At 34.6% G+C, this 115,343-nt stretch carries 111 protein-coding genes (1 of these 111 cut by a window edge); 78 read left to right on the top strand and 33 right to left on the bottom strand.

The features are described 5' to 3' along the window. Nucleotides 1-32 precede the first annotated feature (32 nt). The 5 genes from C240_RS15455 to C240_RS15435 all read right to left on the bottom strand — a co-directional run bounded on the left by C240_RS15455 (nt 33) and on the right by C240_RS15435 (nt 5,861). Nucleotides 33-2,366, bottom strand: a complete 2,334-nt coding sequence (locus C240_RS15455) for a glycoside hydrolase (RefSeq protein WP_271497618.1) — start codon at nt 2,364-2,366, stop codon at nt 33-35. Nucleotides 2,367-2,549: 183 nt separating this feature from the next. Then, nucleotides 2,550-4,004, bottom strand: coding sequence for a sensor histidine kinase (locus C240_RS15450; protein ID WP_271497616.1), 1,455 nt, complete (start codon nt 4,002-4,004; stop codon nt 2,550-2,552). Next, a complete protein-coding gene (locus C240_RS15445; protein ID WP_271497614.1) occupies nt 3,949-4,593 on the bottom strand; it encodes a response regulator transcription factor in 645 nt (214 codons plus the stop codon). The genes C240_RS15450 and C240_RS15445 overlap by 56 nt, the downstream gene beginning before the upstream one ends. Before the next feature lie 15 nt (nt 4,594-4,608). Beyond that, nucleotides 4,609-4,989: an FtsX-like permease family protein gene (locus C240_RS15440; protein ID WP_271497612.1), complete on the bottom strand. Its 381-nt coding sequence runs from the start codon at nt 4,987-4,989 to the stop codon at nt 4,609-4,611. 299 nt (nt 4,990-5,288) lie between these two features. Then, the gene (locus tag C240_RS15435; RefSeq protein ID WP_271497611.1) at nt 5,289-5,861 is read right to left on the bottom strand and encodes a glycoside hydrolase family 73 protein; all 573 of its coding nucleotides are present in this window, start codon (nt 5,859-5,861) and stop codon (nt 5,289-5,291) included. Nucleotides 5,862-6,115: 254 nt separating this feature from the next. On the opposite strand from C240_RS15435, the gene C240_RS15430 reads away from it, so the two are divergent. Genes C240_RS15430 through C240_RS15415 form a run of 4 tightly spaced genes read left to right on the top strand, consistent with a single transcriptional unit; the run spans nt 6,116 to nt 8,631 of the window. Continuing rightward, nucleotides 6,116-6,430 (top strand): rhodanese-like domain-containing protein, encoded by a 315-nt coding sequence (locus C240_RS15430; protein ID WP_271497609.1) that lies wholly within the window; start codon nt 6,116-6,118, stop codon nt 6,428-6,430. Continuing rightward, entirely contained in the window at nt 6,430-8,082 is a 1,653-nt protein-coding gene (locus C240_RS15425) for an FAD-dependent oxidoreductase (protein WP_271497607.1), read from the top strand. The genes C240_RS15430 and C240_RS15425 overlap by 1 nt, the downstream gene beginning before the upstream one ends. Then, complete coding sequence (locus C240_RS15420; RefSeq protein ID WP_271497605.1) at nt 8,082-8,387, top strand: rhodanese-like domain-containing protein; 306 nt, start codon at nt 8,082-8,084, stop codon at nt 8,385-8,387. The genes C240_RS15425 and C240_RS15420 overlap by 1 nt, the downstream gene beginning before the upstream one ends. Beyond that, nucleotides 8,377-8,631, top strand: coding sequence for a metal-sensitive transcriptional regulator (locus C240_RS15415; protein ID WP_271497603.1), 255 nt, complete (start codon nt 8,377-8,379; stop codon nt 8,629-8,631). Before C240_RS15420 ends, C240_RS15415 begins: the two co-directional genes overlap by 11 nt. Nucleotides 8,632-8,790: 159 nt before the next feature. On the opposite strand, the gene C240_RS15410 is transcribed toward C240_RS15415, so the two are convergent. Next, nucleotides 8,791-9,501, bottom strand: a complete 711-nt coding sequence (locus tag C240_RS15410) for a Crp/Fnr family transcriptional regulator (RefSeq protein WP_271497601.1) — start codon at nt 9,499-9,501, stop codon at nt 8,791-8,793. A 109-nt stretch (nt 9,502-9,610) separates the two neighbouring features. Between C240_RS15410 and C240_RS15405 the strand changes: the two genes are divergently transcribed. Genes C240_RS15405 through C240_RS15385 form a run of 5 tightly spaced genes read left to right on the top strand, consistent with a single transcriptional unit; the run spans nt 9,611 to nt 12,260 of the window. Beyond that, nucleotides 9,611-9,976 (top strand): GntR family transcriptional regulator, encoded by a 366-nt coding sequence (locus tag C240_RS15405; RefSeq protein ID WP_271497599.1) that lies wholly within the window; start codon nt 9,611-9,613, stop codon nt 9,974-9,976. After that, on the top strand, nt 9,969-10,673 hold the full coding sequence (locus C240_RS15400) for an ATP-binding cassette domain-containing protein (RefSeq protein WP_271497597.1): 705 nt from the start codon (nt 9,969-9,971) through the stop codon (nt 10,671-10,673). Before C240_RS15405 ends, C240_RS15400 begins: the two co-directional genes overlap by 8 nt. Continuing rightward, a complete protein-coding gene (locus tag C240_RS15395) occupies nt 10,657-11,322 on the top strand; it encodes a hypothetical protein (RefSeq protein WP_271497595.1) in 666 nt (221 codons plus the stop codon). The genes C240_RS15400 and C240_RS15395 overlap by 17 nt, the downstream gene beginning before the upstream one ends. A gap of 10 nt (nt 11,323-11,332) precedes the next feature. After that, nucleotides 11,333-11,707 carry an ATP-binding cassette domain-containing protein gene (locus C240_RS15390; protein WP_271497593.1) on the top strand — a complete coding sequence of 125 codons (375 nt, stop codon included), beginning with the start codon at nt 11,333-11,335 and terminating at the stop codon, nt 11,705-11,707. 22 nt (nt 11,708-11,729) lie between these two features. Next, nucleotides 11,730-12,260 carry a hypothetical protein gene (locus C240_RS15385; protein WP_271497591.1) on the top strand — a complete coding sequence of 177 codons (531 nt, stop codon included), beginning with the start codon at nt 11,730-11,732 and terminating at the stop codon, nt 12,258-12,260. Between the two features lie 349 nt (nt 12,261-12,609). On the opposite strand, the gene C240_RS15380 is transcribed toward C240_RS15385, so the two are convergent. After that, the gene (locus C240_RS15380) at nt 12,610-12,930 is read right to left on the bottom strand and encodes a hypothetical protein (RefSeq protein ID WP_271497590.1); all 321 of its coding nucleotides are present in this window, start codon (nt 12,928-12,930) and stop codon (nt 12,610-12,612) included. Between the two features lie 166 nt (nt 12,931-13,096). On the opposite strand from C240_RS15380, the gene C240_RS15375 reads away from it, so the two are divergent. From C240_RS15375 to C240_RS15335, 9 genes are all read left to right on the top strand, one after another. Then, nucleotides 13,097-13,498, top strand: coding sequence for a DUF3224 domain-containing protein (locus C240_RS15375; RefSeq protein ID WP_271497588.1), 402 nt, complete (start codon nt 13,097-13,099; stop codon nt 13,496-13,498). Nucleotides 13,499-13,807: 309 nt separating this feature from the next. Continuing rightward, nucleotides 13,808-13,966 (top strand): beta-class phenol-soluble modulin, encoded by a 159-nt coding sequence (locus C240_RS15370; protein ID WP_271497586.1) that lies wholly within the window; start codon nt 13,808-13,810, stop codon nt 13,964-13,966. Nucleotides 13,967-14,602: 636 nt separating this feature from the next. Continuing rightward, a complete protein-coding gene (locus C240_RS15365; protein WP_271497585.1) occupies nt 14,603-14,872 on the top strand; it encodes an ACT domain-containing protein in 270 nt (89 codons plus the stop codon). 73 nt (nt 14,873-14,945) lie between these two features. Next, entirely contained in the window at nt 14,946-16,289 is a 1,344-nt protein-coding gene (locus C240_RS15360) for a PFL family protein (RefSeq protein WP_271497583.1), read from the top strand. A gap of 121 nt (nt 16,290-16,410) precedes the next feature. Beyond that, nucleotides 16,411-16,797, top strand: coding sequence for a DUF1149 family protein (locus C240_RS15355; protein ID WP_271497580.1), 387 nt, complete (start codon nt 16,411-16,413; stop codon nt 16,795-16,797). 236 nt (nt 16,798-17,033) lie between these two features. Beyond that, nucleotides 17,034-18,425 (top strand): L-cystine transporter, encoded by a 1,392-nt coding sequence (locus C240_RS15350; RefSeq protein WP_271497579.1) that lies wholly within the window; start codon nt 17,034-17,036, stop codon nt 18,423-18,425. A gap of 193 nt (nt 18,426-18,618) precedes the next feature. Then, a complete protein-coding gene (locus tag C240_RS15345) occupies nt 18,619-18,990 on the top strand; it encodes a VOC family protein (protein WP_271497577.1) in 372 nt (123 codons plus the stop codon). A 213-nt stretch (nt 18,991-19,203) separates the two neighbouring features. Further along, nucleotides 19,204-20,163 carry an oxygen-dependent tRNA uridine(34) hydroxylase TrhO gene (gene trhO / locus C240_RS15340; protein WP_271497575.1) on the top strand — a complete coding sequence of 320 codons (960 nt, stop codon included), beginning with the start codon at nt 19,204-19,206 and terminating at the stop codon, nt 20,161-20,163. A 551-nt stretch (nt 20,164-20,714) separates the two neighbouring features. After that, a complete protein-coding gene (locus C240_RS15335; RefSeq protein WP_271497573.1) occupies nt 20,715-21,719 on the top strand; it encodes a linear amide C-N hydrolase in 1,005 nt (334 codons plus the stop codon). A 230-nt stretch (nt 21,720-21,949) separates the two neighbouring features. Here C240_RS15335 and C240_RS15330 read toward each other — a convergent pair whose 3' ends face one another. From C240_RS15330 to C240_RS15315, 4 genes are all read right to left on the bottom strand, one after another. Beyond that, nucleotides 21,950-22,387 carry a threonine/serine exporter family protein gene (locus C240_RS15330; protein ID WP_271497571.1) on the bottom strand — a complete coding sequence of 146 codons (438 nt, stop codon included), beginning with the start codon at nt 22,385-22,387 and terminating at the stop codon, nt 21,950-21,952. Nucleotides 22,388-22,401: 14 nt separating this feature from the next. Then, nucleotides 22,402-23,181 (bottom strand): threonine/serine ThrE exporter family protein, encoded by a 780-nt coding sequence (locus C240_RS15325; RefSeq protein ID WP_271497569.1) that lies wholly within the window; start codon nt 23,179-23,181, stop codon nt 22,402-22,404. 359 nt (nt 23,182-23,540) lie between these two features. Further along, nucleotides 23,541-24,278 carry an amino acid ABC transporter ATP-binding protein gene (locus C240_RS15320; RefSeq protein ID WP_271497567.1) on the bottom strand — a complete coding sequence of 246 codons (738 nt, stop codon included), beginning with the start codon at nt 24,276-24,278 and terminating at the stop codon, nt 23,541-23,543. 1 nt (nt 24,279) lies between these two features. After that, on the bottom strand, nt 24,280-26,442 hold the full coding sequence (locus C240_RS15315) for an amino acid ABC transporter substrate-binding protein/permease (RefSeq protein WP_271497565.1): 2,163 nt from the start codon (nt 26,440-26,442) through the stop codon (nt 24,280-24,282). A gap of 317 nt (nt 26,443-26,759) precedes the next feature. Between C240_RS15315 and uvrB the strand changes: the two genes are divergently transcribed. From uvrB to C240_RS15275, 8 genes are all read left to right on the top strand, one after another. After that, a complete protein-coding gene (uvrB, locus tag C240_RS15310; protein WP_271497562.1) occupies nt 26,760-28,754 on the top strand; it encodes an excinuclease ABC subunit UvrB in 1,995 nt (664 codons plus the stop codon). Nucleotides 28,755-28,894: 140 nt separating this feature from the next. After that, nucleotides 28,895-31,711 (top strand): excinuclease ABC subunit UvrA, encoded by a 2,817-nt coding sequence (gene uvrA, locus C240_RS15305; RefSeq protein ID WP_271497560.1) that lies wholly within the window; start codon nt 28,895-28,897, stop codon nt 31,709-31,711. Nucleotides 31,712-32,162: 451 nt separating this feature from the next. Next, a complete protein-coding gene (locus tag C240_RS15300; RefSeq protein ID WP_271497558.1) occupies nt 32,163-32,369 on the top strand; it encodes a hypothetical protein in 207 nt (68 codons plus the stop codon). A 241-nt stretch (nt 32,370-32,610) separates the two neighbouring features. Then, a complete protein-coding gene (locus C240_RS15295) occupies nt 32,611-33,390 on the top strand; it encodes a YusW family protein (RefSeq protein ID WP_271497557.1) in 780 nt (259 codons plus the stop codon). A gap of 274 nt (nt 33,391-33,664) precedes the next feature. Next, on the top strand, nt 33,665-34,549 hold the full coding sequence (gene rapZ, locus C240_RS15290; RefSeq protein WP_271497555.1) for an RNase adapter RapZ: 885 nt from the start codon (nt 33,665-33,667) through the stop codon (nt 34,547-34,549). After that, nucleotides 34,546-35,544: a gluconeogenesis factor YvcK family protein gene (locus C240_RS15285; RefSeq protein ID WP_271497553.1), complete on the top strand. Its 999-nt coding sequence runs from the start codon at nt 34,546-34,548 to the stop codon at nt 35,542-35,544. The genes rapZ and C240_RS15285 overlap by 4 nt, the downstream gene beginning before the upstream one ends. Before the next feature lie 28 nt (nt 35,545-35,572). Continuing rightward, complete coding sequence (whiA, locus tag C240_RS15280) at nt 35,573-36,508, top strand: DNA-binding protein WhiA (protein ID WP_271497551.1); 936 nt, start codon at nt 35,573-35,575, stop codon at nt 36,506-36,508. Between the two features lie 43 nt (nt 36,509-36,551). Then, nucleotides 36,552-36,737: a hypothetical protein gene (locus C240_RS15275; protein WP_271497667.1), complete on the top strand. Its 186-nt coding sequence runs from the start codon at nt 36,552-36,554 to the stop codon at nt 36,735-36,737. 378 nt (nt 36,738-37,115) lie between these two features. Here the strand turns inward: C240_RS15275 and C240_RS15270 are convergent, their stop codons facing one another. The 3 genes from C240_RS15270 to C240_RS15260 form a co-directional block, all read right to left on the bottom strand. Then, the gene (locus C240_RS15270) at nt 37,116-37,637 is read right to left on the bottom strand and encodes a DsbA family protein (RefSeq protein WP_271497549.1); all 522 of its coding nucleotides are present in this window, start codon (nt 37,635-37,637) and stop codon (nt 37,116-37,118) included. A 107-nt stretch (nt 37,638-37,744) separates the two neighbouring features. After that, entirely contained in the window at nt 37,745-38,338 is a 594-nt protein-coding gene (gene clpP, locus C240_RS15265; RefSeq protein WP_271497547.1) for an ATP-dependent Clp endopeptidase proteolytic subunit ClpP, read from the bottom strand. A 467-nt stretch (nt 38,339-38,805) separates the two neighbouring features. Beyond that, nucleotides 38,806-39,279: a TM2 domain-containing protein gene (locus C240_RS15260; RefSeq protein WP_271497545.1), complete on the bottom strand. Its 474-nt coding sequence runs from the start codon at nt 39,277-39,279 to the stop codon at nt 38,806-38,808. 204 nt (nt 39,280-39,483) lie between these two features. Between C240_RS15260 and C240_RS15255 the strand changes: the two genes are divergently transcribed. The 7 genes from C240_RS15255 (at nt 39,484) to C240_RS15225 (ending at nt 49,170) form a co-directional block, all read left to right on the top strand. After that, the gene (locus tag C240_RS15255; RefSeq protein WP_271497543.1) at nt 39,484-39,999 is read left to right on the top strand and encodes a hypothetical protein; all 516 of its coding nucleotides are present in this window, start codon (nt 39,484-39,486) and stop codon (nt 39,997-39,999) included. Between the two features lie 526 nt (nt 40,000-40,525). Continuing rightward, on the top strand, nt 40,526-42,217 hold the full coding sequence (ilvD, locus tag C240_RS15250) for a dihydroxy-acid dehydratase (RefSeq protein ID WP_271497541.1): 1,692 nt from the start codon (nt 40,526-40,528) through the stop codon (nt 42,215-42,217). A 14-nt stretch (nt 42,218-42,231) separates the two neighbouring features. Next, the gene (gene ilvB / locus C240_RS15245; protein ID WP_271497539.1) at nt 42,232-43,926 is read left to right on the top strand and encodes a biosynthetic-type acetolactate synthase large subunit; all 1,695 of its coding nucleotides are present in this window, start codon (nt 42,232-42,234) and stop codon (nt 43,924-43,926) included. 1 nt (nt 43,927) lies between these two features. Continuing rightward, complete coding sequence (gene ilvN / locus C240_RS15240) at nt 43,928-44,410, top strand: acetolactate synthase small subunit (RefSeq protein ID WP_271497537.1); 483 nt, start codon at nt 43,928-43,930, stop codon at nt 44,408-44,410. Nucleotides 44,411-44,464: 54 nt separating this feature from the next. Then, nucleotides 44,465-45,460: a ketol-acid reductoisomerase gene (gene ilvC, locus C240_RS15235; RefSeq protein WP_271497535.1), complete on the top strand. Its 996-nt coding sequence runs from the start codon at nt 44,465-44,467 to the stop codon at nt 45,458-45,460. A 108-nt stretch (nt 45,461-45,568) separates the two neighbouring features. Then, a complete protein-coding gene (ilvA, locus tag C240_RS15230; protein ID WP_271497533.1) occupies nt 45,569-46,822 on the top strand; it encodes a threonine ammonia-lyase IlvA in 1,254 nt (417 codons plus the stop codon). Between the two features lie 479 nt (nt 46,823-47,301). Continuing rightward, nucleotides 47,302-49,170, top strand: coding sequence for an acyltransferase family protein (locus C240_RS15225; RefSeq protein WP_271497531.1), 1,869 nt, complete (start codon nt 47,302-47,304; stop codon nt 49,168-49,170). Nucleotides 49,171-49,308: 138 nt separating this feature from the next. Here C240_RS15225 and C240_RS15220 read toward each other — a convergent pair whose 3' ends face one another. Further along, complete coding sequence (locus C240_RS15220) at nt 49,309-49,830, bottom strand: GNAT family N-acetyltransferase (RefSeq protein WP_271497529.1); 522 nt, start codon at nt 49,828-49,830, stop codon at nt 49,309-49,311. Nucleotides 49,831-49,846: 16 nt separating this feature from the next. Further along, on the bottom strand, nt 49,847-50,671 hold the full coding sequence (locus C240_RS15215; protein WP_442896604.1) for an NUDIX domain-containing protein: 825 nt from the start codon (nt 50,669-50,671) through the stop codon (nt 49,847-49,849). A 205-nt stretch (nt 50,672-50,876) separates the two neighbouring features. On the opposite strand from C240_RS15215, the gene C240_RS15210 reads away from it, so the two are divergent. From C240_RS15210 to C240_RS15185, 6 genes are all read left to right on the top strand, one after another. Further along, nucleotides 50,877-51,428: a biotin transporter BioY gene (locus C240_RS15210; protein ID WP_271497524.1), complete on the top strand. Its 552-nt coding sequence runs from the start codon at nt 50,877-50,879 to the stop codon at nt 51,426-51,428. Then, nucleotides 51,425-51,739 (top strand): CHY zinc finger protein, encoded by a 315-nt coding sequence (locus C240_RS15205; RefSeq protein ID WP_271497522.1) that lies wholly within the window; start codon nt 51,425-51,427, stop codon nt 51,737-51,739. Before C240_RS15210 ends, C240_RS15205 begins: the two co-directional genes overlap by 4 nt. Before the next feature lie 269 nt (nt 51,740-52,008). Next, nucleotides 52,009-53,460, top strand: a complete 1,452-nt coding sequence (locus C240_RS15200) for a PTS mannitol transporter subunit IICB (protein WP_271497520.1) — start codon at nt 52,009-52,011, stop codon at nt 53,458-53,460. 27 nt (nt 53,461-53,487) lie between these two features. Further along, nucleotides 53,488-55,572, top strand: coding sequence for a BglG family transcription antiterminator (locus C240_RS15195; protein WP_271497518.1), 2,085 nt, complete (start codon nt 53,488-53,490; stop codon nt 55,570-55,572). Nucleotide 55,573: 1 nt separating this feature from the next. Continuing rightward, nucleotides 55,574-56,008 (top strand): PTS sugar transporter subunit IIA, encoded by a 435-nt coding sequence (locus C240_RS15190; RefSeq protein ID WP_271497516.1) that lies wholly within the window; start codon nt 55,574-55,576, stop codon nt 56,006-56,008. Next, nucleotides 56,005-57,156: a mannitol-1-phosphate 5-dehydrogenase gene (locus C240_RS15185; RefSeq protein WP_271497514.1), complete on the top strand. Its 1,152-nt coding sequence runs from the start codon at nt 56,005-56,007 to the stop codon at nt 57,154-57,156. The genes C240_RS15190 and C240_RS15185 overlap by 4 nt, the downstream gene beginning before the upstream one ends. 56 nt (nt 57,157-57,212) lie before the next feature. Here C240_RS15185 and C240_RS15180 read toward each other — a convergent pair whose 3' ends face one another. Next, the gene (locus C240_RS15180; RefSeq protein ID WP_271497513.1) at nt 57,213-58,400 is read right to left on the bottom strand and encodes a toxic anion resistance protein; all 1,188 of its coding nucleotides are present in this window, start codon (nt 58,398-58,400) and stop codon (nt 57,213-57,215) included. 78 nt (nt 58,401-58,478) lie between these two features. Next, nucleotides 58,479-59,144, bottom strand: a complete 666-nt coding sequence (locus C240_RS15175; protein WP_271497511.1) for a 5-bromo-4-chloroindolyl phosphate hydrolysis family protein — start codon at nt 59,142-59,144, stop codon at nt 58,479-58,481. A gap of 274 nt (nt 59,145-59,418) precedes the next feature. On the opposite strand from C240_RS15175, the gene C240_RS15170 reads away from it, so the two are divergent. The 6 genes from C240_RS15170 (at nt 59,419) to C240_RS15145 (ending at nt 63,914) form a co-directional block, all read left to right on the top strand. After that, complete coding sequence (locus tag C240_RS15170; RefSeq protein ID WP_271497509.1) at nt 59,419-60,096, top strand: hypothetical protein; 678 nt, start codon at nt 59,419-59,421, stop codon at nt 60,094-60,096. Nucleotides 60,097-60,449: 353 nt separating this feature from the next. Continuing rightward, nucleotides 60,450-61,031, top strand: coding sequence for an NUDIX domain-containing protein (locus tag C240_RS15165; protein ID WP_271497507.1), 582 nt, complete (start codon nt 60,450-60,452; stop codon nt 61,029-61,031). After that, entirely contained in the window at nt 61,031-61,327 is a 297-nt protein-coding gene (gene macP / locus C240_RS15160; protein ID WP_271497505.1) for a cell wall synthase accessory phosphoprotein MacP, read from the top strand. The genes C240_RS15165 and macP overlap by 1 nt, the downstream gene beginning before the upstream one ends. 16 nt (nt 61,328-61,343) lie before the next feature. After that, a complete protein-coding gene (locus C240_RS15155; RefSeq protein ID WP_271497502.1) occupies nt 61,344-62,036 on the top strand; it encodes a 5'-methylthioadenosine/adenosylhomocysteine nucleosidase in 693 nt (230 codons plus the stop codon). A gap of 15 nt (nt 62,037-62,051) precedes the next feature. Further along, on the top strand, nt 62,052-62,600 hold the full coding sequence (locus C240_RS15150) for a cysteine hydrolase family protein (RefSeq protein ID WP_271497500.1): 549 nt from the start codon (nt 62,052-62,054) through the stop codon (nt 62,598-62,600). Between the two features lie 171 nt (nt 62,601-62,771). After that, nucleotides 62,772-63,914, top strand: a complete 1,143-nt coding sequence (locus C240_RS15145) for a low temperature requirement protein A (protein WP_271497499.1) — start codon at nt 62,772-62,774, stop codon at nt 63,912-63,914. A gap of 117 nt (nt 63,915-64,031) precedes the next feature. On the opposite strand, the gene C240_RS15140 is transcribed toward C240_RS15145, so the two are convergent. From C240_RS15140 to C240_RS15125, 4 genes are read right to left on the bottom strand one after another with little or no spacing between them, the layout of a single operon-like run. Then, nucleotides 64,032-64,460 (bottom strand): GNAT family N-acetyltransferase, encoded by a 429-nt coding sequence (locus C240_RS15140; protein WP_271497498.1) that lies wholly within the window; start codon nt 64,458-64,460, stop codon nt 64,032-64,034. After that, entirely contained in the window at nt 64,457-64,729 is a 273-nt protein-coding gene (locus tag C240_RS15135) for a GIY-YIG nuclease family protein (protein ID WP_271497497.1), read from the bottom strand. Before C240_RS15135 ends, C240_RS15140 begins: the two co-directional genes overlap by 4 nt. After that, nucleotides 64,719-65,453 (bottom strand): tRNA1(Val) (adenine(37)-N6)-methyltransferase, encoded by a 735-nt coding sequence (locus tag C240_RS15130; protein WP_271497495.1) that lies wholly within the window; start codon nt 65,451-65,453, stop codon nt 64,719-64,721. The genes C240_RS15135 and C240_RS15130 overlap by 11 nt, the downstream gene beginning before the upstream one ends. Nucleotides 65,454-65,491: 38 nt before the next feature. Next, complete coding sequence (locus tag C240_RS15125) at nt 65,492-65,908, bottom strand: GNAT family N-acetyltransferase (protein WP_271497492.1); 417 nt, start codon at nt 65,906-65,908, stop codon at nt 65,492-65,494. A 187-nt stretch (nt 65,909-66,095) separates the two neighbouring features. Here C240_RS15125 and C240_RS15120 point away from each other — a divergent pair, with 187 nt between their 5' ends. The 4 genes from C240_RS15120 to C240_RS15105 all read left to right on the top strand — a co-directional run bounded on the left by C240_RS15120 (nt 66,096) and on the right by C240_RS15105 (nt 74,374). Beyond that, nucleotides 66,096-66,716: a lysophospholipid acyltransferase family protein gene (locus C240_RS15120; protein ID WP_271497490.1), complete on the top strand. Its 621-nt coding sequence runs from the start codon at nt 66,096-66,098 to the stop codon at nt 66,714-66,716. Nucleotides 66,717-66,870: 154 nt separating this feature from the next. Further along, the gene (locus tag C240_RS15115; protein WP_271497488.1) at nt 66,871-68,007 is read left to right on the top strand and encodes an exonuclease SbcCD subunit D; all 1,137 of its coding nucleotides are present in this window, start codon (nt 66,871-66,873) and stop codon (nt 68,005-68,007) included. Nucleotide 68,008: 1 nt separating this feature from the next. After that, on the top strand, nt 68,009-71,152 hold the full coding sequence (locus C240_RS15110) for an AAA family ATPase (protein WP_271497486.1): 3,144 nt from the start codon (nt 68,009-68,011) through the stop codon (nt 71,150-71,152). 21 nt (nt 71,153-71,173) lie between these two features. Further along, nucleotides 71,174-74,374 carry a DEAD/DEAH box helicase gene (locus C240_RS15105; RefSeq protein ID WP_271497484.1) on the top strand — a complete coding sequence of 1,067 codons (3,201 nt, stop codon included), beginning with the start codon at nt 71,174-71,176 and terminating at the stop codon, nt 74,372-74,374. Between the two features lie 61 nt (nt 74,375-74,435). Here C240_RS15105 and C240_RS15100 read toward each other — a convergent pair whose 3' ends face one another. Further along, nucleotides 74,436-75,146 (bottom strand): HAD family hydrolase, encoded by a 711-nt coding sequence (locus C240_RS15100; protein ID WP_271497482.1) that lies wholly within the window; start codon nt 75,144-75,146, stop codon nt 74,436-74,438. 262 nt (nt 75,147-75,408) lie between these two features. On the opposite strand from C240_RS15100, the gene C240_RS15095 reads away from it, so the two are divergent. From C240_RS15095 to C240_RS15085, 3 genes are all read left to right on the top strand, one after another. Continuing rightward, the gene (locus C240_RS15095; RefSeq protein ID WP_271497480.1) at nt 75,409-75,636 is read left to right on the top strand and encodes a hypothetical protein; all 228 of its coding nucleotides are present in this window, start codon (nt 75,409-75,411) and stop codon (nt 75,634-75,636) included. 30 nt (nt 75,637-75,666) lie between these two features. Then, nucleotides 75,667-76,416 (top strand): nucleotidyltransferase domain-containing protein, encoded by a 750-nt coding sequence (locus tag C240_RS15090; protein WP_271497479.1) that lies wholly within the window; start codon nt 75,667-75,669, stop codon nt 76,414-76,416. 617 nt (nt 76,417-77,033) lie between these two features. Further along, complete coding sequence (locus tag C240_RS15085) at nt 77,034-78,749, top strand: ABC transporter ATP-binding protein (protein ID WP_271497476.1); 1,716 nt, start codon at nt 77,034-77,036, stop codon at nt 78,747-78,749. Nucleotides 78,750-79,016: 267 nt separating this feature from the next. On the opposite strand, the gene trpS is transcribed toward C240_RS15085, so the two are convergent. Then, nucleotides 79,017-80,027: a tryptophan--tRNA ligase gene (gene trpS, locus C240_RS15080; protein WP_271497474.1), complete on the bottom strand. Its 1,011-nt coding sequence runs from the start codon at nt 80,025-80,027 to the stop codon at nt 79,017-79,019. Nucleotides 80,028-80,390: 363 nt separating this feature from the next. Here trpS and spxA point away from each other — a divergent pair, with 363 nt between their 5' ends. The 4 genes from spxA (at nt 80,391) to pepF (ending at nt 84,963) form a co-directional block, all read left to right on the top strand. Further along, on the top strand, nt 80,391-80,789 hold the full coding sequence (gene spxA, locus C240_RS15075; protein ID WP_271497472.1) for a transcriptional regulator SpxA: 399 nt from the start codon (nt 80,391-80,393) through the stop codon (nt 80,787-80,789). 380 nt (nt 80,790-81,169) lie between these two features. Continuing rightward, complete coding sequence (locus tag C240_RS15070; protein ID WP_271497470.1) at nt 81,170-81,820, top strand: adaptor protein MecA; 651 nt, start codon at nt 81,170-81,172, stop codon at nt 81,818-81,820. Between the two features lie 87 nt (nt 81,821-81,907). After that, the gene (locus C240_RS15065; protein ID WP_442896603.1) at nt 81,908-83,107 is read left to right on the top strand and encodes a competence protein CoiA; all 1,200 of its coding nucleotides are present in this window, start codon (nt 81,908-81,910) and stop codon (nt 83,105-83,107) included. Nucleotides 83,108-83,142: 35 nt separating this feature from the next. Further along, nucleotides 83,143-84,963 (top strand): oligoendopeptidase F, encoded by a 1,821-nt coding sequence (gene pepF / locus C240_RS15060; RefSeq protein WP_271497466.1) that lies wholly within the window; start codon nt 83,143-83,145, stop codon nt 84,961-84,963. Nucleotides 84,964-85,020: 57 nt separating this feature from the next. Here pepF and C240_RS15055 read toward each other — a convergent pair whose 3' ends face one another. Together C240_RS15055 and C240_RS15050 are read right to left on the bottom strand one after the other, a co-directional pair. Next, nucleotides 85,021-85,671, bottom strand: coding sequence for a ClpXP adapter SpxH family protein (locus tag C240_RS15055; RefSeq protein WP_271497463.1), 651 nt, complete (start codon nt 85,669-85,671; stop codon nt 85,021-85,023). A gap of 110 nt (nt 85,672-85,781) precedes the next feature. Next, nucleotides 85,782-86,375 carry a CYTH domain-containing protein gene (locus tag C240_RS15050; protein ID WP_271497462.1) on the bottom strand — a complete coding sequence of 198 codons (594 nt, stop codon included), beginning with the start codon at nt 86,373-86,375 and terminating at the stop codon, nt 85,782-85,784. A gap of 194 nt (nt 86,376-86,569) precedes the next feature. Here C240_RS15050 and C240_RS15045 point away from each other — a divergent pair, with 194 nt between their 5' ends. The 11 genes from C240_RS15045 to dagF all read left to right on the top strand — a co-directional run bounded on the left by C240_RS15045 (nt 86,570) and on the right by dagF (nt 98,167). Next, nucleotides 86,570-87,250 (top strand): GTP pyrophosphokinase, encoded by a 681-nt coding sequence (locus C240_RS15045; protein ID WP_271497460.1) that lies wholly within the window; start codon nt 86,570-86,572, stop codon nt 87,248-87,250. Then, on the top strand, nt 87,240-88,058 hold the full coding sequence (locus C240_RS15040) for an NAD kinase (protein ID WP_333908831.1): 819 nt from the start codon (nt 87,240-87,242) through the stop codon (nt 88,056-88,058). Before C240_RS15045 ends, C240_RS15040 begins: the two co-directional genes overlap by 11 nt. A gap of 7 nt (nt 88,059-88,065) precedes the next feature. Beyond that, nucleotides 88,066-88,959, top strand: coding sequence for an RluA family pseudouridine synthase (locus C240_RS15035; RefSeq protein ID WP_271497455.1), 894 nt, complete (start codon nt 88,066-88,068; stop codon nt 88,957-88,959). A 19-nt stretch (nt 88,960-88,978) separates the two neighbouring features. Further along, nucleotides 88,979-90,340, top strand: a complete 1,362-nt coding sequence (gene mgtE / locus C240_RS15030) for a magnesium transporter (protein ID WP_271497453.1) — start codon at nt 88,979-88,981, stop codon at nt 90,338-90,340. A gap of 333 nt (nt 90,341-90,673) precedes the next feature. Then, nucleotides 90,674-93,493 (top strand): sigma 54-interacting transcriptional regulator, encoded by a 2,820-nt coding sequence (locus tag C240_RS15025; protein WP_271497452.1) that lies wholly within the window; start codon nt 90,674-90,676, stop codon nt 93,491-93,493. A 184-nt stretch (nt 93,494-93,677) separates the two neighbouring features. Next, on the top strand, nt 93,678-94,082 hold the full coding sequence (locus C240_RS15020) for a PTS sugar transporter subunit IIA (RefSeq protein ID WP_271497450.1): 405 nt from the start codon (nt 93,678-93,680) through the stop codon (nt 94,080-94,082). A gap of 27 nt (nt 94,083-94,109) precedes the next feature. Next, complete coding sequence (locus C240_RS15015) at nt 94,110-94,607, top strand: PTS sugar transporter subunit IIB (protein ID WP_271497448.1); 498 nt, start codon at nt 94,110-94,112, stop codon at nt 94,605-94,607. A gap of 24 nt (nt 94,608-94,631) precedes the next feature. Continuing rightward, nucleotides 94,632-95,381, top strand: a complete 750-nt coding sequence (locus C240_RS15010; protein WP_271497664.1) for a PTS mannose/fructose/sorbose/N-acetylgalactosamine transporter subunit IIC — start codon at nt 94,632-94,634, stop codon at nt 95,379-95,381. Next, a complete protein-coding gene (locus C240_RS15005; RefSeq protein WP_271497446.1) occupies nt 95,381-96,217 on the top strand; it encodes a PTS system mannose/fructose/sorbose family transporter subunit IID in 837 nt (278 codons plus the stop codon). The genes C240_RS15010 and C240_RS15005 overlap by 1 nt, the downstream gene beginning before the upstream one ends. A gap of 91 nt (nt 96,218-96,308) precedes the next feature. Beyond that, a complete protein-coding gene (locus C240_RS15000) occupies nt 96,309-97,400 on the top strand; it encodes a DgaE family pyridoxal phosphate-dependent ammonia lyase (RefSeq protein ID WP_271497444.1) in 1,092 nt (363 codons plus the stop codon). A gap of 26 nt (nt 97,401-97,426) precedes the next feature. Beyond that, nucleotides 97,427-98,167 (top strand): 2-dehydro-3-deoxy-phosphogluconate aldolase, encoded by a 741-nt coding sequence (dagF, locus tag C240_RS14995; protein ID WP_271497442.1) that lies wholly within the window; start codon nt 97,427-97,429, stop codon nt 98,165-98,167. Nucleotides 98,168-98,454: 287 nt separating this feature from the next. Here dagF and C240_RS14990 read toward each other — a convergent pair whose 3' ends face one another. Next, nucleotides 98,455-99,087 (bottom strand): copper homeostasis protein CutC, encoded by a 633-nt coding sequence (locus C240_RS14990; protein ID WP_271497440.1) that lies wholly within the window; start codon nt 99,085-99,087, stop codon nt 98,455-98,457. Nucleotides 99,088-99,225: 138 nt separating this feature from the next. Between C240_RS14990 and C240_RS14985 the strand changes: the two genes are divergently transcribed. Next, complete coding sequence (locus C240_RS14985) at nt 99,226-100,083, top strand: methyltransferase domain-containing protein (protein WP_271497438.1); 858 nt, start codon at nt 99,226-99,228, stop codon at nt 100,081-100,083. A gap of 230 nt (nt 100,084-100,313) precedes the next feature. Further along, complete coding sequence (gene trmL / locus C240_RS14980) at nt 100,314-100,820, top strand: tRNA (uridine(34)/cytosine(34)/5-carboxymethylaminomethyluridine(34)-2'-O)-methyltransferase TrmL (RefSeq protein WP_271497436.1); 507 nt, start codon at nt 100,314-100,316, stop codon at nt 100,818-100,820. Between the two features lie 59 nt (nt 100,821-100,879). Here the strand turns inward: trmL and gloA2 are convergent, their stop codons facing one another. Beyond that, nucleotides 100,880-101,260 (bottom strand): SMU1112c/YaeR family gloxylase I-like metalloprotein, encoded by a 381-nt coding sequence (gene gloA2, locus C240_RS14975; RefSeq protein WP_271497434.1) that lies wholly within the window; start codon nt 101,258-101,260, stop codon nt 100,880-100,882. A 162-nt stretch (nt 101,261-101,422) separates the two neighbouring features. Here gloA2 and C240_RS14970 point away from each other — a divergent pair, with 162 nt between their 5' ends. The 3 genes from C240_RS14970 (at nt 101,423) to C240_RS14960 (ending at nt 106,086) form a co-directional block, all read left to right on the top strand. Next, nucleotides 101,423-102,049: a histidine phosphatase family protein gene (locus tag C240_RS14970; RefSeq protein WP_271497432.1), complete on the top strand. Its 627-nt coding sequence runs from the start codon at nt 101,423-101,425 to the stop codon at nt 102,047-102,049. Between the two features lie 33 nt (nt 102,050-102,082). Continuing rightward, nucleotides 102,083-104,662 (top strand): SF1B family DNA helicase RecD2, encoded by a 2,580-nt coding sequence (recD2, locus tag C240_RS14965; protein ID WP_271497430.1) that lies wholly within the window; start codon nt 102,083-102,085, stop codon nt 104,660-104,662. Between the two features lie 308 nt (nt 104,663-104,970). Further along, nucleotides 104,971-106,086: a PLP-dependent transferase gene (locus tag C240_RS14960; RefSeq protein WP_271497428.1), complete on the top strand. Its 1,116-nt coding sequence runs from the start codon at nt 104,971-104,973 to the stop codon at nt 106,084-106,086. Between the two features lie 76 nt (nt 106,087-106,162). On the opposite strand, the gene C240_RS14955 is transcribed toward C240_RS14960, so the two are convergent. Next, nucleotides 106,163-107,122, bottom strand: a complete 960-nt coding sequence (locus C240_RS14955) for a diacylglycerol/lipid kinase family protein (protein WP_271497427.1) — start codon at nt 107,120-107,122, stop codon at nt 106,163-106,165. Between the two features lie 209 nt (nt 107,123-107,331). Between C240_RS14955 and C240_RS14950 the strand changes: the two genes are divergently transcribed. Then, on the top strand, nt 107,332-107,838 hold the full coding sequence (locus C240_RS14950) for a QueT transporter family protein (RefSeq protein ID WP_271497425.1): 507 nt from the start codon (nt 107,332-107,334) through the stop codon (nt 107,836-107,838). Nucleotides 107,839-107,996: 158 nt separating this feature from the next. Beyond that, a complete protein-coding gene (locus tag C240_RS14945; protein WP_271497423.1) occupies nt 107,997-109,202 on the top strand; it encodes an aminoacyltransferase in 1,206 nt (401 codons plus the stop codon). A 53-nt stretch (nt 109,203-109,255) separates the two neighbouring features. On the opposite strand, the gene C240_RS14940 is transcribed toward C240_RS14945, so the two are convergent. From C240_RS14940 to C240_RS14925, 4 genes are read right to left on the bottom strand one after another with little or no spacing between them, the layout of a single operon-like run. Beyond that, nucleotides 109,256-109,900, bottom strand: coding sequence for an ECF transporter S component (locus C240_RS14940; protein ID WP_271497421.1), 645 nt, complete (start codon nt 109,898-109,900; stop codon nt 109,256-109,258). A gap of 16 nt (nt 109,901-109,916) precedes the next feature. Then, a complete protein-coding gene (coaC, locus tag C240_RS14935; protein WP_271497419.1) occupies nt 109,917-110,459 on the bottom strand; it encodes a phosphopantothenoylcysteine decarboxylase in 543 nt (180 codons plus the stop codon). Next, nucleotides 110,459-111,229, bottom strand: a complete 771-nt coding sequence (gene coaB, locus C240_RS14930) for a phosphopantothenate--cysteine ligase (RefSeq protein ID WP_271497417.1) — start codon at nt 111,227-111,229, stop codon at nt 110,459-110,461. The genes coaC and coaB overlap by 1 nt, the downstream gene beginning before the upstream one ends. Nucleotides 111,230-111,245: 16 nt before the next feature. Further along, nucleotides 111,246-112,238: an oxidoreductase gene (locus C240_RS14925; RefSeq protein WP_271497415.1), complete on the bottom strand. Its 993-nt coding sequence runs from the start codon at nt 112,236-112,238 to the stop codon at nt 111,246-111,248. 168 nt (nt 112,239-112,406) lie between these two features. Here C240_RS14925 and C240_RS14920 point away from each other — a divergent pair, with 168 nt between their 5' ends. The 4 genes from C240_RS14920 to C240_RS14905 form a co-directional block, all read left to right on the top strand. Then, a complete protein-coding gene (locus C240_RS14920) occupies nt 112,407-112,925 on the top strand; it encodes an FUSC family protein (protein ID WP_271497414.1) in 519 nt (172 codons plus the stop codon). Between the two features lie 202 nt (nt 112,926-113,127). Further along, complete coding sequence (locus C240_RS14915) at nt 113,128-113,670, top strand: helix-turn-helix domain-containing protein (protein ID WP_271497412.1); 543 nt, start codon at nt 113,128-113,130, stop codon at nt 113,668-113,670. A 19-nt stretch (nt 113,671-113,689) separates the two neighbouring features. Beyond that, a complete protein-coding gene (locus C240_RS14910) occupies nt 113,690-114,775 on the top strand; it encodes an ABC transporter ATP-binding protein (RefSeq protein ID WP_271497409.1) in 1,086 nt (361 codons plus the stop codon). An 11-nt stretch (nt 114,776-114,786) separates the two neighbouring features. Then, on the top strand, nt 114,787-115,343 hold the 5' portion of the coding sequence (locus C240_RS14905) for an ABC transporter permease (protein ID WP_271497407.1). 253 nt of this gene lie beyond the right edge of the window; 557 of the gene's 810 nt are visible here — the first part of the coding sequence; its start codon is at nt 114,787-114,789; the stop codon falls past the right edge of the window.

Genomic DNA, 115,343 nt, shown 5'->3' with positions numbered 1-115,343 from the left:
AATCTCATTTTGGCTGTGCTTTATTTTATTAATCATTCTTCAGTTTGGATCATTGTTTCTTTGCCATCATTAATAATGACTGCTGTATGAGCAGCAACGTTAAAGTTATCAGATTCAAAATCTTTCTCAGAGAAATTGGCAATTACAGTTAGGTTATCACCAAATTCAGTTTTTTGAACAAGTCGATCATCTGTTAAAATTTTAAAATCTGTCATTTCATGTTGAAGTGCAGCTTTTTGGAAAGGACTCCAAATTTTAGCATTGTCTGAAATATCTTTTTTATGTTCTTGCCACGATGCTTGATCTAAATGGATCATTGGCGGAGTATTGTACAAATATTCTTTCATCCGTCGTTCACCAACTTGTCCTTTGATTTTATAACTATCCCATTCCCATTGATGAGAAGTAATCACAGAACGATTATATACTAGTTTATAAAGTGGGATAGAATAAACCGGATCAGTATAAATGGCTTTGTATTCTTCTTTTATGGGAACCGCTTTTTGATATTTTGAAGGAATACCGCCATCTAGCGCGGCATAGCTGCCAACGTAGTATTCACTTTCTTTATTTTCACGCATATCAGGATCAGACCACATAATGACAGGTGTTTCAATGCCGTGTGCGAAAACCATATCCTTTGCAGCAAAATCATTACCGCCTTCAGAACCGACAACCAGCCCTTTTTCATTAAAGAAATTCATTCGTTTCAAACGTCCAGCCACATCTTCAGTTTGGGTCGTTAAATGCTCAGGGCTATAGTCGTTATAAATTTCACCGGCAGCATCTGTGTCTAAAAACCATGAATTAAAAGGGATCTTATCTTGTGTAATGCCATTGAACCGTTCTTCAACATCAGGAAAAATTAGGGTGGGATTTAGTTTTCGCCCTTTACCTAAAAAACCAGCTACTTTTTCACCATTTTTCTTTGTAACAGTTGCTTGTTCATAGAGATCTGGATTGGGAAAAGAAGCGGTATTCCAATCAATGCTGGCATTTTCCTGAATTGATTGATAAGAATCGTAAGGTCCAATTAAATAGCCTTGATCTGCTGCTGTTTTCACCATAGTTGGATTCATTAAACCATTAGCCCAATTAGGTAAACCAATCCAAGCGTTCTCAACTCCAGAATTTTTCATATCGGTAAATACATCAGCAACGGCTGTGCCCCATTGATCGACTGGCGGTGTTAGCTCATTAAGAACACCAGCGAGTAGATGCTTGTTCAGCGTATAGCGCTCTTGTTCACTAAGTTGGTCAAGACCTTTACTAAGTAACTGTTGCGCGGTATCATCTGGATTTTGGAAAATTTCTTTCGTATAAAATTGAGGATACAACAATACATAATTTAGCGAAGTTAAGAAGGTATTTTTTTCATATTTATATCCTTCATTATTTTTAAAAGCTGCTAAAGCATTTAAGTATTCAGTGGAACCATCTTCTCCGTATTGCTCTAAAAGTTCAGAGATCCAACCAAAAATCGGCTCATCAACTTTTTCTGGGAGTTTACTCCAATTAATATCTTCAGACGTTAAAATTCGACTATTCCAATAGTAGATTTGGAGAGCACCACGCATTTTTTTGATTTCTGGATTTGTTTTTTCTTTTTCGTCCAATGTTTTAAATTCACCTGAGTTAATGCGGTCCATCTGATAGGTTTTAGCGATGGCTACTGGATCATTTTCCGTCACATATACTCGATAATTCAGTTTCTTATTTTTATCAAAACCAATAAAGTGATGATTCGCCGCCAACGTTAAATGTGGTTCTGTTGTAGTTAATAGATCGCTATTAAACGTATTATCCATAACGAAGGTTGTTGCAAATGTTTCTTGATTTGTTGTAAAAAAGCTCATTGAAAAAGCCTCGCTCATAGATAATTCCTCATTTTGTTTAAAATAAGAAAGCCAGTCTTTTTGATCGTTGGGAATCGTTTTTCCTTCGGCAATTGGCAAAACATAATTTTTTGCATCCATGGTTGGCCATGAAAAATCGGTATCTTCATTAGACAAACTAGTAAGCGAAACTGCCAGATGATTTTGTTCTTTTTTTACAGTAACGTTTAATTGCTCATCGGGATAAGTCCAACTTACTTGTTCTTTACTTTTCTTTAAATCAGTGACATTTCTGATAGCCTGAGGTTTAGCTATTTCGGCTTGTTCACCATTTTCAGTAATCGTTAAAGTAAACGTTTTTGGATCTACGTCAAAGGAAAAATCTGTTTTAGCGTAGGTCTTATTTTTTTCGATTTCCTTGTTAGTAACTAATTTTTCTGTTTCTGTACTAGCTTTCGTTTTGTTGAAACTGCAGGCAGCTAATGATAAGGTAAGTGCCGTTAAACTTAAATAAATCGATAATTTTTTCATTATTTCCTCCTAAGTTGATTAAGTGTGGTTCGTTTGAATCCTTAAGGAGTGTAACAAGCCAGTGTTACAATAAAATGGCGAATTCTTAAATCATGAGAAAAAAATGTGGAGCAAAACTAGTTTTTAGTTTTGCTCCACATTTTGAATTTGAATAAGTAGCTAGGGAAAATAAATACTTTTACCTTAGCTCATTTGTTCGTTTTTATAGAAATGTAAGTTAAAGATTAATGTCTGATGTACCAATCTTGCTTCGATTTCAAAGCCTTGTTCCAACATAATTGATTGAACAATAGATAAACCTAAACCCGTTCCGGATAATGACTTGTTTCGTGATTTTTCATGTACATAAAAAGCTTCCCATAATTTTGCAACATCAAAATCAGCAGGTAAGGTGGTTTGATTACTAATTGAAAATTCAACAAAATCTTCAGTTTCCCGCCAACTAATTTGTATTTCTTTATCTGTCGTGTACTTAATACTGTTGGTTAGTAAATTATCAAAAACCCGTTTAATTAAGATCGGATCAGCTTCGATTAATGAAGGAGGTGTATCGGTAGAGGCTTCTAATAATAAAATTGTTTCTTTTTCCATTGTTGGTGTTAGCTCGGTAACGGTTTGTTGCCATATATCAGTGAGTAATACGGGTACTTTTGCAATGGATTGCTGCTGTTCTAATTTTGCATAATCAAGCATTTGATCGACGATTTCATTTAAGCGTTGGGTTTGCTGTAAAATAACATCTAGATAAGTACCGTCGTCTAAATCATCTTCAATCCCCGTACCATAGGCTTTAATCAAAGCGATAGGAGTTTTCAGTTCATGCGTTAGATCAGCTGTAAATTGTTTTAATTGCTTATTTTTGGCGAGTAAATTCTTTTGGTAAGCTGCTAAAGCAGTACTCATTTTATTAATACTAATGGCTAGTTCACCGATTTCGTTAGAAGGTATTTCTTCAGTGGTTACAAATGTTAGTGCGGTAATTTCTTCCGCTACTTTTTTTAAATGAACTAAGGGATCAGTAATTTTTCGAACGGAAATATAAATCAAAATTATAATCAATAGTAGCGTAACACCCAATGAGATTGAATTAAACGTATTGATAAGTGCAGCCGTTTCAGAGAAGTTAACTGTCGAAATCCCAACTAAGTAAAATGTATTATCAAGCACTTGCATTTCAACCAAGAAGCTGGATTTTTGTTTTCCCTGATCAAAATTTCGTTGAACTTGTTGTGAGTTTTCAGTTAATTGATCTAACGTTTCTTGTGTAATCCAAAAGCGGTTTAGTGCTACTCGTTTCCGATTAAGTTGTAAATTTAAGTCTTCGTTAAAATCATCAAGAGAGGTGCCGTCTAATGTATGGGTGAGGATCGTTACTTGATATTTAGTTTCGAGATGTTCTAATTGTTTTTCACTACGTTCTTTAGTGGGTAATTGTTGAAGAGAATCCATGACCTCAGTGACTTTACCTGCCATTTTCGCATGATAATAGTAAGGAACAATCAATGTATTTAAAATAAACATCACCAAAAAGCTAATTACTATAATACTGCTGAATGTTAGCGTAAGTGTTGTACTGATTCTTCTAGTTTTCTTTTTCAATGAGATAACCAACTCCTCTTTTGGTGGTGATGATTTCATCGCCAATTTTTTCCCGCAGCCTTCTGATATGGGTGTCTACTGTACGGGCAACACCATCATAGTTCATTCCCCAAACGCCAATTAATAGCTGTTCACGAGTGAGAATATGTCCGCGATTTTTAATTAACATCATCAACAAATCACTTTCTATTTTGGTTAAAGCTAAAACTTGCTCACCTTTCCAGACTTTTAAGTTTGCTGGATCAACAACCAAATTTTGGATAGTGATAGCCTCAGTGATACCTAGTAATTTTTTGATACGTAATAGTAAAACTTGTGGGTGAAACGGTTTAGTAATAAAATCATCTGCACCGCTGGATAATGACAGGAATTCATCTTCTCCAGTTGATTTAGCAGTTAACATTAAGATTTTTAGCGAACTTTCAGCTTTGATCGTTTGAATAACCTCAATGCCGTCGATTTTCGGCATCATCCAGTCGATAATTGCTAGATCTAATTTTTCCTGATAAAAAAGATCTAAGGCAGCTTCACCATCCAGCGCTGTAAAAACGGTAAAACCAGCTTTTTTTAAATAGGCTTGTAAAATTTGGACCATTTCAGGACTATCATCGGCAACTAAAATATTCACGATTCTTGACTCCTTTTAGAGATTCGTAATTTTTTGATTAAAATAAAGAAATTGACAAGTAACTAAACAGACAAATATTCCAATTAAAGGAAGATCCACATGTAAAATAAAATAACTAGTTGAATAAAAAGTAGCTGTCAGCCAAGAATAAAGGGATTGAGTAATTGTAAGATAAGAGAACTCCGCCAAGATAATGCCCAAAAGAGCACTTGGTAAAACAGCCAACAGCGATTCGGTAAAAAACTCACTGGTTACTCTTCTGGCGGAACTGCCTAGCAATTTTTTTATCATTAATTCTCTTTTATCCAACAATAAAATGCGTTGAAAATGAATAGTAAGATAAAAAATTCCGAAAAAAAGTAAGCCTAGGCTAAAAACAGCCAAAGCTGTTTTCATGCTAAGTAAAAGCGTGATTAAATGTTCATTCGCATTTGTTTGAAGTAAGGTATCTAAAGTATTATTTTCTTCAATTACTTTTTGCTTTTCAATGTTGGCAAGTCGACTTGAAATAAGCTAAGCATGAACTAATATCGTTAAGATAAAAAAATAGAGACAAGTAAAAATTCCTTTAACGAAAGTAGCTTTTTTATTTCTGAGAAGTCCAATTCCGCTGTCATATAAAACCCAGTATAGTTTATTCATAAAAATAAGCCTTTCCAAAACGAGAAACATAAGTATAATTTCAATTTTGCTGATTATGAATCATATTTATTTAATTTGAATTCCTCAATCAATTCAATCAATTTTGCAGCATAATCTGGGTCTGTTGCATAGCCGCCATTTTGTAAAGCAATAGCCGCTTCCTTATAATTCTTACTAGTTTCAATTGCATCGTAAGAACCGCCCTTTAAAAATTCGATATGGTCAACCATTGATTCTTGGATTGTTCCATATTTTTTGAAAGAATCATCAATGGTAATTCGCTCGCCATCAATAAACTCATCTGTCGGCATGATGCTTGATTCGTCGTTATACGTTCCTTTGATTCCAAATAAATTATTTGCTTCAATCGCTAAATCACTACGTCCCCAATCTGATTCTAAAATAGCTTGAGCAATAGTGATACTGGCAAATAAATGTGTTTGTTTTTGCAAAAGTTTCGCTTCGGATGCTATTTGATCAATAAAAATCTGCTGATAGGCAGTTGCTTCATCTTGAATTGGTTGTTCTTCATTATTAGTAAAAATAAGAAAAAGACTAGCAAATGAAAGAAGTAGAATCAAAAGTAAAGGTAGGATATTTCGCTTTTTAAGGATGCTTTGATTCATGTAAAGACCTCTTTTCTTTCTGTGAATAATTATAGTATAGAGGTTCTATGTTACAAAAATATGCCAATTAAGTTAATAATTATTGGACTTTCTTAAGAAATAATTCAATTTGATGAAAAAAAATCGAAAGCATCTTTTATTTTGCATGTGTCTAGATCTAAATTCATATTTTTCAAACAAACTACTTTACAAGCTAGATAAAATCATATAAGATAAATCCGTAAATACCCATAGGGGTATAAAAGGAGGATCTTATGTTTTCATTTTTTAAAGGAAATTCAATTAGTACCAAGGAGCTAGAACTAAAGTTAGGGGAGAAACCGGAAATTCTTGATGTTCGTGAAAAAACAGAGTTTGCAACTGGTCATATTCCTAGCGCTAAAAACCTGCCATTAAGCAAAATTTCATCATATAAAGTAAAAGAAAATAAATCCGTTTATGTGATTTGTCAATCAGGTATGAGAAGTAGACAAGCGGTCAAACAATTAAAAAATAGAGGAATCGATGCTGTTAATGTCAGAGGCGGAATGAGCGCTTGGCGTGGCGAAACTAGAGGAGGAAAATTATAATGCGTGTCGTGATTATCGGTGGCGTCGCTGGCGGAATGTCTGCTGCTACCAGACTTAGAAGATTGTCAGAAGATATTGAGATTATTGTTTTAGAAAAAGGACCATACGTTTCATTTGCGAATTGTGGTTTGCCATACTATGTTTCAGGAGAAATTAGTGAGCGCTCAGAGTTAATTTTACAAACACCAGAACAACTGAAAAAACGTTTTAACATCGATGTGTATCCAGAAACAGAAGCGATTAAAATTGATCGAGCAAGTAAACATGTCACAATACAGTCTCATGGAAAACAAGAGCAACTAACCTATGACAAACTAATCTTATCTCCTGGTGCTGAACCAGTAATTCCGGCGATTCCAGGTTTAGATCAAGCAACCAATGTTTATACTTTAAGAAATGTTCCAGATGTTGATAAAATTGTTGCTGCTGTGAAAAATGAACAGCCGAAAAATGCAGTTGTAATTGGTGCAGGTTTTATCGGTCTTGAAATGGCTGAGAATTTAAAACACTTAGGCATTAACGTAACAATTGTCGAAGCAGCGCCGCAGTTATTGCCGCCGTTAGATGAAGAAATGGCGGCATTTGTCGAAAAGGAATTAAAGCAAAAAGGTATTACTGTTTATACAGGAGCAGGTGCAACAAGTTTTAAAGATTCTGGAAAAACGATTGAATTAAGTTCAGGTGAAACAATTACGAGTGATTTTACAATCCTATCAATTGGGGTTAAACCAGCAAGTGATTTAGCTGTTGCTGCTGAACTTGAAACTGGATTACGCGGGGGTATTTTAGTGGATCAATCGTATCAAACAAATGATCCCGATATTTATGCAGTAGGAGACGCTATCGTAGTCAAACAGCAAATTACTGATGAAGAAGCGTTGATCTCACTTGCTTCACCAGCTAATCGCCAAGGCAGACAAGTGGCAGATGTTATTGCAGGCGTGAATCGTAAAAATCAAGGGAGTATTGGTACTGCGATTGTGCGAGTCTTTGATTTACAAGCTGCTAGTACAGGACTAAGCGAACGCCAATTGCGTAATAATGGCCTAGATTATAAAGCTGTTCATACAACTTCTAAAAACCATGCGGGGTATTTTCCGGGTAGCCAGTCAATTACAATGAAGCTATTATTTCATCCGGTGACAGGAAAGATTTATGGAGCACAAGCAATAGGTGCAGATGGAGTAGATAAACGAATTGATATTATTGCAACTGCCATCAAAGCAGATTTAACTGTATTGGATTTACCGGAGCTGGAGTTTACCTATGCACCACCGTTTGGCTCTGCTAAAGATCCAGTTAATATGATTGGTTATGCGGCTGCTAATATCATAGAAGGCTTTTCTGAAAATATTCAGTATTACGAATTAAAAGATGAGCTAGATAAAGGTGCCTTTTTACTTGATGTACGAAACCCAAATGAAATCACTGCTAATGGTCAGCTACTCCAAGCAGTAAATATTCCTCTAGACGATTTACGAGAGCGTTTGGATGAATTACCGAAAAATAAACAAATTATTGTTAGTTGTCAAAGTGGTCAACGCAGTTATTTAGCAGAACGAATTCTTAAAAATAATGGATTTTCTGTAAAAAACTTAGATGGCGCATTTCAAATTTTTAGTAATATTTATCCTCAGGAGGTAATCAAATAATGTATCAATCAATCATGATCGACGAGTTCGAGCAAAAACAAAAAAGAAGTGAGTTAGCAATTATCGATGTTAGAGAAATTGACGAATATCAGTCAGGTCATATAAAAGAAGCAAAAAATATGCCGTTAAGTTCACTTCAAGAAACTGCAGAAACATTGGATAAAAACCAATCTTACTATATTATTTGCCATTCCGGCGGACGCTCACAGATGGCAAGTGAATATTTTGCATCATTAGGGTATAATGTAACGAATGTCATGGGCGGTATGAGCGCTTGGAGAGGAGAGGTTATCCGTGGCTTGTGATCCAAAATTAGCCAATCGTTTAAAACGTTCTGAAGGACAAATTCGCGGTGTTTTAAAAATGATGGAAGATGAAAAAGACTGTCGGGAAGTTGTGACACAATTAATGGCTGTTCGCTCAAGTATAGATAAAGTCATCGGACTTGTTGTAACGGAAAATCTGAAACAATGTATGGAAGATGAAAATATCGATTTGACTGGCGAAGATATGGCTAAAGCGTTAGAAATGATTGTAAAAACAAGATAAACAAAATAGTTATAATAGGTTGAAATTAAAATGTTGAGCTCTCAAATTTAATTAGCTACTTTGTACTATCAACTCGTATTCCAGCATTTTGTTTCGTAGTTGTCTCGATTTAGAGTGTGAAGTAAAACTAATTTTTTAGTTTTACTTCACACTTTTTTTTTAATTTAGTGTAATAGGTACTTTCTTTTTTAGAAGCCATCCTGTTTTCTCCAATTCTTTTAAAGAGACAGAGACTCTAGATTGAGAAGTACGGCAGAATTTTGATAAAATTTCCTGAGTGATAAATCGCGGTAATTCTAGATGTTCTTCTATAGTCACAATACCAATATGATCGCTAAGATACTGCAAAGCTTGTTTGATTCGGTCTTTAGTTGGTAAATGAAGAAAATTAAAATAGCTATAATGACGTTGAAAAATGTCGGCAAAATTAGTCAGTAATAATTCATAGTTCTGAGGTTCTTCGTTTAAGGAAGCTAGGAGTCTGCCTTTTGGTAAAGAGATAATTGTAGCTGTCTCACTAATTACACGAATCCCATGCTCTTTTTTATTAAATGTAGAGAAACTATCCAAACCAAAAAAATCATTTTGAAAAATGAAGGAAGAAATATACTGCTGACCGTCATTAAGTATTTCAACACAAGCAACACCCTCAACAACGTAGTAAAGGTGGGATGATTTTTCATATTCATCAACAATTAAGCTGTTTTTTTCAAAGATTTTTTCGGTACATTTATTTAAAGGATCTCTATTTAAATATTCAATTAAGGCTAGATTATCTTTATATCGTTCGATTGTCGCTTCCCCCCTAATAAATAGATATAGTTTCAGAAAGTATAACATAATATATTTTTTTAATTCAATTACAGGCAATTTATATCGATGATATAAATTGTTTTTTTTATTTCGTCTAATATAGGTCATACCAGCTGAGTGTATGAGATAAGTAATACGGTATATAGCTAGGAAAGGAGGGGTGTAGTTGAAATATGACGAGAATAGACCTATTTACCAACAAATTGTTGAACAAATCGAATATTGGATCATCAGTAACCATTGGCAGCAAGATCAAAAGATTCCGTCTGTCAGACAATTAGCAGAAGAACTAGAAGTCAATCCAACGACGATTCAACGAGCCTACAGTATTTTGGAACAAGAAGGAATTTTAACCAGCCAGAGAGGAATTGGAAAATTTGTGACAAACAAAGCTACTAAAATTACCGATTTAAGGTTGCGTTTAATTGAGGCACAAGTAGAATTATTTATCACTCAATTGCAAAAACTTAGATTAACACAGCAAGAAACAGAACAAATCATTGTACAGATTGAGAGGGTTGGAAATGAATGAACTGCAAATAAACAATATTGGTAAACAGTATCAAGAAAGTATTTTTCAAAAGTTGTCATTTATCTTGAATGAAGGTCAAATTCTTGGGATTCTTGGGAAAAATGGTACAGGGAAAACCACAATCCTTGACTGTATTTCGGGACAAAAGCAACTAACTTCTGGAACTATTTGGTTTAATAATCAACCGCAAAATAGCGCAGTTTTTAAATCAAGTATTGCTTATGTTTCAACAGTAAATTATTTTGAGGCTACGGAAACGATCCAACAAATTTTAATAGAGTATACTGTTTTATTTCCCAATTTTAAAGTAGAAAAAGCGATAGAACAGCTGGAATTATGGCGTATTTATCCTAAACAAAAATGGCAAGAGCTATCGGAAGGAAGTAAAGTCAAAGTCAAAATAGCTTGTGAATTTGCAAAGGGAACCAACATTTTACTTTTGGATGAACCTTTTGCCTACTTAGACTATTCTTCCCGCTTACAAGTCAAGAAATTACTTAGAAAAGCTAGTAGTGAAAACAAAATTATTTTAATTGCTACGAATTTTATTGAAGATATGGATACCTTGTTCACGGATATCTTATTTTTGAAATCTTTCAAATATTGTGAAATTGTTAATTTAGAGAACTTACGTGAAGAAAAAGGAATGTCTTTAAAAGAAATTTATGAGGAGGAAGCTGATGATACATTTAGTTAATTTTTATCATGAAAAAAGTAAGAAGTTCTTTTTTAGTAGCCTATTGTTGATAGTAGCCAGTTACTTTGCAAGATATGTTTTCCAACTAACAATCCCTGAATCTCGGTGGGATCGGGTGCCGATTGTACTATCAGTTGTAGTTGTAACTATTTTAATATGGCGAATGAATCGGTTGGATATCCAATCAAATCATCAAACTTTAGCTAATACTGCAGTGCAGTCGACTTTTGAGAAGATTATGGCGAAATATTTATTGTCTTATCTTCAAGTGATTGTAATTATTGCAATTAATTTGGTTTTTAACTTTGCAACTATCTCTTTAGGCATCGTTGAATTATTACTGTTGTCGGTAGAAGTAGCGCTCTATTTAGTAGGGATGATTAGTTATTTGATTTTATTTAGAGGAGTGATCGATAAACTTTCGCTAGCAAATGTTTCTAAAACGGTTGTTATTATTAGTGGTTGGATAATGATTTTTCTATTGAATGGAATGACACGTCACTACTTCCCTCAAAGGTTAGCGATCGTATTACCAATCAATAATGGTAATGTTTATCCAAGTGCATTACTGTTAAACGCATGTTTATCTGCAGCTATTTTATTCACCTATCTTTGGTTGGAAAAGAATCAATCGGAGAATAATTGGTAGGAGGAGAAGAATGTATCAACTAAAAAGAGTGTCGAAAAGATTTTCAGTCGACAATCAAAAAAACTCAGTTTTACATGAAATCACAACAACGTTTAAAGCAGGAGATTTTGCTTTGATTTTAGGCGCTAGCGGAAATGGAAAGACAACGTTGCTGAACATCATTAGTAGCTTAGATACTAACTATGAGGGAGAAATTTTATATGAGGGTCAAAGCTTAAAGACTAGGAATATGGATGAATTCCATAAAAATGAAATTGGTTTTGTGTTTCAAAATTTTAATTTGCTGACCCATTTGTCTGCACTTGAAAATGTTAAAAGCGCTTATTATCTAACTAAAACCTTAAGCCCTTCTGAACGTACTGAGCGTGCAATTCAATACGAATAAATAAATGAAAGTAGGAAAAAAAATGAAAAAATTCTGGAATAATAAAATATTTAGAGTGGGCTTAATTAGTATAGTCATAATAATTATAGGAGCAGCTGGTTTTTTAGGTTATTATCGTCTATCAAGAGTCCAAGGAACCATTGAGAGTTATACAATTAATGGAAATTTAAAAGATGAGGAAAATGCTCAGCAAGCTATAATTTATACTCAAAAGCGTGATTTTAAAAATGATGTAATAAATGAGCTTAAAGAAGATCTAGTTGAAGAAAATATTTATGTACAAGTTGAACCTATTGAAGAAATTGGAGACAACAAAATTAAAGACTGGGATAAAGTGGTGATCCTATCAACCATTCAGTCAAGTAATCCTCCTGAAAAAATATTAGACTATATCAATCAACATAAAAACGATCCCAAGCTAAGTATTTATTTAACAGCAGATTCAAGCAAATGGTCGAAAGATCCTGGAGATCTAGATGTAACGACAGCTGCATCTAAATCAGAAAATATCAATGTGTTTAGTGAAAAAATCAGCAAATTTCTATTGAACTGAAAATACGAAAATTATGAGCTGATGGATTAGTGTGAGTATCTATATTTGCAATTGTATTCCAATGGTTAATTGATACTTATCATAGTTTTTAGAGAAATCTAGAAGAATATAAATTTCAAATCATATTTGCTATCTCAAAGACCAAAATTTCTATCGTTAAAAATAAAAAGCTAAAAATATAACCTGGATTATTAAAAGACTTTTGAAGTGTGGGATAAAATTAAACTCCGTTTTGCTCCACACATTACACATGAATAAACAGCAAGAGCGAAAATCACGACTTTATTTCGTTCCAAATAAGCTCTTAGTATTGCAGTTTATTTCTCAAGGCTTATCAATTTTGTATCGGTCACATGATTTCAATAGAGTAGTATCTAATTTGTTTATTTTGAAATTTTGCATATTCAATTTCTTTTATTGTGCTTTCACCGATGTATCTATTTACATCAATTACGAATATTTCATCCGATAGCTCTATTTTTTTTAAGTGTATTTTCCCCATAGATTGGATCATTTCTTTTGTTATGTCAGATTTATCACAAAATATTGGGCTTAACACAGCAAATCCTTTCTTGGTCAAGAAAATTTCAGTTTCGTTAAATTCTTTCATAAATTTTCTTGATCCACATAATGTAACTATTTTTATATTTTTCATAGTATTTTTAGCCACGACTCCTTCTTTTTTAATAAGTTTACCATATTTCATGTTTTTATATTGAGGACAGTTGTGGTGTTCAGATTAATTGAATATCTAAATTGTTTTACTTAATTTGACAATTCTGTCTTGCAAAAAGAACATACGTTTGCTAATATGTTAAATATAAGGAGGTAAATGCATGAGTACACTTTTTAACGTGATAAAATGGGATGAGCAGTCTGCAGATGATGCACAAAAGAATTTTCCAGTTAATCGTGTTCAAGCTGAATACCAGATTGACGGGGATTTACAGGGAACAGCCAGAGTTGAGTATTTGCTATACTATTTGGAAAGTAATATGGAAGACGGTCATCTAGCTACTGCTAGAATTGTCGGATTTCTTCATTTTGAAGGCCAATATAAAGGGAAAACAGGAACCTTTACAGCGGCTGAAAAAGGTATTTTTGATAAAGGTGCTTTAGATTCTCCAGGAATGATTATTAATAGTAGTGGAGAACTTGAAGGTCTTGAAGGCTCCTACCAATATGATTTTATTGATGAAACAAGCAAATTGATCTTAGATCTTAAGATTGCGGAATAATGCCCTTAATATGATTTTAAGAGGTTCCCAAGAATGTTATTCATGATATAGCCTCGAAATGTGAAGAGTGATAGTCAGCATGTTATTAAATGCTTTTAACTATCACTCTTTTTTATATGTCTGATTAATATTTTAAATAACAATTATAAGGTGAAAACATTAACGCCGATTATGATAGTTATATTTTTAGTTGATTTTCGATTTATCAGAAAAAAATAACTATTAAATCAGATAAATATCAAAAAAGTATTGATCCTTTTAGTAATGTTTGTTATACTTTGTGTATGTTCAAGGAAGGGAGAGAATAAAATGGGTGCATTATTTGAAGCAATCAGAAATGTTGTTGAAAGTGGTATCATGGGTAACTGCTTAGAATTAGGTCTTAGTATCGTTGATGTTGTAGCAGCAGCAGTTCAATTACCAGTTAATTTGGTAGCAACTATCTTAAGAATTTTGGGCTATATCTAAAGATTAGCTAATTCGATATTTTTGTTATATGAATACCATTCCTTAAGACTAAAATCAGCTTTCATTACAGCTGGTTTTAGTTTTTTTTTATAAATTAAAGGATTAAAAAGAGATGCATCGAAATAAAATAACTGTTTTATGATTCGTTGTACAACAGGATTGGCTTTTAAAATCAATTGGATTAAATTCAGGAAATCTCTTTTATAAGTGCATATGTTTTGTTATTAATGAAAATTGATAACTTTGTGCAGATATATTAGTTGAAACAATCAAAAAGGGTGTTGAAATTGGAATTAGAGGTGGATTTCTTAACTTAGAATTGTATAATTTAGCTGATTCAATTATTTAAGAAGTATAGGAATTATTTGAAGATTAGCCAATTTGCTATTTTTTGAAAAATAAGACTAGTATTAGCGTTGAAAAAAAGTTGATACTAGCTTTTTGCGTATATTTAATATAAGAACTAAGAATCAATCAGAGGAGGAATAACAAATGTTTAGCCTAAATAGATAAGAAAAAACTGACAATTAAAGAAACACGAACAATATCAAAGACAGCTTTAGTTATGTTCTGTAAATTTGTTACCATTTGAACGAACTGTGATATAATAAAAAAAACTATTTAGGAGGAAGTTATATGCGCGCAGTGTTAACTGTAATTGGAAAAGATAAAGTCGGGATTATCGCGGGAGTGAGCCAAAAATTAGCAGCATTAAATATTAACATTCTTGATGTTTCTCAAACGATTATGGATAGTTATTTTACCATGATGATGGTACTTGAAATTAGTAAAGAAAAGAATAATTTAGAAGAAATTCGTTCTGAATTAAATGAATTAGGTGAATCATTAGGCGTTAAAATTAGTATTCAGAATGAAGAAATTTTCAATGTCATGCATAAATTATAAAAAATGATTATTGTGAAGGTAGTAGATCTCTAAAATAGAAGAAAAGTATTGTAAAAGCAGGGAGCGGATCAGTTTGGAGACAAATCAAATTTTAGAAACAATTCGGATGATTGAAGAAGAAAATCTTGATATCAGAACGATCACAATGGGAATTTCCTTACTAGACTGTATTGATAGTGACAGTGATCGAGCATGTGAAAAGATATATGAAAAGATTACTCGTTTAGCCAAGAACTTAGTCAAGGTTGGGACTGAGATCGAATCTGAATATGGGATTCCTATCATTAATAAACGAATTTCTGTAACACCTATCGGGATTATTGCTGCAGCAAGTCCAGATAAAGATTATGTGAAATATGCTAAAGCTTTGGACAGAGCAGCACAAACAGTAGGAGTTAATTTTATTGGAGGTTTTAGTGCATTGGTCGAAAAAGGTTACCAGCACGGTGATGATATTCTAATTAATTCAATTCCTCAAGCGTTAGCTGAAACAGAGTTTGTGTGTTCTTCAGTCAATATCGGTTCGACACGTGCTGGAATAAACATGGACGCTGTCCGTCATATGGGTTATGTGATTAAAGAAACAGCAGAAAAATCCGATATGGGCTGTGCAAAACTAGTAGTATTTGCAAATGCAGTTGAAGATAATCCGTTTATGGCTGGAGCTTTTCATGGAGTTGGAGAATCTGATTGTGTCATAAATGTTGGTGTAAGTGGTCCGGGTGTAGTAAAGCGTGCTCTGGAAAAAGTTAAAGGAGAACCATTTGATGTAGTTGCGGAAGTTGTAAAGCAGACAGCATTTAAAATCACTCGAATGGGCCAATTAGTTGGAAAAATTGCTTCTGAAAGATTGAATGTTCCTTTTGGAATTGTCGATTTATCTTTAGCACCAACGCCTGCAGTTGGGGATAGTGTAGCCTACATTTTAGAGGAAATGGGCTTGGAAAGTGTGGGAACGCACGGAACAACTGCTGCTTTAGCGTTACTAAATGATGCCGTGAAAAAAGGTGGTGTTATGGCTTGTAACCATGTTGGCGGATTATCAGGAGCATTTATTCCCGTTTCAGAAGATGCCGGAATGATTGATGCCGTTAATAATGGAGCGCTAAATCTTGAAAAATTAGAAGCGATGACAGCTATTTGTTCAGTCGGTTTAGATATGATTGCAATTCCAGGTGAAACATCCGCCGAAACTATTTCTGCAATGATTGCAGACGAAGCAGCAATTGGTGTGATTAACCACAAAACAACTGCGGTACGGATTATACCAGCTAAAGGAACAAAAGTTGGTGATATGGTAGAATTTGGCGGTCTTTTAGGGACAGCACCGGTGATGAAAGTTAACGACTATGCTTCGACTGACTTCATTTTGCGAGGTGGGAGGATTCCTGCACCAATCCACTCGTTTAAAAATTAGATTAAAAAGCTTTTCTTATTGTATTCGTTAAAAAAAGAAATATGCTATAATATTAAAAAGAACAGCTATTGCTAGTTACTTGGGAATTAAGTTTTTTAACCTAAAAAGGAGTGTTATAAAAATGGAATTAAAACGTCAACAAGAAGTCGTAGAGGCTTTTCATTACGATATGCGTACACCAGATATGGAAGAGGTGGAAACAGACCTTCGAGTTGGTTTTTCACCAATTCAATCAAATGATGAAAACTATCCAAAAGAAAATTCAATCATTGCAGCTCGTTTAGAGTTTCGTTTGGTTTTTGAAGAATATGTATTGACTGGATCTGTTAGCCAAATTAATCATATTATTAATCACAAGATTGAAAAGCAAGAAGATATCAGCCAAGAAGAAGTCGATGAACTAGTTAAACCATTGTTTAATATTGTTCAACGTATGGCTTATGAAGTTACAGAAATTGCATTGGATAAACCTGGTATTCAGTTGAACTTTCAATCTACTGAAGCTTAAAGCAAAAGTTCTAAGTTAAATCAAAAAGCTTGTGATAGTTTTCAGCTATCACAGGCTTTTCTTTTTATCATGAGTCAAACAAATAAATAGCTCTTCACTGTTTAAATCAGTTACAATAGGTCTATCACTGAAAATAGTTTTAGCTATTTTTAGGGGAATGATTGAAGAATGATTCCCGGGAACCTTTACTTCCTTTGATGTACTTGTCATTTAAATAGAATATAGGAGGGAAAAAAATGACAACACTCATCACTGTATTAGTGGTCCTTGCCTTTGTCGCTGTGTTATACGTCTTTTACCGTATGCAGAAAAAACACTTGAAATTCTCAACACGTGTTTTTGCAGCTTTAGGTGTGGGTATTGTATTAGGCGCAATTATTCAATTTGCATTTGGTACCCAAGATGAAGTTACAACACAAGCAATGGAATGGATCGGTATTGTAGGTAATGGTTATGTAGCGTTTTTACAAATGCTCGTAATCCCCTTAGTATTTGTTTCGATCGTCGCAGCATTTACTAAAATGAAAGAAACCAAACAACTCGGAAAAATCAGCTTTAGCGTACTAGCAACATTATTAGGTACAACAGCGATTGCTGCGTTGATTGGAATTGGCACAACCATGTTATTTGGATTACAAGGTGCAAAATTTACTGAAGGAACAGCGGAAACAGCAAGAATTGCAGAACTTGCGACTAGACAGGAAACCGTTGAAAATCTATCTATTCCTCAACAAATTGTTGCTTTTATTCCAAAAAATGTTTTTGCTGATTTCGCAGGAACTCGTGCAACAAGCACAATTGGTGTGGTAATTTTTGCCGCATTTGTTGGGATTGCATATTTAGGTGTGAAGAGAAAAGCACCAAAAGAAGGCGAGTTTTTTGCTAATCTGATTGATAGCTTATACAAAATCACAATGCGTATTGTAACATTGGTCTTGCGTTTAACCCCTTATGGCGTTTTAGCGTTGATGACAAATGTTGTTGCGACAAGTGATTTTGATGCGATTCTTAATTTAGGGAAATTCGTATTAGCTTCGTATACAGCTTTGATTCTAGTTTTCTTAGTCCATCTTATTATTTTAATGGCAGTTAAAGTAAATCCTGTGAATTATTTGAAAAAATCATTTCCAGTTTTAAGCTTTGCTTTTACTTCTAGATCAAGTGCAGGAGCTTTACCTTTAAATATTGAAACACAAACAAAAGCTTTAGGCGTAGATGATGCCACAGCAAATTTTGCAGCAAGTTTTGGTTTATCAATTGGCCAAAATGGCTGTGCAGGGGTTTATCCTGCAATGTTGGCAACGATTGTAGCGCCATCAGTTGGAATTAATGTTTTCAGTTTAGAATTCATTTTGATGTTAGTTGCGATTGTGACGATCAGCTCATTTGGTGTTGCTGGTGTCGGCGGCGGTGCAACTTTTGCTTCACTGATCGTTTTAGGTGCGATGAACTTACCTGTTGCGATTGTTGGTTTGGTTATTTCAGTGGAACCATTAATTGATATGGCTAGAACAGCAGTTAACGTAAGTGATAGTATGCTTGCAGGAATCGTAACAAGCGCTCGTATCAATGAATTAGATCGTGATGTATTAAATGATAGTAATCTCGTTATTGAAGAAAATGCTTAATGAGTGATTCACTTCTCTTCCCCAAGAGAATTATAATAAAAAGTAAGGTGAGATCAGAAGTGGTCTTTCCTTGCTTTTCTTTTTGTCTTTTTACAGATAGTTTTTAAAGCAAAAGTATTTTTTTTATAGAAGTTATAGGCTATGATAGAACAGTAGATAGACAACTAAAAGTTAGAGAAAGAAGTGTGGGTAAATGTTTATAAATCAAATTAAAATTATGCTTTACGTTACAAACGTTGAAGAATCGAGTCAGTTTTGGCAAAAGATTGGCTTTATTGAGAAGCAAAGAGATGCAGTAGACGGAACACTAGTAGTTGAAATTGCTCCGAATGAGGATGCGGATACCCAAATTGTTTTATACGATTTAGAATTTATTCAACAGCATTCACCGGAAGTGGCAGGTAATACTCCGTCATTGATGTTTTTCACTGATGATGTTATGAAACTTTATCAAACAATGAAAGATGCTGGTGTAGGTGTAGGTGAATTAGTACAATTACCAACAGGCTTAGTCTTCAATTTTGCTGATAATGATGAAAACTATTTTGCCGTTTCAGGTCAATAGTCAAGTATGGATCGATTGAGTTTTTCTTAGGAAGAGCTTGATCGATTTTTTATTAAAAAAAGTTGAAAGAATGCTATGCTTATGCTCAGCATTCCACAAGCAAATAGTTCGCTTTTCTCATTTAATTTTTTATATACTTTAAACGTATGATTAGAAATTAAAGCTTGTTTGATTTTTTATAACTACAGTCTAAAGAAAAGGGAGAAAGATAAAATGGACTATCGCGTATTACTTTATTATAAATATACAACGATTGAAAACCCAGAAGAATTTGCAAAGGATCACTTAGCTTTTTGTAATTCTCTAAATTTAAAAGGCAGAATTTTAGTTGCAACTGAGGGAATTAATGGAACACTATCGGGAACAATTGAAGATACGAATAAATATATGGAAGCAATGTTAGCTGACGAACGTTTTAAAGATACTTACTTCAAAATTGATGAAGTTGAAGAAAATGCTTTCCATAAAATGTTTGTTCGCCCAAGAAAAGAATTAGTTTCATTGAATTTAGAAGAAGATGTTAATCCGCTTGAAACAACAGGGAAATATTTAGAACCGACAGAATTTAAAGAAGCATTACTTGATGAAGATACCGTTGTAATAGATGCTAGAAATGATTATGAATACGATCTAGGTCATTTTAGAGGCGCTGTTCGTCCTGATATCCGCAATTTTAGAGAATTGCCACAATGGATCAGAGAGAACAAAGAGCAATTTATGGATAAAAAAGTAGTAACTTATTGTACAGGCGGCATTCGCTGCGAGAAATTTTCTGGCTGGCTAATCAAAGAAGGTTTCGAAGATGTGGCCCAATTACATGGTGGAATTGCAGTCTATGGTAAAGACCCGGAAGTTCGAGGTGAGCTATGGGATGGTAAGATGTATGTATTTGATGAACGTCTAAGTGTTGAAATCAATCATGTAGATAAAAAAGTGATTGGTAAAGATTGGTTTGACGGTACGCCTTGTGAACGTTATGTAAATTGCTCAAACCCATTCTGTAATCGACAAATATTAACTTCAGAAGAAAATGAAGCGAAACATCTTGGCGGTTGCTCAGAAGAATGCCGTAAACACCCAGCGAATCGCTATGTTATTAAAAATAAATTAAGCAAACAAGATGTACTAGAACGTTTAGCTGCCTTAGGTGAAACACTTTCCCAAGCGCAGTAAATAGATAAATGAAATACTAAGATTAAAGAGAAAACTTGCCCTTTGGTGAGCCTACTCTCTAATTTTAGTATTTTTTTCGGGTTATATTTCAGATAGTTAGATAGTACTGTCATCAAAAGAAACAATTTTTTTATTACCAAAGATACATGGATTTTCTATAATGAAATGTTTTGGTAGAGAAGCATTAAGTCGTTAGATTGTAAGTCTAAATTAGGCTAGTGACTAAAAGTAAGTATCTTGTTTTTAATAGATAGTGAGTGATATTCATAAAAATGTCGCATGTTCAGACATAAAAACAAATTTATAAAACTTTTCCCTATGTATAATAAGTGTATACAAGTAAGGACTAAAAAAATATTTATTAAAAAGGAGCGGGATGGTTATTTGAAAAATGATGATGTTGAAAAAATTTCTATTGAGGCAAACGAAGTATAGTTCAGAAACAAAAATTTTAACAAACGGAAATCACCATAAATAGTTATCTGCTAGAAAACAGGAAATGCAGTGAAATTATTATATTGGTAAAATAAAAATAATATGAGGTGTTTAGAATGTGTACAAGTATAAAAATTAAAGCAACAAGTGGCGAACTATTTTGGGGAAGAACAATGGATTTAGATATCCCGTTATTTGCGGATAAATCTGGTTTTTATTTACCCTGTGTCATTACGTCAATCCCTGCCAATGTAGAAATTGAAAGTCAGTTAAATTCTTGGAAAAGTAAATATTCTGTAGTTGGCGTTGGGATCAAAGAGTCTCCTGTCTTATTCGACGGGATTAACGAACATGGTTTAGCTGGAGACACTCAAGTTCTTACTGAATGCGGATGGGCAGAAAAAGCAGCGATTGATGCAGCAGGGAAAACACCGTTTATTGCTGAAGAATTCGTTACGTTTATTTTGACTAACTTTAAGACAGTTTCTGAAATCAGAGAACAAGTAGAGAACTTTATGCTATTAAATCAAAGCTACAAATATGGTGGTACTGAATTTCATTTCCCACTACATTTTTCTTTCATTGATGAATCAGGTGATGCAATTGTTTTAGAAACAACAGAAGACGGTAAGTTTGTTAGTTTTGAGCATATGAATGTTATGACGAACAGTCCTAGATATGACTATCACCAAGTCAATATTAGAAATTACATTGGAATGCAAAATGTAAATATTTCTGATAGCAGAACTTTGCCAAATGGAATTGAAATTGATCCAATTGAAGGCGGAACTGGATATGGAATGTTTGGAATTCCTGGCGATTATACATCACCTTCTCGTTTTGTTAGAGCATTTTGTCTATCAAATGCTTTAGAACCATTCGAAAAAGAAGAAGGAATAAATGAATTATACTCCGCTTTTAGAACAGTTTTCATACCTAAAGGATTAGAGCGAAATGAAAAAAATACAAATGTGTCTGATTATACAAGATACTGGTCTGGCTATGATATTAGCAAACGCCAAGTTTTCGTACAAACTGGCAAAGGTCTAGCGATTACAACGAAAACCTTAGAAAATAATTTGGATAGCATTTCTTATGAAGAAATTCAATTAGCTCTTTAAAAACAACTAAATTAATAGAAGTTAAAAGTCGTTTAGGTTTGAACAATTAAACTAGAACCCCCACAATGCGCTTTATGCATTGTGGGGGTTCTAGTTTATATTCAGAACTATTAAGTAAACCTGGATTTCTATAAACTAATTTTAGATATTTGTTCTATTTATTAGAAAGTGAAACAGCTATTAATAATTCTTATTTAAGTGACAGCCAAATTTTGATCCTAATTGTAGAATCAGATTTTTTTGACCATTTTTTTTAAATTAAGCAATACAGATGAAAATACTTCATTTATAAAGAAACCAATAGCAATCGAAAAACCAACTAGAATAGCTTGGGTTCCGAAATTGGCAGCCTGACTGTAGTCATTGGTTGCTAAAGAATTAAATGCTTTGAACAATAAGCTACCTGGGACAATCGGCATAATACCAGAGACAGTAAATACTAAACTTGGAGTTTTGGTTAGTTGCTCAAAAAATTGACTGCAAATTGACAAAATAATACAAGCAATTAAAGATGAAATAGTAGCGTTATTATGCAGGACGAGATAATCGTACGATAGGCCTGAAATTACTCCTGAAATCCCGCAAAGAAAAAAGTATTTTTTCTGGACATTGTTTAAAATAGACGTGCTACCACTAACTAAAAAACTAAAAACGATTCTTGTAATCATGTTAACACCCCTTGTTAAAAATTAGATAAAATAAAAGCAACTGGTAGTCCCAGCATTAATGCAGTATTCAATGCTTCAGATGCAAGTGCCAGTCCAGAAAGATAATCTCCGCCAATACTGTTTCTAATAGCATTTACTAAAGTAGCACCAGGTAAAAGCGGCATCATACAACTGAGAATCAAAGAAAAAGAATCCTCAGCAATATTATTTTTAGCCAAAAGCACAGCTAATACAGAAACGATAGTTGAATACAAAAAAACAGAAAAAATCTTAATGTTTATATATTTTTCTAAAAGGATGTAACAAAAATAACCTATTACTCCTAGAAGAAAGGCCAAAATAGCAGAAAAAGAAAATTTATTAATTAAAATAAACATAGAACCGCAAATTATACCAGCTCCCAAGACTTGAATCGGTATTGAAAATGCATAATTAAGTTTGTCTATTTTCTTAAGTTCTTTATAAAGTTGTTCAAGCGTAATGTCTTTAGTTAAATAGTTATCTATATTTATTTTGATATGTCCCATCTTTTCAAAATTATATGAATAACTCCGTATACTTAACATTTTAACATCATTCGTTTTCTGATTAATTAACATAAGGTTCATCGGTGTAATATAAAAAGAAAAAAAATCGATTTTCATAAATACAATCATTTGTGCTAGGTTTGTTCGAATACTTGACACATCATAGTTACTCTCCAACATAAGTTTACCGTATAAAATAAGTACACGTATTTTCAAATCTGTAGTATTATCGTCGCTGATAGAGCTATTATTTGTTAAGTCAGGCATAATATGTCCTCCTAAATTAAGAGCTAAAGGTCAGTAATTGACAGTTGCTTTTCTTTAGGAAAATTATACTATAATTTACTATATAAATATAATTTTCACCATTATTTCATTTTTTTAAATTATGTTACTTTGTGGAAGTTATAAGATTACTGAATTTCTTGAATGAAAGCCGCTGTTATTGAAAAAATAGGTTATGAACATAAAAATCTATTTTTGAGGAACGACTAGTATAATATTAAGTGGTTCTATAAAAAATTATTATTAGCCATTGCAGAAAATAAAAAGAGCAGCAGACTAAATCTTGCCACTCAAAAACAATAGTTTAAGCGGAAAATTAGTCAGCTACTCTTTTGACGTAATTAGATATTTAGAACTTTATCCAAGAAATCTTTTGTACGTTCATTTTGCGGATTCTGGAAAATTTGTTCAGGCGTACCGTCTTCTAAGAAATTCCCGCCATCGATAAACATTACGCGATTGGCAACTTCTTTAGCAAAACCCATTTCATGCGTTACGATGACCATGGTCATTCCTTGTTTAGCTAGTTTTTTCATAACATTTAAAACATCGCCGACCATTTCAGGATCAAGGGCAGAAGTTGGCTCGTCGAATAACATAATATCTGGATTCATCGCTAAGGCTCTGGCGATTGCGACACGTTGTTTTTGACCACCGGATAATGATTCAGGGTAGCTGTCTTTTTTATCAGCTAAACCAACAGTATCTAAAAGCTTGATTGCTTTTTCCTCAGCATCTTTCTTAGAAAGGCGTCCTAGATCAGTTGGTGCTAGAGTAATATTTTCCATAATTGATAAATGTGGAAATAAGTTAAAATGTTGGAACACCATACCGATGTGTTGACGAACCTTATTAATATTGGTGTTTTTATCTGTTAAATTGGCACCGTCGATAATAATATCACCGCTAGTCGCTTCTTCAAGTTGATTTAAGCAGCGAAGAAAAGTACTCTTACCTGAACCGGAAGGCCCAATAACACAGACAACATCACCTTCTTGAATGGATACATTAATATCATTTAAAACGGTATTATCACCATATTTTTTTACTAAGTGTTCTACTAGAATTTTTTCAGCCATATTATTTCACCCTCTTTTCCAAGACTTTAGCTAATTTTGTTAAGGCTGTGATTAAGATTAAATACATCATTGCAATGACAAAATAGACCATCGTGCTTTGCAAGTTTCTAGCTACAATAATTTTTCCTGTTTGGAGTAATTCGATTAACCCAATTGCTGAAAGAATTGTTGTATCTTTCAAAGAGATAACGAATTGGTTAACAAAAGATGGGATCATGATTTTGATTGCTTGTGGTAAAATGATTTTTTGCATCGTACGATTATAAGAAAGTCCTAAACTGCGAGAGGCTTCCATTTGACCAACCGGCACAGCATTAATACCACCACGGACAATTTCAGAAATATACGCACTAGCATTTAAAGTTAAAGTAATAATTCCAGCAAGAAATACTGGAATGTTAAAGCCTAGAACACCAGGTAAACCAAAGTAGATAAAGAATGCTAATACCATCAATGGAATTCCACGGATAATATCTACATAAATTGTTGAAATTACACGTAGCGTTTTAGACGGAGAGGCACTAAATAGTCCGAAAATAACACCGACGATTAGCGCTAAAATAAATGAAATCAAGGTTAATTGGATAGTCATCCATAAACCGCTCAATAAACGTTTCCAGTTATTTTGGATCATACCAAGCAAGGTTGATTCATCTACTTTATTTTCTGTTGAAGAACCATCTTTAATGTATTTACCAATAATTTCGTCATACTCACCAGTTCGTTTTAACTCTGCTAAACCTTCATTAAACATTTCAATTAACTCAGGATTTTTACCCTTTTTAACAGCGAAACCGTATTTTCCGCCTTCTTCACGAGGAATTGGTGTTTCTAAAGGTTGGTTTTGGGCGATTCCATAACCGATAACTGGATAGTCATCCATCATAGCATCAATTTCACCAATTTCAAGAGCACTATATAGAGCATCTGTTGTGTCTAAATATTTGATCGAATAGCCGTATTTAGCTTTATTAGCTTCTAGGAAATCAGCACTTTCAGTTCCGATTTTTGCGCCAACTTTTTTGCCGTCTAAATCTTCATAAGATTTAATACTATCATTGCCTTTTTTGACCGCAATTTGGATACCACTGTTGAAATATGGTGTTGAGAAGTCGAATGATTTTTCCCGTTCATCGGTGATAGTCATTCCGGCAATCATAGCATCAGCTTGACCAGATTCAACAGCTTGAACAGCAGAACTAAAACCAATAAATTTAAATTCAATATTAAAATTTTGTAATTCAGCAATTCGTTTCACTAAATCTACGTCGATACCAACATACTCACCATCAGAATTTTGGAATTCAAAAGGTGCAAAAGTTGAATCACTAGCGATTACGTAAGTATCTTTTAGCGGTTGAATTTGTTTCATGTCGCTGCTAGTTTCTTGTTCATCTTCAGTTCCAGTTGAAATATATTTACTTACAATTTCATCATACTTTCCAGAAGATTTTAATTCTTTTAGTCCAGCATTGAATTTTTCTAGTAATTCTTTATTTTGTCCTTTTTTAACAGCAAAACCGTAAGAACTCCCAGTTTCCTTTTCACCAACTAATTGAAGTTTTTGTCCATTCGTGATTGCATAGCCAAGAACGGGATAATCATCAAAAATAGCATCTGTTTCGCCATTATCTAACGCTTGATATAGACCAGTTGCATCATCAAAGTTTTTGATTGTGTAGCCATATTTCTCTTGATTTTTCTCTAAGAATGTTGCACTTTCAGTTCCGACTTTAGCAGCAACTGTTTTACCTTTTAAGTCTTCATAATTTTTAATGTCAGTATTGCCTTTTTTGACCGCCATTTGTAAACCACTGTCGAAATAAGGTTCGGAGAAGTCAAATGATTTTTTACGTTCATCTGTAATACTCATACCAGCAATCATTCCATCGACTTGACTGGATTGTACCGCTTGGATGGCACTGTCAAAGCCTAGTGGTTTTAGATCAACTTTGAATTCTTGATCTTCAGCAATTGCATTCAGTAAATCAATATCAATACCAACATACTCTCCCTTAGAATCTTGAAATTCAAACGGGGCAAAAGTCAAATCTGTACCTATAGTATATGTTTTTTCCTCAGCCTGAGCAGAATGCCCAAGAGTAAATGTCAGTAGACTTGCTATCATTACCATGAATGAAAGTAAAAAGTGTTTCCTTTTCATAAAATACCTCCTATTTTGCATATTGGATAATTATATAGTAAAAAAAGACTAAAACACAAGTCATTAACAAGGATAAAGTTAAAAAAACTCCATTTCCTTACATTACATGTTATAAAATGTGACGTACCTAAGGTGAATAGTTTACCTTCTTAACAAACAAATTGAAAAATTAAATTAATGTAAAATCGACAAAATTGCGTATACGTAATCCATTCTAAAACTAGCGAAAATATGTTCGGTATGTTAAAATAATTTATATGATTTTCTGTTAATTTATACGGATGAATAGAAGTAATAATTAAAGAGGAGGATGTTAAATGATAGAAAGAGAAACCTCCAATACATTTGACTTAGTTTCAAAATATAAGCCAGATGGGGATCAGCCTGAAGCGATTAAAAAGTTGACTGAAGGTGTAGAAGGCGGAGAGAAGTCCCAGATTCTATTAGGGGCAACAGGAACGGGTAAAACCTTTACGATTTCGAATGTAATCACAGAAGTTAATAAACCTACATTGGTCATTGCCCACAATAAAACACTAGCTGGACAGCTTTATGGAGAGTTTAAAGAATTCTTCCCTAATAATGCAGTCGAGTATTTTGTTAGTTATTATGATTACTACCAGCCAGAAGCTTATGTTCCATCAAGTGATACATATATAGAAAAAGATGCCAGCATTAACGACGAAATTGATAAACTTAGACACTCAGCAACTAGTTCTTTACTAGAAAGAAATGATGTTATTGTTGTCGCTTCGGTTTCTTGTATCTTTGGTTTAGGAGATCCTAAAAAATATAGTGAGCAAGTTGTTTCGATCCGTGTTGGCATGGAAATGGACCGCAGTCAACTGTTAAAAAGTTTAGTTGATATCCAATTTGAACGAAACGATATTGATTTTCAACGTGGCCGTTTTCGGGTTCGTGGAGATGTTGTGGAAATTTTCCCAGCTTCTCGTGATGAACATGCGCTTAGAGTTGAATTTTTTGGTGATGAAGTGGAGCGGATTAGAGAAGTTGATGCCTTAACGGGTGAAGTAATTGGTGAAACAGAGCACGTAGCCATTTTCCCAGCAACTCACTTTGTTACGGATGAAGATCATATGGAACAATCAATTGCTCAGATTCAAGAAGAGTTAGATGCCCGCTTAAAAGTCTTACGTAGTGAAAATAAACTATTAGAAGCGCAACGTTTAGAACAGCGAACAAACTATGATATTGAAATGATGCGGGAAATGGGGTATACCTCAGGAATTGAAAATTATTCTCGTCATATGGACGGCCGTTCAGAAGGTGAGCCGCCATATACATTGCTTGATTTCTTCCCGGATGACTTTTTACTAGTAATAGATGAATCCCATGTAACAATGCCGCAAATTCGCGGAATGTACAATGGGGACCGAGCAAGAAAGCAAATGTTGGTTGATTATGGCTTCCGTTTACCAAGTGCTTTAGATAATCGTCCCCTTCGTTTGGAAGAGTTTGAAGAACATGTACATCAAATTGTTTATGTTTCGGCGACACCTGGTCCGTATGAATATGAACAGACTGATACCGTGATTCAGCAAATCATTCGTCCAACTGGGCTTCTAGATCCATTGATCGAAGTTCGTCCAATTATGGGACAAATTGATGATTTAGTTGGAGAAATTCATGAACGAGTGGAAAAAAATCAACGGGTTTTTGTTACAACGCTAACGAAAAAAATGTCCGAGGATTTAACCGACTACTTCAAAGAACTAGGGATCAAAGTTAAGTATCTGCATAGTGATATTAAGACTCTGGAACGTACTGAAATTATTCGCGATTTACGTTTAGGTGAATTTGATGTGTTGGTTGGGATTAACTTATTAAGAGAAGGTCTGGATGTTCCAGAAGTTTCTTTGATAGCAATTCTAGATGCGGATAAAGAAGGCTTCTTAAGAAGTGAGCGCTCACTTGTTCAAACAATTGGACGTGCCGCCCGAAATGCTGATGGACGAGTGATTATGTATGCTGATAAAATTACGGATTCAATGCAAAAAGCGATGGATGAAACTGCTCGTCGTCGTTCGATTCAAGAACAATATAATGAAGAACATGGTATTACACCAAAAACAATCATCAAAGAAATTCGAGAATTGATTTCAATTTCTAAAACAAAAGAAAAAGGTGAACCGTTTAAAATTGATAAATCTTATCATGAATTAACTCGCCAAGAAAAAGCTGAATTATTAACCAAACTAGAAACAGAAATGAAAGATGCTGCCAAAGCATTAGATTTTGAAACAGCAGCAACCTTACGAGATACAATTTTAGAATTAAAAGCAGCAGATTAAGAAAAATTCGCTAAGAAGTGTAGGAGATTGACTGAAGGGAACAAAGGAGAATAAGGACCAACGTTTCCTGCGGTCAACTTCTACTATTACATTAGCTCAAAAAACATTATCGTTATGTTTCACAGTAAAGGAGAGTAGTAATGGCAAATGATAAAATCGTCATTCATGGCGCACGTGCCCATAATTTAAAAGATATCGATGTCACAATCCCGCGTGATAAAATGGTTGTAGTAACTGGGCTATCTGGCTCAGGAAAAAGTTCGTTGGCGTTTGATACATTATACGCAGAAGGTCAACGTCGCTATGTAGAAAGTCTTTCAGCATATGCTAGACAGTTTTTAGGACAGATGGATAAACCTGATGTCGATAGTATCGATGGATTAAGTCCCGCAATTTCGATTGACCAAAAAACAACAAGCAAAAACCCTCGATCAACAGTGGGAACAGTAACTGAAATCAATGACTATTTAAGATTATTGTTTGCTCGAGTAGGGCATCCAATTTGTCCTAACGATCATATTGAAATCACTAGCCAGTCTGTTGAACAAATGGTTGATAAGGTATTAGAATTACCAGAAAAAACCAAAATTCAAATTTTAGCCCCAGTGATCGTTAAGAAAAAAGGTCAACATAAAAAAATCTTTGAAATGATTCAGCGTGAAGGTTATGTCCGTATGCGAGTGGATGGAGAAACCTATGATGTAAGTGAAGCACCTGAACTTGAAAAAAATAAAAAACATGATATTGCAATCGTGATTGACCGAATTGTTGTAAAAGAAGGCATTCGTTCACGTTTGTTTGACTCCTTTGAAGCAGCTTTACGTTTAGCAGATGGTTATGCATTAGTGGACGTAATTGATGGTGAAGAAATGCTATTTAGCGAGCATTATGCTTGTCCTTATTGCGGATTCACAGTAGGTGAATTAGAACCAAGATTGTTTTCATTTAATGCGCCTTTTGGAGCTTGTCCTGACTGTGATGGTTTAGGGATCAAATTGGAAGTCGATCGTGATTTAGTGATTCCAGATGGGACGAAAACCTTACGTGAAGGGGCAATTGCTCCGTGGAATCCAATCAGTTCTCAATATTATCCGCAAATGTTGGAACAAGCGGCGGATAGCTTTAACATTGATATGGATACGCCTTTTAATGAATTACCTGAAGAACATCAAGACATTATTTTGAATGGTTCAAATGGTGAACCGTTCCATTTCCATTATGAAAATGATTTTGGCGGAGTCCGTGACGTTGAAGTTCCATTTGAAGGAGTTTTAACAAATATTAAACGCCGTTACCATGAAACAAACAGTGACTTTACTCGTGACCAAATGCGATTATATATGACTGAATTAACCTGTCAAACGTGTAAAGGTTATCGTTTAAATCCGCAAGCATTATCTGTTAAAATCGATAATACAAATATTGGTCAAATTAGCGAGCTGGCAATTAAGAATGCAGTAAACTTTTTTGAAACAGTTAAATTGTCGGAACAAGAACAAATCATTGCGAAACCTATTTTAAAAGAAGTCGAAGATCGTTTGAACTTTTTGAAAAATGTTGGCTTGGATTATTTAACTTTAAGTCGAGCAGCGGGGACTTTATCAGGTGGGGAAGCGCAGCGGATTCGTTTAGCAACACAAATCGGTTCCAATCTTTCTGGTGTTTTATATATTTTGGATGAACCTTCTATTGGCTTACATCAGCGCGATAATGATCGTTTGATTGAGTCGTTGAAAAAAATGCGTGATCTTGGTAATACCTTAATTGTCGTTGAACATGATGAAGATACTATGCGTGCTTCTGATTATTTAATCGATGTAGGACCGGGCGCGGGTCATTTAGGTGGTGAAATTGTTGCTTCAGGCACACCAGATGAAGTTGCTAAAAATCCTGATTCCCTTACTGGTCAATATCTTTCTGGAAAAAAAGTAATTCCAGTTCCAAAAGAGCGCAGGCAGGGAAATGGCAATGCAATCAAAATTACTGGTGCATCTGAAAATAATTTGAAAAATGTCTCGGTTGAATTCCCATTAGGTGAGTTTGTTGCGGTTACTGGTGTTTCAGGTTCGGGTAAAAGTACGTTAGTAAACCAAATCTTGAAAAAAGCTTTGGCACAAAAGCTTAATCGAAATTCTAATAAACCAGGAAAACATAAGAGCATTACTGGCTATAAACATATTGAAAAAATCATTGATATTGACCAAAGTCCAATTGGTCGTACACCTCGTAGTAACCCAGCAACCTATACCAGTGTTTTTGATGATATTCGTGATTTGTTCGCTAAGACGAACGAAGCTAAAGTTCGCGGATATAAAAAAGGACGTTTTAGCTTTAATGTTAAAGGCGGTCGTTGTGAAGCTTGTCGTGGTGATGGCATTATCAAAATTGAAATGCACTTTTTACCCGATGTTTACGTTCCTTGTGAAGTTTGTCATGGCAAACGTTATAACTCTGAAACACTTGAAGTTCATTACAAAGGCAAAAATATTTCCGATATTTTAGATTTAACAGTAGAAGATGCTGTGGAGTTTTTCCAACATATTCCTAAAATTCATCGTAAATTGAAAACAATCGTTGATGTTGGTTTAGGCTATGTGACTTTAGGACAACCAGCAACAACACTTTCAGGTGGCGAAGCTCAACGGATGAAATTAGCCAGCGAATTACACAAGAATTCAAATGGGAAAAATTTCTACATCTTGGATGAACCGACAACTGGATTACACACAGATGATATTGCTCGTTTGCTGCATGTTTTAGAACGTCTTGTTGAAGCTGGTAATACAGTTTTAGTTATCGAACACAATCTAGATGTAATCAAATCAGCAGATCATGTGATTGATTTAGGTCCAGAAGGCGGCGATGGCGGCGGAACGATTGTTGCAACTGGAACACCAGAGGAGATTGCCAAGGTTAAAGCAAGTTATACAGGTAAATATCTCAAACGAGTTTTATAGAATATTTATTTAAATTTATATAAACGAGTGAATATGTTAAAGAAATTCTGAAGTTTTCAGACAATTCACTAATTGCTATTGATTTGTCTAATCAGTTGAAGTAAACTACAAGCACAAAGATATATTGTTCAACCAAATTGGTATATATCTTTCTATAAATATTCCGTTCAAAAAAGAAAGCACAGCCTTCATTATTTGAAGACTGTCTTTTTTTGTTTTAAATTAAATAAGCTTAATTTTATTAATTATTTAATTAGAACAATTATATTTTATACCGTGGATTTAAAAATAATTAGAAATAAATGATAAAAAAACCAAAAATAATCGAATTCAATTAATTTTATCTAAAAATAGTCAAAAAAAGGAAATAACTATACGCATGTTGAATGATAATTATCAATAAAACGTGCTATTCTATACTTATCAAAAAAGTATGGAAGGATGATTTTTCTTGGAAAAAAGAGAAATTGAAATTGGCGCTCATTATGTCTGTCATGGATCGAACTTTTCTTGGTTTTTTGTTGGAGAAGCTATCTCGAAAAAAGAAGAAGACGTCCAAATCAGAGTGGTTAAATGCCACCCTGCTGATCGTTCAACTATAAACTGTGATGATCCAATTTTAGATTTGGATTATTTTAATGTGATTGAAGATGTATAACGTCATTAATTGAATTGTTTTTTTTATTTTCATTTATTTTTTCGATAAAATATATATCAATAGGGTTGGGAAAAACATAAATTGTTTATCCAGCCCTTTTTTGATCGCTAAAATATTGAAATAAAGCATATAAAATGCTAGATGAAAAATTGACGAAATAACTCATGCGCTGTATACTACTTTTATAAATTGGTTATAGATATATGACATTTTTATAAAATTTGATCTAAGGATGATAATAATGAAAAAAGTAAAAAGACTAAAAGGTCTATTCCTTGTTGGTATGATAATGTTAATTGGGGCAACCTCTTTGGCTACTATAAAAACAGTGAGTGCCGCAACCATTGTTTCTGAAACAAAAAATAAAAAAGTAGTCAGTTACTCAAAACAAGAATTAGAAAAAGGCACGGATGTAAAATTTGAAACTGACTCAATAGATAAGATTTATCAATTGTTAAAACAAACAAAAACATGGGGAAATTTAGGCGAGAATACTGAAAATGCTCAAAGAATTGCTGATCGTTTTGAACAAAGTGAATCACAAGCCATTAAAATTTTAAAAAACATTGTTGCTAGTGATGGTTTGAAATTGAAAGTTGTATTTGTGAATAAACCGAAATATAGTACCGTTAGTATCGGCACACTAGAACAAGAAACAACGGCTAAAAAAAATGATTCAAGCACGAAAAAAACGATAGATAAAACTTTGAAAGCGCAGGTCAAAGCGATTGATCTTAAAATTGAATATAAACATAAAGACATTGAATTAGAATATGACGTCAAATCTAATGGTTTAGTTAAAGCAAAGTATCAAAATGAGTTTACGAAAGAAAAATTAGATGGTGAAAAGGCGCAAAAAATAATCGAAAACTTATTTTCAGGTTTAGATCTAAAAGATAGTAGCAAATCAGACATTAAAGACCATATTTTGATGAAATTGGATGAAGAGAAAGGTGTTAAGAAATTTGAGTTTAAAGTAAAATTTTCTGATAAGTCAAAAATAGAATTTGAGATTGAATAAACTGCTGGATGACTAATTGCAAATATAAATAATCAACAAATGGACATAAAGGACTGCAGAAGGTCATATTTATTGAGTATTTATTTCTTATTTTTAACTTGGATTTAGAGTGTGAAGCAAAACAGGGCTAGCGTTTTGCTTCACACTCTTTTTATCCGTGCTATAGATAATTCTTAAGAAAAAATGGAGATATCATCAGAATTATCTGAAAAACTTCCCTTGATACGCCCGGGATGATATAATTAGTAAAATGCTTTAAAAGGGGCGCTATAAAATGGCTGATAATTTACAATTAGTAATAATAACTGGAATGAGCGGAGCAGGTAAGACTGTAGCTATTCAAAGTTTTGAAGATATGGGGTATTTCTGTATTGATAACATGCCGCCAAGTTTAATCCCTAAGTTTTGGGAATTAATTAAAGAGTCTGGCAAAGTAACTAAAATTGCGTTAGTCATTGATTTACGTTCACGTAATTTCTTTAGAGAAATTCAAGATATGTTAGTAGAACTGGAAAATACTAATCTAATTGATACGACAATTATGTTTTTAGATGCAACAGATGAAGAATTGGTTTCTCGCTACAAAGAAACAAGACGTGCTCATCCGTTAGCGATGGATGGCTTGGTAACAGAAGGAATTAGAAAAGAACGAGCAATTTTAGAAGAAATTAAAGGTGATGCTCAAGTTGTTATTGATACAACAGATTTATCACCGAGACAATTACGAGAACGCATAAATGATGAATTTAAGTCAAAAGATACTCATGGTTTTAGAATTGAATTAGTTTCTTTCGGATTTAAATACGGCTTGCCAATTGACGCTGATATCGTAATGGATGTACGTTTTTTACCAAACCCACATTACATTCCCGAATTACGACCATTAACCGGACAAGATGCATCGGTGTATGATTATGTTATGAGTTTTCCAGAAACAGAAAGTTTCTATACACATTTTATAAATTTACTGAAAAATGTTATGCCAGGTTATGAAAAAGAAGGAAAATCTAGCGTAACGATTGCGATTGGCTGTACTGGCGGTCAACATCGTTCGGTGGCTTTAACTGAACGTGTAGGTAAAGAATTGGCTCAAGATTATCATGTAAATATTACTCATCGAGATAAAGGTAAACGTAAAGAGACGGTGAATCGCTCATGAAAATGAAAACCTATCGTATTAGAAAACCTAAGATCGTTGTTGTTGGCGGTGGGACTGGTTTACCAGTAATTTTAAAAAGTTTACGCAATCAAAGTGCAGATATAACAGCTGTCGTAACAGTGGCTGATGATGGTGGCAGCAGCGGAGAAATTCGTGAATCTATGAATACCACACCGCCAGGAGATCTGCGGAATGTATTGGTTGCTTTATCAGATATGCCACAACTTTATGAAGATATTTTTCAATATCGTTTTGATAAATCAGATAATTACTTTGCTAATCATGCGATTGGTAATTTAATTATTGCTGCTGTTTCAGAAATGCGTGGAAGTACCTATGAAGCAATTCAACTTCTTTCAAAAATGATGCATGTGGATGGTCACATTTATCCATCTTCAGAACGGCCGCTGACTTTGCATGCTGTTTTTAAAGATGGCTCAATTGCAGTGGGAGAATCCAATATTGCAGTTGATCGTAAAACAATCGATCATGTTTTTGTTACAAATACACATGATGAAGAACAGCCAAAAGCTGCCAGAAAAGTCGTTAAAGCAATTGAAGAAGCAGACATGATTGTTTTGGGACCTGGAAGTATGTTCACTAGTATTTTACCAAATCTTGTAATCAGTGAAATCGGAGATGCAATTATTAATGCAACAGGCGAAGTTGTCTATATTTGTAATATTATGACGCAAAAAGGCGAGACGGAACATTTTACTGATGCGGATCATGTTTGTGTTTTACATGAACATTTAAAGCATAAATTTGTAGATACCGTTTTAGTGAATACTGAAAAAGTGCCGGAAGGTTATATGGATCCGGAAATTTATGATGAGTATCTAGTCCAAGTGGAACATGATTTTCAAAAATTAAGAGATGAAGGTTGTCGTGTGATCTCAACAGACTTCTTAAAGCTGCGTGATGGCGGCGTTTTCCATGACGGAGATAAGGTTGTTGATGAGTTGTTTCGGATCGTGTTTGGAGCAAGATATTAAGAACTAGTAGCAGAAAGGAGGAGTAGACATGTCGTTTGCCTCAGATGTAAAGAAAGAGCTGACTACATTAGAAGTTCATCGCGAACATGCCAGAGCCGAATTGGCAGCATTGATTCGAATGAACGGTTCTTTAAGCATTGTCAATCAGCAATTTGTATTAAACGTACAAACTGAAAATGCAGCCATTGCCAGACGAATCTATTCTCTTTTAAAAGATCATTATAATGCTCGTTCAGAGCTTTTAGTTCGGAAAAAAATGAAATTGAAAAAAAATAATGTGTATATTGTACGGTTAAAGCATGACACGAAAAACGTGCTTGCTGATTTGGATATTCTGGATGGGATGATGTTTAACACTCATGTATCTGATGATATTATGGGGAATGCTCAAAAAATGAAGTCTTATTTGAGGGGCGCATTTATGGCATCAGGTTCTGTGAATAATCCTGAAACGAGTCGTTATCACCTAGAAATTTTTTCAATTTATGAAGAGCATAACGAAGATATTTGTCAGATGTTAAACTATTATGATCTAAATGCTCGAACTTTAGAAAGACGAAACGGGTATATTTCCTATTTAAAAGGTGCTGAAAAAATTGCTGATTTCCTAACGTTAATTGGCGCAACTAATTCGATGTTAAAATTCGAAGATGTCCGTATTGTTAGAGATATGCGTAATTCAGTGAATCGTTTAGTGAATTGCGAGACAGCAAATTTAAACAAAACCATTGATGCCGCATCAAAACAAATCGAAAATATCCAATATATCGATAACACGGTAGGTTTAGCAGCTTTACCAGAAAAATTACAAGAAATAGCTGAACTTCGTATGGAATACCCAGAAGTAAGTTTGAAAGAATTAGGAGAAATGATTCCGTCAGGAGCAATTTCAAAATCAGGGATTAATCATCGAATTCGTAAAATTAATGAATTTGCCGATAAACTAAGAGAAAAAAGTGCATAGTTTCTAAAAATCGCTAGAAATAGCAGAGAGCTAGGTGAACAAGATGGGTGTAGAAGATAAAGATTTTATCATGAGACAAATTAGACAACTAGGAGAAGGCTTAGGGACTTTTCTTGGAAAAGAAGATGTGGACAAAATTTTAAGTTTTGGTGAAGATGCACAAAAGGAAAAAGAGGACACAGCTAGTGAAAAAGAAGTATCTTCAGAGCAATCATCAATAGAGCAATAGGCAGAGACAAAAGCGTTTAGCTCCGAGAACCGGGTAGGTACTGTGCAACATCAACTCGGTTCTCGTTGTGTTTTACAGCAATAAGAAGGGATTCACGAAAATTGCCAAGAATCGCCATGAGCTTGCGAATGGATGATGATTGGTACCTACTCGGTGATCTTCAAATTTTTGAACCAAGTAGGTACTATTCTACATCAGTTCGTACCTCACTGTGTTTCATAGCAATTTCGGCTTATTTCCGAAGCCTTCAATTCTTAGAGCTTTAGCTCTTAGAAATTGTTGTGATCGGAACGAAGTGGAGTAGCTGCTTTTTTTTCGCCATTTATTCGGATCTAGTGAGTGAAACAAAACTGATTTTAGTTTTGCTTCACTCACTTTTTATTTTCCTTCTAAATAGCTTATTAGTTCATCTTTTGTTACAGATTCATCAAAGATATGTTCACCAATAACAATTGTTGGTACAAATTTAATATTAGCAGCGCCAGCTTCCGCAATGACAGCATCGATGATTTTAGGATTTTCTTTTTTAGTTAATTGTAAATTATTTTCAGCAAATGCTGCTACATCTTCTAAAGAAAGATTTCCCCATTGATTTTGAGTGTCGTACATTTGTTTCAGATTCAATAATCCTTTTTCTGGTAAATCATAATCAATATAATGATGCATAATATTCCCGCGCTGTAAGCTTTCTTTTTCTTTATCAAAAAGTTTAATAATTCGTTGGACTTTGCCTTCATTAACGTAGTCATTCAATAAATCAAATGAATCTTCAAACCATTTTTTGCAATATGGGCAGCGAACATTCATAAATTCTACCATTTTGATTGGTGCAGAATCTTTACCGATAACCAAACCATTTTCTGTTGTAACTTTTGTTGCATCAATTATGGAAATATCCATGTTTATAACTTCCTTTCCTTTTTTCTATCTATAGTGTAGCGCTTTTTCATTTAAGGATAAATAAAAATGCCTAAAATTTTTCAATAAATTTTAGGCATTCAGCTATTCTAGCTTAATGAGCTACTATTTTCCATTACTTCATCAATCAAACCATATTCTTTGGCTTCTTGAGCAGTCATAAAGTTATCGCGATCAGTATCACGTTCGATAATTTCAAGAGGTTGCCCAGTACGTTCTGCTAAAATTTTATTCAAGCGATCGCGTGTATCCAAAATATGTTTTGCAGCAATTTCAATTTCAGTTGCTTGACCTTGAGCACCGCCGAGTGGTTGGTGGATCATGATTTCAGCATTAGGTAAGGCAAAACGTTTGCCTTTTTGACCAGCTGTTAATAGGAAGCTACCCATAGATGCAGCCATACCTAAAACGATTGTTTGTACATCAGCTTTCACGAAATTCATTGTATCAAAAATCGCTAGTCCAGCAGAAACACTTCCTCCAGGAGAGTTGATGTAAATGTAGATATCTTTTTCAGAGTCTTGAGCATCCAAAAATAGTAACTGTGCGATAACTGAGTTTGCAACGTTATCGTCAATTGGACCACTTAACATGATGATTCTATCTTTTAATAAACGTGAATAAATATCATAAGCTCTTTCTCCACGAGATGACTGTTCAATGACTGTTGGTATTAAATTCATAGTATATTCCTCCTATATAAAAAGCTCTTCAAATCATTTTATCACAAAGTATAATTGATTGCTTAAAAAAAGTATACTTCATTGGTCAATAAAGGTCAACTTAAATGCACAGAAATCTTAGAGAGTTTTTTACTAGAAAATGCTAGGTAAAATATTTGGTTAAAAAGAGAATAATTATAGTAGGGACATAATTCATTGAGTTATATCTACATCAGTAAAAATCTGAATAAACGGTATGACACTCCATTTCATTTCGATCACACTGTTGTAAATCAAGAAGAATACCGTGATTCAATGATGAACGATACAAGGCTCAGAATATGCGTTGCTTCTTTTAAAAGCTTTAAGAATTGAAAGTTTCGAAAATTACGTAAAACCCGGACAATGCATGAAACACATTGTCCGGGCTTAGTCTAATTGCTCAAGTCTAAACGACTTTTATCACAACTTTGTTACTATGTTCAAAATTATGAAGTTACTACAATATTTCCATTTTGATCTGCTGTTTTTAATAAAGTCGCAATACAAGTACAAAACGCAATAATAGAAGGTATACCAGTCCAACAGAAAACGAGATACATAATTCCTTTGCCGCCAAAACCAGAATAAAATTTATGCGCGCCGATTCCCCCTAAGAAAAATGCTAATAAAAAATAAATCCATTTATTTACTACTCGGCCAGCTTGTACATAACCACCAACAGTTTGAGTATTGGCATTATTGTTTTCATTTACAATATTGATATTAATTTTATCTTGTAAGTTTTCTTGTTTTGTTTCAACTTTATGGATAATTAATTCATCTCCATCAGGAAATACATCAACAACATCCCCAATTTCTGGTTTGAAATTAAACCATTCATATAAAGCTCTTGTAGTACTTCCATCTTCGTTGGCAATAACAACCTCGTCAAAATCTAACTTCACAACTTTTTTCTCCATTTTTAAACCTCACTTTTACTAATCTCTTTTACTGTTCTAGTATAACATCAAATAAAGTTGTAATCTATATTAATTATGCTGAATATAGTTTTTTATTATTAGTAAAATTTTTGGTAATTCAAATTAAATTCATCTAATTTTTTTGTCATCGTAAAAGAGTGTGTTATACTAAAAAACAAGAACAAATAGAATGAGGGAATCTAAATGATTGTTTTTATTGCGGGAATGACCGGTGTGCTAGTAGGTGCTGTTATCGTATCTGTTGGTGTTTCATTACGGATGAGATATGAAGAACAGAAAGCCTTACGTTACCGTGAGTTAGAGCATTTTGTAAAAGAAATTGAGTCATTGAATTTATTAAATAAAAAAGTCAATGAAATCTTGCAAAAGCGGGATATTTATATTGATAATAAAGTTAACTTTATTTCAATGGATGATTGTTACATTAGTATTGATGACTTTATCTATTTAGAATCTTTCTCGGCTCAGAATAATTTTTACTTACCTACATATTTGGTAGAGGAATTTTTCAAGAAGATTGCTCATAGAAAAGTTATCCTGACACCTGATGAAATAATTGCTATGGGTGGAAGTACGTACAAAGGTGGACGCGTTATTTTAGAAAGTTTCTCTGAAGAATTGCTAACGATTATTGAAGATAAGAAGAAACAAATGAAAAGTTTGTCACATAAACCACTCTATTATTTCCAAAGTAATTAATCAAACTGCTGATTTTCTCATGAAAAATGAGAATCAGCAGTTTTTTTGTAGTGAAAAATAATGTCAAATTTACAACAAATTCCAATTAATCGCTAGATTTTCCAATACAAACAAACATTAAGTAAATAACTTCAGACTAACGTTTTTAGAATTTTCTGAATTTTTTTATCAAATTTTATTGACATTCTCATTTATTAGGTTTATAGTTAACAAAAGTTCTTATTTATCACAGACTATTTTAATCTTAAAGATTTTTGATGAGGAGACCATTGCCATGAGAAAGACAAATAACGATCACGTATTAGTCATTATTTTATCGTATAGGACTTAGAACACTGAGAAATTTCGCAGATGTTTGAGTCCTGTTTGTCTTTGGTAGATGGGATTCTTACTAAGGCATCCCAGTCATTTGATTGGGGTGCTTTTTTTGTAAAAAATCTATTAAAGAAGTTAGAGTCTAAATCAGAAAATAAAACAGAAGAGTTATACTGCTTCTTCTAAACACAATGAATTGGAGTGAATGAAAATGCGTAGTGATCAAATAAAAAAAGGAATAGAGGCTGCTCCCGCCAGAAGTTTGCTGTATGCAACGGGACAAGTAAAAAATGCGAAAGATATGGCTAAACCATTCATCGCTATTTGTAATTCTTATATTGATATCGTTCCCGGACATGTTCATTTAAGGGAATTAGCTGATGTAGCCAAAGAAGCCATTCGCGAAGCTGGCGGAATACCGTTTGAATTTAATACTATTGGGGTTGATGATGGGATTGCGATGGGCCATATCGGAATGCGTTATTCACTACCAAGTAGAGAAATCATTGCTGATGCAGCGGAAACAGTGATTAATGCCCATTGGTTTGATGGTGTATTTTATATTCCAAACTGCGATAAGATCACTCCTGGGATGTTATTAGCAAGTGTTCGTACCAATGTTCCAGCAATTTTTTGCTCTGGTGGCCCAATGAAGGCCGGTGTTGATCCAAGAGGTCATACTGCAACTTTATCATCAATGTTTGAGGCTGTTGGAACATTTAAAGAAGGTAAAATGACAGAAGCAGAGTTTAATTTTTTGGAGCAAAATGCCTGTCCGACCTGTGGTTCTTGTGCCGGAATGTTTACAGCTAATTCAATGAATTGTTTGATGGAGATTTTAGGAATGGCATTACCAGGCAATGGTACTATTTTAGCTGTTTCGGATGAACGTAGAGAGTTAGTTAGGAAATCAGCATTTCATTTGATGGATTTAGTCAAAAATCAAGTGAAACCTCGGGATATTATAACTAAAGAAGCGATTGATGATGCATTTGCATTAGATATGGCAATGGGCGGCTCAACAAATACCGTTTTGCATACACTAGCAATTGCTAACGAAGCTGAGATTGACTACAACTTAGAAGAAGTAAACGCAATTGCTGAAAGAGTTCCCTACTTATCCAAAATTGCTCCATCTTCTGCATATTCAATGCATGATGTTCATGAAGCAGGCGGAGTACCAGCCATTATGAAGGAATTAGTAGATTTAGGCAATGCTATTCACCCTGATCGAATTACGGTGACAGGAAAAACCATTCGGGAAAATGTCCAAGATGCCGTAATTAAAAATGAAGAAGTTATTCATCCTAAAGAGAATCCCTATAGCCCTGTTGGCGGACTATCTATTTTATATGGAAATATTGCTCCTAAAGGCAGTGTTATCAAAGTTGGTGGTGTTGATCCTTCGATTAAAAAGTTTGTAGGAAAAGCTATTTGTTTTAGTTCCCATGATGAAGCTGTTGAAGCGATTGATAATCACACAGTTAAAAAGGGTCATGTGGTGGTAATCCGTTATGAAGGGCCTAAAGGCGGTCCGGGAATGCCGGAAATGCTGGCACCGACTTCAAGCATTGTTGGACGTGGTTTAGGTAAAGATGTGGCGCTGATTACAGATGGTCGTTTTTCTGGGGCGACTCGAGGAATTGCTGTAGGTCATATTTCACCAGAAGCTGCCGCTGGCGGACCGATTGCTCTGGTTGAAGATGGGGACGAAATTGAAATTGATTTAACTAACCGTATCTTAGAATTGCATGTTTCAGATGAAGAATTGGCTAGAAGAAATGATCATTTGCCGAAATTCAAAGCGAAAGTAAAAACAGGATACCTAGCAAGATATACGGCATTGGTAACTTCAGCTCACACAGGTGGAATCATGCAAATACCAGAAGATCTATTAGACTAAAGGAGGGGAAGCTAATGGGGGAGCAACAAAGTAAAATGAAAAGTGGTTCTAAAATTTTGATTGATGCGTTGTTGAAACAAAAAGTTGAAATGATCTTCGGATATCCTGGTGGAGCAGTTCTTCCTCTATATGATGCATTGTACGATGGGGATATTCCTCATATTTTAACCAGACATGAACAAGGAGCGGTACATGCAGCAGAAGGATATGCAAAGGCTACAGGAAAACCGGGAGTTGTTATTGTTACAAGTGGTCCGGGGGCAACAAATGCAATTACAGGAATTGCAGATGCGATGAGTGATTCAATTCCGATGGTGGTGTTTACGGGACAGGTAATTACAGACGGTATCGGAAAAGATGCATTTCAGGAAGCTGATGTTGTTGGGTTGACAATGCCGATTACTAAAAATAACTATCAAGTTCGCGATACGAAAGAATTGCCGAGAATCATTGAAGAGGCTTTTCATATCGCGACAACCGGCAGAAAGGGACCAGTGGTCATTGATTTACCTAAAGATATGACGATTATGGAAGCTGATGCAGCAATTGATGTAAAACTAAATTTGCCAAGCTATCAACCAACAGTTAAACCGAACAAACTACAAGTCAAAAAATTAATGGAAGCATTAGCAACTGCTAAAAAACCGCTAGTCTTAGTTGGTGCTGGGGTTGTACATGCTAATGCTAGTAAAGAATTAGCTAAATTTATTGATAAATACCAAATTCCTGCCTTAAGTACTTTATTAGGCTTAGGAGCATTATCAACTGAAAATGAATTATTTTTAGGAATGGGTGGGATGCATGGTTCATTTGCTGCGAATATGGCGTTGACAGATTGCGATTTATTGATAAACTTCGGTTCTCGTTTCGATGATCGTTTAGCTAGTGCACCGCAAGAGTTTGCTCCAAATGCAGTGATCGCTCATGTTGATATTGATCCGGCTGAAATCGGTAAAATTATAGACACTCAGATTCCAATTGTAGCTGATGTGAAAGAAACACTAAAAGAAATGTTGAAGACAGATGTTGAATGTCAAGATACGACGGATTGGAAAAAGTTAAATTTATCCAGAAAAAAACTGCACCCATTTAAATACGATAAAGAACAAACCGCAGAAATCAAACCGCAAAAAGTTATTGAATATATTGGAGAATTAACAGATGGAGAGGCGATCGTTGCAACAGACGTTGGTCAACATCAAATGTGGGCAGCTCAGTTTTATCCATTCAAAAATGAAAAGCAGCTTGTTACAAGTGGTGGTCTGGGGACAATGGGCTATGGTGTACCAGCAGCAATTGGTGCAAAATTAGGTTGTCCAGATAAGGAAGTCGTTTTATTTGTTGGTGATGGTGGTTTTCAAATGACCAATCAGGAATTAGCTATTTTAAATGAATATAATATCCCGATTAAAATTGTTATTTTAAATAATCAATCATTAGGAATGGTGCGTCAGTGGCAGGAAAGTTTCTTCGATGGTCGCCGTTCTGAATCAGTTTTTACTACTCAACCAGACTTTGTAAAAATGGCTGAAGCCTATCATATCAAAGGTATCCGTATAACGAATCCAGAAACAGTGGAGGCAGAATTAACAGAAGCCTTTAAAGAAACAGGACCATTGTTGCTTGAAGTTATGGTGTCACCTACGGAACACGTTTTACCAATGGTGCCGGCTGGCAAAGCCAATTATCAGATGTTGGGAGTGGACTAACATGAAACGAATTATTACAGCAACCGTCAACAATAACTCTGGTGTCTTAAATCGCTTTAGCGGCGTTCTCACACGTAGACAAGTCAATATTGAAAGTATCTCTGTTGGACCAACCGAGCAAGAAAATATCTCACGAATAACCATTGTTGTCCATGTCGCTGATTTAAAAGAAAGTGAGCAAGTTACCAAGCAATTAAATAAACAAATTGATGTGATTAAAGTTTCTGATATTACAGATGAAGCGCATTTAGAACGTGAATTAGCTTTAGTTAAAGTCAATGCACCGGCAGCTGTTCGAGCCGAATTATTTTCAGTAATTGACCCATTTAGGGCGAATGTCATTGATGTCGGTACTAAATCGGTCGTGATTCAAGTTACAGGGACAAGTGAAAAAATCAGCGCTTTTGTTGATGTAGTTGCACCATACGGCATTAAACAATTAGCTAGGACAGGTGTCACTGGATTCACAAGAGGCAACAATTAAAAACGGGTCTTAAAGCAAAACGCTTATAAGAATAAAAAATTTGGAGGTTTTACAATGGCAAAAGTATATTATGAAAATTCAGTGGAAAACAATCAATTACAAGGAAAAACAATCGCAATCATCGGGTATGGCTCACAAGGTCATGCGCATGCGCAAAATTTAAGAGATAATGGCAATCAAGTTATTATTGGCATTCGTGAAGGAAAATCAGCTGAAGCAGCTCGCAATGACGGTTTTGATGTCTTAACAGTTGAAGAAGCATCTAAAAAAGCAGATGTTGTTATGATTTTAGCTCCTGATGAAATTCAAGGGACTTTGTATGATAACGAAATTGCACCAAACTTAGAAGCCGGCAATGCATTAGCATTTGGCCATGGTTTCAATATTCATTTTGATGTAATTACACCACCAAAAGATGTGGATGTTTTCTTAGTTGCTCCTAAAGGACCAGGGCATTTAGTTCGTCGGACATTTACAGAAGGATTTGCTGTACCAGCGTTATTTGCAGTTTATCAAGATGCTACAGGCAATGCGCGTGAAGTTGCGTTATCTTATGCAAAAGGTATTGGTGCAACCCGTGTAGGTGTATTAGAAACAACCTTTAAAGAAGAAACTGAAACAGATTTATTTGGAGAACAAGCAGTTCTTTGCGGTGGCTTAACTAGCCTGATTGAAGCAGGATTTGAAACATTAACGGAAGCTGGCTACCAACCAGAATTAGCATATTTTGAGGTATGTCATGAATTAAAATTAATCGTTGACTTGATTTATGAAGGAGGATTTGAAAAAATGCGTAATTCTATCTCAAATACTGCGGAATATGGTGACTACGTGTCAGGTCCACGTGTCGTTACAGCCGAAGCAAAAGCCAACATGAAAGATGTCTTAACCGATATCCAAAATGGTAAATTTGCGAAAGGCTTCATTGATGATAACAAAAATGGCTTTAAAGAGTTCAATCAAATGCGTAAAGATAACGCTGGACACCCAATTGAAAAAGTTGGTGCAGAATTACGTAAAATGATGCCATTTGTCTCAAAAGAAGACTAGATAGGCAACTAGTAAATTTTAAGCTGAGAAAGATTGATGCAACTCTCATGAGATGTGAGCTGGTCTTTCTCAGTTTCTATACATAATAAAAAAGGTGGGGAGAATTTGTTGAAGCTGACAAAAACAAAGGTTGATGAAGCATACGAGGTATTAAAAGATGTCGTGACTGAGACGCCATTGCAATATGATTTGTATCTATCACAAAAGTATCAATGTAACGTTTATTTAAAAAGAGAAGATCTACAAAAGGTTCGTTCATTCAAATTGAGAGGGGCGTATTACGCAATTAAACAAACTCCTCATGACCAATTAAAAAATGGTGTAGTTTGTGCCAGTGCTGGTAATCATGCACAAGGTGTAGCATTTACTTGTCATGAAATGAAAGTTCCAGCAACGATTTTTATGCCGACAACGACGCCACAGCAAAAAGTCTCTCAAGTGAAATTTTTTGGTGGAGAAGAAGTTGCAGTAAAATTGATTGGAGATACTTTTGATGCTTCGGCAAAAGCTGCTAAAGACTACGCAAAAACTAATAATCAAGCATTTATTGATCCGTTTGACGATATTAATATTATGGCTGGACAAGGTACGGTAGCCGCAGAAATATTTAACGAAGCCAAAAAATCTGAATTTCAGGTTGATTATCTTTTCGCCGCAATCGGCGGAGGCGGATTAATCAGTGGCGTTTCTACCTATACAAAAGAGGTCAGTCCAACGACAGCTGTTATTGGTGTAGAACCGCTAGGGGCTCAGTCAATGCGAGCAGCATTTAATGAAGGAAAACCTGTTATGTTGGAAAGTGTTGAAAAATTTGTTGATGGTGCTGCAGTGAAGCAAGTTGGAGAATTAACTTATAACCATACTTTAGAATATGTGGATGAGCTGTTAGCAGTTGATGAAGGGCAAGTTTGTACAACGATATTAGAATTATACACAAAACAAGCTATTGTGGTAGAGCCAGCTGGTGCTTTAAGTGTTTCAGGATTAGAATTAATGAAAGAGGATATCAAAGGAAAAAATGTTGTCTGTATTATAAGCGGTGGTAATAATGATATCAATCGGATGGAAGAAATTGAAGAACGTTCATTAATTTTTGAAGGATTGAAGCATTACTTTGTTATCAATTTTCCGCAAAGACCAGGAGCTTTACGCGAGTTTGTAACTGATATTTTAGGTCCGGACGATGATATTACAAGGTTTGAGTATACTAAAAAAGTCAATCGAGGTACTGGGCCAGTTATTTTAGGTATTTTACTAAAAGAGAAAGAAGAACTACCTAACTTACTCAAAAAAATTTCAGCATTTGATCCTAATTTTATTGATCTAAAAAATAATTCTTCATTATATGCTCTATTAGTTTAAATAGCTATGATAGGAAAAAATTCAGTATTTTTAGGTAAAATCAACGCTAGAATTAACTTAAATATATCCTGTCAAAATTTTAAAAAAAGCGATTTGAAGAATAGAATAAAATAACTTAAATTTTAAAAAATTACACAATAAATAAACAAGACATTGAGTCAGATGGGAATCAGACTTAATGTCTTGTTTTTATTTTTTTTGAATATCTAAAATTTAGTTAAAAAAATTGAAAATCTGAGGGAGAGTCCTTGCCATTTTTAACGAAAGGACGTATATTTAAGTTACTACATTAAATCAGTCAAACAAACATCGACTGTCAAAGATCATGAGCTAGATAGAAATTTTTTTCACTTCAATCGACCGCCTTTTTTGGTCACAAACACCTTATTTTTCTATCCTCAATTAACAATATCATGCTTTCTTTGTTAAAAAATTACTCGAATTATCAAAAATAGAATCTATGTAAAGTTGGAATATAAATGAATAATAAGAAAAGGTTAGAAGAGCGCCGCTATATTACCGGATTCGATGGGATTCGAACAATCGCGGTTGTCGGTGTAATTCTGTATCACTTGTTCCCTAATATAATGCGCGGGGGCTATTTAGGTGTCCCCATTTTTTTTGCAGTTTCAGGTTATTTAATAACAGATTTACTCAGGCAAGAATGGCTCAAAACTGAAACAATTGATATCAAAGGATTTTATATTCGTCGGATGAAGAGACTATACCCAGGTCTGTTAGCAATGTTAATTGCAGCATCAGCGTATATCGTGGTTTTTCAAAGAGATATGTTAAATAACTTACGTAGTGTTTTTGCCAGCAGCGTACTTTATTATAATAATTGGTGGCAAATTTTTAAAGGATTTTCTTACTTTGATCGGTTTACAACTCAATCTCCATTTACTCATATTTGGTCATTAGCTGTGGAAGCACAGAACTATTTAATTTGGCCCTTATTATTTATCTTACTCAAACGATATGTCAAGCATAGCGGTAAAATTTTCGGCATTATTATGGCAGCAGCTGTTGGATCAGGCATATTAATGGCAGTTTTGTATACTCCGGGTGCAGATCCCACGAGAGTTTATTATGGTACTGATACTCGTTTATTCTCAATTTTGTTAGGAAGTGGGTTGGCATTTGTTTGGCCTAGTTTCCGTTTGAAAGAAGAAATACCGTTGAAGGCAAAAAGTTTATTAAATGGTGTGGGCATTGTGTCGCTAGTCGTTTTACTGTTCGGATTTTTATTCTTGGCAGATCATTTAGCTTTTGTTTATTACGGTGGAATGTTTATTGTTAGTATTTTTGCAACGCTTTTAGTAGCGGTTACAGCTCACCCAGGTGCCGACTTGAATCGCTGGCTGACGAACCCGGTATTTACTTGGATTGGTAAACGTAGTTACGGCATTTATTTATATCAATTTCCGATAATGATTTTTTACGAAGCTAAGATCAAAAATTTAAGTGATCACATACTTTTACACTCGTTGGTTGAGATTGCTTTAATTTTAGGAATTAGTGAATTGTCTTATCGTTTCATTGAAAAACCGATGGGCAAATTTTATTACCAATATACATGGTTTGCCATTAAAGATTTTTTCAAAAAACCTTGGCTGACTATCCCTAAAGTAACAGCTGTGATTGGTACGTTTTTAACTTGTTTTGCGCTGTTTGCATTAGCGACAGCCCCTTCAAATGAAGTAACTGCCGATCAGCAGCAATTGCAAAAAAGTATTGAAGAAAATAAAAAGTTGGCAGAACAACGAAAAGCAGAAGAAAAAGCCAGAAATGAAGGAGAAGTTTCGGAATCTACTGAGCAGTCAAATCCTGTACCAGAAGCTAATTATGATTTAACCTCAGAAGAAGTAAAGAAAGCTCAATCAATGGAAATCACTGCCTTTGGAGATTCAGTTATTTTGGATGCTGCGGCAGGATTACAAGAAATATTTCCTAAAATGCTAGTTGATGGTGAAGTTGGCAGACAGTTATATACAAGCGCGCCAGCAATTCAACAGTTAGAAAAAGATAAAGTTTTAAAAGATAATGTATTAGTTGGATTGGGTACCAACGGTTCATTTACTGAAGCACAATTTGATGAATTTATGACAGCTATTGGTTCAAAACGAAAAGTGTATTGGGTCAACGTTCGAGTTCCAACACGTAGGTGGCAAAATGAAGTGAACACTATGTTGGAAAATATGAAAAAGAAATATGATAACTTAGTTGTGATTGATTGGTACAATTATAGCAACGAACATGAAGAGTGGTTTTATGATGATCGTGTTCATCCAAATGTTGAGGGGCAGGTAAAATATTCCAGCTTTATTGCAAAACAACTGGTAAAATGACTTATAGTATTTAATGTAGATGATAATGAGTAGTTATTTATTTTTATTTAAAAAGAATGCGTACTTTACAGATATTTACGGATAAAGTGAAAATACAAAAACCCTAACTATTGAAGCAAAATCAATAGTTAGGGTTATTTATTTTAGTACTAATTGATAAGCAAAACGCTCACCATCAGGAACAGGAAGTAAAACATCTCCTTGATATTGAAAGCCTACTTTTTTTATCAACTGCTGCATTGCAAAATTTTTAGGGTGTGTATCAATTCGAATATCTAGATATTCGTTTAATCGAGCCGCAGTGAGTAAAAAGTTCATTAATGTTAGTGCCAACCCCTTACCTTGGTATTCTGAGGCTAGTGCTACACGATGTATTACAACATATTCTCCTTTGGATAATGCCCATTGTCCAGAGTGCAATAGATCATAAGTTTCTTCTTTGGTTGTTGAAATAATACCTAAACCAGCTATTTTTTCATCTACAACTAAAACATAACATTGTTTCAGTGCTATATCTTGAATTAATTGCTCCTTAGATGGACCGGAGTTGTTTTGCCACTGAGGGACTTTTTTTTCGCGCAAAAGTTCTCGGGCATTGGAAATTATTTCCATAATATCAGCTAAATCAGTTGGAGTTGCTTTTCTTAAGTAAGTAACCATTATAGCAGCCTTTCTCTTAGGTGTAAGAAGTATCAGATTTCAATTGATAAATTTTTGATGGCCGTCCAATGCCGACAGGTCGTTCACCTATTTCTTCAAAATGATGCAGCATAGCTTTTTTAAAATTAGAGTGGTCAATCGATTTATAATCTACACCGGAAAATTTAGCAAAAACTTTGCGGGCTTCAGTAATTGTAAAATCTTTACCTAAAACTTGAAGAACTTGAGGATCATGTTCCATTTTGTTTGCTACGCGATTAAATGCTTTTAAAATAATCTCGCTATGGTCAAAGGCTAAAGTGTCTTTTCCAGTCGAAGCGCCAGTTTTTAAATCTAAGATAATTTCTACATCTGCATTGGTTAGAGTCAATCTATCGTTTTTTCGCTCCATAGTAAACCAGCGCACTTCTTTTGCATCATCTCCAGCAATTAAAGGTTCCTCACCAATAAAAGCGAGATAGCTCACCGTAACGACCCAGCCACGTGGATCACGATCAGGTCTGCTGAAGCTATGAAGTTGCTCGATGTTGTCTTTTGAAATAATTACTCCTGTTTCTTCTTGTGTTTCTCTTAAAACACTTTCGCCAGTAGATTCATTTCTATTCACAAATCCTCCAGGTAAGGCCCAAGAGTTTCGATAGGGATGTCCTTTTCTTTTAATTAATAAAATTTTCAGTTGATCTTCTTCTTTGTTATAGCACATTAAAACAATATCTACGGTCAGAGATGGTTTTTCGTATTCAGGAAGTTCTTGCTGATGATACCAATCTAAAAATTCAGTTTCACTTGCTTGCTGCTCGTAATATTGCTTTTCTGCTTCCTTTGAATTAAAGTGTGACACACTATTCATCCTCTCTAAAATAGATAAAAGTACTTTTTACTTTATTGTATCATTATCAACAAGAAAAACAACTAAAGACTAGTTTTTCTTATATAAAAAGTGGATGTCATTTTGTTGTTAACCTTTTAAAATAATTGGTTGACAAAAAGATCCTGCTTATAGTATTTTAAATATACAGTAAAAATATATCGATTGGAGAGAGTAAATGAAAACAAAAGATATCACTAAAATTGCAATAATGATAAGTATTATAATTGTTTTAGGTTTTTTTCCGCCAATTCCGATTGGTCTGTTACCAGTTCCCATTGTAATCCAAAATGCTGGTTTTATGATTAGTGGGTTAGTTCTCGGGAAGAAAAACGGTACGATTGCGACCCTGCTGTTCTTATTACTTGTAGCTATTGGGTTTCCTATTTTAGCTGGTGGTCGTGGCGGGATGTCTGTCTTTTTTAGTATCACAGCAGGTTATCTATACGCTTATCCATTTGCAACCTTTTTTATTGGTTGGCTGAATGAGCGGTTTAATCCTAATCATCAAAATATTTGGATTGCTTTTGGGATAACCTTTCTGTTTGGTGCAGTATTTATTGATTTTTTTGGAGCTGTAGGTGTCAGTATTCTTTCAGATGCTTCACTTTCAACTAGCATTATGGGAAATCTAGCATTTATCCCGGGAGATACAATAAAAGCATTTTTGGCAGCATTTATAGCAAAAAGGATTTCAAAAGCGCTGGCACCAAAGAGAAGTCTAAGTTGAAAAAGATATTTGGTGTATTAGTTGATGATGAAGGACGATGTACCCATTATCACTCTGAAGTAGATATTGTAGCGAATAAATGTTACGAGTGCCAACAATATTTTGCTTGTTATCAATGCCATGATGAATTGGTAGATCATCAGTTTAAAGCTTGGCCGATTTCTGAAGAGTTTGAAGAAAAAATAATTCTTTGTGGTTTTTGTAAGACTGAGCTAAGTTACGAAGATTATCAAAAGAATAACCGATGTTTGAAGTGTAATCATTTATTTAACGAAAATTGCTCAATTCATCGGCATATCTATTTTGCTTAATAATTACATTTAGAATAGAAACCGAAAGAAGTGATATTGCTTTTTTCGGTTTTTTTATGTAGTAATTATTCTAAAAACTGTTAAAGTGAATGAACGATCTTTTTTTTTACATTTGTCCAAAAGCTTTGGACAAAACTGTGTTTTGATCTTCTTGTATCCTGCATAGTGAGCGTTTACAATGTATAAGACAACAAGATGTTTGTCTGAAAAATAATCTGCGCAGATTAAATGAAATATCGTTTTTATCATATAAATGGAGGAGAAAAACAATGGAACGAACACAAAGTAATTTTAAAGTGAAAGTTCAACAGTTCGGAAGTTTTCTTAGTGGTATGATTATGCCGAATATTGGGGCATTTATAGCGTGGGGGATTTTAACAGCACTTTTTATTCCTACGGGTTGGTTTCCAAATGAACAATTAAATGAGATTACCGGACCGACAATTACGTACTTATTACCAATTTTAATTGGATTTACAGGCGGGCGCTTGGTTTATGATATTCGCGGTGGTGTAGTTGGGGCTATGGTCACGATGGGTGTTATTACAGGAGCCAATATTCCAATGTTTTTAGGTGCGATGATTGTAGGGCCGATTGGTGCTTATTGTATTAAAAAATTTGATGAACTTGTTGATGGAAAAATTAGACCAGGTTTTGAAATGTTGGTTAATAATTTTTCATCAGGAATCTTAGCATCGATTTTAGCGATCATTGCTTACTTAATCGTAGGTCCAGCTGTAGAAGGATTAAATAACTTTTTAGCAGCCGGAGTTGGCTATTTAGTCGATCATTCTTTGTTACCTTTAGCAAGTATTTTTGTTGAACCAGCAAAAGTTCTATTTTTAAATAACGCAATTAATCATGGTGTTATCAGTCCAATTGCGATTGAGCAAGCAGCAGAAACAGGACGTTCAGTATTATTCCTATTAGAAGCAAATCCAGGACCGGGGCTTGGTATTTTACTTGCTTATACAATATTTGGACGAGGTAGTGCAAAACAAACAGCACCTGGAGCGATAATTATTCACTTCTTAGGTGGAATTCATGAGATTTATTTCCCTTATATTCTGATGAAACCTGCTCTAATTCTTTCAGCTATTGGCGGTGGCATGGCTGGTGTCATGACCTTTTCAATTTTTAATGCTGGACTTGTTGCACCAGCATCACCAGGTAGTATTTTTGCTATTTTAGCAATGACTCCTCGAGATGGATATTTTGGTGTTTTAGCGGGAATTACTGTAGCTACAGCAGTTTCGTTCGCGGTTTCAGCTGTTATTTTAAAAGCATCCAAAGAATCAGAAACGTCCATTGAGTCGGCCTCTGAAAAAATGAGTGCCTTAAAAGGAAAGAAAGCTGTCACACCGGCAACTGCTACCAATTCTGCATTTGCCGTACAAGAAGAAATCAGTGAAGAAGGCAACAACCTTGCACAAACGAAAAAGATTATTTTTGCGTGTGATGCAGGTATGGGATCCAGTGCAATGGGCGCTTCAGTTCTAAGAAATAAGGTAAAAAAAGCTGGTTTAGAAATCGAAGTGGTTAACTCAGCAATCTCCCAGCTACCAACAGATGCGGATATTGTAGTGACGCATAAAGATTTAACTAATCGAGCAAAAGAGAGATTACCTCAGGCATATCATGTTTCTGTTGATAATTTTTTGAGTAGTGACAAATATGATGAATTAGTCGAAAGATTATCTACTCTAATACAAAAAGCATAGTTCTAACAATTTTAAAGGAGGAATTCCATGTATCTTTCAGCACGCGCCAGATTAATTATGGAGCAACTTTTCATTAATAATCAACCAGTAATTATTGATGAATTGGCAGAGGAGTTGAGTGTGAGTGAACGGACAATTCGTCGAGATTTAAAAGAAGTTGAAGAGACGTTATTTAGTTACCACTTAACGTTAAAGAAAGAATCTGGAATTCTAACTTTAGAAGGAACTGCTTCAGATCAACAGAAATTCCGCTGGCAGTTAATGGACTTATCCTACAATGAATATAGTCCTGATGAACGTCAACAACAAATTTTGAAAACGTTATTAAAAGAAAATGATGGCGTAAAATTAGTAGGTTTAGCCAATGATTTGAACGTAACTATTTCTACGATTAGCAGTGATTTGACAAAGATCGAAGAACGGCTTCCAAAAAACGTTACAATTGAACGAAAAAGAGGTTCAGGAGTTTATTTACGTGCAGGTGAAATTCAAAAAAGAAATCTAATGAGTATAATTTTTGGGCAACAATTTCCTAATTATCAACTACTGAAATTTTTTCAAGAACAATCACGAGAAGCGATTACAACTGAATGGATTGAAGGGCGTTTACTAGATTTAGTTAGTGGTGAATTATTAACTCGGGTTGAACAAAGCGTGCGAAAATGGCGCAAAGACAGCGCCACTGGAATTAGTGATGAAGCATATGCAAATTTAATTGTCCATATTTCTATTTCAGTTGAAAGAATGATTGAAGGTAATTTCATTCAGCAAACAAATGAAAACGAACAAATGAGTCATTATTCAGAGTTTGAGACTGCCAAGCAAATTTTAGCTGATATCCTTGAAATGGAGTCAGAATTCGTTCCAGAAGGTGAAGCCGCCTATGTTACATCGCATCTTCGCGGGATAAAAACGAGAGAAGGCAGTACCAGGTTTATTGAAAATGAAGAACTTCAAGTGATGTCGTTAACCAAAAAATTGATCGAAAAAGTTGAAGCCGAACTAAAACAAACATTGCCTAAAGAATCATTGGTTAAAGGTTTAATTGCCCATTTAAGACCAACATTGAGACGGTTGGAACAAGACATGCGGATTTATAATCCTTTGATCCAATCAATTAAACAAGACTATCCAGAGTTGTTTGTAGTTGTGAGACGCGCTTTCGATCAAGTTTATCAAGAAAAAGTAGTACCTGATGAAGAAATTGGTTATCTTGTTCTGCATTTTGGCTCAGTCATTTTACAACTAGAAAGTACAAATAGTTTTTCTGGTTTAGTTGTGTGTGCCAGTGGGATTGGGACGTCAAGAATGTTGGTAACACGTTTACGGCAGCAAATTCCTCAATTAAAAAAATTAGAAACGGTGTCTTTATTCGAATTAGGAAGAAAACGTTTAGAAAAAAAATATGATGTTATCATTTCAACAATTGATTTAGGACAAGTAGATTTTGACTATTTTTTAGTTTCTCCAATTTTGAATGAGCGAGAATTATCTCAGATTGCAGTTTTCTTAAAAAGTCTACAAAGTGAGTACCAGCGAAATACAGTGAATGAAGAGCGAGCAGAGCAATTGACCGTACTTGAAGCGATGAACTTTTTAGAGCAAAAACAACTAATAACGTCGATTGTTTTAACCATTTTGAAAAACTTTAAATATGCCAAATTAAATCAGGCAAACGGGACAACAGAAGATACAATACGCGCTATTTGCACGCAGCTACTAGAAAAAGATCCAACGTTAAATGTTGAAACTTTAATCAATACATTCATACAAAATGATAACAAAAAGGTATTTACCATATTAGGAACAAAAATCGGAGTATTTCATGCAAGAAATGAATGTATCAAAGAACCTTTTTTTCAATTATTTGCTTTAGAAAAATCGGTTGTTATGGAACAATCAGCTGATTCGGATAAGGCAATTGATCGTATTGTGTTGCTATTAGTACCAGAAAAATTTTCGCAAGAAGGCCTAGAAGTTGTTAGTTATATTAGCACACTTTTTGTAGATAATACTCAAATCGGCGAATTATTAGAATATGGAACCACGGAAGAAATTTCTATTTACTTTGTACAAAAATTATTAACCTATGTAGAAACGAGGGGGAATTAAATTGGTACTATTAAAAAAAGAAGATATCCTTTTAAAACAGAATTATTCAGATAAAAAAGCAGCTATCACAGCAGCTGGAGAAAAATTAGTTGAACAAGGTTATGTAGCAGAAAGTTACATTGAAAAAATGATTGAAAGAGATACATTAACGACGACTTTTATTGGCAATATGGTCGCTATCCCTCATGGTACTGATGACTCTAAACACATGATTCACAAATCTGGAATTGTTATTTTACAAGTTCCTGAAGGCGTAGAATTTGAAGGGAATCAAGTAAAACTAATTATCGGAATTGCAGGAATTGAAAATGAACATTTAGATATGCTATCACAAATTGCATTAGTTTGTTCTGATATTGAAAAAGTTGAGCAGTTAGTTTCGGCAAATTCAGAAATGGAAATGATTGAGTTGTTTAAAGAAGAGGTGACAGCATGAGTAAAATCGCTGTTCATTTTGGTGCTGGAAATATCGGGCGCGGTTTTATCGGCTGGTTGTTGGTTAAAGCTGGTTATCAAGTGATTTTTGCAGATGTAAATGACGAAGTTGTAAATGCTATTAATCAGCAAGGAAAGTATGAAGTGATTTTAGCAAATGAAGCACAAGAACGATTTTTAGTAGAAGGTATTCAAGCCGTTAACAGCGTTACTGAGGCGGAAAAATTAGCTGAATGGATCAGTCAAGCAGAGATTATCACAACCGCCGTAGGACCGACAATCTTACCAAGATTAGCTAACACAATAGCGCAAGGATTAGAATTAAGAAAAGAGTCTGAACATTATTTAACAATCATTGCGTGTGAAAATATGATTGGCGGATCGGAAATTTTAGAAGCAGAAGTTTTACCTTTATTAACTGAAGAGGCAAAGATATATGCTGATAAATTTGTTGACTTCCCTAATTCTGCTGTCGATCGAATTGTACCAAATCAAAACCATCAAGATCCATTAACAGTGACAGTTGAGCCATTTTTTGAATGGGTGGTTGAAGAACCAGAAAATAAAAAGAATGCACCTCAAATTGCTGGATTAAATTATGTGCCGGATCTAACGCCTTATATCGAGCGGAAGCTATTTACAGTAAATACAGGGCATGCTGTAACGGCATATTTTGGCTATATGAAAGATATCGAATCAATCGAAGATGCGATTTTAAATGAAAAAGTTTTATTTATAGTAAGAAGTGCATTGGAAGAAACAGGGGCTTTGTTAGAAAAGAAATTCCAATTCTCCCATAAAGAACATCAAGAGTACATTGATAAAATTATTGATCGATTTAAAAATCCTTATATTTCTGATTATGTAACTCGTGTTGGACGGTCTCCGATTAGAAAAATTGGTGAAAATGACCGCTTTATTCAGCCGGCAAGACAATTTGCTGAAGCCTTTAATGAAACACCGAAAGCTTTAGCTGTAGCCATTGCTGCCGCATTAAAATTCAAGGAACCAACAGATGAAGAAGCGTGTGCCTTGCAAAAAGCGATTGAAGAAAAAGGTTTAGATGTCGCTATTGAACAATATACTGGTTTAAAACCGTACACTAAATTATTTGAAAAAGTTCGTAATTCTTATTATGAATTAGTCTGAAAAAAACCGCTTAAATGAAGTGAATAATCCTTCATTAAGCGGTCTTTGGTCGGTGTTTATTGTGTTAATTCTAATAATTTGTTTTTCAAATCTTCTTCCATATGGCCTAACTCAATTTCAGCAGCACGGCGTTTTTCTTTACCTTCTTGCTGAATACGTAAAGTCTCTTGAATGGTTTCAACAAGATCATTTTGAGTTTTCTGTAAAGTATCAATATCAACGATGCCGCGTTCATTTTCTTTTGCAGTTTCAATCGCAGAAATTTTAAGCATTTCAGAATTTTTCTTCAATAAATCATTTGTTGTTTCAGAAACTTGTCGTTGAGCTGTTACAGCATCTTTTTGACGTAATAAAGTCAAGGCAATCACGACTTGGTTTTTCCAAAGTGGTATAGCCGTATTAATAGAAGCTTGAATTTTCTCAGCTAAAGCTTGGTTTGTATTTTGAATTAAACGAATTTGTGGAGCTTGCTGGATAGTAATTTGGCGTGCTAAACGTAAATCATGGGTTCTTTTGTCTAAACGATCTAAAAATTGAGTATAGTCGTTCGCAATTTGCACATCCATTTGATCGCCTGTTGCTTCCGCTTTTTTCATCGCTTCAGGTATGATTGATGTTTGTAATTCTTCAATCTTAATTTCCCCTGCTGCAATATAAATATTTAGGGCATCAAAATAATCTTTGTTCTTATTATATAGCTGTTCAAGCATCAAATTATCTTTTAGTAAACCGTCTTTTTCTTTGTCTAGCTTAACGGCAATTTTATCGATTTGAGCCCCGATTTTCTGATATTTAGCAGTAATTTCAAAAATAGATTGTTTGACTTTACCAAACATTTTCTGGAAAAAGTTTCCTTCACCAGCACGTAATTCATCAGGATTTGCTTCATTTAATCGATACATTAAATCTGTTAAAGAATCTCCTACCGGTCCAATATCTTGTGCTTGGACATGGTTTAACATTGATTGTGAAAATTCTCCAAGTTTAGTTTGGGCAGCAGAGCCGTAAGTAATGACAGCTTGAGCATCTTGTACATCAATTTTTGAGGCTAATTCTCTTGCTTGAACTTTACGGTCTTCAGGTAATTTATCGATTAAGCGGGCAGCTACTTGTTGATCCTGCAAAGCAGAAATTTCACTTTGTTGAGTAGCAGTCAGCGAATCGACAGGTGTTGAAAACGGATTGTTCAACAAATCATCTAAAGTATCGCTGACAGGTGTTATATCTTTTGGTTTATCATCCATGTGACTTCCTCCTATAAAAGTTGAACGAATTTGTTAACAGAAAAAATAGAAGATTTGTAAAACTTAGTACTATGGTACTTAAATTTCTTCTTTTGTTTCATTATCTCTTTTTAAACTGTTTTTAGCAACGGAAATCTCAATATCTAAGTCTTCTAAATCATCAGAGACAAATTGTTCATAATCTTTTTTGATTAATTTAGATACTTGGTCAATGATTTGAGCACTTTCTTCCAGCTTTTCGTAAGTTTGTTTGTTTTTAATTTCGTGGTCGTCAATTTCTAAATACTTGCTAGTTAGATCAACTAGATTTGGTAAGTGTGTATAAAGAAAATGATTTGCTGAATGTAGTTTTTTTGGTTCTTTGACTAACTCTTTAAAAAGTGCTTTTGAGACTTTCAATGTATCGTTGCGCAAATCAATCGCTCTTAACTTAGTAGAAGCATTCATGTTTTCCTGCAGCTGAATAATTTGTTTTTTGGTTATGTTCATCGTGTCTCTAAAGAAGTTGATTTCTTGGTCAGTCATCCCAAGTTTTTCATAATGCTCCTCTTTTGTTTTCGTAAGGCTTGGCATTTGCTCTTCTTTTTTCGCTCCATTTTTTTTATTTGACCCAGTAAATAGCAGTATGACTAAAATTACCGCTACCACAACCACTGCCGGCAGATTGATACCTGTAATAAAACGTAGAACGAAACCAGCTAAAAGTAAATAAGCAATTATTTTGATAAGTTTTCCTATTCTCATTTTAAATTCCCTCCAATCATTCATTCCATCGAAAGTTTTATCCTTCGCTACATATGTATTTTATCACATTTATATTAATAAAGAATATCAGTCCAAAGGTTGATTTTAATATTTAGAGAAAATGTAAGAAATTACCGTGAAATACCCTGTTTTTTTCCTACTTTGGATGTAGATGCTTCTCAATAGTTCACAAAAAAGTCAAAAGAAAAATAAGAAAAATCTACAAACCTAGGGTATAATGGAAGACAGCTAACAGAATTGAAGGAGAGAAACCGTGAAAAAGATAAAAATTATTACAATACTATTTATCGGTTTGGTGGTTACAGGCTGTTCAAAAGCAAAACCAGTTGAAGAAGAAAAAGCGCAAGAATATTCACAAGCAACAAGTTCGAGTGTGGAAGAATCTACTTTTTATGGTGACGACGATGCTTTTTATGAGCCGATAGAAGGTAGATCAAGTGACTCAGTTGATGTCAATAAAGCTGCGACAGAAGAAACCAAAGAAAAATCAGATAGTAAATTAGAAGTAATTAAAACCAATAATGGTAATTTTAAAATAGAAATGCCAACAGGTTGGGAATCGGCGGAAACTAAAGAACTTAGTGATAATGCAGATATTAGTTTGAAGAATACTGAAAAAGAAGCTTATTACATGGTTTTAAGTGAAGCTAAAAAAGATTTTGATAGTTTTTCTGCTTTTAAAAGTTCGGTTGATTTATCCGATTTAGGTGAAAAAAGTAACGAGACCAAAAAATCTATTTCATACAATGGCTTAAAGGGTGAACGACGTACATTTGTGGCTAAGAAAGATGATATTGAGGTTTACTATATATATGATCTGATGGAAGGTAAGGACCATTATCTTCAATGCATCAGTTGGACACTTAATAGCAGTAAAGAAGCCAATGAAAAAGAGTTAACTACACTTATGAACTCTTTAGCAGAAATGTAAAATTTTAGATAAGCTGGGAAGTAAATGAAGCCCGTAGATTTTGTTCCAATTCACATTGTCAAAGAGTTCGAATATTTGTGGTTCGTAATGGATGATCTAAAACTTAGAATGTAGCGCTTTTCCTTTAAAACGCTAAAAATTGAAAGTTTCTAGCCCAGCTTTGCCCAATAAATCAAGTAAAAGCGATAAATTATCGAATTACTTGATTTTTTGCATTATCAAAAAGAGAAAAAATAGTTTATTTATTTAGTTTGTTGGTATAATAAAGTGAATCAATAACAAGTATAGAAGAAAGATAAGTGAAAAAAATTTAAAATTGAGGTATGATACCGTTAGAAAGATTGGTGAACAGCATGATGGATTTTGAAGAATTCGAAGAAAAGACAATTTCCAGAAAAGAAATATTTAAAGGCCATATTATTGAAGTTGTGGTGGATGAAGTAAAATTGCCGAATGGTGAAACTGGAACTCGTGAGTTAGTTTTTCATCCTGGGGCAGTGGCGGTAATTCCGATTACAGATGATAACAAGATGATTATGGTCAAACAATATCGAAAACCAATGGAAAAAGTTATCTTAGAAATTCCTGCTGGTAAAATTGATCCGGGAGAACAAGATCATCCTAAAATAACTGCTGAAAGAGAACTGGAAGAAGAAACAGGCTATCGAGCGAATCAATTTTCATTTGTAACGTCAATGTATGTCTCGCCTGGTTTTGCTAATGAGCTTCTCCACATCTACTTCGCACAAAACTTAGAAAAAGTACCAAATCCCCGTCCACAAGATGAGGATGAGGTTTTAGAATTATATAGAGTAACCTTAGATGAAGCGAAAGCCGCGATTGCAAGTGGAATCATTTGTGATGCAAAAACAATTTTTGCCGTACAATATTGGGAATTACAGCTGTTAAAAGAGCGGTTAAAGGAGGATAACTAATGAGTAAAGGTCCGCTGGTTACTCGGACGGAATTACGCAAACGTAAAGAAGAAGCTGAAAAAGAAGAGCAAAGACATTTTGATCAAGAAAAAAAAGCAGCTGAAAAAGAGTACCGTAAGAAAGATAAAGAGATTTCAAATTTTTATCGAAAAGAAAGTAAGAAGCAAAAAGACATTACCAAGACGCGTTCGAATGAACAAACAAAAATACGTGAGCGCAGTAGTACATTAACGAAAGCCATTATTATTGTTGCTATTTTATTGGCAATTGTAATTTTTATTGTATTGAATTTATAGAAAAGAGGAAATCACTATGAAAATCGGTATTATTGGAGCAATGGATCAAGAAGTTAAAATCTTAAAAGAAGCATTAACAGATACTAGATCTTGGGAAAGAGCCGGTGCATTATTTGTTACGGGTTCATTAGGCCGACATGAAGTGATTGTAGTTCGTTCAGGTATTGGGAAAGTATTATCTGCGGTGACTACAACTTTACTGATTCACCAATATGGTGTAAATATGGTTATCAATACAGGTTCTGCTGGCGGAATCGGCAACGGCTTAGCTGTAGGGGACTTAGTGATTGCGGATCAATTAGCTTATTTTGATGTTGATGTTACTGGCTTTGGTTATCAAAAAGGTCAATTACCAGGGATGCCTTTATTCTATGCATCAAGTGACTATTTAAAAGCTGAAATGAAAAAAGCGGCAGAAAAAGCTGGAATGGCTGTTCATCATGGTTTGATTGTTACGGGTGATTCATTTGTTAACGATCAACAAAGAGTGAAAGAAATTTTAGCAGAATTCCCGCAAGCTTTAGCGTGTGAAATGGAAGGCGCCGCAATTGCACAGGCAGCTGCACAGTTTAAGATTCCATTTTTAGTTGTAAGAGCAATTAGCGATACAGCTGATCATGCAGCTACTCAAACTTTTGATGAGTTTATCGAAGAAGCTGGTGAAAAATCTGCAAAAATGGTTATGCATTTTGTAGAAGAACTAGTTTAGTCAGGAGATGTAATAATGAGAGCGTTGATTTCAATTGATTACACGAATGATTTTGTAGCCGAAAATGGTGCCTTAACAACAGGTATAGCTGGGCAAGAGATTGAACAAGAGATAGTCAAGTTAACTGAGTCGTTTACTAAAAATAATGATTTTGTTGTTTACGCGATTGACAGTCATGAAAAAGATGATACTTATCATCCAGAAAATCAGCTATTTCCACCACATAATCTTGCTAATTCAGAAGGACGTAATCTATACGGTAAACTTGCAGAAGTTTATGAAGAAAGTTGCGAAAAAGAAACCGTTTATTGGATTGATAAACGTCATTATTCAGCATTTAGCGGAACGGATTTAGATATTCGTTTACGAGAAAGAATGATAACGGAAATTCACTTAATTGGGGTTTGTACCGATATTTGTGTGCTTCATACGGCTGTAGATGCTTATAATTTAGGATATAAAATTGTTATTCATAAACATGCTGTAGCCAGTTTTGATCCAGTGGGACATGAATGGGCATTGAATCATTTTAAGAATACATTAGGTGCACAAATCATTGAATAGCTAGATAGTGTCTATTAATAGAATAAACAGGTAGGATTGACTATATTTTAGTTTAATTCTATCTGTTTTTCTTTTTAGTAAAAAGGATCACTATTTTTGTAAAAAATATGCTGACAAGGCTATAATTAAAAGTACATATAAATAAATTATTAAAGAAATGGAAGTGAAAATATGCAAATATTAAAAAAAGAAGTTTCAGAATTTGAATTGTTTTATGACTTGATTTTTGCTTATGCGATTAGTCGTATTACAGCAATTCTTTATCTAGGAACAGATCAGATGTTTTCTTTAAAAAATATTGGGGAATTTTTGATATTAACTCTTGTATTTTGGACTATTTGGACATATCAGACTGTTTTTATGAATCGCTTCTCTATAAAAAATAGAATCAACGCTTTATTTTTATTTTTCGACATGTTTTGGGTTATTATTTTAGCACAATCGATTGATATTAGTTTTGAAAAAACGCATTTTACATTTGCCGGAGCAACATCGATTCTCTTTTTTAGTATTGCTTTGCAGTATTACTTGAAGATGAGAAGTACAGATGATGAGGTTATAAAAAAACTATGTGGTCAGTTAATTGGTGTGTTATGTATAAGTGGTTTACTTGGATTTATTACGATTATTCCATTAGGTAGTTACACAAGTCGTTTGATTTTATATGTGATTTCAATTTTTATTACAGCTTTTTTCCCGATTGTCATGAAAAAAGCACTCCAAGGTTTTCCAACAAATTTTGAACATTTAACAGAACGCTATAGTTTATTTACTTTATTATTATTTGGTGAGGCGGTTATTGCAGTAGCAAGTACAATTGCTTATAACTATATTAGCATCGGTAGTTTGTTATTCTTTTTGATAATCGTGGTAATGTTTCTTTTTTATAATACGGTCTATAAATCAGCGATTGATCGAGAAAAGGAAACAGCTGGGTTAGTTTTGATTCATTCGCATTATTTTGTATTTGTCGGTTTGGGTATGTCAGTTATTTTATATGAGAATTTTGTTGCTAGTGAAATTAATTCGCTATTTTTTGTATTAGCCTTGGCTGTCAGTTTGCTTCTATTTTTAGGTGGAACTCTTGCCAATATGATGGCTTATTCTAAAAATGAATACGATTATTTACCATTTATAAGTAAAAATGCTATTTATTTTATAGGCTGGGTGGCAGCTGGATTATTGTTACAAGATTTTATTGTACCTTTTTTATTGGTAAATATTGGATTTTTGCTATTTTTATTATATAAAGTTAAACGGGAGCTTGCTGCACAGTCGAGTAGTACGCGAAAAACTAAAATAAATGGGTACTAAAAAAGTCTGAACTAAAACGGAATTTTCGCTTTGGTTCAGATTTTAACTTTGAAGGTAAACTATCGAACAGTGCGTTTTCTCTCCATACGGATATAACCCTGCTCATCTTCTTTATGTTCAGGATTGATGATAGAATAACCATGTTTTGAGTAGAAAATTTTCAGCTGTTCGCGATGCTGGGACTTCAATTCTAGAAGCGCGGGTATAAAAGGGATCAGTTGCCATCTGATTCAATAAAGCAGATCCAATACCTTGGTTATGCAGTTCGGGTTGTACGAATAAACTTAAGATGATGCTTTCAGATATACTATCCCAAAAAGGACAAATCGTAGCTGTGCCAATGATTTGTCCTTTTTCAGATTCTGCAACGTAGGTATGAGCATAAGAAGCTTGTTCCAATATTTTTTCTGGTGAATATTCTTGAGCTAATTTTTTCATTTGTTCAAGTGGATAGTCCTGACTGTTAATTTCTAAAAAATTTTTTGCTAGAAGTATAGATATTTCTTGCGCATCTTTAGCTTGAAAAATACGAACAGAATAATTCAAAATGATTCAGCACCTTTCTTCTTCAAATACTGTTCTTTTTTTGTTCTTGTTAGTTTTTTAAAGGCGTATTCCGCTTTGGTTGCATCACTACGAGTTGCAAAAATTTCAGTATGAATCATTTTAACAGGTCTTCGGGAAGGTAAACGGGTATATTTTGCCCCAGTACCGCTGTTATGTTCTTCTAATCGCCGTTTCGGGTCAGTGGTGTATCCGCCGTAAAAAGTATTGTCTTGGCAGTGAAGAACGTAAAAATAGTGGTTAGTTTCCATAAAGCATCGCCTTCATCTCTGGTAGATAATTGTTATCTTCGTCATAAGTGAAAAGCGGCGGTAATACTCGAAACCCATCTTTTTTTCCTTGTTTAATCCCTTCAATCAATAAGGTGTTCGCTTCTTTTCCTGCTTTGGGATAGATGAATCTTACCCGTTTTGGTGCTATGTTTTCAGCTTCCATAGCATGAAGAATGTCTAAGAATCGATCTGGTCGATGCACCATGGCTAGTCGGCCATTTGTTTTAAGTAATTTTGCTGAAACACTAACAACCTCATTTAGGGAAGTATGAATTTCATGACGGGCAATCGCTAAGTGCGGATTCGGATTTTTTTGGCTTGCTGGTAATTCTTTGAAATAAGGTGGGTTGCATAAGACTAAATCAACTGAATCTGGCTTAACAACAGTCGTTGCTTGTTTTAAATCCAGTTCGATCATCTGTATTTGTTTATCTAACTGATTAAGCTGGATACTCCTTTTTCCCATATCTGCCAGACGATTTTGTAATTCTATTTGAATGATTTCTGCATTTGTTTTTCGACTAGCGAATAGACCAACGGCACCATTTCCGGCACATAAATCGACAATTCTACCCTTTTTAGGAAGTACTGGAAAGTTTGCCAGCAAGACCGCGTCTAATGAAAAAGAAAAGACCTCTTTGCTTTGAATAATTTGAATATCATCAGCAAATAATTGATCGATCCGTTCACCTGGTAATAACATATTCTATACATCCTTCCAACTTTTTAACTGTTTTTAAGTTAAATTCTTTTGACTAAATAATACTTGGTGGTTCCTTTAAATGGTGTATCTACTAATTTTCCAAAAACATGATAACCAAATTTTTCATAAAAACTTTTGGCTTGATAATCTTGTGTATGAACAGTGATAAGTTTAGAACCAGCTTCGATAGCAAATTCTTCTGCTTGTTTGAGTAATTGACTGCCGTAACCGCAGCCATGATAATGATTTTTTAGTGCTAATAAAGATATATGAGTAGCATTCATCCATTTATTAGCTGTAATACCGCCGATGTAGCTTTGATTGTCATAAATAGCGAGAGAGAACGTTTGATTTTTTTCAGCGGGCACCTGTTTAAGTTCTTCTTGATGCTTGGAGAGTAGTTGAATTAAATTTGCTTCATTTTGATCGTGATTGAATGGTTTTATAGTAATCATTGAATCATCCTCCATCATTTTATTCGATTATATAGTAGTTGAAAAGAAATAAAAAGCTCTTTCAATGGAAGAGAGTAACTCCTTGTATTATACTACGAGTATGATTGGGAAGAAACTGGAGAAAAGACTTGTCAAAAGACGTGATTTTCGTCATACTGTTATCTAGAGAAAAGAAAGGAAGAAAAACATGTTTTTTACATTTATGCGTGGGGTTGTCCGAGTTGTTTTATTTATTATCAACGGCAATGCTCGTTATGAAAAGAAAGACCGAATTCCTCAAAATGAAAATTATATTCTAGTCGCACCACATAGAACTTGGTGGGAACCATTGTATTTGGCTGTTGCCGGATCACCTAAAAAATTTAGTTTTATGGCTAAAAAAGAGCTGTTTAAAAATCCTGTCCTAAGTTTTATTCTAAAACATGCCAACGCTTTTCCTGTTGATCGGGAAAATCCAGGACCAAGCGCAATTAAGACGCCAGTTAAAACCTTGAAAAATGGTGATTTAAGTTTGATTATGTTTCCTAGTGGAACACGTCATTCATCAGATTTAAAAGGTGGAGTTGCGCTTATTGCAAAAATGGCGAAAGTTCAAATCGTTCCAGCTGTTTATCAAGGACCATTGACGTTAAAAGATTTATTTAAACGCCGTCGTGTAACAGTTCGTTTCGGTGAGCCAATTGATGTTAGTGATATTCCTAAAATGGATAAAGAAGGTATCGCTGAAATAGAGCGTAGAATGCAAACGTCATTTGATCGTTTAGATCAAGAAATTGATCCAAATTTTAAATACGAAGCAAAAGGCTAAAAAAGCAGCTTAATCTGTTTAGAAAAAAGTTTGAAACCTTATCTAGAGGAATCAAGCTTTTTTTATTTTTATAGATATTTTTGTACGTTTGAATCACGTTTTTCTACATAAATTTGGTATAATAGTAAGAAGGACTTTTTTAGGTGGTGGAATTATGCGCTTTTTACATACAGCCGATTGGCATATTGGCAAAAAATTACATGGATATGACTTACTGGAAGAACAACAAGCTGCATTTCAGCAGATCTTGGCAATTGCTAAAGCTGAAAAAGTAGAGGCTATTGTAATCGCAGGCGATTTGTATGACCGTTCTGTTCCAGCAGTTGAAGCTATTGAAGTATTTAACCAAATGATTATTGAAATGAATTTAAAAGAAAAATTTCCAGTATTAGCAATTTCTGGAAATCACGATAGCAGTACTCGTTTAGAAACTGGGGGACCGTGGTTTGCTCAATCCAATTTTCATCTAAATACCCGATTGGAGCAAGCTTTTCAACCTATTGAAATAGAAAATACACAGTTTTTCCTATTACCTTATTTTGAACCAATTGCTGCTCGTTTATATTTTAAAAATGATGATATTGGTACCATTGAAAAAGCGATGAAAGTAGTTATCACAGAAATGGAAGCTTTGTTTAAGCCCGATATGTCTCATGTATTGGTTAGTCATTTTTTTGTTGCAGGAAGTGAAAAGACTGATTCTGAAACGAAATTAATGGTTGGTGGTTTAGATACTGTGCCCGTTTCTTTATTAAATAGATTTGACTATGTGGCATTGGGACATTTACATGGTAAAAATGCACTGCAAGCTAATAATGCTCGGTACAGCGGCTCACCGTTAAAGTTTTCATTATCAGAAATGAATCAGACGAAAGGTGTTTGGATCGTTGAGACTGATGAAAAGAAAACTTCATTTGAATTTAAAGAAATAAAACCTTTAAGAGATGTGATACAAATTGAAGGAAGTTTTAAGGAGCTTATTTCACCTGAGTTTTATGAATCGATTAACCGGGAAGTTTATATCCATATCCAATTAACAGATCGAGCAGTAATTCCCAATATGATGAACCAACTAAGACAAGTTTATCCGCGAATTATCGGTGTCGAGCGATTATTCGGTCGCGAACGTCCGGAACAAGTAAAGGGCAAACAAAGCATAAAATCGGCCACACCAGTTGAATTGGTTGATCAATTTTTTTCTGAAGTTACTGGAGAAGAGATAACCAAGCAGCAACAAGATTGGATTAAAGAAAATCTAGCAGAAATTCATCAAGAAGAAAGAGGGAAATAAGTTGAAACCATTAACGCTAACATTGAAAAACTTCGGCCCCTATATTGATGAAACTATTGATTTTAATCGCTTCGAAGACTCTTCGCTCTTTTTGATTAGTGGAAAAACTGGCTCAGGAAAAACCACTATTTTTGATGGAATGAGCTATGCGCTTTTTGGAGAAAGTTCAGGAAAATTACGACAAGGCAAAGAAATGCGCTCAACATTTGCAGATCCTTCTGAACCGACAGAAGTACAATTAGTTTTTTCACATGGAGAACACCTGTATGAGATTACTAGAAAACCAGAGCAAGAGCTTTATAAAAAGCGTGGAGATGGAACGAGAACACAAAGTGCCAAAATTTCTTTGGTTGTTAAAGATCATAATGGAAAAGAATTACGAGAATACACGAAACGACGTGAAGTAGACGGATTTATTCAAGAATTACTCCATTTAGATGCTAATCAATTTGCACAGATAGTCTTGTTACCTCAAGGTGAATTCCGAACATTTTTGATTGCAAATAGTAACGATAAAGAGAAGGTTTTAAGAAACCTATTTAGTACACAACTTTACCAGTCGTTAAATGAACGCTTAAAAATACAACTTAAATCAGTAAATAAAGAAATCGAGACAACTCAGCAATTGATTAAACTTAAGTTAGATCAGCTTTATTGGGAAGAACCAATGCAGGAAGAAGAAACAATCGAGGCTAAGCTAGAACGATTGAATGCACAGCAAATCTCAATGAATCAAGCTCAGCTTACTTTAACTGCAGAAATGACTGCACTTCAAGAACAGAAACAAGCCAAGGAACAAGAAAAATATTCCATCGAAGAGCTATTAAACGATTTTACCAAAAAAGAGCAGCTTCGCGTCCAAAATGAAGAATTGGAACAAGCCGCTGAAATGATCGAAAAACTTCGTTCAGAAGAAAAACAGTTGCAATGGATTAAAGATCATCAAAATTTAATTGAAAAAATTGATGAAAGAACGCATTTAATTGACACATATGAAAATGAATTACAGACAAATCAAAATGAACAAAAAGTACAACTACAAACCATTCAGGAAAAAGAAATAGTTTTCCAAGAGCATGTTGAACAAGCTGCAAGGATAGAATTGCTTAAAAGTGAACTTAGTCAGCTGCAGTTTCAATTACCTTTGTATGAGGAAAAAGAAAAATTAACAGAGCAGCTCAAAGAAAAACAAGCTGAACTTGAAAAGCTAACAGCGCAACTAACCGATACAAAAAAAGAGCAAAGTAATCTTGAACAAGTGTATCAACAAGAACAAACAATTGTGGAACAACAAGGAATGATTGAAAAAAATCAAGTAGTGTTGGAACGTCGCCAAGAACAGTGGCAAATTTTTATTGAAAATTGGGAACGACTTCAACAACTTGAAGAAAAAAAGAGAGCTTTCACTCAACAATTATCTCAATCAGAATCGGACCTAGCAGAAGCAAATACAGAAAAAAAAGCAATTCAGGAACAAGTAAAAACCAAAAAAAGCCAGTGGGCCAAAATGCAGATTAGTCGCTTAAGTTTATTTTTAGTTGAAGGCGAACCGTGCCCCGTTTGCGGAGCGTTAGAACATCCGAATCAAAAAGAACACCAACAATTCTCATTGGAAGAAATTCAAGCAATGGAAATTGAATTAGCTGATGTGGAACAGACAGAGAAAAAACAAGATGAGATGGTCATAAAGCTGAATGCTCAAATCTCTCAAATGGAACAAGCCAAAGAAGAGCTTTCACAAGAGTGGAGCATACAAACTGAAAAAGTTAACTCACTTTATAAACAAATCAAAGAAATAGAGATTATCCCAAAACTGACAGAACTATCAACTGCAGTAAGCGCTCAAGTGACAAGTCAGCTTGAATTAGCGTTAGACCAACTGAAAGAAGAATATGCAAAAGTTGAAGCAGCAAAAATCAAACTAGCAGAACTTTCACTTGAAGTAAAAGAACTTCAAGTAGATTTAACCGACCAAGAAAATCATATTACTGAAAAGCAACAAGACTTAGCCGCTATCCAAATGAAACTACAAACAATTTCAGAACAGCTAACCAATGAACAGGCTTCTTTAACTGAAATGACAACAAAAAAATTAGAGCTAGAACAGCAAGTCAATACTTGGGAACAACAAAAACAAGCACTAGATCAACAAATTGCTAAACTAAAAGAAACTCAGTTATTATTAAAAAATACAGAGGTTCACCTTTCTAAAGAAAAAGATACCAACTTAAAAGAAAAATCAGCTTTGGATCAGCAACTTACTAAAGCCCTAAAAGACTCAAGCTTTGATTTTGATGAGCAAGATCTGCGAATACTTCTAAAAGAGGTACCAAAAATAGAAACAATTAAAGAAGAATTGACGGACTTTGACCAGAAAAAAACTCAATTAACATTTCAATTAAACGAGCTTGAGAGCAAATTGAAAGACAAAGAACAGCCGGAAATAACTTCGATTACGAATGAAATAAATGAATTAGCTGTATTGCTTCAATCAAAAGAAGCCTACTATTATCAAATACAAGAAAAAATTCAAAACAATCAACAAATTCAAAATCAGGTCAAAGAACTAATCGCCTCTGTTGATGAACAGTGGGAAGAAGTAACAGCATTGCATCAGTTAACTACTACAGTTAATGGTGATAATCCTCAAAAAATCAGCTTAGAACGATATGTTCTACGAACTTATCTAGAAAAAGTACTGACAGTTGCCAATCAGCGGTTGTCTATACTAACGAATAGTCGCTATCAATTTGAGTTAAATCAAGAATCTGGCAGTTATAAAAATCAAACCGGATTGGAAATAAATGTGTATGATGATAATTCAGGTAGCAGCCGCAGCGCTCACACTTTATCAGGGGGAGAAAGTTTTATAGCTGCCCTAGCTTTGGCGCTGTCGTTAGCTGAAGTAATTCAAGAAGAAGCAGGCGGTGTTCTGATTGAAGCCCTATTTATAGATGAAGGATTTGGTTCTTTAGATGAAGAAGCCTTAGAGATGGCGATGGAAGCTCTAGAAACAATTGAGAATGAAGGAAGAATGATCGGTATTATTAGCCATGTTAGTGAATTAAAAGCAAGAATTCCACAACAATTACAAATACGTACAAATGGGAATGGTCAAAGTCAATTGACCTATCAAACAGCATAGAAAATTTTAGGAGGTGAGAAAATGAAATGGAGTATACCAGAACGAATCGTTGAACGCGGCAGAGATTATATGAAAGAAGGCAGAGTGCTTTCAATCGATCAAGATATTGAAAATAAAGTTTGGCATGCTGAAGTTCTTGGCAAGGAATTATACCGAGTCCAATTAGATGGAACAGCCAAAGAAAATGATATCTGTGAATGTCCTTATTGGATGGATCATGGTTTTTGCAAACATACTGTGGCCGTCGAATTAACACTACGCCAGCGAGGAATATCACGAGTTATCAAAGCAGATCAGCCAGCTATTTTAGAAAAGCGTGCATCAACAGTCTCAGAGATGTTTACAAAAGGTTTTGCAAAGTTAAATCAAGAAAACCAAGAAAAAAATAAATTGATGCCATTAATTATTGATTTTATAGTGGATGTAATCGAAACAAATAATTATTATCCAGAACTGGCAATTTTAGGCGTTTCCTTACGTATTGGATACCAAGGTGTTAAACCTAAAACGTATATTATTAAGAATATTGGTGAATTTTTCCAAACATATCAAAAAGAGGGATCATACTTAATTAATAAACAACACCAATTTGATTTAGCACAAGAAGCTTTTTCAGTTGAGACGCAAGAAATTTTAGAAAAAATGACAGCTATCTATCAAACAAGCCAGCTACTTGGTGCCAATGGACTTCAAGTTAATGGTAAAATTGATAAACGCTACCTGATTCTACCAATTGATCAAGGAAGATACTTACTTGAAAAAATGAGTCAAACTGGACATTTTATATTAAATGATGAAAATAAAAAATATCGTCATTTAACATTTACAACAGAAATGCTACCGATAATTTTTGATATTAGTAAACAAGCAGCTGATGTATATAAATTAACTATTGACGACCAACTTACTACGTTTTTAGCTCATTATCAGTGGGGATTTAGTAAGAATCAAGTTTTTTCTTTTACACAAGAACAAAAAATGATCTACGCAACATTACTGCAACTATTAAAAAGAGTAGAGCAGCCTGAAATAGTTTATGAAAAACAAGAATTATCTGATTTATTTGGATCAGTTGTTCCATTATTAAAACAAATTGGTACGGTACATGTGAATGAAGCAGTGGCAGCTGTAATTGTTCATTATCCGTTAGAAACCGTATTTATTTTCCGCAAAATTAAAGGGAAAATCAGAGTACGCGTTGATTTTATTTATGGAGATGTCATTTTCTCAACCGATGAAGAACATTCAGTTGAATCTGGTGTTAATCAAGAAGTTGTTCGAGATAGTCAAACAGAACAGAAAATTTTGGATCAATTTGCTACATTTGGCTATAGAAAAGAATCCACTGGATATGAGAAAGACTTACCGACTGGTGAGCGCCTATATTATTTTTTCAAAGCTGAAATACCAGCTTTTCGCCAATTAGGTGAAGTTCGTATGGGGAAAAAATTACGAGAATTATTTTTAGATGCTCAACATCACCAGCCAACAATCGAAGTATCGGATTCAGACTCTTGGCTGGATGTCCGTTTTGATATTACAGGAATTGATGAACAAGAAATTGATGCTGTTTTGGCTAGCTTACTTCGAAACGATCAATTTTATACATTACAATCTGGAGAAGTTCTATCCTTGGATTCAGAAGAATTTCAGCAAACCAGTGAAATTTTAACAATGTTGCGAAAAAATATGAAAAATGTTCAAGGGACAATTCAAGTTCCAAGAAACCAAGGTTTGATGATCGAAAATATGTTAGAAGATAATGAACGTGCGCATTTTTCCGATTCATTTAAAGAGATGGTTTCCAATTTAACCCATCCAGAAAACTTTTCTGCTGATTTACCAAATGAAATACAAGCAACCTTACGTTCTTACCAAGTTGATGGTTTTAAATGGTTAAAAATGCTTAGTTATTATCAATTTGGCGGGATTTTAGCTGATGAAATGGGCTTAGGGAAAACCTTACAAACAATTACTTATTTATTATCTGAAAAGGAAGAAAATCATCAAAAAGGTTCAGCACTGATTGTTGCTCCTGCAAGTTTAATTTACAATTGGGCTGCAGAAATTAAGAAATTTGCGCCTAGTTTACGATGTGAAGTTGTTGCAGGAAGTAAAGCTGAACGTGAAAATTTAGCAAACCAAGCGGATCTGGATGTATTGATTACTTCTTATGCTAGTTTAAGACAGGATATTGACATGTACCAAGAGTTAAATTTAGGTTATTTGATTCTGGATGAAGCTCAGATGGTAAAAAATAGTGGGACGAAAACAGCTCAAGCTCTAAAAAGTTTGAAAATTCCGCAGCGATTTGCCTTGAGCGGAACACCGATTGAAAATAATCTTGATGAATTATGGTCTATTTTCCAAATGATTCTACCAGGACTATTTCCAGCAAGAACAACATTTAGAGCAATGAAGCCGGAAGAAGTTGCGAAAATGATTCAGCCGTTTATTTTAAGACGAGATAAAAAGACTGTTCTAGCAGACTTACCAGATAAAATCGAAAGTAATTTGTACAGTGTATTAACAGAAGAACAAAAAACTGTTTACTTAGCCTACCTGAAACAAATGCAAGAAGATGTTAGTCAAATGGATCAAGATGCATTCAAGAAAAATCGTTTAAGTATTCTGGCAGGCCTAACTCGTTTACGCCAAATTTGCTGCGATCCTCGTTTATTTATTGATGATTATACTGGCGGTTCTGGAAAATTGGAGCAAGTCAAAGATATGCTGATAGCGGCGAAAGAAAATAATCGTCGGGTCTTACTTTTTTCACAATTTACAAGTATGCTTTCCATCATCGAAAAAGAACTACATGAGTTGGGATTATCTACATTTTATTTACGTGGAAGTACCAAACCAAAAGAGCGAATGGAAATGGCAGATGCCTTTAACGCTGGTGAAAAAGATGTCTTCTTAATTTCTTTAAAAGCTGGCGGAACTGGTTTGAATTTAACCGGAGCGGATACTGTAATTCTCTATGACCTTTGGTGGAATCCAGCAGTAGAAGAACAAGCAGCTGGACGAGCACATCGGATTGGTCAAAAAAATGTAGTTGAAGTTTGGCGAATGATTGCAGAAGGAACTGTTGAAGAGAAAATGGATTCATTACAACAAGAAAAACGTGAACTATTCCAAAAAGTCATTCAAGGGAATGAAGAACAATTAGCGAAAATGACAGAAGATGACATTCGAACGATTTTAAGTATCGGCGAATAAAATTTAGTCAGTTATATAAAAAAAGTGGGACAGAAGTCATTGAAACTTCTATCCCATTTTTTTATGAAAATAATGATTGAATTGCAGGGAACAAGGCATCAAAAGAAGTGACTTCTTTAAGATGCGTTGGGGCAACATTGGCAGGAATTGCTCTTAAACGGTGATTAAACCACAGCGATTTCCAACCACCATTGGTAGCACCACAAATGTCATTTTCAAAGCTGTCGCCTACATAAAGTGTGTGCTCAGCATCCATTTTAAATTCTTTTGCTGCAAGATCAAAAATCTCTTTCTCTGGTTTTTGAAAACCAGTACTTTGAGAGATAATAATATTATCTGTCGGAATCCAATCCTCTAAGCGCAGTTGTTTTACTTTTTTATATTGATGATCAGTAGGACCGTTGGTAATAATCCCCATCGGAATTTGTTTATCTTTTAGGAAATCTAATACCTTTTTGACTTCCGGATGCATCACAATATTGTCCAGTTCATCTTCATAAGTTTTTTGGAAAGTCAAACCAGCTTCTTGTGAAACAGTTGGATAACTTAGATCTTTTAAAGATTCATCAATTCGATAATATCTCATATAATCTAGCGTCCATTCGTCTGACATTACTTTTGGAAATGTTTCATCACTGTGAAAACGAAAGCGAATATACAATGCGTGCATATCCTCAGGTTTTACGTCAGGAAACACTGCATTAATCGCATTTCTAAAAGGTTGTTGCTGGTCATAAATTGTATCATCCACATCAAAAACAACAGTTCTCATTAAAAAAAGTACACCCCTTATTATTTTTCAGAAAAATTTTCATAATCCTTTCTAATTGTAGCGAACTTTTTCACAAAAGAACAGAAAGAAAATTTTAATTTAAATTAGAAACATGGAAAACGGTATAGCTGATATATTTTGAAGAACATAAAGGATAAACTACTGAATTAATAAAATATTTTTACATATGGCATTATTACTCATGTATAATTAAAGCTAAAAGGAGTTGTTAAATTTGAACGGAGAAAATGAAAAAAAGATAATGTTTCAATTATCTAAAATGGTTGGTTTAAGTTTGTCGTTATTGGTAATGCCAGTGGTCGTAATAATAACAATGATTGTTATGTCTTTTGTAAAAGACAGAGATATTTTCCAAGAACTAAGTTTTATAATGTGGGTAATTATCACGATTTGTCAATGGATTGCGGCAATTATTATATTTAAACAAACCGATTTAAAGTTTGTGTCAAAAAAAGATTTAGACATTTAAAGTTATTAGTTATGGATAAGGAGTGGTGTTTTGAACAAAATAATCCAGAGTAAACTAAGAGAAATTGAAAAGGCTGAGAACGTGAAAATAATTCTAGCAATAGAATCAGGTAGTAGAGCATGGGGATTCGAATCAAAAGATAGTGATTATGATGTACGTTTTTTATACGTGAGAACTCAAGAGAGCTATTTAAAATTAGAAGGAATTAGAGATGTAATTGAATGGCAATTAGATGATGTTTTAGATATTAATGGATGGGATATTCAAAAAGCCTTAAAGTTATTGTATAAATCAAATCCCACATTATTTGAATGGTGCACGTCACCAATTGTTTATGCTGAGACAAGCGAAGCAATGGAACTAAAAAGAGTCATTGAAAACTATTTTTCAACAAAGAAAGCATTGTTTCATTACTGGAATATGGCAAATACAAATTATCGAGAATATCTAAAAGGTCAGAAAGTTAAAGCTAAAAAATATTTCTATGTTTTACGACCTATTTTGGCTAGTAAGTGGATAACTAATTATAATACAATTCCGCCGATTGAGTTCGACCAGCTGGTAGCTAGTGTTCTTGATAATAATTTGAAACCAGTGGTAAACGAATTATTAAATCAGAAAAAAAACACTAATGAACTCGACTTAATCGATAAAATTGATGTACTGAATAATTATATTGAAAATGAGTTGATAGAGTTAGAAAAAGTTGCACAAGGTACCTTAGATAAGAAAGATAATGAATGGGAACCTTTAAATCGTTTCTTCTTGTCTCTTTTGTAATTCATCTGCTTAATCTATAAAAAAACATTAACTTTTAAAATTAAATCATGCTAAGTCGTACGCTTTTTTGTTTGTAAAATAAAAAAAGTGTACAAAAAAAACAAAAGTAAAGCTTAAATTTCCCTTCAAAAAGTATTTTCGATAGTACATTTATGAAATGGTGAAAAAATTAAACATTTAGTATAATAAAAACAGAAACACCGATTAGACCTATCTTCCCCAAGACATAAGCAACTTATCGGTGTTTTTCGTGATGTACATGTATACATATAATTTAACAAATTCCAGCTATATTTTCAAGATATTGGCATTGTTGCATATAGAGTTTGTTCAAAATGTACAAAAAACTGGAAACAAAGTCATTTTTTGATTCAAAACATACTTATAAATAACAATATTTTCTTAATAAAAAGTGGTAAAAGAAATACTAAATTGGATTCAATTACTTTTTACAAGCGATAGTTATTGTCATAGAATCAATAATTTTTAGTAAAAATTATTTAATTTATAGGGTCTTATTTTCAAAGAATTACTTGCTAAATAAAGGTTTTCAAACTTTGCATCTTACTCTTTCTTTGCGTATAATAACAATAGTGTCTAAAAGAAAGAGGGAGATTATGTTAAAACGATTTTTTAGTTATTATCGACCGTATAAATATCTATTTATTTTGGATTTTACTTGTGCGGTTATCGCTGGTTTACTTGAGTTAGCTTTTCCAGTTGTAGTGAATCAAGTTATTGATAAAATCATGCCTAAAGAGAATTTTCGGATGATTGCACTGGCTTCTGCCGGACTGCTATTATTTTATATACTTAATACTTTTTTGCAATATATTGTGGTCTTTTTTGGCCATAAGTTGGGTGTAAACATTGAAACAGACATGCGTCGAGAACTTTACGGACACTTGCAGACGCAGCCGTTTGAATATTATGATAATCAGAAAACAGGGAAGTTAATGAGTCGTTTGACGACTGACTTATTTGAAATTTCTGAGGTTGCTCATCATGGACCAGAAGATGTGTTTATTACAATTATGACTTTAGTTGGATCATTTTATTTAATGCTCCGTATCCATGTTCAATTAGCTTTAGCAACATTTATCGTTTTACCTTTTATTACCATCGCATTAGTTTTCTTCAATAAAAAGATGACAAAAGTTAATACGAAAATTTATGATAACCTTGGGGATTTTAATGCTGGGGTTGAAGCCTCTGTTAGCGGTATTCGAGTGACACAATCATTTGCTAATGAGCCTTTTGAACGTCAACGGTTTGAAGGACTAAATCAGGCTTATCGAAAATCGAAAATTCATTTTTATAAAGTAATGGGTATTAGTTCAGCCTATAACTATTTTTTAATTCGTTTGATTAGTTTGTTTACGTTGATTTTTGGTGCATATTATACGATTAATGGTGAAATTACCAGTGGTGATTTTGTTGGATTTATTTTGTTAGCGAATGTCTTTGTTCGTCCTATCGAAAAAGTTAATAATATGATAGAAAGCTATCCAAAAGGGATTGCCGGGTTTAAACGATTCACAGAAGAAATTGATAAAAAACCAACGATCCAAGATAAACCCGATGCTGTCGTAGTTGATCATTTACATGGAGATATTATTTACAATGATGTTTCATTTTCTTATGCAGACTCTACAAAAGTTCTGAATCATATTGATCTAAAAATTGTTCCTGGTGAAACAGTAGCTTTTGTTGGTCAAAGTGGTTCTGGTAAGACAACCTTGTGTAATTTGTTGCCGAGATTTTATGAGGTAACAGAGGGTCAGATTACAATTGATGGTATTAATATTCAAGATATGACCTTAGCTTCATTAAGAAGTCAAATCGGGATAGTTCAACAAGATGTTTTCTTATTCCCTGGCACGATTCGTGATAATATCGCTTACGGAAAGCTGGATGCAACGGAAGAAGAAATTCAACAGGCTGTCAAATTAGCTCATCTAGAAAAAGTTGTCGATCAAATGTCTGAAGGATTAGACACGCTGATCGGTGAACGCGGAGTTAAACTTTCAGGAGGTCAAAAACAACGGGTGGCAATTGCTCGAATGTTCTTGAAAAATCCGCCGATTTTAATTTTAGATGAAGCAACTTCAGCTTTGGATACTGAGACAGAACAGGTTATTCAAGAATCTTTAAATTCTTTAGCAAAAGGTAGAACTACTATGATAATTGCTCATCGATTGGCAACAATCAAACATGCGACACGAATTATTGTGGTTAGTGATCAAGGAATATTAGAAGAAGGAACACATGAAGAGTTACTTGCGAAAGGCGGACATTACCGTCGTTTGCATGATGCACAATTTAGAGATTAAGAGGGATATAACTCACTGAGTTATGGTCATCGAAAATCCGAATCAACGGTGTGAAAAAGTCAGACACTCCATTTCATGTCGATTGCATTCTCGTAAATCACGAAGAATATCGTGAGTCGATGATGAACGGTACAAGGCACAGAATGTGCGTTGCTACCTTTAATGCTCTTAGAAATGAAGGCTTCGACAATTTCCTAAAAGCCGCACAATGTGTTTTATGCATTGTGCGGCTTTTAGTCCAGTTATTCAAGGTTACAACATCTTTGCTTATTTACGAGGTTTACGACCTAAACCAATGGCATTTTTCATACGTTGTAACGTCTTATTCGCTACAAGACGAGCTTGTTCTGCACCTTGATCCAGAATATCATCTAATTCATCTGAGGCTAACAATTCGTGGTAGCGAGTTTGAATTGGCTCTAGTAAGTCAACGACAGCTTCTGCCAAATCAGTTTTAAATTCTCCATAACCTTTTCCTTCATAGGTTGAAACCAAATCCTCGACAGAACGACCTGTAGCAGCAGAGAAAATATTTAACAAGTTTGTGATACCGGGTTTATTTTCTGCATCATATTCGATGATTCCAGTAGAGTCTGTTACAGCTGATTTAATTTTTTTGCGGATGACACTTGGCTCATCCAGCATTGAAATGAAGCCTTTTACGTTAGAATCTGATTTGCTCATTTTACTTGTGGGATCTTGTAAGCTCATTACCCGACCACCTTGTTCAGCAATTTTCACTTCAGGAAGAACTAAAATTTCCTGATTTTTCTGTCCATAGCGGTTATTAAAGCGTTCAACAAAATCCCGTGTTAATTCTAAATGTTGTTTTTGATCATCGCCTACAGGAACTAGATTTGCATTATACAAAACGATGTCACCAACCATTAATGGCGGATAAGTTAAAAGTCCAGCACTAACACCTGTCCGTCCGTTCTTTTGTGATTTATCTTTAAATTGAGTCATACGTTCTAATTCACCAATGGTTGTATTACATTGAATAATCCAAGCAGCTTCAGCATGAGCCGAGACTTCAGATTGAATAAAAATCGTTGCTTTTTTAGGATCCAAACCAACTGCTAAATAGAGTGCAGCCAAACCGCGTGTTTGTTGACGAAGTTTTTGAGGATCTTGAGGAACTGTAATCGCATGTTCATCCACAATACAAAAATAGCAGTCATAATTATTTTGTAATTCAATAAACTGTTTCATAGCACCGATATAGTTTCCGATTGTTGGTATTCCGCTTGGCTGAATGCCAGAAAAAATAGTTTCCATAAGTAACCACCTTAATTGATTAATAAAAGTCATTTCTATTATTATAACGCTAAAAAGGAAAAAAAACAGGATTTCATTTGAAAAAAATAAAATGTCAAAATTTCTGGACTAACACAGTTATGACAGGTAAATAAAACTGTATTCATTATGCAGTTTTGAAAACGCTGTAATTTTTTAACTAAAAAAAACGAATTTTATTTGGATAATAAAAAAAAACACGTAAAATAACGTGAAACTATATATTTTTTTTGAAAAAGAGCTAGTATTTTTATTAGAAATTGGGTATACTAACATTAAATAGGAAAAACAAAAAAATTCCTATTTCAAAAAAAGTGATGATAATCACGAAAAGGAGTGATGCACATGTTGACACTTTATACTTCCCCAAGTTGTACGTCTTGCCGTAAGGCTCGTGCGTGGTTACAAGAACACGAAATTCCATTCAAGGAAAGAAATATTTTCTCAGAACCATTAAATATTTCAGAGCTGAAGGCAATTTTGAGAATGACAGAAGATGGAACCGAAGAGATTATCTCTACACGTTCTAAAGTTTTCCAAAAGCTTAATATGGATTTGGATGAACTACCATTGCAGGACTTATTAACATTAGTAAAAGAAAATCCCGGATTGTTGCGTCGACCAATTATGATTGATGAAAAAAGATTACAAGTTGGTTTTAATGAAGACGAGATTCGTCGGTTCTTGCCAAGAGGTGTTCGGCAGCTAGAATTACGTCAAGCACAATTGATGGCAGGTCTATAAAAAGTAAATGAAGAAGAGGCTGAGACAAAAGCGTTTAGCTCCGAGAAATAAGAAGAGATTCACGAAAATTGCTCTTCAAATTTTTGTGAATTTCAGCTTATTTCCGAAGGAGCTGCTTTTTTCTCGCCGTTTATTCGGATCTAGTGAGTGAAACAAAACTGATTTTTAGTTTTGTCCCACTCACTTTCTTTATGCATAACGTTGATTTTTTATAATGAAAAACGCAAAAATTACATAGTTAAGAAGAATAAGTTTTAGGAAAATACTAAGAGAGAATTTTATTTTGAAATATTGTTACTTTTTCCTTTACATTTGGCGTGATTCCGCTACAATGTACGTAAGAATAAGTTTCCTGATTAGCAAAAGTGAGGTGTAGCGACATGGAAATGGAACATATTAATGAAAATACCATACGAGTGTTAATTGGCAATGAAGATCTAGCTGACAGAGGTATCACATTTTTAGATTTACTTGGCAATCACAAAGAAGTAGAGAATTTTTTCTACAGTATTTTAGAAGAAGTTGATGTGGAGGACGAATTTCAAGGTAGTGAAGCTGTTACCTTCCAAGTTTTACCAAAAAGTGATGGGTTGGAACTATTTATTAGTAAAAATGCATCCATGGATGACGTCTCTAATTTTGAAGGTTTTAATGATTTAAATTCAGAGGAAGTCAGCAATTTAATCCGTAAACAAATTGAAACTGATTTTACTGATGATATGCAGGAGTTTACTGATGATACAGTAAAAAATTTAGTTTTTAAACTAAGTGATTTTGACACGATGGTTCAATTAGCGAATGAAGTATTTTTACAGTCTGTTATTGCAAATTTATATACATTTAAAGGAACCTATTATCTACAAGTCATATTCTTGTTGGATGAGTTAGGGAAAAATGATGTAGAGAATGAAGTAGCTCAGTTACTTGAGTATGCGGACTTATCTACAGTCACACCAGAAACATTAACTGAGTATGGAACATGCATTATGGAGCGTAATGCTTTAGAGTTAACAAGATATTATTTTGAATAGGCTTGTAAAAACCTGGAACGGAGCGATTGTTGCTTTGTTTCAGTTTTTTTGTGAATTCAACATTTTTTTGCGTATATTATTTTAGAGGTGAATCAGATGTTGAGTGCATATACAAAACAAAGCAAGCTAGTGACCTTGTTAAATCAAACAAGAGAGCAGATAGAAAGATTGAAGAACGAAAGCTATTTTTGCCCCGCCTGCAAGCAACCGTTACTTATAAAAAATGGAAAAGTCAAAATTCCTCATTTTGCTCATTATAATAGTAATAATTGCTGTGTCTATAGTGAAGGAGAGACCTACGAACATTTAGTCTTAAAGCAAGCTTTTGCAAATTGGTGCAAAAAAGACGCTATTCCTTATGAACTTGAAAAATATTTATCAGAAGTAAACCAACGCCCAGATTTATTAGTTGGTAAAATAGCACTGGAAATTCAGTGTAGTCCGCTAAGTGTTCAACGACTAGTCGAGCGAACGAAAAATTATCAAAAATATGGCTATCTTCCAATTTGGGTTTGCGGGAAAAAACTGTTTTCAAATCAGCAGATTCTTGGAGAACTAGGAAAAAATCTATGTTCATATACAGAAACAATCGGGTTTCACATTTGGCAAGCTGACTTTGAGACAAAAGAATTAGCCCTATATTTTCATCTGGAAGAAGATTGGAAAAAAAGAATCTACTATTCTAGAAAATCATGGACATTTCATGAGGAGATTTTGACGGATATTTTTAATTTTCCATATAAATCTAATTTTTTTGTACAAAGAAAATTTGAAATTGGAAAACTGATACAGGACTATTATTTTGACTTAAATAGAAAGTTAGCGAGAAGAGATGAACAAATTCGTAATGTGCAGTCTGTATTATATAACAACCACTGTCACTTGCTTGAATTACCTATCTGGTTTTATTATCCTGGTATTCGTATATTTTGTTGTCGAGGATCAGATTTATTATTAAAATTAAGAATTTGGAACTGGGTACAGTTTTTTGACCAGAATGTTTTTGAATTGGCAGAATTTGAATTACTGATACAGAAGCAGATAGCAGGTATGAAAGATTTGTTTTATGAGTTTCCTAGCGTATCAATGAAAGAAATTAAGAAGTATTGCTCAAATCAACTGATAATGTCACTAATTGATTGTAAACATCTAATTGTTGTCCAGAATGGTTGGAAAATTGTAGTAGGGAATAAAAGACTCAAACAAACAGATTTAAATCAATGGGTGAAAAGTATCGAAAAGAAGTGTCTAATCAGTGCTATTCCGCTAAGAAGTGTGATAAGATAACTTCATGAAAGAATAATTTTAAAGGAGCAGATCAAATGAGTGAGACAAGACAATTACCAGAACGTTCAAGTTTACCGATTGAAAAAACGTGGGACTTAACTAAAATTTTTAAAGACGACCAAGCTTTCGATGACGCTTTCAAAGATTTATCGGATAAGGTAAAAAAAGTTGAGCAATACAAAGGAACTTTACAAGATGGCAGTGAAGCATTTTTGGCTGGGATTGAAGTATTACTAGATATTTATCGTAAGATTGAAGTGATATATGTATATGCTCACTTAAAGAATGATCAAGATACGACAAATACAACTTACCAAGCATTATATGCAAGAGCAAGTTCTTTATTGGCTCAAGCTAGTGAAGCAGTTGCTTGGTTTGAACCTGAAGTTTTATCTTTAGATGATGATACCATTTGGAATTATTTCAAGGAAAATGAAAATTTGGAAATTTACCGTCACTTTATAGAAAATATTTTGAGCGAACGTCCTCATATTTTGTCAGCGGATCAGGAAGCTCTACTTGCAGGGGCTGGAGAAATTTTTGAAGCATCTAGTAATACATTTTCTATCTTGAATAATGCTGATTTAAAATTTCCAGTTATTGAAAACGAAAATGGCGAGAAAATTCAGCTTACTCATGGAGTTTATGGTCAATTAATGGAAAATACGCATCGAGATGTCCGCGAGGCAGCTTTTAAAGGTTTATATTCTGTTTACGATCAGTTTAAAAATACATTTGCTCAAACGTTGAGTTCTCATGTGAAAGCACATAATTATAAGGCGAAAGTACGTAATTATTCTTCTGCTAGAGAAGCTGCGTTAAGTAATAATCATATTCCGGAAAGTGTCTATGATACTTTGTTGGATGTGGTTAATCAAAATCTATCGTTACTACACCGTTATGTATCACTGCGTAAACGTTTATTAAAATTAGACGAACTTCATATGTATGATATGTATACACCAATATTGGGTGAAGCTTCTATCAGATATTCTTACGAGGAAGCCAAGGAAAAAGCTGTTGCAGCGTTGAAACCAATGGGGAGTGAGTATTTAGATATTGTTAAGACTGCTTTTGGAGATCGTTGGATTGACGTGGTAGAAAATCAAGGGAAGCGCAGTGGAGCTTATTCTTCAGGGGCTTACGACACTGCACCTTACATTTTAATGAATTGGCATGATAGCTTAGATCAACTGTATACATTAGTTCATGAAATGGGGCACAGTGTTCATAGTTATTTTACTCGTAATAATCAACCGTATGTTTATGGTGACTATTCCATTTTCTTAGCAGAAATTGCTTCAACAACAAATGAAAATATTTTGACTGAGTATTTATTGGAAACAGAAAATGATCCACGAGTGCGTGCATATGTTTTAAATCATTATTTAGATGGATTTAAGGGAACTATTTTCCGTCAAACACAATTTGCCGAGTTTGAACATTTTATCCATACGGAAGATGCTAAAGGTATTCCTTTGACGAGTGAATATTTAAGCGAGTATTATGGCGAACTAAATGAAAAATACTATGGTTCAGAAGTTACGAAAGATACTGAAATTGCTTTGGAATGGTCTCGTATTCCTCATTTTTATTACAATTACTATGTGTATCAATATGCTACTGGTTTTTCAGCGGCATCGGCTTTAGCAAATAAAATTTTAGCGAATGAGCCAAATGCACTGGAAAATTATTTAACGTATTTGAAATCTGGAAGTAGTGATTTCCCGATAGAAGTAATGAAAAAAGCTGGCGTAGATATGACTAAACCTCAATATATTGCAGATGCAATGAAAGTATTTGAAGCAAGATTAATTGAATTAGAAGAATTAGTAGCAGCATTAGAACAGGAATAGACTTTATTAAGTACTTAAAAAACCATCTTCTTTTAAACGGAAGATGGTTTTTTTGATTTAAAGTAAATGTAAATGTCCGTGTGGGACACGAGGTTCGTTGTAATGGTTTAGCTCAAAGGTTTCATGGATAAATTGAAGGTTTTCTTCAGAAGTATCACAAAGTTTTTTGATTTCATCCATTGATTCACAGTTTTCAACAAGAACGCCAAAATCTCGATCACACGTATAATTATAAACAACCGCTGAAGGGTGTTTAACAATACCCATTTCACGAGCAATTTGTTGGTCTGTTTGAAAAGATTCTTTGACAAATTCAGATTGGCGGTCTGCTTTAAACATATCTAAATCACCACCAGCTTCGCTGACTAATTGTTCAGCTAATTCTGAAGAATAAGGAATATTGTCTTCTGCTACAGCTTTTTGTAAACCAAGCAGCAAATGACGCCCTTTTTTCTTGCCTTGTAATTGAGCTGCCTTATAATCCAAAGCAGCAGAGTAAATATCTTCAAACAGTTTATTGCGCTGTTCAATATCGTGAGGCGGAATCTCAAATAATTTTATAAGATCATTAATCGTCCTCATATTTACTAATGGAATGAAACGAAACTGAATTTTTTTATTCTCAGTTTCAACTAATTTTAAAATATCCTTTTCTACATTGAGACAAATGCCCCCTAAAGGATTAACGAACAGATAGATTTCAATCATTCATACTTCCTCCAATTTGACCCTTTTTGCGACTAGACATCATTTCTTCTCAACTAAGTGTTCCTAATTTATCAGAAAAACAAGTAAAAATGAAATGATAAGGTCTATCATTATAACTTCTTAATATTTCTATTTGAGCTTAGCATCATTCGTTGAATTTTATTTGGTGACGGTGATTCTTTGATAGTCAAACTATCCAATACATAAAGGAAACTTTCTCTGCCTTTTTCTGCGTCATCAACTTCTAATTCTAATTCAAAATCATGTTGCTCATTGTACCAACTTTCATCTAGCGCGAGTAAACCTTGGGGAAGTTTTTTTTCTGCTCGTTTAGTTGTTAAGCTGCCAATTAAACGTAAATCATCTTTATTAATTCCTAATTCAGTTAACTTGTTATACACATTCCCGCGATCTGGAAGTGTAGCCGATTCAATAATTTTCTGCGCTTCATCTAGAGAAAGAGCATCGTTTATTTCCAACAAGCCAACTTTTTGAGGGATTTTTAAAGTAATTTCTGCATTATTTGCTAATGTGCGAACTCTTAGACCGATTTTTTGTTTTTTTAATTGAAAATCGGTTGAATCAAAATAATAATTAGTTTGTGTAAAAAAATTTTCTTCATTTAAATGAAAGTATTCAATGGTCCGTGAAAATTCTTCTTTGGATAGTAATGTTTTAAATTCTATTTCAAGATTCTCACTCACAGATTTTGACCTACCTTCTTTAATTTAATTCAATTTTTACATACTTTACCCGTTTACGTCAAGAAAAGTGAACTAGAAGTTAAAAAATTTACTATTGTCGAAAAATTTTATACAATTTCTCAAATTATCCTATTTTTCCTGTCACTGTGGTAAAATAAGCTGTGAATCAAATTCAAGGAAATAGAGGGATTAGGATGGAAAAAGAGTGGGAGCTTTTTCTAGCACCGTATGAACAGGCTGTTGGAGAAATGAAAGTTAAGCTGCGCGGAATCCGCAAACAGTTTCGAGAACAAAATAAACATACACCTATTGAGTTTGTAACAGGTCGAGTGAAACCAGTAGATAGCATTTTAACGAAAGCTGCTTTACGAAATATTCCAGTAGATCGTATTGAAGAGGAAATGCAGGATATTGCTGGTCTGAGGATTATGTGTCAGTTTGTGGAAGATATTCGCCAAGTTGTGGATATTATTCGCAATCGTAAGGATTTACACATTATTCAAGAGCGGGATTATATTACCAATAAAAAAGAGAGTGGCTATCGATCATATCATTTAGTGATTGAATATCCAGTTCAACTAATAACAGGTGAGAAAAAGATTTTAGCCGAAATTCAAATTCGAACATTGGCAATGAATTTTTGGGCCACTATTGAACATTCGTTAAACTATAAATATCAAGGTATCTTTCCTGAAGAGATGAAGGAGCGACTGCAGCGTGCTGCTGAAGCTGCTTATCAATTAGATGAAGAAATGTCAACGATTCGGGAGGAAATTCAAGAAGCCCAACATCTTTTCTCTCATGGACGAGGAAAATCAAAAGATAATTATTATAAACGTATCGCTAAAAGTAAAGAAGAATCAACTGAAGAATAGGGGGAGTGAAATGAAAGTAGCAATTGTTCATAATCATGAGCGTAAATCAAATGAAGTTACGCGTCATTTACTCCTGCTTTTGAAAAAAAATAATATTGAAATAAACGATCATCAGCCGGATCTTGTAATTTCAGTTGGTGGTGATGGAACCTTATTATCAGCCTTCCATCGTTTTAGTCATCGGCTTGATGAGGTTAGTTTCTTAGGCGTTCATACAGGACATTTGGGTTTTTATACGGATTGGCGCGATTATGAGCTTGAAGAGTTAGTTCAAAGTTTGTTAGTTCATCAGGAAAAAAGCATTAGCTACCCATTATTAGATGTGAAAATTAGTTTTCGCAGTAGCAAGCCGGACAAACATTTCTTAGCGTTGAATGAATCGACGATTAAGCGAGCAAACCGAACGATGGTGGCTGATGTGTTTATTAAAGATGAATTATTCGAACGTTTTCGTGGTGATGGATTATCTGTATCTACTCCGACCGGTTCAACAGCGTATAATAAAAGTGTGGGCGGTGCGGTTTTACATCCAAGTATCAATGCATTTCAGTTAGCAGAAATTGCTTCTTTAAATAATCGTGTATTTCGAACGTTAGGATCACCAATCGTAATAGCACATACTGAATGGGTAGAGATTAAATTGCAGGACAGTAAAGATTATTTGGTTACAGTCGATCAATTAGATATTTACCAAGATGATATTAAATCAATTTATTATAAAATAGCAGAAGAGCGTATTCATTTTGCCTCTTATCGACATATGCATTTTTGGCATCGCGTAAAAGATGCCTTTATTAGTGAGGATTAATAAGATAATGGAATTTGTTTGGACAGTAGATAAAAAAGAATCGCAGCAAGTAAAATATTTTTTGAAAGAACAAGGAGTTTCAAAAGGTCTTTTAGCAAAAATAAAGTTTCAAGGTGGCAAAATTGAAGTAAATCAAATCGTTGAAAATGCCTTGTTTAAGCTGTCTTACGGGGATCAGGTGAAAATCACTATCCCAGATGAACAAGAGCATGAAACTTTATTGTGTGATGAAAAGCCGATTACGATTGTTTTTGAGGATGAGCATTTTTTAATTGTTGAAAAACCAGCTGGTGTTGCATCGATTCCGGCGCAATATCATCCCAATGGAACAATGGCAAACCGCGTTAAAGCCTATTATAAAGCACAGAAGTATAAAAATCAGGTAATTCATGTGGTTACACGCTTAGATCGTGATACGACAGGCTTGATGCTATTTGCTAAACATGGATTTGCTCATGCATTATTGGACCAAGAATTAAGAAAAAAAGCGGTCGTTAAAATTTATCAGGCGTTAGTTGGCGGTACAGTTTCAGTATTAAAGGATCATGGAACCATTCAGCTGCCAATCGGAAGGGATTTAACATCTTTACTAAAAAGAAAAGTGGTTGAAACGGGTCAATCTGCTGAAACTGAGTATTGGCTTGAAAACCGCGGGGCAGATAAAGCGCTTGTAAGTATTCAGCTGCATACAGGGCGAACACATCAAATAAGAGTTCATTTTGAAGCAATTGGCTGCCCTTTGTTGGGAGATGATATGTACGGTGGGAAAATGGATCAGCAGATCAATCGCCAAGCACTCCATTGTTGTCAACTCAGTTTTACTCACCCTTTTACCAAAAAGAAATTAACTGTAACTTCTCCATTAGCAGAAGACATGAAAAAAATAGTAGATCAATTCTAGATTGAAAGGAGAGGTACGAATGAATGAAGGGCAAGAAATGGAAGAACATTTCGATTTGCTGTTGGAAAAGTTACAAGAGCAGCAAATGACTGAATTTCGGGAGTTGTTTTTAACTCTTCATATATATGAGCAAGGTCAGTTTTATCAATCAATTGATGAAGAAAATCGGCAACTAATCTATAGTTATCTGTCACCGAAAGAATTAGCCGATATGTTTGATGTGATTGAAGAAGATAATGAAAATATGAAAGATTACATCGCTGAAATGCGTCCAAGTTATGCGGCGGAAATGTTATCTGAAATGTATACAGATAATGCAGTTGACTTATTGAATATGCTGGATAAAAAACAAAAAGCTAAATATCTAAGTTTGATGAGTTCAGAAGACGCTGGCGAAATCAAAGAGTTATTGCATTATGAAGATGATACTGCGGGATCGATCATGACGACGGAATTTGTATCGATTGTAGCAAATCAAACAGTTCGTTCTGCGATGTATGTGTTAAAAAATCAAGCAGACGTAGCTGAAACGATTTACTATGTATATGTAGTAGATCAAGAAAATCATTTAGTAGGAGTTATTTCCTTACGTGATTTGATTGTAAATGACGATGATACGATGATTTCAGATGTTTTAAGTGAACGTGTTATTTCAGTTCATGTTGGCGATGACCAAGAAGATGTTGCTCAAACAATTCGAGATTATGATTTCTTGGCATTACCAGTTACAGATTATGATGATCATTTGTTAGGGATTGTTACCGTTGATGATATTATCGATGTTATTGATGATGAAGCTGCCAGTGACTATTCTGGTTTGGCGGGGGTTAACGTTGAAGAAGTCAGCGAAAATCCAATCAAAGCGGCCTCAAAACGTTTGCCTTGGCTAATCACTTTGTTATTTTTAGGAATGTCTACAGCGACATTAATCAGCCATTATGAAGAATTAGTAAGTGAAGCAAGTATTTTAGCTGTATTTATTTCTTTAATTACTGGGACTGCCGGGAATGCGGGAACTCAATCATTAGCCGTTGCAGTTAGGCGCTTAGCCGTGTCAGATGAGAAAGATAATAATTTTAGTCGTTTAATTTTCAGTGAAGTTTTAACTGGTTTAGTTACAGGTGCTGTTACAGGAGTAGCAATTTTTATTGTAGTTGGGATTTGGCAGCACAATTTTCCATTAGGATTTGTGATTGGGATGGCGATGCTTTGCGCGATTACAGTTGCTAATTTAGCAGGAAGTTTAATTCCGATGTTAATGGATAAGTTGGGATTTGATCCAGCGGTTGCTAGCGGTCCATTTATTACAACATTAAGTGATTTGACCAGTGTGTTGATTTATTTCAATATTGCTAGTTTGTTTATGCAGTATTTTGTGTGAAATGGATGTTTAAAAATATTTTTTTTGGAGCTTCAAACTGTAGAGAAAGTCTTGATAAAGGCTTTACCTGCAGTTTTTTTGTATACTATAAATGGGAAAAATTCGCATTTGGGAGAAAAGTCTGATTTCTAATGATACTAAAATAATCTTTAGACTCTAGAAAAACTTAAAAGACTTTTATTGTTAAGAAGGTTGCTTTTTTTTGTATAATCTAAAAAATAATCTGGAAAAAGTGCAATAATTTATTTACCTCTGGCTAAATTCTCCTCTATCAACTTTCAAAACAATCCAGTATAATGTTGTGTTAGTAATAGGTGAACGAGGTGAGTAGGTGTGCAACGTATAGAAAAAGTAAGCAAGATCCTGAGTGAGCAAACGAGTGAGCAATGTTCTCTGAACAAATTAAGTGGAGTTACAGCACTGCAGATCAGTAAAATAGTATCTTTAGCTAGAAATACTGTTAGCGAAGATTTGAATAAGTTGCTCAGCAACCAAGAGGCAGTCAAGGTTAAAAGCCGTCCCGTGTTGTTCTTTGATAAAAAAGAATTAGAAAATCAATTCAACTGTGTCTTTAAAAAGTACCTGATATTTTCGTCGATCGATGAATTAACCGATTTTTTAGGTGAACAAAAGACAGCGCTTTCTTTTTTGGGTGGAAATAAACCAGAAGCGTTCTCGGAAATCATTGGGTATAAAGGTAGCTTAAAAGATAAAATAGACAAGCTTAAAGCAGCGGTACTTTATCCGCCTAATGGATTGAATATGTTGATCGGAGGCGAATCAGGTGTTGGAAAAACCTTATTAGCTGAATCACTACATCATTATTTTGAGTCGTATACAGGTTCAGAAGTTCCGTTTATTTATTTTAACTGCTCAGAATATTTCAATAATCCAGAGTTATTGACGACCCATCTTTTCGGTTATAAAAAAGGAAGTTTCACTGGAGCAGATACGGATAAAGCAGGGTTAGTAGAATACGCAGATCAGGGATTTTTGTTTTTAGATGAAGTTCATCGTCTGCCAAATGAAGGACAGGAAAAATTATTTACTTTATTGGATAAAGGCTACTTTTCTCGAATGGGCGAAGCCGATGTTAAACGATCAGTCAATATCCGTTTTATTTTTGCGACGACTGAAGATTTTTCTCAAACTTTTTTGAAAACCTTTTTACGACGAATTCCGGTTACGTTGCTTTTACCTTCTGTAAAAGAGCGTCCAATCCAGGAAAAAATTGAGTTAGTTATTAAATTTTTCCAAAATGAAAGTCGTAAGATTAAAAAAGATATTACCGTTTCTTATGCCGTTATTGAGCAATTAGTCTTCAAAAATTATAGTGGCAATGTAGGTGAAATGAAATCTGAAATCCAGTTTATTTGTGCGCAAGGATACTTAAAACAAATTGAAAAGCAATCTCATACATTAGTTATCGACCAAACGTTAGTACAAAATGAAGAGCCTTTTGAAAAAGATGCGAAAGACCAAATCGCTTTGAATGAATTACTAAATGGAGAAAATTTGAGGATAAAAGCAGATAATCAAGCTGCTGTCAGTCATTACTTTGCTGAAAAAGATAAAGTAAATGATGCCTTTTATGATTTTTTATTGAAGGAATTTTCTAATTTGAAAAATAGCAATATTCCGCAAAAGGAAGTAGCTTCAATTTTACAAAAAAAGATCGATCAGCTATTTGATATGCGCTTGTTTGAGCCGACGACAAAATCACAATCTTTTCGGAAACTAGATGAAAGTTTTGAAGAAAAAATCACTGAATTGAGTGAATATATTTCTGCTTTAACAGGTTCTACAATCCCTAAAAATTTAGTAGATGTATTAGCAAATCATATTTATTCTACATTTTTATTTATGGAAATCCCCAATGATGATTTCTACTTATATTCTAGTCAGTTAATGCTGGGGCGTTTGGACAACTATGATGTTGCAAAGGACATTGTAGAGAAGATAAATGAACTCTTCTTGGTTGAACTTCCAAAAACAGAAATTACTTATTTGGGCTTATTTTTAAGGAAGTTAAAACAAGCAGATAGTCAATATCAGCGTAATGATGAATGTGGTGTGATTGTGGTAGCGCATGGTGCAACGACTGCAACAAGTATGGCTGAGTATTCGAATATTCTTTTTTCCAGCAATCTTTTAAAAGTGGTTAATATGCCGATCCATCAAACCGTAGAAGAGACGCTAGAAAAAGTTAAAAGTATCATTAAAATTAATGAATATAAGCGTTTGATTTTATTGGTGGATATTGGTTCCCTTGTCTATTTTGGCAATTTGATCAGTGAAGAATTTGGAATTGACGTGTTGCTCATCAAAAATATTAATCTTTTGCCCTTACTGGAGGTTTCTCGAGAAGTCATTTATGAATCCACAGACTTTGCTTATCTTTTACCAGTACTAAATGAAAAAGGTCATCTTTCATCAGTCTGTAAAAAAGGGCATTTCTTCGACTCAAAAGTGCTTATCGTTTCCTGTATGACAGGTTTAGGAACTGCGTTAAAAATTGAAAAATTGATTGTTGACGTATTTCAAGAAGAAGTGCTGCAAAATATTCGAATCTTAACATTGGATAATAGCGAAATCCAAGATATTGAACGTATCCATCAACATATACGGACTGATGAAAAGTTAGTTGGTATTGTGGGAACCTTCCAGACAGAAGTTCCTGATATTCCATTTATTCCTCTAGAAGAATTGTTTTCTGAAAAAGGGGTAGAACGACTTTTGCGCTTATTTGGATATGACTTAGCTGATGAAAAAAATCGTGTGTTGAAAGACCAGATCGCCAAACGTTATATTCACGGCTTATCTTTAAAAGCGATCATCAATCATATTACCGTGCTTAACCCGCAGCGTCTGTCAATCGAAGTCAGCCAAATATATGATGATTTATGCCGGCAGTTAAATTTAGTGAGTGATGAAAAAATCATGCTGCGTTTTTTGATCCACACCTGTTGTACAGTGGAACGCCTGGTCGTTAATAATGACTACGGTGTAGCTGATTATAATGTGTCGTATAAAGATATCCCAAATGAAGCATCTGTCATAAAAATGGCTTTTCGCCCTTTAGAAGTGTCGTATAATGTCCAATTTTCACCGTTGGAAATTAAATATATCTATGAGCTACTCTATGAAATTTAAGAAGATCCAGCAGTCCGTAACAGTGATTAATAGTAGCTGTTATGGGCTTTTTTTGTACTTGATTAATGGTTAATGTTAAACGGTACATTCATTTATTTATCCATTTCAATTTACGACAGATTTTTTGGCACAACTCTTGCTCTATAGTTAAACGAATGAGGAATTAAATTAAGGAGATGAAAAAATGAGTAAAGAACCGATTGTTTTATTGACCCACGGAGGTTGGGGTCAACGACTGTTGAATAGTATTAACATGATCGTTGGAGAGACAGAAAATGTTTATGAAGTGATTTTAGAACCAGCAGATAATCTACAGGAATACATCAAGCGTGTGGAACTGCAATTACAAAGTCTGACATGGAGTGAAAAATTATTAATATTGACGGATATAAAAGGAGGAACGACGAGCAATGTTGCCTTAAGACTCTCAAGGGACTATGATATTTTGGCTATTTCAGGATTAAATACAGCGATGCTTTTGGATGCTGTGATGAAACAGTACTTTCCGTTTACGGAACAAGCGGGTAAAGAAATTTTACAAGCATCTCTGGATAATTGTCAGATATTAGAAATACCATCAGTAAATTAAATGTAAAGAAGACAGGAGTAGGTAAAAATGGCAAAAATCGTATTAACAAGGGTAGATAGTCGTTTGATTCATGGGCAAGTGGTAACGAAATGGCTGCAGCAATCAGGAGCAGATGAAATTCTAGTCGTCAGTGATGAATTGGAAAAAGATGAATTTCTTCAAAGTATCTATGTGATGGCGGCGCCTCCAGGAGTAGAAGTGAAGATCTATGGTGTGGAGTCCGCAATAGCTTATTGGAAGGAAGCTGCGCCAAATAGTTCAGCTAAAATTTTGTTCTTAGTACCGGATTTATCAACATTAGAAGCTATGGTAAATGCCTGTGTTGTTGAAAATGACATCCAAATTGGTGGTTTAGGCGGCGGAGCAGAGCGGAAAAATGTTTTAAAGAATATCAATCTATCTGAAAATGATGTTGAGATTTTAAATCGGTTTTCGGAAAAGAATTTAAATGTTTTCTTCCAAGCGATTCCAGAAGATAATCCAATGCCAATTGCAAAATTGGTTGAAAAATATCATACATTATAAATTAAGAAAAGAGGAATGGGAAAAATGGGCGTTTTAGGTGTTTCAATTACGATGGGGTTGTATTATTGGTTTGCTCGTTTACGATTTGGGTACACATTTTCAGGAATGTTGTCACAACCTTTATGTGCGGCAATGGTTGCTGGGCTTGCGACTGGAAAAATTGCTGAAGCGATGACAATCGGTGCTGGGATTCAATTAGTTTATCTGGGTGTTACTTCTACGCCGGGAGGGAATGTTCCTAGTGATCCAGCTCTAGCTTCGGCGATTGCAATTCCGATTGCTTTAGGTGTAGGCATGAATGCAGAAGCCGCGATTGCTTTAGCGGTACCATTTGGTGTTTTAGGCGTGTTCATGGATCAGATTAGAAGAACGGTGAATGCTACATTTGTTCACATGGCAGATAAGTATGCTGAAAACTTAAATTACAAAGGAATTTACCGCGCTGCCTTCTTATATCCAAGTCTTGTTGGTTTTCTATTGCGTTTTCCTTTAGTATTTGCCGGTAATTTCTTTGGTCAATCAGTAGTGACAAACTTATTAGCAATTATTCCCGAAAAATTGATGCACGGTTTTGAAGTGATGGGTGGGTTATTACCGGCATTAGGGTTTGCTTTAACAATCATGGTAATAGGGAAGAAAACATTGATCCCTTATTTCCTAATTGGCTTTGTTGTCGTTATGTATTTCGGAGCAGAAGTGATGGCTGTGGCAGTTATCGGCACATGTGTTGCTTTCTTGGTGAGAAATAACGCACTGAAAGAGGGGGAAGCCTAATGGAAAATACGACAGATATGAATCAAAAGAAATTATCAAAAAAAGAAATTCGTAAATCGTTTTGGATTTATCAATTAGGTTGTGAATTATCTAATTCTTATGAACGGCTGCAAAGTTTAATCTTTTGTGCTTCAATGATCCCCGCAATCAAAAAACTCTACGCGGGTAATGAAGAAGAGCAACGTGAAGCTTTAAAAAGACATTTAGCTTTCTTTAATACTGAAGGAACTATTGGTTCTTCCATCCAAGGTATTTCACTAGCTATGGAAGAAGAGCGCGCGAATGGAGCTGAGATTGGTGATTCAGCAATTACGTCGATTAAAACAGGCTTGATGGGTCCACTTGCAGGAATTGGGGATTCTATTGTTTGGGCGGCTATCATGCCGTTAATCATCTCGATTTTTATTCCTATGGCTAAAAATGGCAGCATTTTTGGTGGAATTGGTCCACTTGTTATTTATACATTACTAACAATGTATATTAGTTGGGGATTGATTAATAAATCATACACCTTAGGACGTAACTCCATTATGGCCCTATTAAAAGACGGAAAAATTAAACAAGTTATCTATGGAGCCAATGTTCTGGGAATGATGATGATGGGTGCGTTATCTGCAAGTTATGTGAATATTTCCAGTCCAATGAAATTTCATGTTACAGGCGGAGCAACGATTGTTGTTCAAGATATTCTCGATCAAATTATGAAGGGAATTCTACCTTTAACTGCGGTATTCTTAATTTATTTCTATATGGTGAAAAAAGGTCCTCGTTACGGTATTATTATTGGCACAATCGTTCTTGTCAGTATTGTTGGCTCATTTTTAGGATTATTATAAGAGTTGAGAATAAAATCATATGAATACTTCGTATGATTTTATTTAGCTTGATACAATTTTGAATACAATGCTTTGGAGAGGTGATTAATAAATGGATAGTTACAAGAAGTTCAATCTAAAAGACGTCATCAATGCTTCAGGAAAAATGACGATTCTTGGTGTCTCAAAAGTTAGTGAAAGCGTGTTAGCCGCACAACGATTTGGCGGAGAACATTTCTTTGAAATGAGCCAGCTAAGTATTCAAACAGGTTCGTACCTAGCAAAAATTTTACATGTAGAAGATGCTCAAGTTGTTTCTTCTGCTTCAGCTGGTATTGCACAAAGCATAGCAGCCTTGATTGGGCAAGGATCAGCCTATCACGCTTATCATCCTTATACCGATAAGGTAACCAGGAGGGAAATTATCTTGCCTAAAGGTCATAACGTAGATTATGGCACTCCTGTTGAAGTGATGGTGGAACAAGGCGGCGGTCAGATTATCGAAGCTGGCTATGCCAACATGTGCACACCAGAAAATGTTGAAACGATGATTACTAAGCAAACTGCGGCAATTTTGTACATTAAGAGTCATCATACCGTTCAAAAAAGTATGCTGAATGTAGCAGAAGCCGTAGCTGTGGCGCAAAAACATAAATTACCGCTGATTATAGATGCAGCAGCGGAAGCAGATTTGTTCAAGTATACAAAAGCAGGTGCGGATCTGGTGATTTACAGTGGGGCTAAAGCCATTGAAGGTCCAAGTGCTGGATTAGTCATTGGTAAAAAAGAATATATTGACTGGCTAAGACTTCAAGGTAAGGGTATCGGTCGCTCAATGAAGATCGGTAAAGATAATATCTTAGGTTTCACTCAAGCGGTAGATGACTATGTAAAAAATGGCAGCGAATCGGGTAATTCAATGAAAGCACGTCTAACACCATTTATCGAAAGACTGAATCAGTTGTCAAACCTTGAGGCAAAAATCGTCCAAGATGGTGCTGGTCGTGATATCTACAGAGCTAGTATCAAAGTGACAGGTGAAAAAACAGCTAAAGAAGTCATCCAAGAATTAAAAGCTGAAAGTCCGGCAATTTATACGCGTGAATACCAAGCGAACAACGGAATTATTGAGTTTGATATCCGCTCGGTCAGCGAAACAGAAATGAATAAAATCGTGACTCGTTTAACTGAGATCATAAATTAACTTTCAAACGAAGAGGAGAGAAACATATGTCATTAACACCAAATTATTTAGAAGATCGCATCTGCTTAAATGTTTTAGCTAACTCAATTGAAAATGCCAAAGAATGCTATGAAGCCGCAGAAGGTCACGTGATTTTAGGTGTGTTATCCAAAAACTATCCAACAGATGAAGCGGCGATTGAAGACATGAAAAAGTATGCCGTAAAAACAAACAATGCTCTATCAGTCGGATTAGGTGCAGGGGATCCTAACCAAAGTCAAATGGTTAGCCGGATTTCTGCTGAATTACAACCACAACACGTAAACCAAGTCTTTACAGGAGTCGGAACTGCTCGTGCTTTGCTGGGACAAAATGAAACAATCGTTAATGGTCTGGTTTCTCCAACTGGAAAAGTTGGTATCGTGAATATTGCTACAGGTTCATTAAGCTCACAAGCACCCGAAGGAGAAATACCAATCGAAACAGCGATCAAATTGCTTCAAGATATGGGCGGCAGCTCGATCAAGTATTTCCCGATGAAGGGTTTAGCACACATTGAAGAATATAAAGTAGTGGCTGAGGCTTGTGCAAAATATGATTTTTATCTGGAGCCGACTGGTGGTATTGATTTAGAAAACTTTGAAGAAATCGTTCAAATCGCTGTTGATGCAGGTGTGAAAAAGATCATTCCTCACGTATACAGCTCAATTATCGACAAAAAAACAGGGGACACCAAACCAGAAGATGTGAAAATTTTGTTGGATATGATGAAAAATACGTTGAAATAGCAAAAGAGTAAAACAAAATAGATGCACAATAAAAGTGGATTAGTGCTTTGGTTGTAAATTAAGCTAAATCAGTTAATAATAAAAAATAGAAAACGAAAAATATTTTTTCCGATTTTTTGTCTTCTATTTTTTCTGTTTCTATGAACTTATGATTCAAGCTCACTTGTAGTTAAGGCAATGGAAGAAAGGCAGTTTAGTGATGCTTATATTTTTGCTTAAAACACAAAAGAGACATCAACTTCACTAATTAAGGAGTTGTTTTGCCTCTTTTTTCTTTAGCCTATCAATTAACCAACAATTTTAGTTCCATGAACTTCATTGACTTTTAGTTCGTTAATAACTGTTTCAGCATTTTTATCAGAAATACCGCCGCCAGGTAAAATAATAATACGACCATTTGCATACTCAATCAAAGCTTTTAAATGCTCAAAATTTTCTTCTATTGAAGTTCCAGCAGGTCCGCCATGCGTTAGAATCCGGTGCACTTCATGATCTACTAACCAATCAATCGCAGCAAATTGTTGTTCTTTACTCAGGACATCAAACGCCATATGAAAAGTGATTTGTAAACCCTCAGCGGTTTCGATTAGCATTTCTAGAGCATCTTCGTCCAGCCATCCATCATTTGTTAAACAGCCAATAACAACACCATCTGTACCGATTTTTTTTGCTTCAATCAAATCAGTATGCATGATTTTCAGCTCAATATCATTATAGACAAAATCACCGCCGCGAGGTCGAATAATAGTCATTACCGGAATTGATTTTTCACCAGCATAAGCAATTACTTCTTCGATTACACCTGTACTTGGTGTGGTTCCTCCAACAGCCAGGTTGTCACACAATTCAATTCGTCCAGCGCCATTACGGATAGCAGTTGGAATGTTGGTAAAGTTTTCAGCACAAAATTCTTTAATCATTTTTTCCACTCCTCGTTTTTTCTTCACAGGCATTGTACCATAATTCTTCGGGTTGCCAAAGTTTTGTTATCGTTGTAAGATGAAGTGCGATAGTTTATCAGCTATATTCTGAAATTTTAGTGGATAGGACGTATTTTTATGTTAAAAAAAATTGATTCTGCTCGTAATTATTTAGAGAAACATTATAGACAATTTCGTTGCCCGACGTGCCATAAGGAATTTGTTTTAAATGGTTATAGTTTAATTTGTGAAGAAAACCATCAGTTTGATTTATCAAAAAAAGGAACACTTTATTTTCTTTCTCATAGTATTCAGACTGAATACAATAAAAAGATGTTATTACATCGAGGAAAAATGATTCAAAGCGGTATGTACCAGCCGTTGTTAGATAAAATTATTGAAGCCATGAATTTAACTGGAAACACGCTGGATGTGGGGTGTGGCGAAGGAAGTTTTTTATCTGAGCTGACAAGGTTAGGTTTAGCAGGTGGGAAAACAGGTTTTGATATTTCCAAAGATGGTATCTATTTAGCAAGTAGTCAACCAATCGATGCTTTTTGGTGTGTGGCAGATTTGACTAATTTACCTTTTAACGATCATTCGATGGATACCATTTTAAATATTTTTTCACCTTCACATTATCAAGAGTTTCGGCGAGTTTTAAAGCAAGATGGAACGGTGATCAAAGTTATTCCGGAAGAAGGCTATCTAAAAGAGTTGAGAGCGGCTTTTTACTCGGATGACCGAGAAAAACAAAGCTACTCAAATGAAAAAGTATTAGCGAAATTCAGTAAAGAAATGTCAGTGATCTCTGATGAACGTGTAACATACAAGTTTGAAATTCCTGAAGTTAATCAATTAGATTTATTGGAAATGTCTCCTTTAGAATGGGGTGTATCTGAAACAGTCAAACAAAAGCTGCAAAAAGCTCCGTTAAGAGAGATTACAATTGACGTCCGAATGTTAATAGGAAACGTTAGTTGGCGCTTACATTGAGTAAATTTGATAAAAGGTATTGCAAAGCTACGATATTGGTGTTATATTACATACAAGTTGTTTTTTCGTTGGTTTTTATCAGGTTCCTGTTCTGATAAAAGTTAGTGAAAAGAGCTTCACTAACGTAGCGACTCGCAGTGCTTGACACCGAGGCGATACGTTTTTTTTTATGCTAAATTTCCTGATTTAAAATAAATATTATGTCACCAAATTGAAAGGAAGCTGTAACTATGACAAATCACATTGTTTTATTTGAACCGCAGATCCCTGCAAATACTGGGAATATCGCTAGAACATGCGCAGCAACGAATTCCCCCTTACATCTCATCGAGCCGTTAGGTTTTTCTACCGATGATAAACAACTGAAAAGGGCTGGATTGGATTATTGGCATGATGTGAATATTACTTACCACAAAGACTTAGCAGCGTTTTTAGAGTATGTTGGAGAAAATCCGCTACATCTAATTACTAAATTTGCTAATCAAACATATAGTGAAGTTGATTATGCTGATAATCAAGAGCATTATTTTATGTTTGGAAAAGAAACTACTGGCTTACCGGAGGAATTCATGCGGGAGAATGAAGATAAATGTTTACGAATTCCGATGAATGATGAACATGTCCGTTCGTTGAATTTATCAAATACGGTAGCTTTAGTTGTTTATGAAGCGTTGAAACAACAGAATTTTCCCAACTTGGAACTAACGCATCATTATGAAAATGATAAACTAGATTAGACAACTAAAAAATAAGAGCTGTTTTTGCCTTAATGACAAAAACAGCTCTTATTTTTTAGTTATTCGTGCAATTCTAGCGGTAATCCATCAGGATCGAAAAAGAAGGTCATTTTTTCACCTGTAAAGGTATCGATGCGAACAGGTTCACATTCAATAGATTTAGAAGCCAAATAAGCAATAACTTCCTCAATATTGGCTACTCTAAATGCTAAGTGTCTTAAACCTAAAGCTTCTGGATAAGAAGGACGTTTAGGAAAAACTGGAGAAACAAATAATTCTAATTCATATGCTCCGAGTTTTAAATCTAATTTCACATCATTTTTATCTTCTCTGTGATTTTCTCGAATAATCTCAAAACCAAGCTTTTCCACATAAAAATCTTTGGCTTTTGCATAGTCTGAACAATTGATGGCGATATGGTGTATTTGGTTAAAAAACAAAGGAAATTCCTCCTAAAGTGAGATAACTCTATTTTATTATAACCATCTGTTTTTTCAAATATATTTGTTTGACTATTTATCAGAGGGAAATAGCATTTTTATAGTGAAAATGATACACTAGTTAAGATAGAAAATTATAAAAAAAGAGGTAGGAATCAACACATGAAGCTATACTTTACTCGTCATGGAAAAACAGAATGGAATCAAGAACTGCGTTTTCAAGGAAAAAGTGGCGATTCACCGTTACTTCCAACGAGCTATGATGAAATCAAATTACTGGGACAAACAATTAAAGAGGTTCCATTTAAAAAAATATTTTCAAGTACCTCACTACGTGCAAAAAAAACAGCGCTAGGAATTAATCAGGAATTAAACGAGCCTGTTGAAATTGTATATATGGATGAACTAAAAGAACTAGGGTTAGGGAAGCTTGAAGGACAATCAATTGCTGAAATGAGAAAAATCTATAGTCAAGAATTAGATCATATGCGTTTTCAGCTTGATAAATACAATCCTGATGTTTTTCAGGGAGAACCAATTGAACAAGCAATTTCACGTATTTCAACAGTAGTAGAAAATGCTGTTCAAGAAGGTGAAGGACCCTATTTATTTGTAGGACACGGTGCATCTATGACGGCCGCAATTCAGGCTCTTTCAGGAAAAGCATTAAGTGACTTGCGCAGTATGGGTGGTTTGAAGAATAATAGTTTATCAATCTTAGAAACAACGGAAGCACAAGATGAAGCATACACATTAAAATTATGGAATGATGATTCTTTTTTGCAATAAAAAGATCTTGATAGGGAAAACGGGGTGAAATTAATGGATACATTATTTGGAGAAGAAAAAGAATATGTAGTTGGTCAAGTTCAAGCTATCTTTTTCCAGAACCCCACTAATTTTTATAAAGTACTACTGGTGAAAATTACGGATACAAATACGGATTATTTAGAAAAAGAAATTGTGACGACAGGTAGTTTTGGTCAGATTCAAGAAGAAGAAAGCTATCGTTTTTTTGGTCATTTTGTCGATCATCCTCGTTATGGACGTCAGTTTCAAGTTGATAATTACCAACAAGAGCGACCAACTTCAGCCAATGGAGTTGTAAATTATCTGTCCAGTGAAAAATTTCCGGGTATTGGGAAGCGGACCGCTGAAAAGATTGTAGAAATTCTAGGTGAAGATGCAATTGATCGAATTATTTCGGAACCGGATTGCTTGCAAGAAGTACCTCAGCTAAATGAAAAAAAGCGTCAAACAATTATTGAAACAATCCGTTTAAACCATGGTATGGAACAAGTTATTGTTGGGCTAAATCGCTATGGCTTCGGAAGTCAGCTTTCATTTACGATTTATCAAACCTATAAAGAAGAAACCTTAGATATTATTCATGAAAATCCCTATCAGTTGGTTGAAGACATTGAAGGGATTGGCTTTAAACGTGCGGATAATATTGCTGAACAATTAGGGATTGGTGCGGATTCAGATAAGAGAGTACGAGCGGCAATTACTCATGAGATTTTCCAACATTCAATCCGATCAGGAAATACATATGTAGAAGCTGAACTTCTATTGAAAGAAACCATCCAGACATTGGAGAATAGCCGCCCGGTTGAAATTTCGATGGATCAGGTTGCAGAACAGATTATTCATTTAGTAGAAGAAAATAAAATGCAACAAGAAGGTACTAAGTTATTTGAAAACAGCTTGTATTTTTCCGAGTGGGGAATAGGAAACTCAATTCAACGGCTACTTTCTAGAAAAAAAGAAATTAAATACGATAAAAAAGAAATCGAAAAAAATATTCGAGGGATCGAAAAACGGCTAGGAATTCTTTATGGGGATTCACAGCAAGCTGCCATTGAGGAAGCGATTAAATCACCCTTATTTATTTTAACAGGTGGACCAGGTACAGGGAAAACAACGGTTATCAACGGAATTGTGTCATTATTTGCTGAACTAAATGGCTTGTCATTAGATATCAAAGATTATACGCAGGATATGTTTCCAATTCTGCTTGCTGCTCCAACAGGCAGAGCTGCAAAACGAATGAATGAAACAACTGGATTACCTGCAAGTACGATCCATCGTTTATTAGGATTAACTGGACGTGAGAAAAATCCAAGTATGACTGCTAAAGAACTAGAAGGCGGTTTATTAATTGTTGATGAAATGTCAATGGTCGATACATGGCTGGCAAATACATTGTTTAAAGCAATACCTACAAATATGCAAGTAATTTTTGTTGGAGATAAAGACCAATTACCTTCAGTTGGTCCTGGACAAGTTTTACATGATTTACTCCAGATTAACGAGATTCCTAAAAAAGAGCTGACTGAAATTTATCGTCAAGGCGATGGGTCAAGTATTATTCCGCTAGCTCATGAGATCAAGCAAGGACAATTACCACAAGATTTTACTGTAAATCAAAAAGATCGTTCATTTTTCCCAAGTGATGTTTACAATATTGAAACGTATGTCCGCCAGATTGTAACTAAAGCGAAAGCAAAAGGTTTTTCACCTCAAGATATTCAATTGTTGGCACCGATGTACCGAGGAGCCGCTGGAATTGATGCGTTGAATAAGATGATGCAGGAAATTTTTAATCCAAATGATGGTACTAGAAAAGAAGTTACGTGGAATGAATCGGTTTATCGGATTGGTGATAAGGTTTTACACTTGGTTAATACGCCAGAGTTGAATGTTTTTAATGGCGATATGGGCGAAATTGTCGGAATAATATTAGCGAAAGAATCTGATGATAAAGTTGATGAATTGGTTATTCAGTTTGATAATAATGAAGTAAGCTATAAAAGAAATGAATGGAATAAGATTACACTTTCATATTGCTGTTCAATTCATAAAGCCCAAGGTAGCGAGTTTAAGATGGTTATTTTGCCGATGGTTCATCAATATCACCGGATGCTCCAACGGAATTTGCTTTATACTGCTGTGACTAGAAGCAAAGACATACTTATTTTATTAGGAGAAGTTCAGGCATTTGAAACTTGTGTGACCCACGAATCTGCTAGTCGCTTAACCATGTTAAAAGAACGCATAGTTAGTGCGGATGATATGTCTTTGACGACGAGAATGCAGCTTGAAGCTTATGAAGAAGGCATAAATAAAGAATCACCATTTTCAGAGACAGAAGCGGCTACCCCTATAGTTTATGAGACTGTTACAGAGGAAAAGACTCCTGTCATTAAAGAAGAATCTGTGGAACTGAAGAGTGAGAAACCGCAAGCAGAAGCAATTTCTTTATTTACTCAAACTACGGATGAAATCGTTGAAGAAGTTGAAACAGAAATTAACCGATTATTAACACCAAGTATAGTTCGGGAACAATCGATTGATCCAATGATAGGGATGGGGAAAGTTTCACCGTACGATTTTATGTAATCAAAGCAGAGTGATTAGGAGATAATTATCTGCGTTATATATACTTTGACGAATATTCGAATAAAGAATGCTATAAAGACAGGTGCTTCCATAATTATACTAAAAGCCGTACCATGCATAAAACGCATGGTACGGCTTTTAGTATAATTGACCAAGTTGAAGCAACTTTTGTCACAAATACATTTTTCATATTAAAAGGAATCGTAACTATTTCTTGCTTTAAGAATCAATCGATGTATATAATAAAAAGCAACACAAGATTGTGTTAGAAATGAAGGATTGTTATTTTTAAGAAATGAGGGAAAGGAATGGAAAACGAATCAAAAACGGGAAAGGTTCAGACAGATACATTTTTAGCACAAATCGGAAATCATCAAAACCCAGTGACTGGATCAATCAATACACCGATCTATTTTTCAACAACATATGAGCATCCAACACTAGGTGAGTCGACGGGCTATGATTACACGAGAACTAAAAACCCGACAAGGGAAGTTGTTGAGTCTGCACTAGCAGCATTAGAAAATGGCGCAGTTGGTTTGGCTACCAGTTCAGGAATGAGCGCAGTTCAGTTAGTGTTTAGCCAATTCCCTGTTGGGAGCCAAATTGTCGCTTCTAGAGATTTATATGGTGGTAGTTATCGCTATTTCAAGGAACTAGAGAAACAAGGAATTTATGAGTTTATTTATGTAGATAATGAAGCAGATTTTGAAAAAGAAATTACGATTAATACTGCGGCAGTATTTATTGAGACACCAACAAATCCATTGATGAGTGAAGTTTCAATAGAAAAAATTGCACGTTTGACTCAGAAATATCAAGCTCAGTTAATTGTCGATAATACTTTTTATACGCCGTTAATTCAACGTCCATTAGATTTGGGAGCAGACATTGTATTGCATAGCGCGACAAAATATTTAGGTGGACATAATGATTTATTGGCTGGTGCTGTGATTGCCAAGTCACAAGAAGTTGGCGAACAGTTAGCATATAGTTTGAATACCACAGGTGCTGTTTTATCACCCTTTGACAGCTGGTTATTGATTAGGGGAATGAAAACATTAGCTTTACGGATGCAAAGACATGAAGAAAATGCGCAGGCAGTAGTGGCTTATTTAAAGACAAATTCACAGGTTAAAGAAGTTATGTACCCAGGTCGGGGCGGTATGTTGAGTTTTAAGATTAAGAATCAGGAATCAATCAAAGGATTTTTACGGAATTTATCACTATTTACATTTGCGGAAAGTTTAGGTGGCGTAGAGAGTTTAATTACCTATCCTACAACGCAAACACATGCCGATATTCCAGAAAAATTGCGCGAATCATATGGATTAACTCCGGACTTATTAAGAGTGTCAACAGGAATCGAAGCCAGTGAGGATTTGATAGCTGATTTAAAGCAAGCTTTTGAAAAATTAAATTAGACAAAATTAACGCCTAATCCTAAACTAGATTTTTTAGTGAGGGATTAGGCGTTACTTGTATTAAAAGTTATTAAAATTAAAACCAAAATGTTCGTGTCTGAGTGCCAAATGAAATATCAGTACTTTTTTTTCCTAAAATTTCGCCATCAGCATGGACATACTGAGGAATTGTTGAGACAATTCTGAATTTACTTGATTGGAAATGATGAAAGTACTTTGAATTCATATGTTTTTTTTGCAGCAATAAAATAATTAGCCAAAAAATTTTGAATATATTTACTCGTTCAACTAAAACGAAATCTAATACAGGTTTACGTGGGTCAGCAACTGGAGCAATCGGAACACCACCGCCAAAGTACGGATGGTTCGTTACTGTACATAAAAAAGCTCGATCAAATTCTAAATTTTTACCATTCATTTCAACCATAATCGGAAAGCCTTTTTGTGTGAATAGAACTTTAAGAATAGAAAAAATATAAGATAACGAACCCATATTAAACTTATTTAAAGTATTTTTTGAAGCAGAAGTATTTGCAGCATTAACAATCGCAGCGTCCAAACCAATCCCGATATTGTTAACAGCCAGACCAGCTTCATCGTGAACGGATTCAACGTAAGTAATAACTTGAATTTCTTGCGGAGACTCTGCTTTAAGTAGTTGGACAAAAGCTTTTTCGGCTTGTCTATCAATACCTACTCCCCGAGCAAAATCATTACCTGAACCACAAGGAATATAGCCAATTGGAAGCTTTGAATCAAAACCTTGCAATGCATTAATGACACTATGCAGCGTACCATCTCCACCCAAGACAACTAAAAGGGGAAAAATTTCTTCAGCAAGCTCTTCTCCCCAAGGAATCAAAGTTTCTTGCGCTAACTTCTGGACAATCTCTGTTTCATGTCCGGCATAATCTGTATAAAAAGTCGTATAATCAATGTTGGCAACTTGAAGCTGTTTAATAATTTTCCCAGCAGCTTTTCGCCCCGTACCGCCGCCAGCGTTTCCATTGATGACAAGATAAAAATGCTTTTTCATTTGTTTCCTCCTTGTACGAACTCTTATTATAACAGAGATAAGAAAAATAATGTATATTGCTGATTAAAGTTTAGAATGTATAATTGGTGATTGTTTTAAAGTTAAATATAAGATATAATGCCTACGTATCAATTTTGAGGGAAACAGTTTCCTCGACAAGGTTCATCAACCATCCCTTGTAAAAAAACTCGGAGAAAGAAGGGGAAATTATGCAAAAAACTGTTACAACAAACAGTAAAGTAAAAGCGATTACCATGAATGGAATTGTGATGGCGCTATATTTAGGGCTAACGATTTTAGTTGCACCTGTTTCATCAGGACCCATTCAATTTAGAATTTCGGAAAGTTTGAATCACTTAGTTGTCTTCAATCGAAAATTGATGTGGGGCGTTTTAGGTGGAGTTGTCGTCTATAACTTTTTCTTTGGTTTTGGCGCAATAGACGCTTTATATGGAGGTTTGCAATCTTTTATTGCATTAGGCTTGACCGCATTATTACAAAAGCGTGTACCGAATATTATCGCTCGTTTAGTCCTTAATACATTATTTTTTACAGCAACGATGTGTATTATTGCATTTATGTTGGCACCAGAAGGAGGAGCCGCTTTTTGGGGGAATTATGCGACATTAGCACTTAGTGAATTTGCGACTATGGCTGTGGCTGCCCCAATTATGTACTGGATTAATAAATCGTTACATTTTGAAAAACGACTTTGATTCATTTGTTTAAAATTTTTAGGCTGGAATGCAACTTCTTGAGTTGGGTTTCAGCCTCTTTATAATTTTTCCCTAATTTAAGTAAAAACTTTACTGTTCCTATAGAGTAAATTATGATAAGGTAATACAGAAGCTAAAATGTAGAGGAGTTTTAAGCAATGTTTGAATTTAAAATAGGCATCGATGCAAAAGAACACGATAAATTTGTAGAAAACCATCCCTTATGTAATTTGTTACAATCATCTGCTTGGGCAAAAGTCAAAGATAACTGGGGATCTGAAATTGTCGGCGTTTATGAAACTGGTGTCTTGGTTGCATCAAGCTTGGTTTTAATCAGACCATTACCGATGAAACTTTCGATGCTCTATACACCAAGAGGTCCGATCATGGATTATTCTAATCAAGAGTTAGTCGCTTTTTTCTTAAAAGAATTAAAAAAATTCGGTAAGCAAAAAAAAGCGCTGTTTGTAAAAATGGACCCAACTGTTCATTACAAAGATTTCCATTTAGGTGAAGAGCAAGTTGTGAATCCTGCTGCTCAACCAGTTATTGACACGTTGATTGCTAGTGGCGCCAAACATCAGGGATTAACAATGGCAATGGATGCCACCATTCAACCGCGTTTTCAAGCGAATATCTATAAAGAAGATTTCAGCGAAGAGCAATTATCGAAAAGTACGAAAAAAATGATGAAACAAGCACAAAAAAAAGGTGTCACGGTTAAGATGGGGCATGCTGAACTAGTAGATGATTTTGCTAAAGTGATCGAACTAACGACAGAACGTCAAAATATTTCTTTGAGAAATAGTGATTATTTTAAAAAGTTATTAATGATTTACCCAGAAAATTCGTTTATCATGTTGGCTGAAGTAAACTTGAAAGAACGCTATGAAGAAACAAAGCTACGTTTCGAAAAAAATAAAGAAGATTTAGCTAATTTGAAAGAAAACCAAGTGAAAAAGCGTCATAACTTAGAAGAACTTGATTTTTCTTTAACTCGTGAAATGACCGAATTAGAAGAAAATATCAAACATTCTGGTGATGTAGCTGTAGTTGCGGGAGCTTTGGCGATTACATTTGGTTCAACTAGTGAAATTTTATATGCTGGGATGGATGAACGTTATAAACGTTATATGCCAGCTTATCTGACTTGGTTTGATGCAATTAATGAATGTTTTGAACGAGGTTGTGAGACGTGTAATATGGGTGGACTAGAAGGTAGCTTAAGTGATGGACTAATTAAATTTAAAGCGAACTTCAACCCAACTGTAAATGAATTTATCGGTGAATTTGATTTACCTGTAAATGGACTGCTGTTTAAAGCAAGTGAGTATGCTTACAAATTGAGAAAGCAGAAAAAATAACATTATAAAAAAGTGTAGAATCGGTTGATCGAAAACCAATTCTACACTTTTTATTATAATTTTTGAGTAGCATTATTTTTTACTAAGCGTAAAAGTACTGATGTGACTGCAACGGTCGCAATGGCAGCTACAATTGCTTCAACAATCCCGCTTGTGAAAATAATAGATAAAATAGTTGCATAGACCGCTGTTACACTTACACCCATACCTTGCGCATATGAATCTTTAAACAAAAAGTAAATTAAATTCATTACTAAAATTGTGTTAGTAGCAGAGCCTAAGAAACCCGCAATAAACAGACTAATTGTTTGAGAAGTTGGTCTATTTTTCGTTACTTTTTTTAATCCCATGTAGACGAAGTAGGGCACAATACCAATTAAGATTCGAGGAACCATCGCGATAATAATTGCTTTCCAGCTCCCTTGATCTGTACCAATTACAGGGATAAATGGTGAAAAGACAAAAGATAATGGTGAAACAATGATTGTGCTGCGAACCATACTAATGATTCCAAAAACACCGCCTAAAAATGCACCAATCCGCGGACCTAAAACAATCGATGCAATAATAACTGGGATATGCATTGTAGTAGCGTTAATTGGTCCTATCGGAATGAAACCTAAAAACGGAACTGCAGATAAAAGCAGTAAGATTGCTAAAAACATAGCTGTTAGTGTGAATGTTTTTGTATTTTTCATAATTGACTCCTCAATATTATTTCGTTAACGCCTCATTAATTATTGTAACGATTTCATCAACCGTTGCTAAGGCTCCACGACCAAAGTCGCCACAAGCCAATAAAGCTTCGCGGGGATCAATTTCTTGATATCCAACGTCTTTTAAAGTCACTAAGTTTCTTTGAGTAATTGGGTTTTGATACATATAGGTGTTCATTGCTGGAGCGATAAATTTCGGCACATCTTCTTTTAAAGCGAGCGCAACAGTGGAAAGCATATCGTCAGCAATGCCATTAGCAAGTTTTGCTAAAATGTTGGCAGAGGCCGGAGCTACTAAAAATAGATCAGCTTTTTTTGCTAATTCAATATGATTAATCTTATCAGGCGCGATTTCTTCCATGACGTTAGTGTGAACTGGATTTTTAGACAATGATTGTAACGTTAACGGCGTGATAAATTTTGTGCTGTTAGTTGTCATAATAACTTCCACATTGTAACCAAGCTTGGTAAATTGACTAGTGAGATCAGCTGCTTTATATGCTGAGATACTGCCGGAAACACCTAATAAAATGGTTTTCATCAATTATTCCTCCATTTTTCTTCGACTTTTTTGACGATCAATTGTGCGATGTCATTTTTGGTTTGTGCCGTTTCAAATTCACCTGCTGAATCGATTAAATAGCCTTGATGCTGCGCACCATGAATTTGTTCTAAATCATTGGCTAAAACAAAGTCGCAATGGTTTTTGTTTAGAATAGAACGACCGACACGAATTAATTCCTCTTCTGAAACACCGACCAATAATTTAAACCCAACCAGAATAGCATTTGGCTGCTGCTCTTTAAGCATTGCAATTATTTTAGGGTTTTTTTTCAAAAAAAGCAATAAGCGATCTGTTCCAGAAGGAATTTTTTTTTCGGACTGCACAGTTTTTCCAAGTTCATCTAAGCTTAGATAGAGCATTTCTGTTAACTCCGCTAAATCAGTTAGATGTCCATTTTGGCTAAGTTTAGCAGCTAGCTTTTCAATAAATAAGTCTTCAGAAAAGGTTGTTTCTGTAGTGAAGTCGCTGACCGCCATACTGTGAATAATGCTGTCATATTGTTCCTGTTTAAATAACTTGAGTAAGGTTGTTTCCAATTCTTTAGTTGTTTCAATTTCGATCAATCTTATATTTTTTTCTGGATCTGGACGAACTGCTTGTGGTGTTGTCACATAAGTAATAGTATGTCCTTGTGCTAAAAAAGTTTCACCAATGGCTTTACCTAAACGCCCAGTTGAATGGTTAGTAATTGAACGGACGTTGTCAATTTTTTCGGAAGTTCCTCCTGCTGTAATTAAAATATTCATGTATTTAGTTACTCCTTTAATTCATTTTGATAATTGTTCGACCTGTATGTGTCCCAGCTTGTAATTGCTGCAAAGTTTGAGTTAAATCAGATAGAGAAATTTCGTTAACTAATTCATGATCGCTCACATTTAAATCAGTCGCTAAACGTTGCCAAATACTTAAACGCTGTTCCATTGGTACATTTACAGAATCAATCCCTAAAAGATTAGTTCCTCGCAAAATAAAAGGCAGAACGCTTGTATTTAACTGAATACCGGCAGCATTACCACAAATTGCAATACTACCTCCATAACGAAGTTGAGGCAACAAGGCAGCTGTGACGTCACCTCCAACAGTATCAATAACAAAATCAATCGTTTGTTTTGCTAAGGGTTTGATTTTTTCCGGCATAAATTCATCTAATAAAATAACGTGAGTTGCTCCGATTTTTTTTAATGTATCAATTGCAGATTCTTTTCGACTTAATGCCACGATATTTGTATAACCTAGTTGTTTTAACATTGCGATTGTTAAACTACCAACACCACCTGAGGCTCCTGTGACTAAAATTGCAGCATCTTTATTTTGGGATAAGCTATGATTTTCTAATGCTTGAATGGATAAAGCAGCAGTAAAACCAGCTGTCCCGAAGATCATAGCATCTTTTAATTCTAGTGACTCAGGTAAAGGTACAACCCATTCATGAGGAACTCGAGCAATTTCAGCAAATCCGCCAGTATGAGTGACACCTAAACCATAGCCGGTTACTAAAACTTTTTGTCCTTTAGCAAAATGACTACTTTGCGAGGATAAAACAGTACCGCTTAAATCAATACCGGGAATCATCGGATACTGACGAATGACACCGCCATTTGGTTTAGCTGCAAGCGAATCTTTATAGTTCACTGAAGAGTATGCTATTTCAATTGTGACATCTCCTTCAGAGAGAGCAGTGAGCTCTAATTGTTCCAATGCGGTGGTCGTTTTCTCATTAATTTCATTTATGACAAAGCCGGAAAATTGTTTCATTATTTTAGTCTCCTAATCATCTGAAGTTTTATTGTTACTATCATACCATATTCTGATTTTTTCTTTAGTAAATTCTTCTTAAAAGACCCTTCATAAACAAAGTAAAATAGGTTAGAATGGATGATGATAAGGATTTGCGTGCAGTATTTATGAAAGGAAACTAGTTTGTTGAAATTTAAAATTGGGATGAGAACGTTTAAAACTGGCTTAAGTGTCTTTTTTTGTATACTAGTCAGTATCTTGCTTAAACGAGAAACATACGTAGTAGCGGCGATTACTGCGGTTTTTACGTTAAGAGAAGATATGGAAAACACTGTAAGGTACGGTAAACATCGAATCATCGGAAATGTCCTTGGCGCAATTATGTCACTTGCAGTAATTACAATTTTTAATTGGCTAGGTAGAACTCAGCTTGTGCAGTTGATTTTTATACCAGCGATCATTATGCTGATGATTGCGTTATTAGCTCATTTTGGCTATTCCGAAGGTACAGTGGGAGCTTGTGCGACGTTATTGACAATTGTATTTATGATTCCTGCTAATCAATCATATGGTTACGCCTTTGATCGTGTTGTAGATAGTTTTATCGGGATGGGGATTGCTTTGCTAGTGAATTATTCTATCCCTTTAAAATTAGGAAAAAAGAATGCACCAGCAGTAATTGAACGAACGAAAGCATCAGATTAATTGATGCTTTTTTTATTTTGTTAAAATCTTAAGGCGCTCCATATTATTTCAGGATTAAATGAAAATAAAAAATCTCGATTTTTTATTAAAATAAGTTGCTATTTTTTGAAAAATTCGTATACTAGAAAAGGTAAAATTAAACTTTCAGTTTAGTATTAGAAAACTTTTTACTATAGAATGTCAAAAAAAGTGGGGTGGAGAAATGGAAATTGGTGAGAAATTGCGTAATTTACGTGTACAAAAAAATCTAACTCAAGAAGAGTTAGGGGAGCGAACAGATTTAACCAAAGGCTATATTTCTCAACTGGAAAGGGATTTAAGTTCACCTTCGATGGAGACCTTTTTCAATATTTTAGAAGTGTTGGGAATTACACCTGAGCAATTTTTTAGTGAAAAAACATTGGAGCAAAAGATTGTCTACAAAGATGAAGACAGCACCCTTTACTACGATGAGGAAAATGGTTATGAATTAAAATGGCTAATTCCAGAGTCAAATGAAAAAGAGATGGAGCCAGTTGTTCTGACATTTGATAAAAATGGAGAATATAAAACATTCGAACCTTCGTTATCAGAAACCTTTATTTACGTGATTGATGGTTCGATTTCATTATTATTGGGCGAATCGAGATATTCTGCGAAAAAAGGCGAAGCAATGTATTATCAAGCAACAGAACCACATCAGCTAATCAATCATTCCAAAGGCAAAAGCCGTATTTTGATCGTGGCAACAGAATCTTATTTATAAGAAGCGGAGGCGTTACTGAGTGAAAAAAAAGATCATTTCATTTGAAAATGTAGTGAAACAATATGATGATGAAACAGTGCTGAAAAATGTCAGTTTTGAGATAGAACAAGGGAAGTTTTACACACTTTTAGGACCTTCAGGCTGTGGTAAAACAACGATTTTACGAATTTTAGCTGGTTTTGCTGATGCGACTGAAGGCGATATTTATTTTGATGGACAAAGAATTAATGATATTCCGGCGAATAAACGACAAGTAAACACTGTTTTTCAGGATTATGCATTATTTCCTCATATGAATGTTTTTGATAATGTTGCTTTTGGCTTAAAAATAAAAAAGATTCCTAAAAGTGAAATTACAAAAAAAGTGAAAGATGCCTTACGAATGGTGCAATTACCAGGGTATGAAACCCGAGAAATCAGTGAGATGTCTGGTGGTCAGCGTCAACGTGTAGCGATTGCCAGAGCAATTGTAAATGAGCCGAAAGTTTTATTATTAGATGAACCTCTATCAGCTTTGGATCTTAAACTACGGACGGATATGCAGTATGAATTACGTGAATTACAGCAGCGTTTAGGGATTACTTTTATTTTTGTGACTCATGATCAGGAAGAAGCATTGGCAATGAGCGACGAGATTTTTGTGATGAATAAAGGTCATATCGTTCAAAGCGGTACACCAGTTGATATTTATGATGAGCCGATCAATCATTTTGTAGCTGATTTTGTTGGAGAAAGTAATATTGTCAACGGTACAATGATTGAAGATAATCTAGTTGAATTTGTTGGTAAACGTTTTGAATGTGTGGATGGCGGCATGCGTAAAAATGAACCAGTCGAAATTGTTTTACGTCCAGAAGACTTAACCATCACTTCAGCGGATAAAGGAAAGCTGGTTGTAACGGTTGATACACAATTATTCCGTGGCGTTCACTACGAGATTATTTGCCATGATGAAGATCAGAACGAATGGATGGTTCATTCAACCAGAAAAGCAATAGAAGGAGCAAAAGTAGGTCTCTTTTTTGAACCGGAAGATATTCATGTCATGCGTTTTAATGAATCTGAAGAAGACTTTGATGCTCGTTTAGAAAGCTACGAAGAATAGGGGGAATCGGTATGAAAACAATGCGTCGAATTTATTCTATTCCTTATATGATGTGGCTATTATTATTTGTAATTGCACCGGTTTTGATGATTATTTATCAATCATTTTTCGATATGAATGGTAACTTTACTTTAAATAATTATCAAACGTATTTTACTTCAGGAACGTATCTGACGATGACCTTAAATTCTGTTTGGTATGCGTTTTTGATCACGCTATTTACCTTGCTGATTAGTTATCCTACAGCGTATTTTTTGACGAAGTTAAAACATAAACAATTGTGGTTGATGCTGGTAATTTTACCAACATGGGTTAATCTTTTATTAAAAGCTTATGCTTTTATTGGGATTTTTAGTATTCATGGTAGCGTGAATCAGTTCTTAACATTTATTGGAATTGGGTCGAAGCAAATTTTATTTACAGATTTTAGTTTCTTATTTGTGGCTACGTATATTGAAATTCCATTTATGATTTTACCGATTTTTAATGCTTTGGAAGAAATGAATCCATCATTAATCAGTGCGAGTCGTGATCTGGGAGCAAACAGTGTTGAAACTTTTCAGCGCGT

The sequence above is a fragment of the Enterococcus sp. 5H genome, from assembly GCF_028128615.1.
Classification (GTDB): Bacteria; Bacillota; Bacilli; order Lactobacillales; family Enterococcaceae; genus Enterococcus_L.
The sequence above is the reverse complement of the archived record's forward strand: the minus strand, read 5'-3'. Positions and strand labels throughout refer to the sequence as shown.

Excerpts from the sequence above, each read along its gene's own strand:
- C240_RS15200 (WP_271497520.1), top strand. The coding sequence starts at position 52,009 with ATGGAACGAACACAAAGTAATTTTAAAGTGAAAGTTCAACAGTTCGGA.
- spxA (WP_271497472.1), top strand. The coding sequence starts at position 80,391 with ATGTTGACACTTTATACTTCCCCAAGTTGTACGTCTTGCCGTAAGGCT.
- C240_RS15045 (WP_271497460.1), top strand. The coding sequence starts at position 86,570 with ATGGAAAAAGAGTGGGAGCTTTTTCTAGCACCGTATGAACAGGCTGTT.
- mgtE (WP_271497453.1), top strand. The coding sequence starts at position 88,979 with ATGAATGAAGGGCAAGAAATGGAAGAACATTTCGATTTGCTGTTGGAA.
- C240_RS14945 (WP_271497423.1), top strand. The coding sequence starts at position 107,997 with ATGTTTGAATTTAAAATAGGCATCGATGCAAAAGAACACGATAAATTT.
- ilvC (WP_271497535.1), top strand. The coding sequence starts at position 44,465 with ATGGCAAAAGTATATTATGAAAATTCAGTGGAAAACAATCAATTACAA.
- C240_RS15425 (WP_271497607.1), top strand. The coding sequence starts at position 6,430 with ATGCGTGTCGTGATTATCGGTGGCGTCGCTGGCGGAATGTCTGCTGCT.
- C240_RS15320 (WP_271497567.1), bottom strand. The coding sequence starts at position 24,278 with ATGGCTGAAAAAATTCTAGTAGAACACTTAGTAAAAAAATATGGTGAT.
- coaB (WP_271497417.1), bottom strand. The coding sequence starts at position 111,229 with ATGAATATTTTAATTACAGCAGGAGGAACTTCCGAAAAAATTGACAAC.
- C240_RS15440 (WP_271497612.1), bottom strand. The coding sequence starts at position 4,989 with ATGAAAACAGCTTTGGCTGTTTTTAGCCTAGGCTTACTTTTTTTCGGA.
- pepF (WP_271497466.1), top strand. The coding sequence starts at position 83,143 with ATGAGTGAGACAAGACAATTACCAGAACGTTCAAGTTTACCGATTGAA.
- C240_RS15335 (WP_271497573.1), top strand. The coding sequence starts at position 20,715 with ATGTGTACAAGTATAAAAATTAAAGCAACAAGTGGCGAACTATTTTGG.
- C240_RS15370 (WP_271497586.1), top strand. The coding sequence starts at position 13,808 with ATGGGTGCATTATTTGAAGCAATCAGAAATGTTGTTGAAAGTGGTATC.
- C240_RS15100 (WP_271497482.1), bottom strand. The coding sequence starts at position 75,146 with ATGAGAACTGTTGTTTTTGATGTGGATGATACAATTTATGACCAGCAA.
- C240_RS15455 (WP_271497618.1), bottom strand. The coding sequence starts at position 2,366 with ATGAAAAAATTATCGATTTATTTAAGTTTAACGGCACTTACCTTATCA.
- C240_RS15400 (WP_271497597.1), top strand. The coding sequence starts at position 9,969 with ATGAATGAACTGCAAATAAACAATATTGGTAAACAGTATCAAGAAAGT.
- dagF (WP_271497442.1), top strand. The coding sequence starts at position 97,427 with ATGTCATTAACACCAAATTATTTAGAAGATCGCATCTGCTTAAATGTT.
- C240_RS15295 (WP_271497557.1), top strand. The coding sequence starts at position 32,611 with ATGAAAAAAGTAAAAAGACTAAAAGGTCTATTCCTTGTTGGTATGATA.
- C240_RS15155 (WP_271497502.1), top strand. The coding sequence starts at position 61,344 with ATGAAAATCGGTATTATTGGAGCAATGGATCAAGAAGTTAAAATCTTA.
- trhO (WP_271497575.1), top strand. The coding sequence starts at position 19,204 with ATGGACTATCGCGTATTACTTTATTATAAATATACAACGATTGAAAAC.
- C240_RS14970 (WP_271497432.1), top strand. The coding sequence starts at position 101,423 with ATGAAGCTATACTTTACTCGTCATGGAAAAACAGAATGGAATCAAGAA.
- C240_RS14925 (WP_271497415.1), bottom strand. The coding sequence starts at position 112,238 with ATGAAACAATTTTCCGGCTTTGTCATAAATGAAATTAATGAGAAAACG.
- C240_RS15095 (WP_271497480.1), top strand. The coding sequence starts at position 75,409 with ATGTTTCAATTATCTAAAATGGTTGGTTTAAGTTTGTCGTTATTGGTA.
- C240_RS15210 (WP_271497524.1), top strand. The coding sequence starts at position 50,877 with ATGAAAACAAAAGATATCACTAAAATTGCAATAATGATAAGTATTATA.
- uvrA (WP_271497560.1), top strand. The coding sequence starts at position 28,895 with ATGGCAAATGATAAAATCGTCATTCATGGCGCACGTGCCCATAATTTA.
- C240_RS15225 (WP_271497531.1), top strand. The coding sequence starts at position 47,302 with ATGAATAATAAGAAAAGGTTAGAAGAGCGCCGCTATATTACCGGATTC.
- C240_RS15135 (WP_271497497.1), bottom strand. The coding sequence starts at position 64,729 with ATGGAAACTAACCACTATTTTTACGTTCTTCACTGCCAAGACAATACT.
- C240_RS15330 (WP_271497571.1), bottom strand. The coding sequence starts at position 22,387 with ATGATTACAAGAATCGTTTTTAGTTTTTTAGTTAGTGGTAGCACGTCT.
- C240_RS15010 (WP_271497664.1), top strand. The coding sequence starts at position 94,632 with ATGGGCGTTTTAGGTGTTTCAATTACGATGGGGTTGTATTATTGGTTT.
- C240_RS14955 (WP_271497427.1), bottom strand. The coding sequence starts at position 107,122 with ATGAAAAAGCATTTTTATCTTGTCATCAATGGAAACGCTGGCGGCGGT.
- macP (WP_271497505.1), top strand. The coding sequence starts at position 61,031 with ATGAGTAAAGGTCCGCTGGTTACTCGGACGGAATTACGCAAACGTAAA.
- C240_RS15275 (WP_271497667.1), top strand. The coding sequence starts at position 36,552 with ATGGGTGTAGAAGATAAAGATTTTATCATGAGACAAATTAGACAACTA.
- C240_RS15365 (WP_271497585.1), top strand. The coding sequence starts at position 14,603 with ATGCGCGCAGTGTTAACTGTAATTGGAAAAGATAAAGTCGGGATTATC.
- C240_RS15450 (WP_271497616.1), bottom strand. The coding sequence starts at position 4,004 with ATGAAATCATCACCACCAAAAGAGGAGTTGGTTATCTCATTGAAAAAG.
- C240_RS14985 (WP_271497438.1), top strand. The coding sequence starts at position 99,226 with ATGTTAAAAAAAATTGATTCTGCTCGTAATTATTTAGAGAAACATTAT.
- C240_RS14915 (WP_271497412.1), top strand. The coding sequence starts at position 113,128 with ATGGAAATTGGTGAGAAATTGCGTAATTTACGTGTACAAAAAAATCTA.
- C240_RS15105 (WP_271497484.1), top strand. The coding sequence starts at position 71,174 with ATGAAATGGAGTATACCAGAACGAATCGTTGAACGCGGCAGAGATTAT.
- C240_RS15195 (WP_271497518.1), top strand. The coding sequence starts at position 53,488 with ATGTATCTTTCAGCACGCGCCAGATTAATTATGGAGCAACTTTTCATT.
- ilvN (WP_271497537.1), top strand. The coding sequence starts at position 43,928 with ATGAAACGAATTATTACAGCAACCGTCAACAATAACTCTGGTGTCTTA.
- C240_RS15085 (WP_271497476.1), top strand. The coding sequence starts at position 77,034 with ATGTTAAAACGATTTTTTAGTTATTATCGACCGTATAAATATCTATTT.
- C240_RS15165 (WP_271497507.1), top strand. The coding sequence starts at position 60,450 with ATGATGGATTTTGAAGAATTCGAAGAAAAGACAATTTCCAGAAAAGAA.
- C240_RS15125 (WP_271497492.1), bottom strand. The coding sequence starts at position 65,908 with ATGATTACTATAAAACCATTCAATCACGATCAAAATGAAGCAAATTTA.
- C240_RS15120 (WP_271497490.1), top strand. The coding sequence starts at position 66,096 with ATGTTTTTTACATTTATGCGTGGGGTTGTCCGAGTTGTTTTATTTATT.
- clpP (WP_271497547.1), bottom strand. The coding sequence starts at position 38,338 with ATGAATTTAATACCAACAGTCATTGAACAGTCATCTCGTGGAGAAAGA.
- rapZ (WP_271497555.1), top strand. The coding sequence starts at position 33,665 with ATGGCTGATAATTTACAATTAGTAATAATAACTGGAATGAGCGGAGCA.
- whiA (WP_271497551.1), top strand. The coding sequence starts at position 35,573 with ATGTCGTTTGCCTCAGATGTAAAGAAAGAGCTGACTACATTAGAAGTT.
- C240_RS15150 (WP_271497500.1), top strand. The coding sequence starts at position 62,052 with ATGAGAGCGTTGATTTCAATTGATTACACGAATGATTTTGTAGCCGAA.
- trmL (WP_271497436.1), top strand. The coding sequence starts at position 100,314 with ATGACAAATCACATTGTTTTATTTGAACCGCAGATCCCTGCAAATACT.
- C240_RS15000 (WP_271497444.1), top strand. The coding sequence starts at position 96,309 with ATGGATAGTTACAAGAAGTTCAATCTAAAAGACGTCATCAATGCTTCA.
- ilvD (WP_271497541.1), top strand. The coding sequence starts at position 40,526 with ATGCGTAGTGATCAAATAAAAAAAGGAATAGAGGCTGCTCCCGCCAGA.
- C240_RS15435 (WP_271497611.1), bottom strand. The coding sequence starts at position 5,861 with ATGAATCAAAGCATCCTTAAAAAGCGAAATATCCTACCTTTACTTTTG.
- uvrB (WP_271497562.1), top strand. The coding sequence starts at position 26,760 with ATGATAGAAAGAGAAACCTCCAATACATTTGACTTAGTTTCAAAATAT.
- C240_RS15015 (WP_271497448.1), top strand. The coding sequence starts at position 94,110 with ATGGCAAAAATCGTATTAACAAGGGTAGATAGTCGTTTGATTCATGGG.
- C240_RS14990 (WP_271497440.1), bottom strand. The coding sequence starts at position 99,087 with ATGATTAAAGAATTTTGTGCTGAAAACTTTACCAACATTCCAACTGCT.
- C240_RS15070 (WP_271497470.1), top strand. The coding sequence starts at position 81,170 with ATGGAAATGGAACATATTAATGAAAATACCATACGAGTGTTAATTGGC.
- trpS (WP_271497474.1), bottom strand. The coding sequence starts at position 80,027 with ATGGAAACTATTTTTTCTGGCATTCAGCCAAGCGGAATACCAACAATC.
- C240_RS15175 (WP_271497511.1), bottom strand. The coding sequence starts at position 59,144 with ATGAGAATAGGAAAACTTATCAAAATAATTGCTTATTTACTTTTAGCT.
- C240_RS15220 (WP_271497529.1), bottom strand. The coding sequence starts at position 49,830 with ATGGTTACTTACTTAAGAAAAGCAACTCCAACTGATTTAGCTGATATT.
- coaC (WP_271497419.1), bottom strand. The coding sequence starts at position 110,459 with ATGAAAACCATTTTATTAGGTGTTTCCGGCAGTATCTCAGCATATAAA.
- C240_RS15115 (WP_271497488.1), top strand. The coding sequence starts at position 66,871 with ATGCGCTTTTTACATACAGCCGATTGGCATATTGGCAAAAAATTACAT.
- C240_RS15420 (WP_271497605.1), top strand. The coding sequence starts at position 8,082 with ATGTATCAATCAATCATGATCGACGAGTTCGAGCAAAAACAAAAAAGA.
- C240_RS15255 (WP_271497543.1), top strand. The coding sequence starts at position 39,484 with ATGATTGTTTTTATTGCGGGAATGACCGGTGTGCTAGTAGGTGCTGTT.
- C240_RS15285 (WP_271497553.1), top strand. The coding sequence starts at position 34,546 with ATGAAAATGAAAACCTATCGTATTAGAAAACCTAAGATCGTTGTTGTT.
- C240_RS15035 (WP_271497455.1), top strand. The coding sequence starts at position 88,066 with ATGGAATTTGTTTGGACAGTAGATAAAAAAGAATCGCAGCAAGTAAAA.
- ilvB (WP_271497539.1), top strand. The coding sequence starts at position 42,232 with ATGGGGGAGCAACAAAGTAAAATGAAAAGTGGTTCTAAAATTTTGATT.
- C240_RS15185 (WP_271497514.1), top strand. The coding sequence starts at position 56,005 with ATGAGTAAAATCGCTGTTCATTTTGGTGCTGGAAATATCGGGCGCGGT.
- C240_RS15375 (WP_271497588.1), top strand. The coding sequence starts at position 13,097 with ATGAGTACACTTTTTAACGTGATAAAATGGGATGAGCAGTCTGCAGAT.
- C240_RS15055 (WP_271497463.1), bottom strand. The coding sequence starts at position 85,671 with ATGATTGAAATCTATCTGTTCGTTAATCCTTTAGGGGGCATTTGTCTC.
- C240_RS15325 (WP_271497569.1), bottom strand. The coding sequence starts at position 23,181 with ATGCCTGACTTAACAAATAATAGCTCTATCAGCGACGATAATACTACA.
- C240_RS14960 (WP_271497428.1), top strand. The coding sequence starts at position 104,971 with ATGGAAAACGAATCAAAAACGGGAAAGGTTCAGACAGATACATTTTTA.
- C240_RS15385 (WP_271497591.1), top strand. The coding sequence starts at position 11,730 with ATGAAAAAATTCTGGAATAATAAAATATTTAGAGTGGGCTTAATTAGT.
- C240_RS15180 (WP_271497513.1), bottom strand. The coding sequence starts at position 58,400 with ATGGATGATAAACCAAAAGATATAACACCTGTCAGCGATACTTTAGAT.
- C240_RS15020 (WP_271497450.1), top strand. The coding sequence starts at position 93,678 with ATGAGTAAAGAACCGATTGTTTTATTGACCCACGGAGGTTGGGGTCAA.
- recD2 (WP_271497430.1), top strand. The coding sequence starts at position 102,083 with ATGGATACATTATTTGGAGAAGAAAAAGAATATGTAGTTGGTCAAGTT.
- C240_RS15315 (WP_271497565.1), bottom strand. The coding sequence starts at position 26,442 with ATGAAAAGGAAACACTTTTTACTTTCATTCATGGTAATGATAGCAAGT.
- C240_RS15145 (WP_271497499.1), top strand. The coding sequence starts at position 62,772 with ATGCAAATATTAAAAAAAGAAGTTTCAGAATTTGAATTGTTTTATGAC.
- C240_RS15130 (WP_271497495.1), bottom strand. The coding sequence starts at position 65,453 with ATGTTATTACCAGGTGAACGGATCGATCAATTATTTGCTGATGATATT.
- C240_RS15355 (WP_271497580.1), top strand. The coding sequence starts at position 16,411 with ATGGAATTAAAACGTCAACAAGAAGTCGTAGAGGCTTTTCATTACGAT.
- C240_RS15270 (WP_271497549.1), bottom strand. The coding sequence starts at position 37,637 with ATGGATATTTCCATAATTGATGCAACAAAAGTTACAACAGAAAATGGT.
- C240_RS15395 (WP_271497595.1), top strand. The coding sequence starts at position 10,657 with ATGATACATTTAGTTAATTTTTATCATGAAAAAAGTAAGAAGTTCTTT.
- C240_RS15390 (WP_271497593.1), top strand. The coding sequence starts at position 11,333 with ATGTATCAACTAAAAAGAGTGTCGAAAAGATTTTCAGTCGACAATCAA.
- C240_RS15005 (WP_271497446.1), top strand. The coding sequence starts at position 95,381 with ATGGAAAATACGACAGATATGAATCAAAAGAAATTATCAAAAAAAGAA.
- C240_RS15260 (WP_271497545.1), bottom strand. The coding sequence starts at position 39,279 with ATGGAGAAAAAAGTTGTGAAGTTAGATTTTGACGAGGTTGTTATTGCC.
- C240_RS14950 (WP_271497425.1), top strand. The coding sequence starts at position 107,332 with ATGCAAAAAACTGTTACAACAAACAGTAAAGTAAAAGCGATTACCATG.
- C240_RS15350 (WP_271497579.1), top strand. The coding sequence starts at position 17,034 with ATGACAACACTCATCACTGTATTAGTGGTCCTTGCCTTTGTCGCTGTG.
- C240_RS15430 (WP_271497609.1), top strand. The coding sequence starts at position 6,116 with ATGTTTTCATTTTTTAAAGGAAATTCAATTAGTACCAAGGAGCTAGAA.
- C240_RS14940 (WP_271497421.1), bottom strand. The coding sequence starts at position 109,900 with ATGAAAAATACAAAAACATTCACACTAACAGCTATGTTTTTAGCAATC.
- C240_RS15345 (WP_271497577.1), top strand. The coding sequence starts at position 18,619 with ATGTTTATAAATCAAATTAAAATTATGCTTTACGTTACAAACGTTGAA.